This window comes from Biformimicrobium ophioploci (assembly GCF_030270605.1).
Taxonomy (GTDB): Bacteria; Pseudomonadota; Gammaproteobacteria; order Pseudomonadales; family Cellvibrionaceae; genus Biformimicrobium; species Biformimicrobium ophioploci.
This window is the reverse complement of sequence record NZ_BSYJ01000004.1, coordinates 403,700-492,575: the sequence shown is the minus strand read 5'-3', so window position 1 is coordinate 492,575 and position 88,876 is coordinate 403,700. Positions and strand designations below refer to the sequence as shown.

The 88,876-nt window shown below is 60.0% G+C and carries 68 protein-coding genes, 1 pseudogene and 1 riboswitch (1 of these 70 only partly in view); of the genes and pseudogenes, 30 read left to right on the top strand and 39 right to left on the bottom strand.

Annotated elements, in window-relative coordinates:
* The first annotated feature begins 442 nt into the window (after positions 1–442).
* The 9 genes from xseB (at position 443) to QSJ80_RS11830 (ending at position 14,087) form a co-directional block, all read left to right on the top strand.
* Positions 443–682, top strand: coding sequence for an exodeoxyribonuclease VII small subunit (gene xseB, locus QSJ80_RS11870; RefSeq protein ID WP_285764668.1), 240 nt, complete (start codon positions 443–445; stop codon positions 680–682).
* A complete protein-coding gene (gene ispA / locus QSJ80_RS11865) occupies positions 682–1,566 on the top strand; it encodes a (2E,6E)-farnesyl diphosphate synthase (RefSeq protein WP_285764677.1) in 885 nt (294 codons plus the stop codon). The genes xseB and ispA overlap by 1 nt, the downstream gene beginning before the upstream one ends.
* Before the next feature lie 96 nt (positions 1,567–1,662).
* Positions 1,663–3,579, top strand: coding sequence for a 1-deoxy-D-xylulose-5-phosphate synthase (gene dxs, locus QSJ80_RS11860; protein WP_285764667.1), 1,917 nt, complete (start codon positions 1,663–1,665; stop codon positions 3,577–3,579).
* 535 nt (positions 3,580–4,114) lie between these two features.
* The gene (locus QSJ80_RS11855; RefSeq protein WP_285764666.1) at positions 4,115–5,221 is read left to right on the top strand and encodes an ABC transporter ATP-binding protein; all 1,107 of its coding nucleotides are present in this window, start codon (positions 4,115–4,117) and stop codon (positions 5,219–5,221) included.
* Positions 5,214–7,469 carry an extracellular solute-binding protein gene (locus QSJ80_RS11850; protein ID WP_285764665.1) on the top strand — a complete coding sequence of 752 codons (2,256 nt, stop codon included), beginning with the start codon at positions 5,214–5,216 and terminating at the stop codon, positions 7,467–7,469. Before QSJ80_RS11855 ends, QSJ80_RS11850 begins: the two co-directional genes overlap by 8 nt.
* Positions 7,466–8,329, top strand: a complete 864-nt coding sequence (locus QSJ80_RS11845; RefSeq protein ID WP_285764664.1) for a sugar ABC transporter permease — start codon at positions 7,466–7,468, stop codon at positions 8,327–8,329. Before QSJ80_RS11850 ends, QSJ80_RS11845 begins: the two co-directional genes overlap by 4 nt.
* A gap of 155 nt (positions 8,330–8,484) precedes the next feature.
* Complete coding sequence (gene glk / locus QSJ80_RS11840; RefSeq protein ID WP_285764663.1) at positions 8,485–9,477, top strand: glucokinase; 993 nt, start codon at positions 8,485–8,487, stop codon at positions 9,475–9,477.
* A gap of 146 nt (positions 9,478–9,623) precedes the next feature.
* Positions 9,624–12,455, top strand: coding sequence for a TonB-dependent receptor (locus QSJ80_RS11835; protein ID WP_285764662.1), 2,832 nt, complete (start codon positions 9,624–9,626; stop codon positions 12,453–12,455).
* 144 nt (positions 12,456–12,599) lie between these two features.
* Complete coding sequence (locus QSJ80_RS11830) at positions 12,600–14,087, top strand: tryptophan halogenase family protein (protein WP_285764661.1); 1,488 nt, start codon at positions 12,600–12,602, stop codon at positions 14,085–14,087.
* An 80-nt stretch (positions 14,088–14,167) separates the two neighbouring features.
* Here the strand turns inward: QSJ80_RS11830 and QSJ80_RS11825 are convergent, their stop codons facing one another.
* The 7 genes from QSJ80_RS11825 to QSJ80_RS11795 form a co-directional block, all read right to left on the bottom strand.
* Positions 14,168–15,649 carry an MFS transporter gene (locus QSJ80_RS11825; RefSeq protein ID WP_285764660.1) on the bottom strand — a complete coding sequence of 494 codons (1,482 nt, stop codon included), beginning with the start codon at positions 15,647–15,649 and terminating at the stop codon, positions 14,168–14,170.
* 250 nt (positions 15,650–15,899) lie between these two features.
* A complete protein-coding gene (locus QSJ80_RS11820; protein WP_285764659.1) occupies positions 15,900–16,823 on the bottom strand; it encodes a histone deacetylase family protein in 924 nt (307 codons plus the stop codon).
* A 99-nt stretch (positions 16,824–16,922) separates the two neighbouring features.
* A complete protein-coding gene (locus tag QSJ80_RS11815; protein ID WP_285764658.1) occupies positions 16,923–18,779 on the bottom strand; it encodes a bifunctional acetyl-CoA hydrolase/transferase family protein/GNAT family N-acetyltransferase in 1,857 nt (618 codons plus the stop codon).
* A gap of 93 nt (positions 18,780–18,872) precedes the next feature.
* On the bottom strand, positions 18,873–19,724 hold the full coding sequence (locus tag QSJ80_RS11810) for an alpha/beta hydrolase (RefSeq protein ID WP_285764657.1): 852 nt from the start codon (positions 19,722–19,724) through the stop codon (positions 18,873–18,875).
* The gene (locus QSJ80_RS11805) at positions 19,717–21,639 is read right to left on the bottom strand and encodes an alpha-amylase family protein (protein WP_285764656.1); all 1,923 of its coding nucleotides are present in this window, start codon (positions 21,637–21,639) and stop codon (positions 19,717–19,719) included. Before QSJ80_RS11805 ends, QSJ80_RS11810 begins: the two co-directional genes overlap by 8 nt.
* Before the next feature lie 40 nt (positions 21,640–21,679).
* Positions 21,680–24,058, bottom strand: a complete 2,379-nt coding sequence (locus tag QSJ80_RS11800; protein ID WP_285764655.1) for a glycoside hydrolase family 31 protein — start codon at positions 24,056–24,058, stop codon at positions 21,680–21,682.
* Positions 24,055–25,893: a glycoside hydrolase family 13 protein gene (locus QSJ80_RS11795; protein WP_285764654.1), complete on the bottom strand. Its 1,839-nt coding sequence runs from the start codon at positions 25,891–25,893 to the stop codon at positions 24,055–24,057. The genes QSJ80_RS11800 and QSJ80_RS11795 overlap by 4 nt, the downstream gene beginning before the upstream one ends.
* A 197-nt stretch (positions 25,894–26,090) precedes the next feature.
* Between QSJ80_RS11795 and pulA the strand changes: the two genes are divergently transcribed.
* Both pulA and QSJ80_RS11785 read left to right on the top strand, forming a co-directional pair.
* Positions 26,091–29,585, top strand: coding sequence for a pullulanase-type alpha-1,6-glucosidase (gene pulA / locus QSJ80_RS11790; RefSeq protein ID WP_285764653.1), 3,495 nt, complete (start codon positions 26,091–26,093; stop codon positions 29,583–29,585).
* 14 nt (positions 29,586–29,599) lie between these two features.
* Positions 29,600–30,499: an aldo/keto reductase gene (locus QSJ80_RS11785; RefSeq protein ID WP_285764652.1), complete on the top strand. Its 900-nt coding sequence runs from the start codon at positions 29,600–29,602 to the stop codon at positions 30,497–30,499.
* A 139-nt stretch (positions 30,500–30,638) separates the two neighbouring features.
* On the opposite strand, the gene QSJ80_RS11780 is transcribed toward QSJ80_RS11785, so the two are convergent.
* From QSJ80_RS11780 to QSJ80_RS11705, 16 genes and pseudogenes are all read right to left on the bottom strand, one after another.
* On the bottom strand, positions 30,639–32,261 hold the full coding sequence (locus QSJ80_RS11780) for an alpha-amylase family glycosyl hydrolase (protein WP_285764651.1): 1,623 nt from the start codon (positions 32,259–32,261) through the stop codon (positions 30,639–30,641).
* Between the two features lie 128 nt (positions 32,262–32,389).
* On the bottom strand, positions 32,390–35,116 hold the full coding sequence (gene malT, locus QSJ80_RS11775) for an HTH-type transcriptional regulator MalT (RefSeq protein ID WP_285764650.1): 2,727 nt from the start codon (positions 35,114–35,116) through the stop codon (positions 32,390–32,392).
* Between the two features lie 148 nt (positions 35,117–35,264).
* Positions 35,265–35,870 carry a GTP cyclohydrolase II gene (gene ribA / locus QSJ80_RS11770; RefSeq protein WP_285764649.1) on the bottom strand — a complete coding sequence of 202 codons (606 nt, stop codon included), beginning with the start codon at positions 35,868–35,870 and terminating at the stop codon, positions 35,265–35,267.
* A gap of 82 nt (positions 35,871–35,952) precedes the next feature.
* Positions 35,953–36,441 carry a phosphatidylglycerophosphatase A family protein gene (locus QSJ80_RS11765; protein ID WP_285764648.1) on the bottom strand — a complete coding sequence of 163 codons (489 nt, stop codon included), beginning with the start codon at positions 36,439–36,441 and terminating at the stop codon, positions 35,953–35,955.
* 59 nt (positions 36,442–36,500) lie between these two features.
* Entirely contained in the window at positions 36,501–37,469 is a 969-nt protein-coding gene (gene thiL, locus QSJ80_RS11760; RefSeq protein ID WP_285764647.1) for a thiamine-phosphate kinase, read from the bottom strand.
* Positions 37,470–37,475: 6 nt separating this feature from the next.
* On the bottom strand, positions 37,476–37,916 hold the full coding sequence (gene nusB / locus QSJ80_RS11755) for a transcription antitermination factor NusB (protein ID WP_285764646.1): 441 nt from the start codon (positions 37,914–37,916) through the stop codon (positions 37,476–37,478).
* Positions 37,917–37,926: 10 nt separating this feature from the next.
* Positions 37,927–38,394, bottom strand: coding sequence for a 6,7-dimethyl-8-ribityllumazine synthase (gene ribH / locus QSJ80_RS11750; RefSeq protein ID WP_285764645.1), 468 nt, complete (start codon positions 38,392–38,394; stop codon positions 37,927–37,929).
* 50 nt (positions 38,395–38,444) lie between these two features.
* A complete protein-coding gene (ribBA, locus tag QSJ80_RS11745; protein WP_285764644.1) occupies positions 38,445–39,560 on the bottom strand; it encodes a bifunctional 3,4-dihydroxy-2-butanone-4-phosphate synthase/GTP cyclohydrolase II in 1,116 nt (371 codons plus the stop codon).
* A 101-nt stretch (positions 39,561–39,661) separates the two neighbouring features.
* Entirely contained in the window at positions 39,662–40,327 is a 666-nt protein-coding gene (locus tag QSJ80_RS11740) for a riboflavin synthase (RefSeq protein ID WP_285764643.1), read from the bottom strand.
* A gap of 7 nt (positions 40,328–40,334) precedes the next feature.
* Positions 40,335–41,441 (bottom strand): bifunctional diaminohydroxyphosphoribosylaminopyrimidine deaminase/5-amino-6-(5-phosphoribosylamino)uracil reductase RibD, encoded by a 1,107-nt coding sequence (gene ribD, locus QSJ80_RS11735; RefSeq protein ID WP_285764676.1) that lies wholly within the window; start codon positions 41,439–41,441, stop codon positions 40,335–40,337.
* A 14-nt stretch (positions 41,442–41,455) separates the two neighbouring features.
* Positions 41,456–41,932 carry a transcriptional regulator NrdR gene (gene nrdR, locus QSJ80_RS11730; protein WP_285764642.1) on the bottom strand — a complete coding sequence of 159 codons (477 nt, stop codon included), beginning with the start codon at positions 41,930–41,932 and terminating at the stop codon, positions 41,456–41,458.
* A 78-nt stretch (positions 41,933–42,010) separates the two neighbouring features.
* Positions 42,011–43,135, bottom strand: coding sequence for an extracellular solute-binding protein (locus tag QSJ80_RS11725; protein WP_285764641.1), 1,125 nt, complete (start codon positions 43,133–43,135; stop codon positions 42,011–42,013).
* A 288-nt stretch (positions 43,136–43,423) separates the two neighbouring features.
* Complete coding sequence (gene glyA / locus QSJ80_RS11720; RefSeq protein ID WP_285764640.1) at positions 43,424–44,686, bottom strand: serine hydroxymethyltransferase; 1,263 nt, start codon at positions 44,684–44,686, stop codon at positions 43,424–43,426.
* A gap of 207 nt (positions 44,687–44,893) precedes the next feature.
* Positions 44,894–45,823, bottom strand: a pseudogene (mmsB, locus tag QSJ80_RS11715) (3-hydroxyisobutyrate dehydrogenase); the annotation flags it as partial.
* Between the two features lie 54 nt (positions 45,824–45,877).
* Positions 45,878–46,975 (bottom strand): enoyl-CoA hydratase/isomerase family protein, encoded by a 1,098-nt coding sequence (locus QSJ80_RS11710; RefSeq protein ID WP_285764639.1) that lies wholly within the window; start codon positions 46,973–46,975, stop codon positions 45,878–45,880.
* A gap of 4 nt (positions 46,976–46,979) precedes the next feature.
* Complete coding sequence (locus QSJ80_RS11705) at positions 46,980–47,753, bottom strand: enoyl-CoA hydratase (RefSeq protein ID WP_285764638.1); 774 nt, start codon at positions 47,751–47,753, stop codon at positions 46,980–46,982.
* Between the two features lie 113 nt (positions 47,754–47,866).
* On the opposite strand from QSJ80_RS11705, the gene ettA reads away from it, so the two are divergent.
* The 3 genes from ettA to QSJ80_RS11690 all read left to right on the top strand — a co-directional run bounded on the left by ettA (position 47,867) and on the right by QSJ80_RS11690 (position 51,539).
* On the top strand, positions 47,867–49,531 hold the full coding sequence (gene ettA, locus QSJ80_RS11700; protein WP_285764637.1) for an energy-dependent translational throttle protein EttA: 1,665 nt from the start codon (positions 47,867–47,869) through the stop codon (positions 49,529–49,531).
* 212 nt (positions 49,532–49,743) lie between these two features.
* On the top strand, positions 49,744–50,538 hold the full coding sequence (locus tag QSJ80_RS11695) for an MOSC domain-containing protein (RefSeq protein ID WP_285764636.1): 795 nt from the start codon (positions 49,744–49,746) through the stop codon (positions 50,536–50,538).
* Positions 50,539–50,564: 26 nt separating this feature from the next.
* A complete protein-coding gene (locus QSJ80_RS11690) occupies positions 50,565–51,539 on the top strand; it encodes a questin oxidase family protein (protein WP_285764635.1) in 975 nt (324 codons plus the stop codon).
* A gap of 4 nt (positions 51,540–51,543) precedes the next feature.
* Here QSJ80_RS11690 and QSJ80_RS11685 read toward each other — a convergent pair whose 3' ends face one another.
* The 3 genes from QSJ80_RS11685 to rrtA form a co-directional block, all read right to left on the bottom strand.
* A complete protein-coding gene (locus tag QSJ80_RS11685) occupies positions 51,544–53,721 on the bottom strand; it encodes an autotransporter domain-containing protein (protein ID WP_285764634.1) in 2,178 nt (725 codons plus the stop codon).
* 92 nt (positions 53,722–53,813) lie between these two features.
* Positions 53,814–54,527, bottom strand: a complete 714-nt coding sequence (locus QSJ80_RS11680; RefSeq protein ID WP_285764633.1) for a glutamine amidotransferase-related protein — start codon at positions 54,525–54,527, stop codon at positions 53,814–53,816.
* A 36-nt stretch (positions 54,528–54,563) separates the two neighbouring features.
* Positions 54,564–55,160, bottom strand: a complete 597-nt coding sequence (gene rrtA, locus QSJ80_RS11675; RefSeq protein WP_285764632.1) for a rhombosortase — start codon at positions 55,158–55,160, stop codon at positions 54,564–54,566.
* 244 nt (positions 55,161–55,404) lie between these two features.
* On the opposite strand from rrtA, the gene QSJ80_RS11670 reads away from it, so the two are divergent.
* Entirely contained in the window at positions 55,405–58,257 is a 2,853-nt protein-coding gene (locus QSJ80_RS11670) for a M16 family metallopeptidase (RefSeq protein ID WP_285764631.1), read from the top strand.
* A 41-nt stretch (positions 58,258–58,298) separates the two neighbouring features.
* Here the strand turns inward: QSJ80_RS11670 and cobO are convergent, their stop codons facing one another.
* Entirely contained in the window at positions 58,299–58,901 is a 603-nt protein-coding gene (gene cobO, locus QSJ80_RS11665; protein WP_285764630.1) for a cob(I)yrinic acid a,c-diamide adenosyltransferase, read from the bottom strand.
* A 139-nt stretch (positions 58,902–59,040) separates the two neighbouring features.
* Positions 59,041–60,888, bottom strand: a complete 1,848-nt coding sequence (locus QSJ80_RS11660; RefSeq protein WP_285764629.1) for a TonB-dependent receptor domain-containing protein — start codon at positions 60,886–60,888, stop codon at positions 59,041–59,043.
* Positions 60,889–61,018: 130 nt separating this feature from the next.
* Positions 61,019–61,152, bottom strand: a riboswitch (cobalamin riboswitch).
* A 55-nt stretch (positions 61,153–61,207) separates the two neighbouring features.
* Here QSJ80_RS11660 and QSJ80_RS11655 point away from each other — a divergent pair.
* From QSJ80_RS11655 to msrQ, 4 genes are all read left to right on the top strand, one after another.
* Entirely contained in the window at positions 61,208–62,644 is a 1,437-nt protein-coding gene (locus tag QSJ80_RS11655; protein ID WP_285764628.1) for a helicase HerA-like domain-containing protein, read from the top strand.
* Between the two features lie 87 nt (positions 62,645–62,731).
* Entirely contained in the window at positions 62,732–64,687 is a 1,956-nt protein-coding gene (locus QSJ80_RS11650) for an amidohydrolase (protein ID WP_285764627.1), read from the top strand.
* A 60-nt stretch (positions 64,688–64,747) separates the two neighbouring features.
* Positions 64,748–65,698 carry a protein-methionine-sulfoxide reductase catalytic subunit MsrP gene (gene msrP, locus QSJ80_RS11645; RefSeq protein WP_285764626.1) on the top strand — a complete coding sequence of 317 codons (951 nt, stop codon included), beginning with the start codon at positions 64,748–64,750 and terminating at the stop codon, positions 65,696–65,698.
* Positions 65,699–65,710: 12 nt separating this feature from the next.
* Positions 65,711–66,304 carry a protein-methionine-sulfoxide reductase heme-binding subunit MsrQ gene (gene msrQ / locus QSJ80_RS11640; protein WP_285764625.1) on the top strand — a complete coding sequence of 198 codons (594 nt, stop codon included), beginning with the start codon at positions 65,711–65,713 and terminating at the stop codon, positions 66,302–66,304.
* Positions 66,305–66,347: 43 nt separating this feature from the next.
* Here msrQ and QSJ80_RS11635 read toward each other — a convergent pair whose 3' ends face one another.
* Together QSJ80_RS11635 and QSJ80_RS11630 are read right to left on the bottom strand one after the other, a co-directional pair.
* A complete protein-coding gene (locus tag QSJ80_RS11635; protein ID WP_285764624.1) occupies positions 66,348–67,124 on the bottom strand; it encodes an ABC transporter ATP-binding protein in 777 nt (258 codons plus the stop codon).
* Complete coding sequence (locus tag QSJ80_RS11630) at positions 67,124–68,125, bottom strand: FecCD family ABC transporter permease (protein ID WP_285764623.1); 1,002 nt, start codon at positions 68,123–68,125, stop codon at positions 67,124–67,126. The genes QSJ80_RS11635 and QSJ80_RS11630 overlap by 1 nt, the downstream gene beginning before the upstream one ends.
* Before the next feature lie 173 nt (positions 68,126–68,298).
* Here QSJ80_RS11630 and QSJ80_RS11625 point away from each other — a divergent pair, with 173 nt between their 5' ends.
* Positions 68,299–68,691, top strand: a complete 393-nt coding sequence (locus tag QSJ80_RS11625) for a DUF4019 domain-containing protein (RefSeq protein WP_285764622.1) — start codon at positions 68,299–68,301, stop codon at positions 68,689–68,691.
* On the opposite strand, the gene QSJ80_RS11620 is transcribed toward QSJ80_RS11625, so the two are convergent.
* The gene (locus QSJ80_RS11620) at positions 68,676–69,485 is read right to left on the bottom strand and encodes an ABC transporter substrate-binding protein (protein ID WP_285764621.1); all 810 of its coding nucleotides are present in this window, start codon (positions 69,483–69,485) and stop codon (positions 68,676–68,678) included. The two genes, QSJ80_RS11625 and QSJ80_RS11620, sit on opposite strands and share 16 nt — an antisense overlap.
* Before the next feature lie 40 nt (positions 69,486–69,525).
* Positions 69,526–70,929: a DNA repair protein RadA gene (gene radA / locus QSJ80_RS11615; protein ID WP_285764620.1), complete on the bottom strand. Its 1,404-nt coding sequence runs from the start codon at positions 70,927–70,929 to the stop codon at positions 69,526–69,528.
* A 243-nt stretch (positions 70,930–71,172) separates the two neighbouring features.
* On the opposite strand from radA, the gene QSJ80_RS11610 reads away from it, so the two are divergent.
* The 3 genes from QSJ80_RS11610 to QSJ80_RS11600 all read left to right on the top strand — a co-directional run bounded on the left by QSJ80_RS11610 (position 71,173) and on the right by QSJ80_RS11600 (position 73,804).
* Positions 71,173–72,483, top strand: a complete 1,311-nt coding sequence (locus tag QSJ80_RS11610) for a DnaT-like ssDNA-binding domain-containing protein (protein WP_285764619.1) — start codon at positions 71,173–71,175, stop codon at positions 72,481–72,483.
* Positions 72,422–73,045 carry a replication protein P gene (locus QSJ80_RS11605; RefSeq protein WP_285764618.1) on the top strand — a complete coding sequence of 208 codons (624 nt, stop codon included), beginning with the start codon at positions 72,422–72,424 and terminating at the stop codon, positions 73,043–73,045. The genes QSJ80_RS11610 and QSJ80_RS11605 overlap by 62 nt, the downstream gene beginning before the upstream one ends.
* Before the next feature lie 69 nt (positions 73,046–73,114).
* The gene (locus tag QSJ80_RS11600; RefSeq protein ID WP_285764617.1) at positions 73,115–73,804 is read left to right on the top strand and encodes an outer membrane beta-barrel protein; all 690 of its coding nucleotides are present in this window, start codon (positions 73,115–73,117) and stop codon (positions 73,802–73,804) included.
* Positions 73,805–73,844: 40 nt separating this feature from the next.
* On the opposite strand, the gene QSJ80_RS11595 is transcribed toward QSJ80_RS11600, so the two are convergent.
* Positions 73,845–75,332, bottom strand: coding sequence for a tetratricopeptide repeat protein (locus QSJ80_RS11595; RefSeq protein WP_285764616.1), 1,488 nt, complete (start codon positions 75,330–75,332; stop codon positions 73,845–73,847).
* Positions 75,333–75,537: 205 nt separating this feature from the next.
* On the opposite strand from QSJ80_RS11595, the gene QSJ80_RS11590 reads away from it, so the two are divergent.
* Positions 75,538–77,382, top strand: coding sequence for a cation:proton antiporter (locus tag QSJ80_RS11590; RefSeq protein WP_285764615.1), 1,845 nt, complete (start codon positions 75,538–75,540; stop codon positions 77,380–77,382).
* On the opposite strand, the gene QSJ80_RS11585 is transcribed toward QSJ80_RS11590, so the two are convergent.
* Both QSJ80_RS11585 and QSJ80_RS11580 read right to left on the bottom strand, forming a co-directional pair.
* On the bottom strand, positions 77,379–78,119 hold the full coding sequence (locus QSJ80_RS11585; RefSeq protein ID WP_285764614.1) for a slipin family protein: 741 nt from the start codon (positions 78,117–78,119) through the stop codon (positions 77,379–77,381). The two genes, QSJ80_RS11590 and QSJ80_RS11585, sit on opposite strands and share 4 nt — an antisense overlap.
* 46 nt (positions 78,120–78,165) lie before the next feature.
* Positions 78,166–79,614: an NfeD family protein gene (locus tag QSJ80_RS11580; RefSeq protein WP_285764613.1), complete on the bottom strand. Its 1,449-nt coding sequence runs from the start codon at positions 79,612–79,614 to the stop codon at positions 78,166–78,168.
* Positions 79,615–79,781: 167 nt separating this feature from the next.
* On the opposite strand from QSJ80_RS11580, the gene aceK reads away from it, so the two are divergent.
* The 5 genes from aceK to QSJ80_RS11555 all read left to right on the top strand — a co-directional run bounded on the left by aceK (position 79,782) and on the right by QSJ80_RS11555 (position 84,939).
* Complete coding sequence (aceK, locus tag QSJ80_RS11575; RefSeq protein ID WP_285764612.1) at positions 79,782–81,530, top strand: bifunctional isocitrate dehydrogenase kinase/phosphatase; 1,749 nt, start codon at positions 79,782–79,784, stop codon at positions 81,528–81,530.
* A gap of 54 nt (positions 81,531–81,584) precedes the next feature.
* A complete protein-coding gene (locus QSJ80_RS11570) occupies positions 81,585–82,067 on the top strand; it encodes a hypothetical protein (RefSeq protein WP_285764611.1) in 483 nt (160 codons plus the stop codon).
* 27 nt (positions 82,068–82,094) lie between these two features.
* Positions 82,095–83,564: a protein adenylyltransferase SelO gene (locus tag QSJ80_RS11565; RefSeq protein ID WP_285764610.1), complete on the top strand. Its 1,470-nt coding sequence runs from the start codon at positions 82,095–82,097 to the stop codon at positions 83,562–83,564.
* Between the two features lie 216 nt (positions 83,565–83,780).
* A complete protein-coding gene (locus QSJ80_RS11560; protein ID WP_285764609.1) occupies positions 83,781–84,383 on the top strand; it encodes a hemerythrin domain-containing protein in 603 nt (200 codons plus the stop codon).
* 115 nt (positions 84,384–84,498) lie between these two features.
* On the top strand, positions 84,499–84,939 hold the full coding sequence (locus QSJ80_RS11555) for a DUF2147 domain-containing protein (protein WP_285764608.1): 441 nt from the start codon (positions 84,499–84,501) through the stop codon (positions 84,937–84,939).
* A gap of 27 nt (positions 84,940–84,966) precedes the next feature.
* Here QSJ80_RS11555 and QSJ80_RS11550 read toward each other — a convergent pair whose 3' ends face one another.
* Both QSJ80_RS11550 and QSJ80_RS11545 read right to left on the bottom strand, forming a co-directional pair.
* Positions 84,967–85,614, bottom strand: coding sequence for a 3'-5' exonuclease (locus QSJ80_RS11550; protein ID WP_285764607.1), 648 nt, complete (start codon positions 85,612–85,614; stop codon positions 84,967–84,969).
* Entirely contained in the window at positions 85,614–87,467 is a 1,854-nt protein-coding gene (locus tag QSJ80_RS11545; RefSeq protein ID WP_285764606.1) for a putative nucleotidyltransferase substrate binding domain-containing protein, read from the bottom strand. The genes QSJ80_RS11550 and QSJ80_RS11545 overlap by 1 nt, the downstream gene beginning before the upstream one ends.
* Before the next feature lie 150 nt (positions 87,468–87,617).
* Here QSJ80_RS11545 and QSJ80_RS11540 point away from each other — a divergent pair, with 150 nt between their 5' ends.
* Positions 87,618–88,064 (top strand): DUF6746 family protein, encoded by a 447-nt coding sequence (locus tag QSJ80_RS11540; RefSeq protein WP_285764605.1) that lies wholly within the window; start codon positions 87,618–87,620, stop codon positions 88,062–88,064.
* 47 nt (positions 88,065–88,111) lie between these two features.
* Here QSJ80_RS11540 and QSJ80_RS11535 read toward each other — a convergent pair whose 3' ends face one another.
* Both QSJ80_RS11535 and QSJ80_RS11530 read right to left on the bottom strand, forming a co-directional pair.
* Positions 88,112–88,399 carry an encapsulin-associated ferritin-like protein gene (locus QSJ80_RS11535; protein WP_285764604.1) on the bottom strand — a complete coding sequence of 96 codons (288 nt, stop codon included), beginning with the start codon at positions 88,397–88,399 and terminating at the stop codon, positions 88,112–88,114.
* A 168-nt stretch (positions 88,400–88,567) separates the two neighbouring features.
* Positions 88,568–88,876, bottom strand: the 3' portion of a protein-coding gene (locus QSJ80_RS11530; RefSeq protein WP_285764603.1) for a rhodanese-like domain-containing protein. Its footprint extends 84 nt past the window's final position; the window shows 309 of its 393 coding nt (coding positions 85–393); the start codon falls outside the window, past its right edge; its stop codon occupies positions 88,568–88,570.

Here is an 88,876-nt window from a genome sequence, read left to right as displayed (position 1 = left end):
GGCGTGTCTCACAGGATGTTACCCATGTCCTTAGGGTAGTCGGCGCAATCCATTTATCCTTCGCCGGCGGCACAATCCCTTTATCCCTTGCCAGTAGGTATTCCCTATTGCGTCCTTGCAATTTCAATTATGGACATCGGGCACGGAAAGGGTAGTGGGAAAGTTCGCTTTTTAGCGCGAGATTTCTCTTACGTTTGTAGGAAATGTCGCACAAATGAACAACAGGTCTGTTCAGGAGGAAGGAGGCGCCGGATCCGAATTCTTATTCGACATAATCCATGGGCTCGGTCGGGAATTTAAGACCTTCCGGTTCACCGGTCAACCCCTACAGCAGAATTCCGACCTTAGTCGGAAATTTTACGCGCCAAATATCCACCCCTACCCCGCTTGTCGCCTTCTTTATTAGTCGCTATGGTGGCGCCTGATCTATGACGGAGGCCGTATGGCAGGCAAGAAAGCGCTGAGTTTCGAGGATTCCCTCGCCCAGCTCGAACAACTGGTAGAACGACTGGAATCCGGTGAACTCCCCCTGGAAGAAGCCCTCGTGGACTTCGAAAAAGGCGTCAAACTAACGCGGGAGTGTCAGCAGAAGCTGCAGGCCGCGGAACAGAAGGTCAAGATCCTGCTTGAACGCAACGGCGAAATCAGCGAGCAGCCGTTCGAGGATCCTGACAGCGAATGATGCCCCTGTCCCTCAAGCAGTTCCTGCAGGAGTGCAGCGCCAGGGTAGAGGCAACGCTGTCCGGCGCGCTGTCACAGTATCCGGCAGAGGCGCAGACCCTGCTGGAAGCCATGCGCTACTCCACGCTCAACGGTGGCAAACGCGTGCGACCGATGCTCGTCTACGCCACCGCCGGTGCCCTCGGCACGCCTGCCTCACGCTGTGACGGCGCGGCGGCGGCGGTCGAAGCGATCCATGCCTACTCCCTGATCCACGATGACCTGCCGTCGATGGACGACGACGATCTGCGCCGCGGCCAACCCACCTGTCACATCCGTTTTGGTGAGGCCAACGCAATCCTGGCCGGTGACGCACTGCAGACACTGGCCTTCGAACTCATAGTAAACGGCGATCTTGCCGCCGAGACACGCGTGGCGATGCTTTCTGAGCTGGCCCGGGCCGGCGGTGCCGCGGGCATGGTGGCCGGCCAGGCCATCGACCTGGCATCGGTGGACCGGCAGTTGGACCTGCCGAGCCTCGAGCGCATGCACCGCCTCAAAACCGGCGCCCTGATCCGCGCCAGCGTCCGCATTGGCGCACTGGCTGCCGGTGCCAGCGACGCCCAGCTCGAAGACCTGAGCCGCTACGCCGACGCCATCGGCCTCGCCTTCCAGGTACAGGACGATATCCTAGACGTAGTGGCAGACACCGAGACCCTGGGCAAGGCGCAGGGCGCCGATATCGCCCTGAACAAGCCGACCTACGTCAGCCTGCTGGGCCTTGAAGGCGCACGCCGGAAGGCAACAGAGCTGCACAGTGCCGCACACGCTGCCCTTGCGCATCTGGACGAACGGGCTGCGCCGCTGCGTGACCTGGCAGACTACATTGTCCACCGCGACCATTAAGGGGCCGGCCCCGCTTTGAATGCGGGGCCAAGGCGCATACAATCGTCTTCTTGGCTTGGCCGCAGGGCCGACAGGACAAAAACTTAATAGATTCAGATGTTCCAGGAAATCCCACGCACCCGCCCGAATACCCCGCTGCTCGATTCGATTGACGAGCCAGCCCAGCTGCGCGCGCTAGAAGAGCGTCAGCTGGAGCAGGTGGCACTCGAGCTGCGTGAGTACCTTCTGTATTGCGTGGGCCAGACCGGCGGTCACTTTGGTGCCGGCCTCGGCGTGGTCGAACTGACCATTGCCCTGCACTACATCTACAACACCCCGGAAGACCGGCTGGTGTGGGATGTCGGCCACCAGACCTACCCGCACAAGATCCTGACCGGGCGCCGCGAGCAGATGCTCAGCATGCGCCAGAAAGGCGGCCTGTCCGGCTTCCCGAAGCGCAGCGAGAGTGACTTCGACACCTTCGGTGTGGGCCACTCCAGCACTTCCATCAGCGCCGCGCTGGGTATGGCACTCGGCGCCCATGCCGGTGGCGAGGAGCGCAAGGCCGTGGCCGTGATCGGCGATGGCGCCATGACTGCCGGTATGGCATTCGAGGCGCTCAATCACGCCGCCCATTCCGGCCGCGACATGCTGGTAGTGCTCAATGACAACAATATGTCGATCTCCCGCAACGTCGGTGGCCTGGCCACCTACTTCGCCAAGATCATTGCCAGCAAGCCCTACCTGAGCGCGCGCGAGGGCAGCCGCAAGCTGCTGTCGAATATCCCCAAGATGTGGCAGCTGGCGCGCCGCACCGAGGAGCATGTGAAGGGCATGATCATGCCCGGCACCCTGTTCGAGGAACTCGGCTTCAACTACGTTGGCCCGATCGACGGCCACAACCTGCACGACCTGGTCCACACCCTGCGCAACCTGCACAGCCAGCCCGGCCCGCAGCTGCTGCACGTGGTGACCAAGAAGGGCAAGGGCTTTGCCCCGGCAGAGGCCGACCCGGTGGGCTACCACGCCCTGAACAAGCTCGAACCCGAGCCACGGGTGCAGGTTGCCGTGCCTGCCAAGCCCAAATCACCAAAATACCAGGACGTGTTTGGCCGGTGGCTGTGCGACATGGCGGAACAGGACGAGCGCCTGATTGCCATCACCCCTGCCATGTGTGAAGGCTCCGGCATGGTCGAGTTCTCCGAACGCTTCCCGGAGCGCTTCCACGATGTCGCCATTGCCGAACAGCACGCAGTGACGGTTGCCGCCGGCATGGCCTGCGAGGGCCAGAAGCCCGTGGTGGCCATCTACTCCACTTTCCTGCAGCGCGGCTACGACCAGCTGGTACACGATGTGGCCATCCAGGACCTGGATGTACTGTTTGCCATCGACCGCGCCGGCCTTGTGGGCGAGGATGGCCAGACCCACGCCGGCAGCTTCGACCTGACATTTATGCGCTGTATACCGAACATGGTGATCGCAGCGCCGAGCGACGAAAACCAGTGCCGCCAGATGCTTTACACCACCTACCGGCACCAGGGGCCGGCCGCTGTACGCTATCCCCGCGGGACCGGCACCGGTGCGCAGATCGAGCAGGCCATGACAGAGCTGCCCATCGGCAAGGGTGAAATCCGCAAACGCGGCAAGGGCGTGGCGATCCTGAGCTTCGGCACCCTGCTCGCGCCGGCCATGGAAGTAGCGGAAAGACTCGGCGCGACCGTATGCGATATGCGCTGGGTCAAGCCACTGGATACCGCCCTCGTTGACGAAATGGCGGCGAGCCACCAGCTGCTGGTAACCCTGGAAGAAAATACCGTTGCCGGCGGCGCCGGCAGCGCAGTCAATGAATACCTGGTCAATCGCGGCACCGTCATGCCGCTGCTGAACCTCGGCCTGCCCGACCAGACCATCGAACACGGCAAGCACGAGGAATTACTGGCCGCCATAGGCCTGGACGCCGCCGGTATCGAGCGCCGCATTCTGGAGCGCCTCGCCCTGATGGCAGCCAACGATTCCCGCAGCGCGGCCTCCTGAGCCCCAAGCCTTAGACTATTCAGTCAATTCTGCCGGGCGGCACCTTGCTGCCCTGGCGGGCAAATCAGCCGAAAAACCGCCGGACATAAAAAAGCGAAGCCGTGTGTGCACATCACCTTTCCCGGCACACACCACTCCGCCCATCAAGTCTGGCACTTGCGCGACAAAACTGCCGGCAAATACACCCAAAAGACCCTTTTTTCCTCTTTTATTCAAGAAAAAGCGCATTGTGACCTCAGAACCATCCCTGTTCTTGCAATCGCGCTCCCTCGATGCACAAGTTAACCGCCGCATGTGACAGAAAAATGAATGACAGATGACGCTTTTTTGAACAGGCAAAAATATGGATAATTGCGCGCCCGGCTATTTTTTGGCCAGGGCATGCCTGTCCGGGCGGCGCACCTGAGCAGATTGTGACGCCTACGCCCACCGGCGGGATGATGAGAGCGACGGCGGCCTCGCGGACAATCAGCGTGGACAAGAATCCGTCAGCGGCTACAGCCGCGAAGCAAGACCAGGACAACCGAGCGCAACTATGGCCTCTATCTCACTGAAAAAGATCGTCAAGCAGTACGGACAGCAAGCCGCGACCATCCCGGGCCTGGACCTGGAGATACGCGACGGCGAGTTCATGGTGCTGGTTGGCCCTTCCGGCTGCGGCAAGTCCACCACCCTGCGCATGATTGCCGGGCTGGAGTCCGTCAGCGACGGTGAACTGCGTATCGGCGAGCGGCTGGTCAATGATGTGGCTGCGGGCGAGCGCAACATCGCCATGGTGTTCCAGAGCTACGCGCTCTACCCACACATGACCGTGTTCGAGAACATGGCATTCGGCCTGCGGGTGCGCAAAACCCCCGATGCCAAAGTCCGCGAGCAGGTAGAGGCGACCGCGCGCGCACTCGGCCTCGAGCCCCTGCTGCAGCGCAAACCCGGTGAACTGTCCGGCGGCCAGCGCCAGCGGGTGGCCCTGGGGCGTGCGCTGGTGCGCAATCCCGATGTGTTCCTGTTCGATGAACCCCTGTCCAACCTGGACGCGGAACTGCGCACCCAGATGCGCGCCGAAATCGCGCGCCTGCACCGCACCCAGGGCACCACTTCGGTATACGTGACCCACGACCAGGTAGAGGCGATGACCCTTGGCGATCGCATCGCCATCATGAACGGCGGTCGCCTGATGCAGGTGGGTACCCCGGCGGAGCTCTACTCAGCGCCGGACAACACCTTCGTGGCCCAGTTTATGGGTTCACCACCAATGAACATTTTCAGCGGCCAGCGCGACGGCACCCGCCTGCGCACCGCTTTCTTCGAAATTGAACTGCCGACGGCGACCGCCGCGGCACTGCCCACAGAACTGCAGGTGGGCCTGAGGCCAGAGTGCCTGTCCACAACAGGCACGGCCGCGACACTGAACGGCCGCGTGGAGATGATCGAGTGCCTCGGCCATGAGGGCCTTGCCTACCTGGCCGCAGGCGATACACAGCTGCGCGCCAAGCTGGCAATGGAGCAGCTGCCGCAGACCGGTACCGACGCCGTCCTCCGCTTCAACCCGGCGGACCTGTATTTCTTTGACACCAATGGCGAGCGCATTGCTGCGACCTCTGTAGAGCCCGCGGGCACAGCACTGGAGACTGCTGGTGCCTGATCTTCGCAAGTATTTGCAGATAGCCGCGCTCTGGCTGCTGGGCGCCAGTGCATTGCTGGCGGGACCGGCCAGCGCCGAGGAAATCCGCCTGTGGCACGCCTACCGCGGCGAGGAAAAGGCCGCGCTGGAAAACCTGCTGGAGCGCTTCAATGCGACTGTAGGCCACAATTCCGGCCACACGGTTATCCCGCTGGCGATCCCGTTCGACAGCTATGCCGACAAACTGAGCGCTGCCCTGCCGCGGGGACGTGGCCCCGACCTGTTTATCTTTGCTCACGACCGCATCGGCGGCTGGGCGCTGTCCGGCAATACCATCGCCGCCGTGGACGATTTTGCCAGCGCTGCCATTCTGGAGCGCTTCCCGCAGCCGCTGCGTGACGCCATGAGTTTCGAGGGCAAGCTTTACGGCCTGCCGTTCAACTTCAAGAGTGTGGCGCTGATCTACAACCGCGACCTGGTGCCAGAGCCCCCGGCAACCGCCGCCGATATGCTGGCACTGGCCAAAAGACACACCGACCAGGCCCGCGGCCACTTTGGTCTCGCCTTTGAGTACACCGAACCCTTTTACCACGGCGCCCTGCTGAATGCCGGCGGCGGCGCCTTTAGTGCCGACGGTGAACTGCAGGTGGATTCCAGCGGTGCCGTTGGTGCACTGCACACCCTGCGCGAGTGGCTCGCCACCGGTGCACTGCCGAGCGAGCCTACGTCAGCGCTGGTCAGTGGCTTGTTTAACCAGGGCCGCGCGGCCATGGTGATCAATGGTCCGTGGATGCTGAGCGAGATCGACCCGACCATCGACTACGGCGTGGCACCGCTGCCGCTGCTCGACAACGGCGAGCCCCTGAGCCCCTGGGCGGCTGTGGAAGGCCTGTTCCTGTCCCCGGCGAGCAAGCACCCGCAGGCTGCCTGGGCGCTGGTGGAGTTCCTGACCTCGGACGAAGCCGCACTGGAAATGGCCACCACCGGCAAGCAGCTGCCGGCAAACAGCGCCGCGTTCAGCTTCCCCGAGGTACAGCAGAACCCGGTCGCCATGGCCTTCCGCAAGCAGCTGGATACCGCGCAGCCGATCCCGAACCTAGCCGAGATGACCCTGTTGTGGACGCCGCTGCGCACCGCGTTGCAGCGCACGGTCAAGGGCACCGCCACCCCCGAAGAGGCCGCCCGTGAGCTGCAGGCGGGCGTACAGCAAGACATCGATACCCTGCGCGCACAGCAGCAGGCACTCACCAACCAGCAAAACACCCAGGCGGCGCCGCTGTGGCCGTGGCTGCTGATCCCGGCCGGACTGATTGCGTTTCTGCTGACCGGCACCCGCCGTCGCCGCATTGCCGCAGGCCTGCAGGAGCACCGTACCGCCGCCAGCTTTGTCGGCCCGGCGGCCATCGGCATGCTGGTGCTGGTCTTTTTCCCGCTCGCTTACGGCCTGCTGCTGTCGTTTACCGACACCACCATGTTCAATGAGCACACGCCGCTGTCATCGCGCTGGGCTGGCCTCGATAACTACGTGGCCATCCTCTCGGACTGGCGCATCTGGAACGAATCCGGGGTGCGCTTCGACAATTTCTACTGGACCCTCGGCATCACCATTGCCTGGACCCTGGTGAACCTGGCGCTGACCGTGCTGCTGGGCCTCGGCCTGGCGCTGGCCCTGAACAAGCCGTTCCGCGGCCGCAACCTGGTGCGCGTACTGCTGATCCTGCCGTGGGCCATCCCCAACTACATTACCGCACTGATCTGGAAAGGCCTGTTCCATCCGCAGTTTGGTGCCATCAACCAGTTCGTGGTGCTGCTCGGCGGCGACCCGGTGGCCTGGTTCGATACTGTCACCGCCAGCTTCTTCACCGGCGTCATCACCAATGTGTGGCTGGGCTTCCCGTTCATGATGCTGGTGATCCTTGGCGGCCTGCAGACCATTCCGTCCGATCTGTATGAGGCGGCACGTATGGAAGGCGCCTCACGCTGGCAGCAATTCCGCAGGATCACCCTGCCGATGCTGCGCCCGACCCTGTTGCCGGCGGTGGTGATGTCCGTGATCTGGACATTCAACATGTTCAACGTGATCTACCTGGTAAGCGACGGGGCACCGGCCGGGGCCAACGATATCCTGATCACCAAGGCGTTCCGCATCGGCTTTGAGAAATACCAGTACGCCTATGCGTCTGCCTACTCCACCATCGTACTGCTGCTCCTGCTGGCGTACGCGATTTGGCAGACCCGGGTGACCCGCATGACGGAGGCCGCAAAATGACAATCCTGAACTGGCTGCGTGGCCTGTTTATCCTCGTGATGGTGGCCATCGTCCTGTACCCGGTACTGTGGGTCGTGAGCCTCGCATTTTCCGGCGGTCAGTCGCTGGCGCTGGTCAGCGTGCCGGAGGGGGCCTCCTTCTTCGAGGCGCTGCGCGCGCTCCTGCCACTGCCGCAGCAGTGGTCACTCGCTAACTTTGAAGGGCTGCTGACAGAGCAACCGTTTGGCCGCTGGCTGCTCAACTCGCTAATAATTGCCGCCGCGACCACCATCGTGGGTGTGCTGCTCGCCTGCAGCGCCGCTTATGCGCTGTCGCGCTTCCGTTTTCCGGGGCGCGAGCGCGGCCTGATGCTGCTGCTCGTTTCACAGATGTTCCCGGCCACGTTGATGCTGATCCCGCTGTACGTGATCATCGTCGAGTGGCTACAGCTGGGTAACACCTGGCTCGGCCTGATCGCGGTCTACTCCATTACCGCACTGCCTTTCTGCGTGTGGATGCTCAAGGGCTATTTCGACAGCCTGCCGGTGGATATCGAGGAGGCCGCGCTGATGGAAGGCGCCTCTCCTGTTGCGATCTTCTGGCGCATCGCCCTGCCACTGGCCAAGCCGGCAATTGCGGTGACCGCCCTGTTTTCGTTTTTGACCGCGTGGAACGAGTTTATCCTCGCCTCCATCTTTATGGATGAGGAAGCGCTTTACACCGTTCCGGTGGGCCTGCGCTTCTTCGTCAGCGATTTTTCCGCCCAGTGGGGCTATTTTGCCGCCGGATCGGTCTTGGTATCCCTGCCGGTCGTGATACTGTTCCTCGGGCTGCAAAGATTCCTCGTCTCCGGCCTGTCGGCCGGGGCGGTCAAGGGCTGACAATACTGTTGCGGCCACGGTCCGTACGCTTTTTCGGAAACGCATAAATACATCCCTGTAGCTCCGGCGCGCACCTCCCTGTGCGCGACGGTTCCGAAAAAGCTTTACCGCCCGCGGCTTGGCAAGCATCTGCTTATCAATAACAAGGATCGACAATGACTGTCATCGTCGCAGACATCGGCGGCACCAATGCGCGCTTCGCCCTCGCCACCCAGAAAACCCACGGTTTTGAACTCTCCCACCTGAGCGTCAAGCCCACCGCGGACTTTGACTCCTTCGGCGCGGCCCTGGACAACTGGCTGCAGGAAATCGACCGCGTACCCAACCAGGCCTGCTTCGCTGGCGCCGGCCCGGTAATGCTCGATGGCGAAGGCGAGAACCAGGGCCGCTCCATCACCATGACCAACCTCGGCTGGTGCATCGACAACCGTGCCCTGCAGAAGCAATTCGGGTTTGAGCGGGTGGAGATCCTCAACGATTTTGAGGCACTGGCCCTGTCTTTGCCGCACCTGGACAAGGCAGACACCAGCCAGATCAAGCCAGGCAAGGCCCTGCCGCACGGCAATATGGCCGTAGTGGGGCCGGGCACCGGCCTCGGCGTTGCCGGCCTGGTACCGAACGCCAGCGGCCACATTGCCGTCACCGGTGAAGGCGGCCACCGCTCTCTGGCGCCGGCAAGCCTGCGCGAGCTGGAACTCCTCAAAATCCTGATGGCCAACCTGCCGGGAGGCAGACAAGGCGAGCGCGGCATCGATGCCGAACACCTGCTGTGCGGCAGCGGCCTGGTAAATCTTTACCGCGCGGTGGCAGAACTGGAAGGTGTGCAGCCGGAAAACCTGTCTCCGGCAGTTATTACAGAACGCGCGCTGGATAACAGCGACCCGATCTGCCGGGCAACCGTGATCGACTTCCTGAACCTGCTCGGCGGCCTCGCCGGCGACCTCGCACTGACCCTGCTCGCAACGGGTGGTGTCTTTATTGGCGGTGGCATAGTCCCGCGTATTCGCCAACTGCTTCCCGAAAGTAATTTTGTTTCGCGCTTCGAACACAAGGGCAAAATGCGCGAGCTGCTTGCCGATGTGCCGGTGCAGCTGCTCGAAGCCGGGCAGCAGGCACTGGTCGGCGCGGCCGCAAAACTTTCGGAATGATTTTTGTACATTTTGCTTAACGTTTAATCCCCTTCTGGTACAATCGCGCCACTTTTTCGTACCTCCCCCCCAGCGGGGGGGGATGCTCTGGACTGGTGGGCTGCCTAGGATGCAGGCTCTCACCAAAACTATAAGAGAAGGGGATCATGATGAGATCAGCCAACATCGGGCAGAAAGCGGGTATGCCGCTGTTCAAGCCTACGCTTTTGTCCGTTGCCGTTGCTGCAACACTGTCTGCCTCCACCGGTCTGGTAGCTCAGGAAGCGGAACCGGAAGCAGCGTCCACTATTGAAGAAGTTGAAGTAACCGGTTTCCGTAAGAGTGTGATGGATTCCATCGGCACCAAGCGTGACGCCAAGGCTGTTGTTGAAGCCATTTCCGCAGAAGATATCGGCAAGCTGCCGGATTCCTCTATCGCTGAAGCCATCTCCCGCCTGCCGGGCCTCGCCTCCCAGCGCCTGGACGGCCGCGCAAGCCGCGTCTCCATCCGTGGTTTTGGCGAGAACGAGTCTGCTACCACCTTTAACGGTCGCGAGCAGGTCTCCATCGGCGACAACCGCGGTGTAGAGTTTGACCTCTACCCGTCTGAAATCATGAGCGGCGTAACTGTTTACAAGACCCCGCAGGCCAGCATCGACGCAGAAGGCATTGCCGGCGTGATCGACATGCAGACCGTCAAGCCGCTGGATCGCAACGGCCGCGTACTGCAGTTCAACGGTCAGGTTGAACAGACCAGCTTCGACAAGCTGAACCCGGACGGCGAAGACCAGGGCCACCGCGCTACCTTCTCCTACATCGATCAGTTCGCTGACGGCAAGCTGGGCCTCGCCCTCGCCGTGAACTCCATGAGCTCCCCGAATCAGGAAGAGCGCTGGAACTCCTGGGGCTACCCGGGCTTCACCGTTGATGGCCAGGATTACTCCATCCTCGGCGGCGCCAAGCCGTTTGTACGCTCCTCCGTACTGGACCGCGACAGCACCATGCTGGTGATCGACGCCCAGCCGACCGAGAGCCTGCGCACTACTTTTGACGCCCTGTACGTAGACTTCGCAGACGAGAAGATCCTGCGCGGTATTGAAATTCCGTTTGCCTGGGGCCAGGGCAGCATCGACGGCAGCACTGCCGTTGTTGACCCGAACACCGGCTTTGTTACCAGCGCCGTAACCCAGGGTCAGCGCGTTGTTGTACGTAACGACCTGGAAAGCCGCGAAGCCAAGCTGAAGTCCTTCGGCTTCAACGCCGAGTGGGATGTCAGCGACTCCCTGATCGTCGAGTTCGACGCTAGCCACTCCGGCGTAAAGCGTGACATCTGGAGCTTCGAGAGCTACGCAGGTACTGGCCGTGGTAACGACAATGGCGTTGCTGATGATATCGGCTACACCTTTGACGGCGGCAACACCGGCGCAACCTTTACCCACGGCCTAGACTACAGCGACTTCGGCCTGATTCAGCTGGGCGGCCCGCTGACCTGGGGCTGGAGCCAGGCGCTGAATGACAAGTTCGGCATCTCCGGCACCGAGTGGGAAAACTCCGCACAGGACGGCTTTATCAATGCGCCGGAAATCGACGACGAGCTGACTTCCCTGAAGCTGGCTGCAACCCAGATGGTTGAAGCGGGCATCGTCAACGAAGTGACCTACGGTGTTTCCTACCGCGATCGCCAGAAGACCAAAGAGTCCAACGGCTACTTCATGACCCTGAGCAACTTCCCGGGCATGCTGGAAGTGCCGGAGCAGTACCGCCTGGGTTCCGCGTCCCTGGACTTTATCGGCATGGGCGACATGATTGCCTATGACGCCGCGGCACTGCTGGCCGACGGTTACTACGAGCTGACCAGTGAAGCACTGACCAAGATCGACCACCTGACCAAGTCCTACGACGTCAGCGAAGAAGTTACCGCACTGTTCGCCCAGGCAGACTTCGAGACCGAAGTCGCTGGTATGCCCCTGACCGGTAACGCCGGCCTGCGCTACGTACGCACCGACATGACCTCCAACGGTTTCGCGGGCCAGAACGTAGGCGGACTGATCGTCGCTCAGCCGATCAAGGAAACTGACAGCTACAATCACCTGCTGCCGAGCCTGAACATGGCGCTGGCGATCGACGACCAGCAGACTGTTCGTTTCGGTGCAGCCAAGACCATCTCCCGTGCACGCATGGACCAGATGAACGCTTCTGTTTCCGTTAACTACTTCGGTTGCCCGGAAGATCCGGACAGCTGTCGTCCGGACGACAACGGCAACTTCTGGAGCATCAGCGGCGGTAACACCCAGCTGAAGCCGAAAGAAGCGGTTGGCGTTGACCTGAGCTACGAGAACTACTTCAGCGAAGAGGGTTACTTCTCCGTAGCCTACTTCTGGAAGGACCTGAGCGAGTGGCACTTCAACAACTCTTTCGCTGTTGACCTTGGTGGCATTGCCGATCCGGAAACCGGTATTGTTCCGGTAGAGCAGACTGCTACCCAGAGCGGCATGCAAAATGGCGGCGGCGGTACCCTGCACGGTTACGAGCTGTCTGTTGCCCTGCCGTTCAACCTGTTCAGCGAGCAGCTGGATGGTTTCGGCCTGCTGGCGAGCCACACTGGCGTAAGTCAGGACATTGAAGATATCAATGGCAATGACTACGAGCTGGAAGGCCTGTCTGACAAGATCCAGACCATGACCCTGTACTACGAGAACCACGGTCTGCAGCTGCGTACCAGCCTGCGCAAGCGCTCCGACTTCAAGGGCGACGTATACGGCATCGGCTTCGACACCCAGCAGGTTGATATCCTGGGCGAAACCATCGTAGACGCGCAGATCGGTTACGACTTCGGCGAGTCTGGCATCAGCAGCCTGGAAGGCCTGAGCGTCTTCCTGCAGGGCCAGAACCTCACCGACGAGCCGTTCACCTCCCTGAGTGGTGACAACGCTCTGCAGGTTCGTGACTACCAGAGCTACGGCAAGACCTACCTGCTGGGCTTCAGCTACAAGCTGTAATCCAGGCAGTGAGATCCTGAGCCGACCTTTCGGTTGGCTCTAGCTGGAAAGCCCCTGCAATCCATGGTTGCAGGGGCTTTTTTCTTTCTGCACGCTTTAACTTTCGTCACTCTATAATTTGCTGCCAGTAACCGGGTAACCAAAGTGAACAACAACACCATTAAAAACGTGATTATCCTCGGCGGCGGCACTGCCGGCTGGATGACTGCCTCCCTGATGATCAAGGTGCTGGGCAAGAACATCGGTATCACGCTGGTGGAGTCCGACAAAATCGGCACCGTCGGCGTGGGTGAAGCTACCATTCCACCGATCATCAACTTCAACCAGGCGCTCGGCCTGGATGAAAAGGAATTTCTCAGGGAAACCAAAGGCACGATCAAGCTCGGCATCCAGTTTGAAAACTGGTTCAGGCAGGGCCAGAGCTACATGCACGCGTTTGGCACCATCGGCAAGAATTTTCCGTTCTGCGACTTCCACCACTTCTGGGTGCGTGATCGCCTCAAAGGCGGCGATACCGATTACTGGGATTTCTCCCTGAACTACCAGGCGGCAATCAACAACAAGTTCGCCCCGCTGCCCCAGATCAAGGGCACCAACCTGCAGGGCCTCTCCTACGCCTACCATTTCGATGCCGGCCTGTACGCGCAGTACCTGCGCAAGTACAGCGAGAGCAAGGGTGTGAAGCGTGTCGAAGGCACCGTAAAGGAAGTAAAGCTCTGCCCGGATAGCGGCGAAGTACAGGAACTGCTGCTGGAGAGTGGCAAGGTCATCAATGGCGACCTGTTTGTGGACTGCACCGGCCTAGCGGCCTTGCTGATCGAGAAGGCACTTGGCACTGGCTTCGAAGACTGGTCCCACTGGCTGCCCTGCGACCGTGCCATCGCTGTGCCAAGTACCGGCAGCAAGCCTATCGTGCCCTACACCCGCTCCATCGCCCACGAGTGCGGCTGGCAGTGGCGCATCCCGCTGCAGCACCGCACCGGCAACGGCATCGTCTATTCAAGCCGTCACTGGACCGATGAGCAGGCTCAGGGCGTGTTGATGAACAACCTCGATGGTGAAGCACTGGCAGAGCCGCGTGTTATCCGCTTCCGCACCGGGCGCCGGCGCAAGCAGTGGCACAAGAACGTGGTCAGCATCGGCCTGTCCAGCGGCTTCCTGGAACCACTGGAATCCACCAGTATCCACCTGATCCAGTCTGCGGCCACGCGCCTGATCAAATCCTTCCCCCACCAGGGCATCAAGCCCGAGGAAGTGGCCGAGTTCAACCGCCAGTCACAGGTGGAATTCGAGCGCATCCGCGACTTCATCATCCTGCACTACAAGGCCAACCAGCGCCGCGACAGCGACTTCTGGCGCGAGTGTGAAAACCGCGATGTGCCGGAAACCCTGCAGCGCAAGATGGAACTGTTCCGCCGCACGGGCAAGGTATTCCGCGATTACGACGACCTGTTTACCGAGGTCGCCTGGCAGCAGGTGTTGATCGGCCAGGGCGTAGTACCCGAGGACTACCACACCATTGCCGACGGCCTGTCCGATGCTCAGCTGGCAGACCTGTTCAAGAGCCTGAAGACGCTGATCGACGGCACGGTGAAGGGACTGCCTGAGCATGAGCAGTTTTTGAAGATGTAAAAAAAGCCCCTCACCGAGGGGCTTTCTTTTGGGCGTTTCCTTTATTCAGCGGCCATTCAAGCCGCCGAATCGGTAACAACTTAAGCGGCGATCGGCGCGCCGTTACCGTTACCCTGCTCCGCGCTCTCCTTCACGAACAGCACAGAGATCGCACCCAGCACCATGCAGGCACCCGCCAGCGCGATGATGTAGATGGCTTCGTTGTCGAACACCTCTTTCAGGATCAGGCCCGCCAGCAGTGCGGAAACGATCTGCGGTGCGGCGATGGTGAAATTGAAAATACCCATATAGACACCGGTCTTGCTCGCCGGCAGTGAGTCAGAAAGGATCGCGTACGGCATGGCCAGGATTGCCGCCCAGGCGATGCCCACACCGATCATCGGGATCAACAGGCCCAGCGCGCCCGCCGGGACCGTGACTTCGGTAACCAGCAGGTTGACCTGGGTCGGCTCGCCACCCTGGAACAGGATAAAGCTCAGGTAGCCCAGGCCGCCCAACAGCAGGGACAGCGCATAGGTCGGCTTGCGTCCGAAGGTATTGGCAATTTTGGTCAGGGCGATGGAGAACAGCGCGGCAAACAGGGAGTAGGCCGCAAACAGGATGCCCACCCAGTCACCGGCAGCGCCCTTGGCCGCAGCAATATGTGCCGGCACTTCACCGACAGATTCCAGGTGATGCGGGTCGAACCACTCAGCGCCCACGCCCCAGACGTGCTGGGTAATCGCCGGGGTGGTGTAGACCCACATGATAAACAGCGCAAACCAGGAGAAAAACTGCACCACCGCCAGCTGACGCATGGTACGCGGCATGGTCACCAGCAACTTGCCGAAGCCCTGCAGGCGCTGCCACAGGGACTTCTGCTCGGCCTGCTCTCGGGCCAGCTCGGCTGCGTCGATATTCTTGTACGCGTTGTATTCTTTGGGCGCGTATTCTTTGGTGCGAATCACCGTCCACAGCACCGAGCCAAGCAGTACGGTACCGCCGATATAGAACGCCCAGATCACGGAAGGCGCCACTTCGCCAGCCTTGGCGGTGTTTTCCAGGCCAATCACATTGGTCAGGATAAACGGCAGCATGGAGCCCATCACCGCGCCGATATTGATCAGCAGCGACTGGATCGAGTAACCGAGGGTACGTTGCTCGGACGGCACCATATCCGAAACCAGCGCCCGGAACGGCTGCATGGTGACATTGAATGCGGCATCCATCAGCGCCAGCATGATGCCGCCGAAGATCATCGGCGCGAGAAAGGCGACCGCAATGCTGGCATTGGGCATAAACGCCATACCAATGGCGGCGGCAATGGCACCGAACAGGATATAGGGGTTACGGCGACCGAAACGATTCCAGGTCCGGTCCGAGGCGGAGCCCACGATCGGCTGCACAATCAGGCCCATCAGCGGCGCCACGATCCAGAACAGGGACAGGGAATGCAGGTCTGCACCCAGGTCCGACAGGATGCGACTGGCATTGGCGTTCTGCAGGGCAAAGCCGAACTGCACGCCCAGAAAGCCGAGGCTGAGGTTCCATACCTGCCAGAATGGGAGTTTTGGTTGTTTCATCGTTTCGCTGCTCGTTCTCGGTGGCCTGAATGGGGTCAGAGCGGGATTTATGGGGTCAGAGCTTTTGCTCTGACCCCATCCAGGCCTTATTATTTTGAGCATGCATGATGCCAGCGGATGCGGGAAGGCCCATCCTCCCCCTGCAGGGGGGATGGACTTATGGGGTCAGAGCATTGGCTCTGACCCCATTAATTCGGACCCAAGGGGTCAGAGCGTAAGCTCTGACCCGAATCATCTGGCTCTGACCCCTTCATTTACCAATCAAGCCATTCAGATGCGCCACCACACTCCGCCCCAGCGCATCCAGCGAATAACCGCCCTCCAGCACTGAAACGATACGCCCTTCCGCATACTGGTCCGCAATCGCCCTGATCTGCTGCGTGACCCACAGGTAATCACTTTCATACAGACGGACCTGGGACATATCGTCCTCGGCATGGGCATCGAATCCTGCGGAGATAAAGACCATCTGCGGCTGGAACCGGTGCAGTGCCGGCAGCCAGTCCCGCTCAACCGCTTCGCGGAACTCGGTACTGCTTGCGGTCGCTTCCAGAGGCGTGTTGATGATGTGGTCGGGATGCGGCTCGGTGCCGCTGAACGGGAACAGCGGGTGCTGAAAGGTGGAACAAAACAGATAGCCGTCCTTGTCCGAAACAAAGTCCTGGGTACCGTTGCCGTGGTGCACATCGAAATCCAGGATCGCGATCCGCTCGATCCCATACTGCTGGCGGGCGTAAGCCGCCCCCACCGCGACATTATTGAAAAGGCAGAACCCCATGGCCTTGTCGCGCTCGGCGTGGTGGCCCGGCGGGCGCACCTCGCAGAATGCCGCCGAGACTTCTTTCGCAACCACCTTGTCCACAGCCAGCACCGCGCTGCCAGCGGCCAGCAGTGCGGCGTTCAGCGTCTTCGGGCACATTGAGGTATCGCCATCGAGCACCACCGTGCCCTCCTGCGGCGCCTGCGCGAAAATGGATTCGATATAGTCCTTGTTATGTACCAGTTCCAGCAGTGCCGGATCCACCGGCTCCGGCTCGAAGTGACGCAGGACAAAATCGAGTCCCGTGCTGATCAGGCGATCCTCGATGGCGCCGAGGCGCGCTGGCGATTCCGGGTGGTAATCACCCATTTCATGGCCGGCGCAGGCGGGGTGGCTGACTATTCCGATTGTCATATCTATTCCTTGGGGTCAGAGCTTTGGCTCTGACCCCATTTATCGTTGTTGGACTTTAGGGGTCAGAGCTTTGGCTCTGACTCCAGCCGATTTAAGGGGTCAGAGCTCACGCTCTGACCCCTTGCTTTTCAAATCCAGCTCCAGGTAAACCTCACCCATATCATCACCGGGCTTACTCACAAAACCCCGGTTCTCGAACACCGCCAGCATCGGCTTGTTGTCGCGACGCACCGCGGCGATCATCTTGTCAATGCCGCGCATGCGCGCCACCTGCTCCATCTCCTTGAGCAGTGTTGAGGCGATACCCTTGCCGCGCCGGCTTTCCTTGATCACAAACGCCACCTCACAACTGTTGTTGGCCTCGATATAGTAGTAGCGGCCAACCCCCTGGATCACTTCACCTTCCTCCTGGTCGGTAAAGCAAAGAGCCAGGTCCTTTTCCTGGTCGACACTCACCAGACTACAGGATTTTTCCCGGGACATATGCGTTACGTGGTGATTGTAACGCATCATCAGGGTCTCCTTGTTGTGGGTATAAAAGAACTCCTGCAGCTTGCGCTCATCCGCCGGGTGCAGCGGCCGCAACGTATACTCAATGCCATCGAACGTGTACTTTTTCATTTCCACCGGCCCCAGCTCCGGCACAGGCGTTGGCATCTGCTCCTGGTATTCCGGTACCCAGTAATACTTGCGCACTTCATTCAGCAATTCACGACGGAACCTGGGGTGCGCAATCCGGATCAGCTCCAGCGCACGCTCGCGAATACTCTTGCCACGCAGGGAAGCAATGCCGTATTCGGTCACGACATAGTGCACATGCCCGCGCGAGGTCACCACCCCGCCGCCTTCGGTAACCTGGGCGACGATCTTGGAAATTTTACCGTCCTTTGTGGTCGAGGGCAGTGCGATGATCGGCTTACCGCCCTTACTCAGCGCTGCACCGCGGATAAAGTCCACCTGGCCGCCAATACCGCTGTAAAACTTGTAGCCGATGGAGTCGGCCACAACCTGGCCAGTAAGATCCACTTCAATCGCACTGTTAATCGACACCATATTGTCATTGCGCGCGATCTTGACCGGCGAATTGACATGCTCTGCAGGATAGAACTCCACATGGGGGTTGCCGTCCACAAAATCGTACAGGTCGCGGGTACCCATGCAGAAAGTGGCAATGGTCTTGCCCTTGTGGAATGTCTTGCGCCGATTGTTGATCACACCCTTGCGGATCAGGTCGATCACTCCGTCGGAGATCATCTCGCTGTGCAGGCCGAGGTCCTTGTGGTTGCCAAGGTAGCGCAACACGGCATCCGGTATTTTGCCGATCCCCAGCTGCAGGGTGGCGCCATCCTCAATCAACAGAGAGACATACTGGCCGATCTGCTCTGTCACCTGGTCGAGCTGCGGCGGCGCCAGTTCCGGAATCGGCTTGTCCGAATCCATCCAGGCCGATATCTGGTCGATATGGATAAAGCTGTGACCATTGGTGCGCGGCATATTGGGGTTGACCAGCGCTACCACATGACGCGCATTCTTCACCGCTGCCGATACCACATCGACACTGACACCCAGCGAGCAGTAGCCGAACTCGTCCGGCGGCGTGACCATCACCAGCGCGGCGTCCAGCGGCAGGATCCGGTCACTGAACAGGCGCGGCACTTCGGACAGGAAACTCGGGGTGTAATCTGCACGCCCTTCCGCGATGGCCTGGCGCACGTTGTCGCCGCCAATAAACAGCGAATTGACCTTGAACAGGTCGTCGTATTCACGCCTGGCCCAGTGATCTTCCAGCGTGAGGATGTGGGTCGCTTCTATATCCCGCAGTTCGCCGCGATGCGTGATCAGGTCATCGACCAGGGCAGAGGGGACAGCGGCATTGGAGCCGATAAAGATGCGATCGCCGGATTTGAGGAGATCTTTCCACTGGAAGGTGGCCCCGGATCTGGGGTGAGTCAACATAACGCTTACCTGCTTCTTTTAGCGTTGCAGATAATAATAGCGTTTGGCTGCAATTACTGGGGTCAGAGCGATAGCTCTGACCCCATAAGTTCATCAGTCCTGAAAGAGCCACTGCACCGCAGCGGGAAACTCGGCCCGCCAGAAACCTTCGTTATGGCCCGCACCGGCCACAACACGCGAAACCAGGACGTCATCCGCGTGCCCATTACTGCGCAGCTGTGCCGTCATACGCTGCATATTCTCCACCATCTCCTCGCCTTCCTCACTGCCCATCAGCAGGTACAGGCGGGCATCTTCCGGTACCTGGGCTGTACGGGAATGCTCGAAGATCTGCGGGCCGGTCCAGTAAGCCGGAGAAAAAATACCGGCCTTGCTGAACACCTGCGGATAGCGGTGAATCGCATAGTGGGAAATATGCCCGCCCATGGAACTGCCCATGATGGCGGTATGTTCCCGGTCGCCCAGGGTGCGGTAGTTGCGGTCGATATACGGCTTCAGGGTCCCGACCAGAAAAGCCAGGTAGTCTTCCCCCTCACCGGCACCGAAGCGCTCATTGGCAAAGGGGTTCAACTCATTGATGCGTTTGTCATTGCCGTGATCGATGCCGACCACGATCAGCTCCAGTGCGTTTTCACTGGCAAGTTGATCCAGCGCCTCATCCACGCCCCACTCACCGGCATAGGCGGTCGTATCGTCGAACAGGTTCTGCCCATCGTGCATATACAGCACCGGATAGCGCTTGCCCGAGGTTGCATAGCCCGGCGGCAGGTAAAGACGCACGGTACGCTGACGCTCCAACGCGGGAATGGTAAACGCCTCATCCAGTACCGTGACATTGTTGCTGGCCGTAGAGGTGGAGGCGGAGGTGGAAGTGGACGGAGACGTATTGCCTGCAGCACCGCAGGCAACCACCATCCCGAGCAGCAACAGCGCGAGTTTATTCACCGGCAGCTTCCAGTTTCAGCACCACGGACTCCAGCGGCTGCAGCTTGATTGCCACGGTGGCCTTGCCGGCTTCCACCTGCAAAGTGCTGTTGAGTTCGCCGTAGAGCTGCTCTGCCATCGGGTAACTACCGTCTGCCAGCTCCCATGCACCCTGCACCTGCGCAGGCAACTGCAGCTCAAACGCCGCGCCCTGTTCGCTATCGAAGTTTGCAACGATCACCAGCTTTTCATCCTTGCCATTGCCGCCAGCGGCACGGGCAAAGGCGAACACCTTCTCGCTATAACCTTCGGTGTTCTCGCGATTGTACTGGTGCAGGTCGATATACTCGCCACGCAGTGCCACGCTGTCCTTGGACAGGTTCAGCACGCGCTTGTAGAAGTCGCGCAGCGCTTTCTCCTGTTCACTCAGCTGGCCGCCATCGAAGGCGCCACCGTTCATCCAGCGCTGGTGCGCGGGCACGCCCCAGTAATCGAAGATGGTGGTGCGGGTCGGGTCACCAAAACCGGCGTCGCCCTCGCCTTTCTCGCCAACATCCTGGCCGAAGTAGAGCATGGTCGCAGAGGTACCGATGGTTGCTGAAACCACCATGGCCGGGCGGGCCTTCTCCGCATCGCCGGCGAAGTCCGGGCTCGCGATACGCTGCTCGTCATGGTTTTCCAGGAAGCGCAGCATATAGCGATCGATGTCCGCCACTTCGCGCTGGCGCTCGACAATGGCATCGGTGCTCTCACGGCCCTGCATGATCGGCTTCAGCGTGTCGTACAGGCCGACCTTGTCGTACAGGTAATCCATCTTGCCCTGGTAAAGGTAATCGCGGTACAGATCCGGGTTATAAACCTCTGCCAGCAGGAAGGCGTCCGGATTGGTCGCCTTGATCGCCGAGTTCAGGTAGCTCCAGAACTCCACCGGTACCATCTCGGCCATGTCATAGCGGAAACCATCCACACCCTTCTCCAGCCAGTACTGGGTGATATCGCGGAATTTTTTCCAGCTCGGCGGTACGTCCTTGCCCTGCCAGAAAGCAAAGTGCTCGGCCAGGTCTTTCTGCGCATATTCCGCCGGCAGCTTCGGGAAGTCGAAGCTACCGTCCGGGCGCACACCGTAGTTGATCTTTACGGTTTCATACCAGTCGTGGAAACCCGGCTGTGCCGCGCGGGCACCGTTGCCGGTCCACTTGGCCGGGCTCTCATCAAACACGCCGTCCGCCAGCGGGTGCGCTTCGCCACCAATAGGCTGGTAACCACCCTCGGGCTCCGGCACGCGGAAATCCTGGCCCACCACGTAATAGAAATCATTGTTGGGCGCATACTCGACGGACGTATCGTCATTCGCACCGAAATCTTCCACGCCTTCCGGCTTGGCCAGCGAACGATAGTTCCGTGCAACATGGTTCGGCACGATATCGATCACCACCTTGAGGCCGTGCTTGTGGCTGCGCTCGATCAGTGCTTCAAACTCTTCGAGACGCCGGGCCGGATCCTGGGCCAGGTCCGGGTTCACACTGTAGTAATCACGTACGGCATAAGGAGAACCAGCGCGGCCCTTGACCACATCCGGATCATCCTGGTCGATACCAAACTCGGTATAGTCCCCCACCAACGCATGGTGCGGCACGCCGGTGTACCAGATATGGGTCACACCCATCGCCCGGATTTCCTGCAGCGCCTTGTCGGTAAAGTCGGCAAACTTGCCAACACCGTTTTCTTCCCTGGTACCCCACTGCTTGTTGGTGGTATTGGTATTGCCGAACAGGCGGGTAAACACCTGGTAAACCACCGGCTTTTGCACGACGGCAGCCTGAGACGCCTCTGTTTCTGCCGGCTGTACCTGAACGCTTTTCTGCGCGCGTTCATCGCCGGAGCAGGACGCCAGCACCAGCGCGCCCAGTAAAAGGGAAAGTTTTTTCTTGATCATATTGTTCTACTGTCTATCAGCCTGAATCTTTTATTCGCTGTTATTCTGCCGGCGAAATTTTTATGTCCTGTGCCCCACCCTGCCACTGCACGGTAAAGGTCAGGGTGCGTAGCTTGCGATCGTATTCGAACTCGACCGGCTCGCCCTCCAACTGGACAGCACCCGGAACCTGCGGCCAGTTATGCACCGTCACAGAGATTTCGCGCTGCTGCGGTGCGCCCGAGAAACCCTTGCCGCTTTTCTTCATGGACAGGGTCAACGCGGCACCTTTGCGATCCGCCCCAAACGTGAGCAGTTCAAATTCGCCCTTGTCGATGCTCTTGTGCGTGCGACCGTCGTCATCGAACAGCTCAGCGCTGGACTCGGTCATGGACTCATCCGCCCAGTAGTGCAGCTGCAGTTTTTCCGTGGAGTAGTCACGGGTCGTGCGGACCGCATCCACCATCGGCACCAGCGAGCCTGCACGAACCAGCACCGGAATGGTATCGAGTTTCACGCGAACGCTGATTTCACGGTCGCCTTCGTAACGCTCACCACTCCAGAAATCAAACCAGGCACCCGCAGGCAGTCTGACCGGTACACGGCGCAGCCCGCTCTCCTTCACCGGCGCCACCAGGAAGGCATCTCCCCACAGGTAGGCATCGGTGTAGTCGAACAGGGATTCATCCTCGAAAAACAGCGGTCGCATCAGCGGCATGCCGCTGACAGCATTCTGATAAGCGAGGGTGTAGTTGTAGGGCAACAAACGGTAACGCAGCTTGACGTACTCACGCAGGATATTGCGAGTCTTGCGGTCATGCAGCACCGGCTCAGGGGCAATATGCTCCTGCGCATGCGGGCGGTAAACCGGCTGGAACACACCGTACTGCAGCCAGCGAATATAGAGTTCGCGATCGAACTTCTCACCACCGGCAAAGCCGCCCAGATCAGAGTGGATGTAACCGAAGCCCATCAGGCCCATCTGCAGCGCGAGCTCCACCTGCGGCTTGAGGCCACCCCAGGTGCGGTTTACGTCACCGGTCCAGGGAATCATGCCGAAGCGCTGGCTGCCGGGAAAGCCGGCCCGCATCATGATAAACGGACGCTGTTCCGCGAACTCGCGCTCGTGGTTTTCGTACAGCAGCTGCGCCCACTTGTGCCCGTAGGCATTGTGAACGGCATCGGCAGGCCCGACCGCATGGATGGTATCCGACGGGTGTACTTCCGGCTCGCCCAGGTCGCCCCAGATACCGGCCACACCCTGCTCAAGCAGGCCCTTGTTGATATTCCAGAACCAGTCCGCCGCCTTTTCGTCGAACACATCCACCAGACCGGTATTGCCGAAGTAGAAGTCGAACGTCTTCGGCCTGCCGGCCAGGTCCTTCGCCAGTACATCCGCCGCAACGGCATCATCCCAGCGCTTTGAACTGGTCAGGATGAACGGCTCGGTAACCAGGATGGTATTGATACCGTCGGCCTGGAAGTCCGCGATCATCTGCTCCGCATTCGGGAAGGCGTTGCGATCCCAGTCCAGGGTACCCATATGGCCCTTGATGTCGGGACCGAACCAGAAAATATCCAGCACCACGGCGTCGAGCGGGAAGTCCTCCTCGCGGAACTTCGCCACCACTTCGCGCACTTCCTTCTCGGAGCGATAACCGAAGCGCGAGGCAAAATTGCCGAGCGCCCAGCGCGGCGGCAGCGGCTGGGCGCCGGTCACTGCCGTGTAATTGCCAATCAGGTCCGGATAATTTTCCCCGGCAACCACCACATAACCGGTACGGCCGGCGACGGCCTCAAACTGCAGCACGTCGGCTTCGGTCTTGCCGATATCGAGGTGACCCGAGGCGCTATTATCAAACAGCAGCAGGTATTTGCGATCCGACATCACCGCCGGCAGGCTGAAATACATCTGCTCGGATTCGGTCTCGTAGCCGTAGTGGGCGCGATTGTAGAGCGGCATGCGCTGGCCGCGCCGATCCATACCCATGACACGCTCGCCGCCGCCAAGAAGCTTTTCCCCAGGTGAGAGTGCAAAGCGGAAACCGCGCATGGTGTCGTGGGCGAAGAACCCGGCTTCCTCGCGCAACAACAGTTCATCACCGCGGTAGAAAGCGATCTGCAGGGGCGCCTTGCGGATTTCCGCACGGATAGCGCCCGCATCCACGATCAGCCTGTCATCGCGCTCCTGCAGTTCCACAGCGCTGGCTTGCAGGCCTTCCTTGAGCGCATAGGAGGGCAGCTGGCGTACGCCTTCCGCACTGTAATGCACCTCAAACGCATGCGCATTCAACGCGCGGATACGCACGCTGGTGTTATCCGGTGCATCCGTGCGAATCTGCAGCACATTGCTGTCCAGCTGGTGGCCGGCATAATCCTGAGCCACCAGCGGCAGGCTGGTGGCCAAAGCCAGCATCACGAAAAAGCTTTTCAGTCTCACGGCGCCAGCTCCAGGATCAGCGCGCTCCTGGCCGGTACGCTGAATCTTTTCAGGCTGTGAATCTTGCCGGACAGGGCATCGGTGCCGCGGCTGAAGCCTTTCAGCATTTCCGGATAATCCTTGCCGTTGACCTCGGTGGTCTCGTCGTTCTTATTGAGCACGACCATGACCTTTTCCTTGCCGTGGAAACGGAAGTACACGTACAGGCCATCGGCCGGTGCGTAGTGCGCAAGCTTGCCTTTATGAATCGGCGCGGATGTCTTGCGCCAGTTCAGCAGTTCACGCAGGTATTCCTGCGCTTCGCGCACGTCCTGTGGCAAATTTTTACCACTGAAGGCGTCCACCGTGTCGCCGTCCCAGCCACCGGGGAAATCCGCGCGGATCACGCCATGATCGTTGCTGTCCGGGTTTGCCTGCAGGATTTCAGTACCGGAATAGATCTGCGGGATACCGCGCGTGGTCGCAAAGAAAGCCATGGCCATGCGCCACAGTGCCTTGTCCTCGCCCAGCTGGGTATAGATGCGGCTCTTGTCGTGGTTGTCCGGGAAAATCACCAGATTGTAGGCGTCGCCGTAGAGGAAATCGTTGACCAGCGAGCGGTAGATGTACACCAGACCGTTCCACTGGTCTTCCTCTGCGGTCAGTCCTTTCACCACGGCTTCCTGCAGCGGGAAATCGAACACGCTCGGCAGCTCGGAAACATAGCCATCGTGCGTATGGCTGCCCTTTTGCCAGTAGGCCAGCAGCGCCGGGTTGGTGGTCCACTCTTCACCGACAATGTTCAGGCGCGGGTATTCGGCCATGACACGACGGCTCCACTCGGCCAGGAAACGCTTGTCCGAGTAGGGGTAGGTGTCCACACGAATGCCACTCAGGCCTGCGCTTTCCACCCACCAGATACTGTTCTGGATCAGGTAGTTGGCAAAGTACGGGTTGCGCTGGTTCAGGTCCGGCATGGTGTTAACGAACCAGCCATCGGTGAAGCCCCTGCGATCGGCATTCACGCCGTAGGGGTCGTGCAGGGTCTCGCGGCGATGCGTGGTCGGTACAAAGCGGTTGCCGTTATTGATCCAATCCTTGAACGGAGGCTGCCTGGCCCACCAGTGCTCGGAACCGGAGTGGTTCAGCACCACATCCATGATCAGGCCGATACCGCGCTTGCGCGCTTCGCGCGACAGGGTGAAATACAGCTCGTTGCTACCGTAGCGTGGATCGATGCGGTAGAAATCCGTCATCGCATAGCCGTGGTAGGAGTACGCCGGCATGTTGTTTTCACGCACCGGGTTCAGCCACAGCTGGGTGAAACCCATGTCCTCGATATAGCCGAGGCGGTCGATAATGCCCTGCAGGTCGCCGCCGTGACGGCCGCCGATATTATCGCGGTCCGGACCTTCCAGCATGCCATCGACCTTGTCGTTCTGCGGGTCACCATTGGCAAAGCGGTCCGGCATAACCAGGTAAATCACATCTGCCGGGCTGAAGCCCTTGCGCTGTGCGGAACCGGCAGCGCGTTTCTGCAGCGGGTAGTCGTAGCTGGCCACCTCTTTATTGCCCTGCATAAAGCGCAGCGGTAGGGTCCCGGCCTGTGCGGAAGCGGAAATTTTCAGGTCGATAAACAGGTAATCGCGGTCATCGCCTGCGCGGCTGGCGCTGATGGTCACGCCGGGATAATCCAGCTGCGGTGCCAGGGATCCGATCTGGTCACCCTTGACCAGCAACTGCAGTTTCGAAGACTGCATCCCCACCCACCAGCTTGGTGGCTCAACCCGGTCGATGGTAGCGGCAGTGGCGGAGCTAATCGCCAGGGTCCACAGCAACAACAGGCGTTTCAACATGTGATGTCCTTGATTTTGTTATAGAGGTACGGCCATTCTCGCCGCCAAGACTACCCCCTCTGAAACTAAATGCCTCCCCCCCGCCAGGGTGGGATGCCCCTCTGGTGCACCCGAGATTTTAATCAAACACAGGGAAAAGCGTTCATTTCCTAAAAAACCCAATAAAAACAGAACGATATCAGCCTTGGGGGCCAACCGTGGAAAACCTTCCATCTCGCGCGCGACCGCAATCCGCGCTCTCAATCCTTACACTCACCCTCGTTTGCGGCGGCGCAATCACCGCAAACGCGTCAGACACACCCGCACCCGCCAGCGTAAACATACCGGGCACAATCCAGAGCCAGCTCGGCTGCAGCGGCGACTGGCAGCCCGATTGTGCGGAGTCGATGCTTACCCACGATGCCGACAGCGACAAGTGGATCAGGGCATTCAGCCTGGTTGCGGGAGATTATGAATACAAGGCCGCCCTCAATGGCGACTGGGGCGAGAACTACGGCCTTAATGCCGTACGCGACGGCAACAATATCCCGTTGCAGCTGGGTGCCGATGCGGAAGTGGTCTTCATCTACGACCACGAGACGCACTGGATCACAGACAGCCGCAACAGCACCATCGCCACCGTTGCCGGCAACTTCCAGGCGTTTCTGGGCTGCCCCGGTGACTGGCAGCCGCAGTGCCTGCGCAGCTGGATGCAGGACCCGGACGGCGATGGCATCTATACCTTCACTACGTCCGCGTTGCCAGCCGGCAATTACGAATTCAAGGTCGCCCTGAATCGCGGCTGGGACGAAAGCTACGGCGACAATGGCAATAACATTACCTTTTCGATCCTGAGCGACAATGACGAGGTCTACTTTTCCTTCGACCCCGCCAGCAAGGCGATCGAAGTCAGCGGTGATGGCGTGCCCAAGGGCGACCTGAGCAAGGACCGCGCCCACTGGGTTGACGCTCACACCCTGCTCTGGGATATCGATACCAGTGCCGGCGACCAGATCCACCTGCATTACAGTGCAGACGCCAGCCTCGCTCTTGGCGTCGGAGGCCTCAGCAGCGATGGCAGCATCGCGCTCACCCCGACCGATATTCCGCAAGCGGTTGCCGACAAGTTCCCGCACCTGGCTGGCTACTCGGCCTTTGCCCTGCCCGCGGACTTTGACGCGAACAGCGTCGCCAGCCATCAGCTGGCGCTCAGTCACGCAGACGGCAGCGGCAAGCAGCTGGACGCTACCGGATTACAGCTAGCCGGCATGCTGGACAGCCGCTTCTATGACGACGGCCCACTGGGCGCACTGGTCAGCGACAGCAATGTCGAATTCCGCCTGTGGGCACCCACCGCGCGTCGCGTGCAGGTGCGCCTGTTCACCGACCCGCAACAGGAAATACCAGACGCAGTACTCGAAGCCACACGTGACGGCGCCACCGGTACCTGGTCGGCAGTGACCGACAGTAGCTGGGACCGCGCTTACTACGAATATGAAGTAGAGGTGTATTCCTACTTCAGCCGCCAGGTGGAAACCAACCGCGTCACCGACCCCTACTCCCTCAGCCTGTCGGAGAACAGCCGCCTGAGCCAGGTGATCAACCTGAACGATGCTGACCTCAAACCAGAGGGCTGGGACGCGGTAGAGAAGCCCGCACTGGGACAGGCCGAAGATATCTCCGTCTACGAACTGCACGTACGCGATTTCAGCGTTGCCGACAATGCCGTGCCAGAAGTGGAGAGGGGCACCTTCGCAGCCTTTGCGAACCCGGAAAGTACCGGGCGACAGCACCTGCGCCAGCTCGCCGGCGCCGGCCTCACCCATATCCACCTGCTGCCGGCATTTGACTTCGCCACGGTGAATGAAAACCGCAGCGCCCAACTCCAGACCGAGGATCTCTCTGTGTATGCGCCGGACAGCGAAATACAGCAGGAGAAGGTCAACGCGATCCGCGACGCCGATGGCTTCAACTGGGGCTATGACCCGCTGCACTTCACCGTGCCGGAGGGCAGCTACTCTACCCAGCCGAACGGGCCAACGCGTATTCGCGAGTTCCGCGGCATGGTGCAGGCACTGGCAGAGGACAACCTGCGCGTGGTCATGGATGTGGTGTACAACCACACCAGTTCCTTCGGGCAGTGGAACAACTCCATCCTCGATAAAATCGTCCCCGGCTACTACCACCGCCGTAATGCAGACGGCGGCGTCGAGATGAGCAGCTGCTGTGCGAACACCGCCAGCGAACACGCCATGATGGAAAAGCTGATGCTGGACAGCCTGCATACCTGGGCTACCGCCTACCGTGTGGATGGCTTCCGCTTCGACCTGATGGGCCACCACACCAAGGCCAACATCCTGAACGCACAGACCATGCTGCAGTCCCTGACGGCTGCCACAGACGGTATCGACGGCAGCAGCATCTACCTGTATGGCGAGGGCTGGAACTTCGGCGAAGTGGTCGATGACGCGCGCTTTGTACAGGCGCGGCAGTCCAATATGGCTGGTACCGGCGTAGGTACCTTCAACGACCGCATCCGCGACTCGGTGCGTGGCGGTAACCCGTTTGGCGGCTACCTGGAACAGGGTTTCGGGAACGGCCTGTTTACGGACTCGAACGGCAAGTTCAACGGTGACGAAAAAGCCACCCTGCTGACACTGGCAGACAAGGTGCGTATTTCCCTCGCCGGCAACCTGAAGGACTTTGAACTCGAGGACGCGAGCGGCAATCTGGTGCTCGGCAAGGATTTCATCTACAACGGCCAGCCCACCGGCTATGTCGATGACCCGCAGGAGTCCATCAACTACATCGCCGCGCACGACAACGAGACACTGTTCGATGGTATCCAGATAAAAGCCGCCGCTGAAACCTCGATGGAGGAACGCGTGCGCATGCAGGCGTTCAGCAATTCGCTGGTACTGTTCGCACAGGGTGTGCCGTTTATCCATGCAGGACAGGAGTTCCTGCGCTCCAAATCCATGGACCGCGACAGCTACAACTCCGGCGACTGGTTCAATATTCTCGACTTCAGCTTTGAGCAAACAGGCTGGGGCCGCGGACTGCCCATCGCTGACAAGAACCGTGACAACTGGACAATGATGCAGCCGCTGCTAGCAGATCCCGACCTGGTACCCGGCAAGGAGGCCATGCAGCTTACGTCTGACATGTTCCGCGAACACCTGGCAATCCGCAGCAGCTCTGCACTTTTCCGCCTGCCTACCGGCACAGCGATCAAGGACGCGGTATCATTCCTCAATACCGGACCGGACCAGGTTCCCGGTGTGATTGTGATGCAGATCGATGATGCTGACGGCACCTACGACGCCGAACGACAGCGAATGGTCGTCATATTCAATGGCGACACGCAGGATCACAGCATCGCAATCAGTGACTACGCTAATGGCGACTATGCGTTGCATCCGCTGCAGCAGGACTCTGTTGACGCCCGCCTCGTAAATGCAGCCTACGCCGTGGATACGGGGACCTTCACCGTACCGGCCCGCACCACGGCGATATTTGAAGTCGTTCGGGGTGGCAGCAACGGTGGCAGTAATAGCGGCGGCAGCAATTCAGGTGGCGACAACTCCGGCAACGAAACGGAAGAGCCCCCGCGGGAATCCTCCGGCGGCGGTGCACTGTATCACCTGCTGCTGTTGCTGGCGGGGCTTGGCGGCATTCGCCGCCTGAGCGCCGGTCGCCGTGGAAACACTTGAATCAGGAAGTATCAATGGAAAAAATTAGCCTGCCTGGCAGCCATACGGACCTCAGCCGCTTGGTCATGGGGTTGTGGCGCCTGACAGACTGGAACATGGAGCCGCACGCGCGGCTCCGTTTCACAGAAGAAGTACTGGAGCTGGGCATCACCAGCTTCGATCTCGCCGACATCTACGGCGACTATCAATGCGAGGCCACTTTCGGCCATGTCCTGAAGCAGGCACCGGCACTCAGGGAAAAGATCCAGCTGGTGAGTAAATGCGATATCAAGCTGGTCGGTAGCGGCCGCCCGCACAGACTCAACCACTATGACACCAGTGCCGCGCACATCGAGTACAGCGTTGAGAACAGCCTGCGCGCACTCAATACTGACTACCTCGACCTGCTTCTGTTGCACCGCCCCGACCCGCTGATGAACGCGGATGAAACGGCAGAGATCCTCGACCGACTCGTGGCAAGCGGCAAGGTGCGCGCCATCGGAGTGTCCAATTTCCTGCCGCACCAGGCCGACCTGCTTGCCTCGCGACTGGAAAGTCCGCTGGCGGCCAACCAGATTGAAGCCTCCGTGCTGCACACGCAGCCACTGTTCGACGGCCAGCTGGACCACTGCCAGCAGCACCAGATTGTGCCCATGGGCTGGTCACCATTCGGTGGTGGGCGACTATTCACCGGCGTGGGGGAGCAGGAGCAACGCGTGCGCGACTGCCTCGATAGTATTGCGCGGGAGTACGACGCGTCCCCGTCCCAGATTGCGCTGGCATGGCTCTTGCGCCACCCGGCGAAAATTCTGCCAATCGTCGGCAGCGGCCAGATCAGTCGGGTGCGGGAAGCGGTGGGCGCGCTCAACTTTGAACTCGAGCGCGAGCACTGGTTCGAGATCCTCAAAGCCAGCCGCGGCCGCGATGTGGATTAGTACTTCTTTTCCCTACTGACCTTGCGATCTTTAGTTACAAGTCATGCAGGCATAAAAAAGCCGGCCCAGTGGGCCGGCAAAGAAATCGCCAGGGAGAGATCGCGAGGCGACCTATTCCAAACGAGAACGAAAGGAACTGTTACGCGAGCTTCAGCACGCGTGCACCCGCAGGCGGCAGCTGTACATTGCTACCGTCTACGACACCGGCAAAGCCGGCCGGGGTAATATCTTCTGCCACAACCTGCCCTTCCGGCAGGGTCCAGCTGCAGTTGTCCGCGCCAAGGTTCAGTACCACGAGCACATTCTCGCGGTAGAACACCAGCAGGTCGCCGGTCTCTTCAACCACTTCCATTTCAGCGGCGTCCAGCTGGGGGTATTGCTTGTACCACGTGAGCAACGCGCGGAACTGGTTGAGCATGGAACTGGCGTCATCCTGCTGCAGGCTCGCCGCTTTCTCGGCGTGTTCCTGCGGCACCGGCAGCCACGGCTTGACCGGGGAAAAGCCGGCGTTGGCTGCACCGCCATTGCTCCACGGCATGGGTGTGCGGCAACCGTCGCGGCCCTTGAATTCCGGCCACAGGTTGATGCCGTACGGGTCCTGCAGGTCTTCAAAGGCAATTTCTGCTTCGGTCAGGCCCAGCTCATCGCCCTGGTACAGGCACACGCTGCCGCGCAGGGCCAGCTGCATCAGCAGGAACAGGCGCGCGCGCTGCTCCGCCATTTCACCTTCGAAGCCCTTGTTCCAGCGCGACATCACGCGCGGCACATCGTGGTTGCCCACGGACCAACAGGGCCAGCCCTTGTTGATCACGTCTGCGTTCTTGGCCAGCGTCTCACGCAGGAACTCCGCGCTGCATTCCTCGGACAACAGGTCGAAGGAGTAAGCCATGTGCAGGCGGTTATCCGTGGTGTACTCGGCCATGATCTTGTGGGTGTTATCGTCACCCACCTCACCCACGGTCACGGTATCCGGGTACTGGTCCATCAGCTCGCGCACGCGCTGCAGGAATACCAGGTTTTCCGGCTGTGACTTATCGTGAATGTGCCACTGGTACTGGTAGGTATTCACCGGTACCTGGCCATTTTTGTCCAGCTCCAGGGGGCGTGCCGGATTGTCCTGCAGCGACTCGTTGTGGAACGCGTGGTTGATCGCATCCAGGCGGAAACCGTCGACACCGCGATCCAGCCAGAATTTCATGTCTGCCAGCAGCTGCTCCTGGACTTCCGGGTTGTGCAGGTTCAGGTCCGGCTGCTCTTTCAGGAAGTTGGTCAGGTAGTACTGGCGACGACGGGTGCACCAGCGCCAGGCGCTGCCGCCAAAGTTGGACATCCAATTGTTCGGTACACTGCCGTCCGGCTTGGGATCGGCCCACACGTACCAGTCGGCCTTGGCATTGTCGCGGCTGGAGCGGCTCTCTTCGAACCATGGATGCTGGTCAGAGGAATGACTCAGGATCTGGTCGATGATGATCTTGATACCGCGCTCGTGGGCGGCCTCGATCAGGCGATCGAAGTCCTCGAGCTTGCCGAACAGCGGGTCAACATCGCGGTAATCGGATACGTCGTAGCCAAAATCGGCCATCGGCGACTTGAAAAACGGCGAAATCCACACCGCATCCACGCCCAGGGAACGGATATAGTCCAGTTTGCTGGTGATGCCCGGCAGGTCACCGACGCCGTCACCGTTCGCATCACAAAAACTGCGTGGATAGACTTGATAGATAACGCTGGCGCGCCACCATTCTGGATTGATTCCGCTCATGTTCGACTCTGAATTCGGGTCTTGCCGATCTTGTACAAATGTAGTTGTACACATTATGGGCACCACTGGCGGGTCGTGCCTCCCCCACCCGGGGGGAGGAGCATTGGGGGAAGAGCAAGGTAGCTTCTCTAGCGGTCCTGCACGGAACGCAGCATGCGCTCTGCCAGCGCAATCGCCTCCTGCCGGTCACGCACGTCCAGCTTCTGGTAGAGGCTGCGGATATGGGTCTTGATGGTGCTGGGCGCGACCTTGAAATGCCGTGCGATGCGCTCGTTCGACAGGCCGGAGTGGATGGCATTGAGAACCTGCCATTCACGTGGAGTCAGCGGCGAGTGGCGCAACACATCGGGGACTGCGTCGCTGGACAGGATCTCCTCGATAATCGCCGCGTCCAGCTCAATACTGATCCCACCATCCAGCTCGGGAATCTGCTGGGCAACCTTCACCAGCTGCTCGGCGCGGGCGCGCAGCGCCTCGTCCAGCGGTACGTCGCCACCTTCCGCCTGCAACAGGGCCTTCAGCATGACGATCAACAGCTTGCCAAGCTGCAGGAAACTGGCCACGTAATTGCTTTCCAGCGATACCTGTAGCGCTCCGCGCAGGGTTTGCAACGCCTCGTCACGCTGCTCCTGCAGCCACTGGAGCTGCGCCCTAAGGATGCTGTTGCGCAGGCTGTCTGTCACCAGCCCACACTGGGTGCCGGCGCGCTCCAGCCTGGTCAGCACGCGGCCGGCATCGGACCAGCGCCCCAGCTCCACCAGCGCACGTACATGGTTGCGGCCGTGGCACTGCTCAAAGTGGTTATTGGGACTGTCGGCAACCGGTTCAGCACTTTCCAGCCAGGCGGCGATGGGCTCATTGTCGCGCAGGGCACGCCATACCAGCATACGGGTGGAGTCGGCGTTCGCGACCCAGTCGCGGTGGTAACGTTCACTGCTGAGCAGCTGGTCTATGCGCGCCAGCCACTCCTCGCATTCTTCTTTCTCCCCGCGCGCCCAGGCGATCTTCAGCAACAGCGTGTATTCCGGCAACAGCCAGCGCTCGCCCACCTTACGATTGATCTGCATGCCGCGACGCGCAGAGTTGCCGGCTGCCTCCAGGTCAAAACTTTCCCACTGCAATTGTGCGGCCAGACGGGAAATAAACTCGGCAATCGGCAGGCCGCCCAGATGGTGTTCTTCCACCAGCTTGTGGGCTTTTTTCTGCAGCAGCGTGGCTTTTTTCAGCTTGCCGCTCGCGATGGCGATTTCGGTCTGCTGGCACAGCGCCCAGGCCTCGCTGGGATAATCCGCCTCGGAATGGGCGAGGCCTTCTACCTCTTCCATGTGCGCCTGTGCCTGGGCCAGTTCACCGAGGCAGAAACTCGCCTCGCCTGTGACCAGCAGTGCACTGATACGCTCACCCGTCTGTTCTGGCTGCAACTGCTCCAGCGCCGCGCTGGCATATTCCACCGCCGCCAGGGTGTTGCCCCTGGCCACGGCGGCCTGGGCCCGCACCGTGGCGAACGCGCCATCGTGCCGGGCCCACTGTTCCCGGTCGTGCCGGGTCAGCCAGCTCTCGGCGCTGGCCAGCAGTTTTTCGGCCTTGTCATACTCGTACTGGTCGCGCGCCAGCTTGGCCGCCAGCAGGGTGAAATGGGCACTGCGCTTGAGCGCATCCTCCCCCAGCCACTCGAAACACTCACCCAGCATCCGGTGCTGGCCTTCACGTAACAACAATTCACCGCTGGCCTGAAGCAACTCCTGCACGCGCTCGGGGTCACCGGCCCGCAGCGCATGACGCAGGGCTTCCATGTGCTGCCCGGCCGCCTGCCAGCTGTCACTGGCCTTCAGGTGCAGCGCACGGGATTTATCCTGGTCCAGCAACTGGCGCTGCAGGAAGCGTGCAAAAACCGGGTGGTATCGAAACCACTCGCGACTGGAATCCAGCGCCTGCAGGAACAGGCCGCGGCTGGCTACCTGCTCCAGCAATTGCTGGCCATTGGGCAGGCCGCTCAGGGATTCGGCAAGGTCGGCATTGATTCGGGAAAGGATGCAGGTACTGGCGAGAAAATTGCGCAGGTCTTCGGGCAGGCGCTCGAGCACCTCTTCCGCCAGGTAGTCGAGGATATGACTGTGACCGCGCTCGAGGTCCTTGACGGTCTTGTCCAGCTCCTGCTCATCGCGCACGGTGAGACCCAGCAACTGTACCGCCGGCGGCCAGCCCTCGGTAATCTGCAACACCTGTTCGACCCGGTCGCTGCGGAGGCTGAACGGCAGGCGCTGCGACAGCATCTCCCCGATTTCCGCTGCGGTCAATGCCAGCTCGCGATTGTCGAGCTCCGCCAGTCGCCCCTGCAGCCGCAGCGATGCGAGCCCGAGCGGCGGCTGGCTGCGGCTGGTGATGACGATGCCAATGCCCGCCGGCGCATGGCGCAGCAGGAAGCGGGTGATTTCATGGACATCGGGGTTATCGATCTGGTGGTAGTCGTCCAGCACGATACGCAACTCGCTACTCAGGTAGCGCAGCTCCGCGAACAACTGGCTCATCAGCAGGGTCGGGTCTTCCTTGGGGTTCGCCGCCACCATCTTGCGGCACTCAGGCACGCCGTTGCCGGTGGCCAGGTGAATACTTTCAATCAGGTAACGGCAAAACTGGCTCGGCTCGTTGTCCGCCTTGTCCAGTGACAGCCAGGCCACCGGGTGCTCGAGCGTGGCAACCCAGTCTGCCACAAGGCTGGTCTTGCCATACCCTGCTGGCGCCGTGATAAGCACCAGCTGGTCGCAACTGCAACTGGATAACTGCTCACGCAGGCGTTGCCTCTCCAGGAAGGTTTCCGGGATGTCGGGCAGGCTGAGTTTGGAAGTGAGCAGCATTGCGATCCTGTATCAATCTGGGGCCGGCAATGCGCCCCCCTGAATTGTGCAGCCGCACAACACAAGACTGCAAAGTTGCTCAATTTTGCCACGGATCACTGCGGCTGACGAGGCATCCCCTGCCAGCTCTGGACTGGACTGGACCGGGTCAGTCTTCGCCGCCGTCGTCCTGAAGCAGGTGACCCAGCTTGCCTTTCTTGGTTTCCAGGTACTTGACGTTGTGGGGGTTGCGCCCGGTCTGGTGAGCGAGGCGCTCGGTAACAGAGATGCCCATGGCTTCCAGGGCTTTTACCTTGCGCGGGTTGTTGGTCATCAACTTGAGGGACTGGATGCCGAGATGCTCCAGCATCGGCTTGAGAATGGTGTAATCGCGCATGTCGGCCCCGAAACCGAGGGCCTCATTGGCCTCGACAGTATCGGCACCGCAATCCTGCAGGTGGTAGGCCTTGATCTTGTTCAGCAGGCCTATACCACGGCCTTCCTGACGCAGGTAGAACACTGCACCGCGACCCTCCAGGGCAATACGGTGCAGCGCGTGTTGCAGCTGTGCACCGCAGTCACAGCGCAGCGAGAACAGCGCATCGCCGGTCAGGCATTCAGAGTGAATGCGCGCCAGGACCGGTTCGTCGGTGCCCACATCACCCATGGTCAGTACAACATGCTCCTTGCCAGATTCGGTATCCTCGAATCCGTGCATCTCGAACATGCCCCAGGGGGTGGGCAACTTGGAAGACTCTACGTAACGAACGGTCAAAATAAAACCTCAGTCAAATCCGGCGGCGCGTATTCTAAGGCCAGACCCGGAAGTTTTCACCCGCACCTGAGCGCGGGCCAGCTTAAAGCATAAATGCAGCGGTCAGCTGCAGTATGCCAGCGGCAAACAACGCCGCCACAATATCGTCCAGCATGATACCAGCACCGCCATGTACCCGGCGATCGAGCCAGCCGATTGGCCAGGGCTTGGCGATATCGAATATCCGGAACAGCACAAAACCGTACAGCGCCCAGCCCCAGCCGGCAGGCGCCATAAACATGGTGATCCAGTAGCCCACCATCTCGTCCCAGACGATGCCGCCGTGGTCGTGCACACCGAGCTTGCGCGAAGCGGCGCCACACAGATAGATGCCCAGCAGCGCAGTCGCCACCAGCACCAGCAGGTACCAGGCGGGATTCAGCCCGGCAATCAGCAGCCACAGCGGGATGGCCGCCAGGGTACCGGCAGTGCCGGGCCCCTTGGGCACCAGCCCCGAGCCAAACCCGAACGCCAGTAGCATGACGGGGTCCCGAAGTAACTGGCCGAACGTAGGGGTATTCTGCTTGGTCATTGTTGTTGTTTTGTCATTGTTGTTACGTCCTGTATCGGGCTCTTTATAGGCAAGCTGTCTCAGAAATGCGTGTAGCCGGTCGCCGGTGGCTGCCACTCGGCACCGCTTTTCAGCATGCGCACTGCATTACCTTCAATCACCCGGCCAATTTCCGTTGCCTCGAGCACACCCGCGCTTACCAGTCGCTCCAGCTCAGAGCGGGATTGAGCCGGCACTGTAAAACATAACTGATAATCGTCTCCGCCGGACACTGCCATTGCCAGTGCCGCATCGTGATCCAGGGTCTGCGCGGCCAGCTCTGCTACCGGGACTTTTTCCGCATGCACCTCGGCGCCGACGCCGCTCTGCTCACAGATATGGCCCAGATCCGCCAGCAGGCCATCGGAAACATCCAGAGCCGCGCTGGCAAACGGGGCGATCAAAGCCGCCGCTTCGAGTTGCGGCTGCGGGTAATAAAAGGCGTTGCGCGCTTGCACCCAGTGCGATGCACCCGCATCCCCGGACAACACCAGTGGAAGAGCCGCGGCACCCGCACCCAGTTCTCCCGTCACGTAAACCAGGTCGCCCGGCTGGGCACCTGCTCGGGTCAGGGGACGCTCCGCAGCACCGGTGACCTGGATGGTGATGCACAGGGGGCCGCGCGTGGTGTCTCCACCGACCAGGGCAATACCGAATTTCTGCGCGGCTTCCCGCAGGCCCCTGGAGAAACCTTCCAGCCACACGGTATCAGGCTCCGGCAGTGTCAACGCCAGGGTGAACCAGAGCGGCTGTGCCGCACAGGCCGCAAGGTCGCTCAGGTTCACGCGCAGGGCGCGGTTTGCCAGGTCCGCCGGGTCCGCATTTGCCGGGAAATGCACCTCACTCACCAGGGTATCCACCGAGGTTGCCAGCAACTGTCCCGGTGGCGGCAACAGGATGGCGCAGTCATCGCCGATGCCCTGCACCACACCGTCTGCATCTGTTTCGGAGGCAAAAAAACGGCGAATCAGGTCAAATTCGCCGAGGGTATGTTCTTTGCTGGCAGGCACGATGCGTTATTTGCGGTCAGCCGCAACTTCAATCGCGCGCAGGTCTGCCGCAGTCTTGTCGAGGATACCGTTTACAAACTTGTGCGCGTCAGCCGGACCAAATTTTTTGGCCAGCGCAACCGCCTCATTGATCACGACCTTGTACGGCACATCCATGCGGCTCTTGAGCTCGTAGGTCGCCATGCGTAAAAGTGCACGCGATACCGGGTCCAGATCGTCCACAGGGCGGTCCAGGTGCGGCTCGAACGCCGACTCGACCTCGCCAAGGTTACGCGCAACACCGTAAAAGAGATCGCGGAAGTATTCGATATCCGCCTTGCCCATGTCGTTGTCGGCATGGAACTCGGCCTCGATGGCATTGAGGTTCGCGCCCGCCATGTGCCACTGGTACAGGGCCTGCATGGCGTAGTGACGCGCCTTACGGCGCGCAGATGCTGTGACTGTCATAAATCGCTCGTCAAATATTGGAAATCAGGGAAACCATTTCCAGTGCGGTTTCCGCCGCTTCACAACCCTTGTTACCCGCCTTGGTTCCGGAGCGCTCGATGGCCTGCTCAATGGAGTCCACGGTCAGCACACCGAAGGTAACCGGGATACCCGCATCGAGGGACACCTGGGCCAGGCCCTTGGTGCACTCGCCCGCAACGTATTCGAAGTGCGGAGTACCGCCGCGGATCACTGCACCGAGTGCGATGATTGCATCGAACTTGCCGGTAGCGGCCAGCTTCTGGGCCGCCAGCGGGAACTCGAAAGCGCCCGGTGCGTAGTAGATGGTAATGTCATCTTCCTTGATACCGTGGCGACGCAGGGTATCGAGGGCGCCGTCTTTCAGGCTCTCTACCACAAAGCTGTTCCAACGGCTCACCAGCAGTGCGTACTTGCCCTTGCAGCTGCTGAAATCCCCTTCAATGGTCTTGATGCTCATAGTCAGTCCGTTTCGTTTTTTCTCGGCATCGATGGCCGCGTAGTAAAAAATCAGTCTTCCGGGTTCAGGTACTCTTCCACTTCCAGGTCGAAGCCGGAAATGGCGCTGAACTTGAACGGCGCGCTCATCAGGCGCATCTTGCGCACATTCAGATCCTTGAGGATCTGTGAGCCGGTGCCCACCTGCTTGTAAACGAGGTCCTGGCTCGGACGCGCCTGCTTGCCGGCGATCATCCAGTCGATGCTTTCCTCGATTTCCTCTGTCGTCTCGTTATGACAGATCAGGATCACCGCACCCTTGCCTTCCTTCTCAACGCGCTGCATTGCGCGGCGGAAAGTCCACGGGGTGTACTGTCGATCTTCGGCGCGCTGGATGGTCAGCACATCACGCGCAGTGTTGCCAACATGTACACGAATCAGCGTGGGGTCTTCCGGGTTCAGGTCGCCCTTGTAAAACGCGAAGTGACGCTCCTGACGCGCCTTGTCCAGGTAGGTACGCAGGGTGAACTCACCATACTCTGTGCGTACCATGCGCTCGTTCACGCATTCAACAGTCTTCTCGTTAAGCGCGCGGTAGTTGATCAGGTCCGCAATGGTGCCGATCTTCAGGTTATGCTCGCGCGCAAACTCTTCCAGGTCCGGGCGACGCGCCATGGTGCCGTCCTGGTTCATGATTTCAACGATCACCGCGGCCGGCTCAAAGCCCGCCAGGCGTGCCAGATCACAACCCGCTTCCGTGTGGCCAGCGCGGCTCATCACGCCACCAGGCTGCGCCATGATCGGGAAGATATGCCCCGGCTGCACGATATCCTTCGGCTTGGCATTGCGGGCCACGGCAGCACGCACGGTGCGCGCGCGGTCGGCAGCGGAGATACCGGTGGTAACGCCTTCGGCAGCCTCGATGGAAACAGTAAAGTTGGTGCTGAACTGGGCACCGTTATCGCGCGACATCAGCGGCAGGTCCAGCTGTTCGCAACGCTCGCGCGTCATCGGCAGGCAGATGAGACCACGCGCATGGGTCGCCATAAAGTTGATGTCCTCGGCGCGCACCTGCTCGGCTGCCATCACCAGGTCGCCCTCGTTCTCGCGATCCTCGTCATCCATCAGGATGACCATCTTGCCGTGGCGAATATCGTCGATCAGTTCTTCAATGCTGTTAAGTTGCATGTTGTCTCATTTGTTTGCGCTTGTACCGGGATAAATGGGGTCAGGGACAGACGGGGTCAGAGTTGGCTTCACTCTGACCCCATTTACCTGACCCCACATATTCAAGCCTTGTTAAAACCGTGCTGCGCCAGGAATTCCATGGTCAGCCCGCTTTCCCCTTCCGGCTTGGCGGCGGCATCCCCTAATAATAGCCGCTCGAGGTAGCGCGCTATCACGTCCACCTCAAGGTTCATTTTTGTGCCGGCACGGTAACCATCGATCACGGTTTCCTGCAGCGTGTGCGGCACAATCGTCAGTTCAAATTCGGCTCCATCCACGGCGTTTACCGTGAGGCTGGTGCCATCTACGGTGATGGAACCCTTATGGGCGATATACTTGGCCAACTCCGCCGGCGCACGTACACGGAACCGCTCTGCCCTTGCCTCCTGGCGGCGCCAGACAATCTCGCCAACACCATCCACATGGCCACTGACAATATGGCCGCCAAAGCGGGTCTCCGGCTTCATCGCCTTTTCCAGGTTGACCCTGGTGCCCACACTCCAGTCACCGACAGTTGTCGCACTGAGTGTTTCCGAGGACACATCGGCCCAGTAACCATCGCCCGGCAACTCCACCACTGTCAGACATACGCCATTGGTAGCAATACTGTCGCCCAGCGCAACATCTCCAAGATCCAGCTTGCCGCTGCGGATGCGCAGGCGCAGGTCGCCGCTCTGCGGTTTGATTTCCGCGATCTCGCCGATGGCTTCAATAATCCCGGTAAACATAATTCGGTTACCTTTCTATATCCGTGCTGGCGGTAATCCGCCAGTCATGCCCGACCGCACGAACGTCAGTGATGGTGATCGGCAACACCGAACCCATCTTCGCAATCGGCAGCTCGAACATCGGCCGGCCGCTGCTGCCCAGCAGCTTCGGCGCGATGTACGAGATAATTTCATCTACGTGGGCGCCATACATAAAGGCGCCCGCCAGAGTTGCGCCACTCTCCACCAGTACTTCGTTGCACTGGCGACGCGCCAGCTCCTGCAACAGCGCCCCGAGGTCAACCCGGCCCTCACGCTCCGGCAGCACGATGACTTCTGCACCAGCCGCTGCCAGTGCCGCCCGTTTTTCTTCTGGCGCAGACGCCAGCGTACAGATCAGAACACCACCCGGTTCCTGCAGGATAAAAGACCTGGTACGGGTGCGGAGTTTGCTGTCAACGATTACCCGCAACGGCTGCACTTCGGCAACGTTTTCTGCCTGCTCTGCTGGCAGCGGCATTTCGTCGGCACGCACATTCATGCACGGGTTGTCGTGCAATACCGTCTCGACGCCGGTCACCACAGCGCAGGAACGCGCACGCAACAATTGCACATCCGCACGCGCGGCCGGGCCGGTGATCCACTTGGATTCGCCACTGGCCATACCGGTGCGGCCATCCAGGCTGACGGCGGTCTTGCAGCGCACCAACGGCAGCCCCAGGGTCATGCGCTTGATAAAGCCGGGATTCAGTGCACGACACTCTTCTTCCAGTACCGGGCCTTCCACCTCGATACCGGCACCTTTCAGCATTTGCAGGCCGCGCCCGGCCACTTCCGGGTTCGGGTCTTCCATGCCGAAGATCACCCGCGATACGCCCGCTTCAATCAGCGCCTGGGCACAGGGGCCGGTCTTGCCGGTATGGCTACAGGGCTCCAGCGTCACCACTACAGTGGCGCCCCGGGCCTTGTCCCCCGCTGCGCGCAGGGCATTGATTTCCGCATGGGGTTCACCGGCCCGCTCGTGCCAGCCTTCGCCCAGCACATTGCCGTCTGCATCGGTGATCACGCAGCCCACGCGCGGGTTCGGCATGGTCGTGTAAAGGCCGCGCCCTGCAAGCTGCACGGCGCGTGATATCAATTCAACAGGATTCACTGGGATTCGGTCTTGTCCGTAGATTCGGTCTGGAGGCGATCAATCTCTTCGCGGAACTCGCTGATATCCGCAAAACGGCGATACACGGAAGCAAAGCGCACATAGGCAACCTCGTCCAGTGCGCGCAGTTGCTGCATCACCTGCTCGCCAATAATCCGCGATGGCAGCTCCCGCTCGCCTGTCGCCTGCAGGAAGTGCTTGATCTGGGCAACGGCCATTTCCACCTTTTCCATACTGACCGGGCGTTTCTCGACAGCACGCAGAATGCCAGCGCGGAGCTTCTCCTCGTCAAAAGGCTCGCGGCGGCCGTTCTCCTTGACCACCCGCGGCAGCACCAGTTCCGCCACCTCGTAAGTGGTAAACCGGTCACGGCATTGCTGGCACTCACGACGGCGCCGCACCTGGTCGCCATTGGCCACCAGGCGGGAATCGATCACTTTGGTATCGGCTGCGCTGCAGAATGGACAGTGCATGGTGCGACTCGCTGCAAAATTGCGCGAATATTACCACATTTGGAGTCAAGTGCGCCCCGAAACGGGGCGCACAACCAATCAGAAGATTTTCTCGCGCTCGATCAGGCGCAGCCACAGGCGCTGGCGCAAGTCATTGATGGGCCGCGGGGTCGCCAGCGGGATCCAGGTATTGGCCAGTGTCGCCTCATCCGGGTACACAATCGGGTTGCGCAACAGCTCCGGCGCCACGAAGGGCTCCGCTTCCAGGTTGGCATTGGCGTAGTGCATCTCGTTGGAGATTTCGGCAATGACCTCGGGCTCCATCAGGTAGCTCATGAACTCGTAGGCTTCGTCCACATTGCGCGCATTGGTGGGCATGGAAACCACATCCACCCACAACGGGAAGCCCTCCTCGGGCATGATGTAGCGAATATTGTGGGACTTGCCGGCCTCTTTGGCGCGCTCCTGCGCTTCGAGGATATCGCCGCTCCAGCCGTGTGCGATACAGCGCTTGCCGCTGATCAACTCCTCGACATATTCACCGGAATCGAAGTCCGTGATGTGCAGACGCACCTTTGCCAGCAGGCTACCCACCTGGCGCTGGGCGCCGCGGCCAAAATCATTGGGATCCTTGCCGATATACTTGAGCCCTACATCGAAGATCTCCTCCGGCGAGCGCATCAGAGTGGCACCACAGGAGGCCAGCTTGCCCAGGTTTTCCGGGTCAAACAGCAGGTCCCAGCTGTCCGGTGGCAGGGTGCCGCCGAAGGCCTCGCGCACCTTCTCCACGTTGTAGCCGATACCCACAGTGCCCCAGAGGAACGGGAAGGCGTACTCGTTGGCCGGATCGAAGTTGCGCAGGCGCTCCATAAAGGCCGGGTCATTGCGCTTCCAGCCGCGGATGCGCTCCGGGTCCAGCTTACTGATGGCGCCGCGCTGGATATAGTAGGGAATGTTATCGGAGCCCGGCACGATCACATCAAAGGAGCGCCCCTCCTTCAGCCACATTTCCTCCAGCTCCTCGATATCGTCAAACTCCACATAGTTGACCTTGATACCGGTACGCTGCTCGAAATTGGTGAGGGTGTCCTCGGCGATGTATTCGGACCAGTTGGCAAAATTCAGCTCGCGCTGCTGGGCCTGGGCCTTCGCGGCGGCCGCGACAGCCAGCCCCACGATCAGGGCTCCGACAAACTGGTACAGGTGAACCATTTTAACCTGCATATTTCCCCCTAATAACCGGCCAGACACCATTTATTACTGGCACAAATGTACAAACTTATTGGTATAAACAACGCAAATTAAACCAAAGTTTGGAACTTTAGTCCTTTCCATTTATGACTGATAGGCCACATTTTGGCGCAAACGTGCCACGAAATACGGGTTAACGATGCTGTAGGAGAGTGGTTAGGAAGTGGTTAGCAACACTCGCAGGACAAGAGAGACTGAGAGTTAGGCGGGATCAGGAGGCGGGATCAGGACGCCGCATTGCACGGCGCCCTGGCAATCAGATCAGGCGTAAACCGGATAGCGGCCGCAGATCTCGAGGACCTTGGCTTTCACCTCTCCGATGACCTGCTCGGAAGTGCCGTTTTCCAGGCTTTCCAGCACATCGCAGATCCAGTGGGTGAGCTGCTTGGTCTCTTCGACACCGAAACCTCGGGTGGTGATTGCCGGCGTACCGACACGCAGGCCACTGGTGATAAACGGTGAGCGCGGGTCGTTCGGGACCGCGTTCTTGTTCACGGTGATGTTGGCATTGCCTAGCGCCTCGTCAGCATCCTTACCGGTGTAGGGCTTGCCAATCAGGTCCACCAGCATCAGGTGATCATCGGTACCACCGGACACAATGTTGATACCGCGATCCAGGAAGGTCTCCGCCATGGCGCGCGCGTTGTCCAGCACCTGCTGCTGGTATGCGCGGTAGTCATCGCCCATGGCTTCCTTGAACGCAACAGCCTTGGCCGCGATCACGTGCATCAGCGGGCCACCCTGGCCGCCCGGGAATACCGCAGAATTCAGCTTCTTCTCGATTTCCTCGTTGGCCTTGGCAATGATGATACCGCCGCGTGGACCGCGCAGGGTCTTGTGGGTAGTGGAAGTCACCACGTCAGCGTGCGGCACCGGGTTCGGGTACAGGCCAGCGGCGATCAGGCCGGCAACGTGGGCCATATCCACAAACAGGTAAGCGCCAACCTTGTCGGCGATCTCGCGGAACTTGCCCCAGTCCATCACGCGGCTGTATGCGGAAAAGCCTGCGACGATCATCTTCGGCTTGTGCTCCAGCGCCAGGCGCTCGACCTCATCGTAATCCACCTCGCCGGTTTCGGCGTTGAGGCCGTACTGCACCGCATTGTAGATCTTGCCGGAGAAATTCACCTTGGAGCCGTGAGTCAGGTGACCACCGTGGGCCAGGCTCATGCCCAGTACGGTATCGCCCGGCGCACACAGCGCCTGGTATACCGCAGCGTTGGCCTGGGAGCCTGAGTGCGGCTGCACATTGGCGTAGTCCGCACCGAACAGTTTCTTGACGCGCTCGATGGCCAGGTCTTCCACCACATCGACGTGCTCGCAGCCACCGTAGTAACGCTTGCCAGGGTAACCCTCGGCGTATTTGTTGGTCATACTGCTGCCCTGCGCCGCCATCACCAGCGGGCTGGTGTAGTTCTCAGAAGCAATCAGCTCGATGTGTTCTTCCTGACGACGATCTTCCTTCTGGATGGCATCCCAGACGTCCGGATCAAACGAGGCGATAGTGGCGGATTTATCAAACATGGCAGCCCTCGGCATTTGTACGAAATTTCACCGGCCGAGGCCGTCAGCCCCGGTAAATACCAGTGAGAAGTGTAGAAAGGCGCGCATTGTACACCAAGTGACTGATGCGGTCGCATGTGAAATCGCCGCCGGACGGGGCTTTGCGCGGATCGGGCCACGCCCCGCTGGCCGTTGGATATCCCGGGCTGGCTAACTGAATCTGGCGCGCTATTCCTTGCCGACCGGGCGACTGAACATTTTCTGTATCGAGGAGAAGTCCAGCCGTTTTGCGGCCTCCGTACCGCCATGCAGCTGGTACAGGTTCCTGGCCAACGCGCCCAGGGGGGTAGAGGATGCGCTGCCGGCGGCGGTATCCATGGCGAGGCCCAGGTCCTTGAGCATCAGTGCCACCGCGAAACCGCCGAGGTAACCGTTGCTGGCAGGCACGCCTTCCATCACCCCGGGGTAAGGATTGTATTTTTCCAGGGTCCAGTTGCCGCCGGAACTGGACCGCATGATTTCCGATAGCACCGCCGGGTCCAGGCCATTGTCCACCCCCAGCTGCAGTGCCTCGGCGGTACCGATCATCTGGATGGCGAGCAGCATATTGTTGCAGGTCTTGGCCACCTGGCCGGCACCGGCAGGGCCCGCGTGAAAGATATTGGCCCCCATCGCTTCCAGTACCGGGCGAGCGCGCGCAATCGCTTCAGCATCTCCGCCGCACATAAATGAGAGCGTACCGGCTGCTGCCGCAGCCGTACCGCCGGAAACGGGCGCATCAATCGCGGCAATACCCTTCTGTCCGGCTGCGGCAATTACCTGGCGCGCATCGTTCGCGGCGATGGTGGAGCAATCGATCAGCAGTACTTCCGGCGGCAGCTGTTCCAGCAGGCCGTGCACCCCCAGGAACAGGCTTTTGACCGCATCGCCGTTGGGTAGCATGGTGACGACCACATCCGCCCCCTGCACTGCTTCCCGTGCACTCGCGGCAATAGCGCAACCGTTCTTGCGGGCCTGCTCCAGCGCCACTTCGACCGGATCAAAGGCCTGCACGTTAAAGCCTGCCCTGACCAGGTTCGCCGCCATGGGGCCACCCATATTGCCGAGGCCGAGAAACGCGATGGAGTTAGAAGATTTCATTGCTGTACCTTTGTTCTTATTGTCTGAATCGCTTCTGTTGCGTTGCCGCGCGGCCCGCCCTGTATGGGAAAGTCACAGGTCCTGCAGCGGGTTCTGCGGCCACGGCAGCACGAAGTGCTCTTCCACCATGTCTGCAGTCACCGCGTCAAACTCTGCGGGTCGCCAACCGGGGTTGCGGTCCTTGTCAATCAACAGCGCCCGCACACCTTCCTTGAAGTGCCCAAGCCGCAGGCAGTTGACCGCCATCACCAGCTCCAGCTGGAACACCTCTTTAAGCGACAGGTGGCGGGAACGTTGCAACTGCGCCCAGATCACCGCGGGTGTAACCGGGCAGCCCGACGCCAACCCGGCAGCCGCTTTTTGCAGCCAGCGATCCTCACCACTGTACCCGGTGATGGACTGTACGATCGCCGCCAGCGAGGGGAAATCGGTCATCGCCTGAATCTGCGCGAAATGCGCCTGCAGGTTCGCCGACGGCTGGGCTTCGGCATCCAGCTCTTCCGCCTTCAGCAATTCATGCACGGCCGCGTGATCGGTTGCTGTGTCACCACTGAATTCGTGGCTGCCCAGCACGGCGAGGATCGCCTCCCTGCTGTCGCTGCCGACAATGCGGTCGGCGAGGCCGGCGAAGATGGCGTCAACCCCGTTGAAAGAGGCTCCGGTCAGACCGAGAAACAGGCCGGTGCGCCCGGGCATCCGGTTCAGGAACCAGCTGCCGCCCACATCCGGGAACAGGCCGATGGTAATCTCCGGCATCGCCATGCGCGTGGTCTCTGTCACCAGACGGTGGCTCGCGCCCGCCATGATGCCGAGCCCGCCACCCATCACGATGCCGCTCCCCCAGACCACAATCGGCTTGGAATAGGTATGAATGGCGTAATCCAGGTGATATTCGCGCGCAAAGAACTCGGTACCGTAAGCCGGGTCGAACTCCTCGCCGTAGGCTGCTGCACTTTTATGCAGGGCGACTACATCGCCGCCGGCACACAGTGCGCGGTCACCGGCGCCCTCGATCCACACGGCACCGACGGTGTCATCCCTGGCCCAGTGCTCCAGCTGCGGCTTCAGCAACTCAATCATATCCAGCGACAGCGCGTTCAGGCTCTTTGGTGCGTTCAGTGTGGCGATGGCCAGTCCGCCGCGGCGGGAAAAAATAACAGACTCCTGCATCCCGCTATCGCCCCTTCCATTCCGGTTTGCGCTTCTCCAGGAAGGCGCTCACGCCCTCATCGCGATCCTGCGTATCCCACAACTTGGTAAACAACTCGCGCTCCCAGCTGGCGGCACTGGCCATGGAGCGGTGTCGGGCCGCCTGGATCAGCTGCTTGCAGGCACGTATCGATGAGGGTGACTGTTTTGCTGCCCGAGCAACCATTTCCAGTGCTTTTTCCAGCGCCTTGCCGGTGTCCACCACTTCCTGCACCAGGCCGATCTCCAGCGCCTGCTCCGCACTCAGGCGCTCACCCAGCAGGATCATGCGCTTGGCCCAGCTCTCCCCCACCAGCCAGGGCAACAGCTGGGTGCCGAGGCCACCGGGCAGCAATCCGACGGAGGCTTCCGGCAGCGCAAGTTGCGCCTGCTTTTCGGCCACCCGGAAATCGCACGCCAGCGTGCCCTCCAGGCCGCCGCCCATGGCATAGCCGGTGATCGCTGCCACCGACACGCCGGGGTAGTCCGCCAGGGCCTCGAAGGCGGCACCGAAGGCATTGATAAACGTGAAGCCGTCACCCTTGCTGCAGGCAAACTTTTTCAGGTCTGCGCCGGCGCTGAAGAACTTCTCATTGTCGCTCGCCAGGACCAGCGCGCGGTTGTCCGGGTCTGACCCCAGCTCCAGCACCAGCTCGCGGAAGGCATTAAGGCTATCCGGGGTCCAGGTATTGGCTGGCGGGTTATTCATGGTAACCACGGTGGTGTGGCCCTGCTTGTCGATCTTGAGCAAATCTGTCACGGATGGCTCCCTGTATGACTAACCGGACTAGGATACAGCAATCGGCATTGAAACCGAGCGTCGCTTTCGGTACCTTGCGCCCAAATTTTCGACACAAGAATTCAGGACTCCAAATGGCACAATATGTGTATACGATGAATCGCGTCGGCAAGGTCGTACCGCCGAAGCGCGAGATCCTCAAGGATATCTCCCTGTCCTTCTTCCCGGGCGCCAAGATCGGCGTGCTGGGCCTCAACGGCGCCGGTAAATCCACCCTGCTGCGCATCATGGCCGGCGTGGACCAGGACTATAACGGTGAGGCGCGTGCACTGCCGGGTATCAAGGTCGGCTACCTGCCGCAGGAGCCGAAGCTCAACCCGGAAAAAGACGTGCGCGGCAATGTCGAGGAAGGCATGCAGGAAGCCATCGACGCACTCAAGGGCCTGGAAGCCGTTTATGCCGCCTACGCAGAGCCGGATGCCGACTTTGACGAGCTGGCCAAGAAGCAGCAGCGTTTCGAGGACGTGATCCAGGCCTGGGACGCCCACAACCTGGAGCACAAGCTGGAAGTGGCTGCCGACGCACTGCGCCTGCCGCCGTGGGATGCTGACGTGACCAAGCTCTCCGGTGGTGAGAAGCGCCGTGTGGCCCTGTGCCGCCTGCTGCTGTCGCGCCCGGACATGCTGCTGCTGGACGAACCGACCAACCACCTGGATGCGGAAAGCGTGTTCTGGCTGGAGCGCTTCCTGCACGACTTCACCGGCACCGTGGTCGCCATCACCCACGACCGTTACTTCCTCGACAATGTTGCCGGCTGGATCCTGGAACTGGACCGCGGCCACGGCATTCCGTGGGAAGGCAACTACACCACCTGGCTGGAGCAGAAAGAGCAGCGTCTGGAGCAGGAATCCCGCGGCGAGCAGGCTCGCCAGAAGGCCATGAAGCAGGAACTGGAGTGGGCCCAGCAGAACCCGAAAGGCCGCCGTTCCAAGAACAAGGCGCGTCTGGCACGACTGGAAGAAATGCAGTCCGAAGAATTCCAGCAGCGCAACGAGACCAACGAAATCTACATTCCGCCGGGTGAGCGCCTGGGCGACAACGTCATCGAATTCTGCAATGTGAGCAAGAGCTTTGGCGATCGCGTGCTGATCGAAGACCTGTCGTTCCGCGTGCCCAAGGGTGCAATCGTGGGCATCGTCGGCGGCAACGGCGCGGGTAAGTCCACACTGTTCCGCATGATCACCGGCAGCGAGCAGCCTGACTCCGGCGAAATCAAGATCGGTGAAACCGTCAAGATTGCCTTCGTCGACCAGAGCCGCGACGCCCTGCCGGACGACAAGACCGTGTGGGAAGCGATCTCCGACGGCCAGGACATCCTCCGTATCAACAACTACGAAGTGGGTTCACGCAACTACGTTGGCCGCTTCAACTTCAAGGGCACTGACCAGCAGAAACGCGTGGGCGAGCTGTCCGGTGGTGAGCGCGGTCGCCTGCATCTGGCCCATACCCTCAAGCAGGGCGCCAACGTGCTGCTGCTGGACGAACCGTCCAACGACCTCGACATCGAGACCCTGCGCGCACTGGAAGAAGCCATGCTGACCTTCCCGGGTTGTGCGATGGTGATCTCCCACGATCGCTGGTTCCTGGACCGGGTGGCAACCCACATCCTGGCGTACGAAGGCGACAGCGAAGTGGTGTTCTTCGAGGGCAACTACTCCGAGTACCACGATGATTTTGTAGCGCGCAAGGGCGAGGAAGCCGCGCCGCATCGGATGCACTACAAGAAGCTGAAGACCTGATGGACACATGGGGTCAGAGCCAAAGATCTATGGGGTCAGAGCATTCGCTCTGACCCCAACCATTGACCTAAGGGGACAGAGCTTTGGCTCTGACCCCGACCATTGGAGCCAGACCCCTGGGGTCAGAGCTTTTGCTCTGACCCCAACCATTGACCTAAGGGGGCAGAGCATTCGCTCTGACCCCAGAAATCTCAACAACAAGGAAGTTGAGCATGCAGGTATCCGCCCTCTACCAGTTCCCGGTGAAATCCCTGCGCGGCCACGCGCCGGTGAAACTGGAGCTGGACGCCTACGGCGCGGTCGGCGACCGCCGCTGGATGCTGGTGGATCACAGCGGCAAGTTTGTGACCCAGCGCCGCTTGCGCCGGATGGCGCTACTGCAGGCCAGCAATACCCCGCTCGGCCTCGCCCTCGCCGATCCCGACGGCAACGAAATTTCCGTTCCCTACCCCGATGACAAAGCAGCACTTATCCAGATCGAAATCTGGGGCGATCACTGCACTGCCCGCGATGCAGGCGATTCAGCCGCCCACTGGCTAGAGCAACGCCTGCAACAGCAGGTACGACTGGTATGGATGGGCCCCGAGCACCATCGCCCTGTCGCGCCTGACTACAACCCGGACAACGCCGAGGTGAGTTTCGCCGACGGCATGCCACTGCTACTGATCGGGCAGGCATCGCTGGACGATCTCAACAGCCGGCTGCAAACGCCGGTCAACATGCTGCGCTTCCGCCCGAACATCGTGGTTCAGGGGGCGGAACCCTTTGCCGAGGACGACTGGAAGAAAATCCGAATCGGCAAACTCGAAATGCATGTGGTGAAACCCTGCGCCCGCTGCGCCATTCCCGGCATAGATCCCCTGACAGCAGAAGCCTCTTCGGAACCGCTGAAAACACTGGCGGATTTCCGGCGCTGGGACGACGGACAGATCTATTTTGGCCAGAACCTTGTACACCGCGCGACCGGCTGCATATCCTTGGGGGACAAAATCGAAATTCTCAAATGACCCGCGCAAGGTTACGGAGCGTTTAAATGGGCATTACCCGGCATTGCGCCGAACTGCTCGAAGCCGGCCAGAAATTCCACTACCTGTATGGCAACCGGCTTGCCAACCATCTTCCCATGGCGTTGATCGCCCTCGATCGCCTCGGTGCCACCCAGGCACAGCTGCAGGGTTACTTCGATAAAGCCAGCACACGCCTGCAGCCGATAGAGGCCAGCGCTGGCGCGTCCGACCTGCACTTTCCTGCCCTGCGTGGCCGGGGCGAGCATTACTTTTTGCCCGCCAAGCAGTTCTTCCAGGAACAGATTGCAGCGCACGGACGTGAAAAAACCATCCGCGAGTTTTTGCCGCGCCTGCTGCCCAGCATTGCCACATCGGCGTTCCACGCGATGATCCGCCTCGCCTATGCGGTGGACGCGCGCCATGCGGAGGAAACTGCCGCAGCGCTGGCTTACTGGACCGTGGATTACCAGGAATTTCCCTCAAATGCGGAGACCAAACCGCATAACTGCGCACGTATCATTGCCGATGTCACCGAGCGCTACCCGAAAATCGAGTTCAGCAAGGGTATCATCGTCGACCATATGCTGGATGTGGTACGGCAGCCAGACTGGATGCAGACCAAAGTCCAACCCGAAAACATAAACCTGGAAGATATCGCCCGCGTTGCCCTGGATGCCTACCTGGGCACCGGTGATTTTACCCTCCTGCACGGGGTCACCAGTTGCCATGCCATGCGCCTGTTATTGCCCTTTTGCGACAACCCCCGCTTCGCGCTGCGCTGCTACTGGGAAGGCCTGGTTGTGGCTTACCTGAGTACCGGGCCGAAACCCGTAGTTTCTCCGGAACTCAACCGGGAAGAACTACCAGGCTGGAATACGCTCATCCAGGGCGCCTGCGCCAGCAGCAACGATCACCGGATCAAGCTCACCTATAGTTGCCACGAGGAATCCGCACACTACGGCTGGCCCGAATATCAGGCTGCCGCGGCAATGCAGGCGTAAATAATCAGAAAGAGTGGGAAAACAGCAGGCGTGCTTCCCAGATATCCAGCCCGCTCTGCCCCAGGCTCTGGTAGGCCACTTCGGCATCCAGCATGGTGGCGCTGTTCGGCAACCAGCGCCCGCCGAACCGGATCAGGCCACTGCTGGGCGAGGTCGAACGGGTACTGAGGTCGCCGGCGAGGATACGGCCTTCGCCCGGGCGCTCAAATTCATAGCGCGCGCCCACTTCGGCAAAAGGCATCAGGTAACCGCAGTAACGCAGCTTGTAGGTGCGATTCGCCTCGAAGGTCGCTTCAACAATCCCCTGCTCAAAAGATTCGCCCGGGAAGCGGATAGTTACCGGCTGGTCCTGCACACGGCCACGCAGACTCATCGAGTTGTTCGTGGTATCGCGCCAGTAAACGGTAAATCCCGGGCGCAAATTGAAATCATCGAAGCGATACTGCCCGTGTGCGCTGACGGTGGTGGCCCACTCGCGCCCGTCGAGATAACCACTCAGGGACAACAACTGGTTGGCGACATCGATTTCCGTGTAGCGCAGCGCGGCATCCAGTACCCAGTTTTCCGCCACCTGCCAGGCCAGGTAAGGGCCGAACGTATAGCGGTCGATCTCCTGCTCCCAGGTCCCGGAAAAACGATCCAGCTCTGACTGGTAAAGTGAGAAGCGCATCCCCAGGACGACACCCTCATCGATGCGTCGGTCCAGACCTACTGTGTAGCGCATGGCATGGCCATCATTGTCGAGACCATGGCGGTCTTCGGAGATATCCAGGTAACTCACATCGACCCAGCTGTTCCACTCAAGCTGCGCCGCACTGGCCACCGGGATGTATTCCATCTCACGTCCTGGCGTGATTGGCACCCGTCCGTCCGGGCTCGCGTCCTCCTGATACTGGGCGAGATAAAAGCCTTCAGGGCAGCGGATCTCGCCACCCTCGTAATTCGGGAAGACGGCCCTGTTTTCCTGCGGCTGGAAGCAGACCAGGTTTGGGTAGACGGTATAATCACCCTGCTGCTCGAACCGCCGCGGGCGCAGAGGCAATTCCGGCTGCACCGGCCTTTCCGGGGTAATGCCTTCAGGCGGCAGGGTACCAATCGGAACTTCCGGCTTCACCGGCCTCTCCGGCGTGATGCCCTCCGGAGGTAATGTGCCGATGGGTACTTCCGGCTTGACCGGTCTCACCGGGGTAATGCCTTCCGGAGGTAAAGTGCCGATGGGCACCTCTGGCTGCACCGGCACCTCGGGCGTAATACCCTCCGGTGGCAATGTACCAATCGGCACTTCCGGTTTTACCGGTTTTTCCGGAGTGATGCCCTCCGGTGGCAGGGTCCCAATGGGCACCTCCGGTTTCACCGGTTTGTCCGGGGTAATGCCCTCCGGTGGCAGTGTGCCGATCGGCACTTCCGGTTTTACCGGTTTGTCCGGGGTAATGCCCTCCGGTGGCAGTGTGCCGATCGGCACTTCCGGTTTTACCGGTTTGTCCGGCGTAATACCCTCCGGCGGCAGTGTGCCGATCGGCACTTCCGGTTTTACCGGTTTTTCCGGCGTAATGCCCTCCGGTGGCAAGGTACCAATCGGCACCTCCGGTTTCACCGGTCTCTCCGGCGTAATCCCTTCAGGTGGCAGGATCGCGATTGGCGGCCGTGCCTCGACCGGGACCTCGGGCGTGATCCCCGTAGGCGGGATGGTGCCAATAGGCGGCAAAACCGCCACAGGTACCTCAGGCATAATACCCACCGGAGGAAGCACGCCAATAGGGGGAACCGGAGGCAAAATGCCTATCGGGGGCAGGACTTCCGGCGGATCGATTGGCGGAAAGATGATTTCTGGCGGCAGGATAATCCCGCCCTGCTGGTTCTGGGTATCGAGCAGACAGTCCCTGTCGCCGGATATATCGAACAGCCGGTGGGTACCACCGCCCCCCTGGGACACCACAGGGGAAAGAGAGAGGTGCAGCCCGGGTGAACCTCGGCTCCACTCATCGACACGCAGGTTCTGCTGCGCCGCTTCCAGCGCAAAACTGCCGGCCGTCGTAGCCGACAGCCAGACGGTCTGCTGCAGGTCATTGGTCTTGCCGATAAACCGCAAGGTGCCGTCGGAATTACAGTTGGCCGCAAGCGCCGGCGCAACATGCATCGCAATCGCGCAGGCGAGCAGGAATCGCCGTCCCTGGATTGGCATGATCTTCGATATCCCTCTGAAGATTGCCCCCGTTAACCGGGCTGAAAGCCTCCTTGCAAATTTAGCTTATTGGGACGGGCATACGATTAATCTCACGCCCGAGTGGCGCTGTGCAGGAATTCCACCATCCAGCGCGCCACCACCTGCTCGTGAATATCGTTCTTGAGCGATGCAACGCCCTTCTCCACTACCTCGTCGCCAAACGCCTCACGACGCAGCTCCATCAGGCTCTTGGAATAGGGCTTGGTGAACTCCGGGTGCGCCTGCATGGTTAGCATGTGCTCACCAACCTGCAATAGCGCATAGGGGCAGAAGTCACTGGAGGCCAGCACACGGGTGTTCTGTGGTATCTCTTCCACCTGGTCCTGGTGGCTTACCAGCAGGGAGAAGCCCTCCGGTTTGTGCCCCATCCAGTCCGGCGTTTCCTGCATTTCGTAGCTGTGCACCCCAACGCCCCAGCCTTTCGCGGACTTGCGCGTCTTGCCACCCAGCGCGTGGGCAATAATCTGGTGGCCAAAACAGATTCCCAACGTAGGCTTCTGGCGCTGGTTGAGCTTCTGCACGAATTCCATCAGCGGCGGAATCCAGGGCTTGTCATCGTAGACGCCGGTCTTGCTACCGGTAATCAGGTAGGCATCCACTTCGTCGATATCCGCCGGATATTGGCCATGCTGCACTTCGTAGGTCACGAACTCCAGCGCCTCGTCCTGTTCCCTGAGCAGGCGCTCAAACATCGCCGGGTATTCCCCGAACTCACCTACCAGCTGCTCGCGCACATCATCCGTTTTCAGTACACCAATTTTCATTGCCTAATCCCAACCTCAAAAAACCGAAGCATCATTCTAATATTGCCGGACGCTCCTGCGCCAGCCCCCGCCAAAAACCAGCCACAGGCCGGGCACCAGAGCGCCCGCAACGGCACCCCACAGGTGCGCGTCGATCGCCACCGGCGCGCCAATCAACGCGGCAGCGGCGCTGGTATCGCCGCCGAACTGCTCCCAGGCCACTTTGCCAGCGGTACCCAGCACGATCAGGTAGCCCGTCATCCAGCCGCGCTGGATATCGTGAATCCCTCCCCAGACGATCAGTCCGTGCAGCAGGCCGGACAGGCCCACATACCAGCTGACCGACGGGGAAAAGAACAGCAGTCCGGCCCCGGTGAGCAGCGCCAGCAGCACCACCAGTAAAAGATACCCCAGCGCCCGGTAGTAATCGCTGTGCAGCACCCACAACACCGCCACCGCCGCACAGTTCAGCAGCAGGTGATTGAGATTGGTGTGCAGGAAATGCCCCGTCAACAGGCGCCAGAACTCTCCCGACAGGATCCTGCCGCGATCATAGATCAGCAGCTCGCGGATATTGTCCGGGCTGAAAAACGCCAGTACCGCCAGGCCAATCAGGATCAGCGGCCCCAGCGCGGAGGAGACTTTTTCAAACATGAGGGAATATGACATAGCCGCATTATTGGAGGCCCGCTACGGCAACGCAAGGTATAAACCCGACTGCCAGAGGCGCGACAGGACCCGCACACAAGGCAATGATACAGGCGCCAAACCCTGGCCTTTTGAGACAAACCGATACATTTCAGGCCGATCTGACCCCATACCCCGTTGCCATATCCGATAGAATGACAAGCAGCCAATACCCCATTCAAGGCTTATAAAAGTATAAAGGAGCAGGACCTTGAACCGCTTATCCATACTGTTTGCCGCACTGCTGCTGGCCGGCTGTGCACCCGAAGAATCCAGTACCCCGTCCACTAAGACGGCCCTCCCGGAAGGCGTGGAATTTGTGGAGCAGGTTGCCTCGCAAGCCGGCAAAACCGTCATTCCCTACCACAAGTACACCCTTTCCAACGGCCTGACCCTGATTCTGCACGAGGATCACTCGGATCCACTGGTACACGTGGATGTGACCTATCACGTTGGCTCTGCCCGTGAAGAGGTAGGCAAGTCCGGTTTCGCCCACTTCTTCGAGCACATGATGTTCCAGGGCTCTGAAAATGTGGCGGACGAGCAGCATTTCAAGCTGATCACGGAAGCCGGTGGTACCATGAATGGCACCACAAACTCCGACCGCACCAATTATTACCAGACGGTACCGGCAAACCAGCTGGAAAAAGTCCTGTGGCTGGAATCGGATCGCATGGGCTACCTGCTGGATGCGGTCACCCAGGAAAAGTTCGAGGTACAGCGGGAAACGGTGAAAAATGAGCGCGGACAGCGCATTGACAACCGCCCTTACGGACGACTTTATGAACGCGTTGCCGCCGCGCTTTATCCGGATGGGCACCCCTACTCCTGGCCAGTAATTGGCTACATGGAAGATCTCAACAGGGTGGATGTGAATGACCTCAAGGCATTCTTCCTGCGCTGGTATGGTCCCAATAACGCCACACTCACTATCGGTGGCGATATTGATATCGAGGAAGCCCTGGTACTGGTAGAGCGTTATTTTGGCGCGATTCCTCGCGGGCCGGAGGTGGCAAAGCCGAAAAAGGCACCAGCCAGCCTGGAGGAAGACCGCTACATCTCCATGGAGGACAATGTCCACCTGCCGCTGATCCATATATCGTTCCCTACGGTACGCATTCGCCACGAGGACGAAGCCCCGCTGGATGTACTTTCTTTCATCCTGGGTAGCGGCAAAACGTCATTACTATACAAAAACCTGGTGAAGAGCCAGATGGCGGTACAGGCCCAGGCCAGCCACCCCTGCCAGGAACTGGCATGCACCTTCAACCTGCTCGCACTGCCACACCCGGCATCCGGCAAGTCACTGGCGGATATGGAAACCGTCATCCGCGCCACGCTGGATGAATTTGAAAAACGCGGCGTTCAGGATGACGACCTGACCAAGGCCAAGGCGCAAATGGAAGCCGGTTTTGTATTCGGCCTGCAAAGCGTCTCCGGCAAGGTCAGCCAGCTGGCTTCCAACGAGACATTCACCGGCAACCCGAATTACATCGAGGAGGATATTGCCCGTTACAACAATGTCACCAAGGCAGATGTCATGCGTGTTTACCGCCAGTACATCAAGGGTAATCACGCAGTAATCATGAGCGTGGTCCCCAATGGCCAGGCGGATATGGTGGCCAAAAAAGACACCTATACCCAGGGCAAGCGCAAGGGCATTGACTCCGTCAAACTGGTCAAGGAAGAAGACCTCAAGCTTCGTAGGGCAGAGGCGGATTTCGACCGCAGCGTGATTCCCACCGCCGGCGCCAACCGCCCCGTTGATGTCCCAGAAATGTGGCGCAACGAAATGGCCAACGGCATCAAGGTTCTGGGTACCCAAAGTACAGAAACGCCCACGACTTCGCTTTTACTGAAGATTCCGGCCGGACACTATTACACATCACCGCAGAAAGCCGGCATGGCCTCGCTGCTGGCGCAAATGCTATCCGAGTCGACCAGCAAGCGCAGCGCGGAAGAAATGACCAAGGCACTTGAAATGCTGGGCAGCCGGGTGTCTGTTTACGCTGACAATCACTATATCAACGTCAGCATCAACACCCTGAGCAAGCATCTCGATGCCACTATGGACCTGGTTGCGGAAAAACTGTTCGAACCGGCACTCCTGCCTGATGAGTTCGAAAGGCGCCGCAGCAATGCCATCCAGTCCATCAAAAACAACAAGAAGAACGCTTCCTACCTGGCCTCTACTGCCTATCGCCAATTGTTGCACGACGATAATATCGCGGCACTGCCAGGCGGTGGCACGGAGCAGACACTGGCAGAAATGTCCGTGGACGACGTAAAGGCTTTTTATGAGCAGCACTTCCTGCCAGCGAAAGCACAGCTCATTGTGGTTTCCGAACTGGACCAGAAGGCGCTGGAGCCGCACCTGACCAGTCTTGCCAAGTGGGAGGGCAAGGGACCGGAGCTCGCTATCGAACTGCCAGTTCCGGCAGTAGAGGCTGGCACCATCTATCTGGTCAACAAGGAAGATGCCGCCCAGTCAGCCATCCGCATCGGCAAACGCAGCCTGACCTACGATGTCACTGGCGAGTTTTACAAAGCCTACCTGATGAATTTCCCTCTGGGCGGCGCCTTCAATAGCCGCATCAACCTGAACCTGCGGGAAGACAAGGGCTATACCTACGGCGCCCGCTCATTCTTCGATGGCGACCTGCTGTCCGGCAACTACACCGCCAGCGCAGAAGTACGCGCGGATGTGACGGACAAATCCATCGTGGAATTCATGGAGGAAATCAGGAACTACGCCGACAACGGCATCACTGCCGAAGAGCTGGCGTTTATGCGCAATGCCATCAATCAGAAAGATGCGCTGCGTTACGAAACACCGCGCGCAAAACTCGGCTTTCTGGCAAAGATTCTCGAGTATGACCTGGACCCGAACTTCGTAGAGAAAAGGACAGAGATCGTCAAAAGCATCAGCGCAGACGAAATCAACTCTCTGGCGAAGAAGCACCTCAACCCGGATGACATGATCATGGTAGTTGTGGGTGATGCCGAAACGCTCAAGCCGCAACTCGAGGCGCTGGGCTATAAGGTAGTGAACTACGACGTGTAAGAAAGTACGGGCCCCGGCAAGACCGGGGCCCGCTCAATACATTACCACTCGATACCCTTGCGCGCAGCCACACCCGCATGGAACGCGTGCTTCTGCAGGGTCATTTCACTGACGGTATCGGCCGCATCCAGCAGGTACTGCTTGGCACCGCGGCCGGTGATCACCACACTCTGCTCCGCCGGCCGGTTCTGGATCGCCTCCAGCACCTCCTGCTTGTCGAGCCACTTGTAGTTCAGCGCATAGGTCAGCTCATCCAGCACTACCAGATAGATTTCCGGATCAGCCAGCCAGCGCTTGCAGTGTGCCCACAGTTTTTCCGCGGCCGCCCTGTCTGCGGCATCGTCCTGGGTTTCCCAGGTGAAGTCTGTACCCATCTGCTGCCATTCGAGCAACGGCGAGGACTCGAGATAATTTTTTTCACCGCACTCCCAGGTGCCCTTGATGAACTGCGCCACCGCCGCGCGATAACCGTATCCAAGTGCACGGGCCACGGTGCCGATGGCGGCAGTGGTCTTACCCTTGCCGTCACCGGTGTGGATAATCACCACGCCGCGCTCCTGCTGCGCCTTGGCCACGCCGGCATCGACAATTTCCTTGCGCGCCTGCATACGGGCCTTGTGCTTTTCGTTTTTCGAATCAGTCATGCTTCTCGCCTAGCTCGTGCAAGTGCTTTCCCGCTTGCTGTTCTCGACACGCTACGAGCCCATCCCTGGGCGCTCGAATGCGCACGTCCATGTGCGCATACGGTCTCGAAAAGCAAGCGAGAAACCACCCAATCCAGTTTTACAATTTCCAGCTCACACCCAGCTGCCAGTTGCGGCTATCCGCATGGTAACCGGCCTGGCTCTGGTAATTATTGTCCAGCGCATTGCGCAGCTTCGCGCTCAGCGTAACATCCTCACGCAAAGCGTAACTCGCACGCAGATCCATGGTCGCAACACCCGGCAGGGTTACGCGCTGGAACGGATCGCTGACGCGTTCGCTGCGCGCTTTAAGCAGCACACCAAAGTTTACCCCCGCGAGCAACCGCTCAATATCCAGGGTGGCGTTGTGACGCGAACGCTCCAGCAGATCGTCACCGGTCGTACCATCCTCCGCATCAAGGTAGGTGTAATTGGCATCCCATCGCAGGCCTGCCAGCTCGCCCTGCGCTTCCAGCTCCAGGCCGCGCACGCTTGCCGAAGCCACGTTAGCACGGGTCGTGACAAAGTCTGCAGTGTAGGCATCCACAATCAGGTTGTCGTAGTCTGCGTTGAACAGGCTCGCGCGCCAGCCCAGTTCACCGGCCTGGCCGCGCAGCGACAGCTCGATATTTTCTGATTCCTCCGGCTTCAGGTCCGGGTTGCCCTGATACCACGGGCTCGCCGGGTAGTAGAGATCATTGAATGTTGGCGCCTTGAAACCGGTACCGGCAGATGCGATCAGTTCCAGTGCATCGGAGAAAGCATAACCGTAGGCGATGTTGCCAGTGGTGTGCTGGCCATAACCACTGTGATCGTCACTGCGCAGGCCCCATTGCACCGAATGGGTACCGCTCTGCCACTGCTGCTGTGCAAACACACCGAGATTGCGCACGGTATCTTCGTCGTAGCCGGTGGCCGGGTTGCTGCTGACCTGGTCGCGGTAGTAATCGACCCCGGCAACCACGGTGCCCAGCTCCCCTGCCGCAATCCGGTTCTGCCAGCTGGCGCTGTCGCGTTCGGTGACCAGGTTGAACGGCCAGCTGAATGTATCGTCGTCGTAGGTGGAGTCGTCTTCACTATAAGCAAGCTGCAGTTGCGTCAGCCAGGTTTCGGAGATGTCGCCAGAGAGATCCAGGTTGGCCTTGGTGATTTCGAAGACGCTGAACGGCTGGCCGCCCCAGGCGGAATCATATTCCGCGCTGCCACGGTTCTGCTGCGCCTGCAGGCCCAACTGCCATCCGTCCGTCAACGCCTTACGGTAGCCAAGCTGCAGTGTGCTATTGCGGTAGGCGTCGTCATCCGCATTGCCAGCATTGTCATCCAGCAGGTGATCGATGCCATCGGTGGTCTGGTGACGCGCGGCGGCATAAAAATCACCGAGGGCCCCAGAAGTGGAAACCTGCGCCGCACTGACCTGCTCGCCGTGGCTGCCCACACGGTACTGCACGCCGCCGCCGCTGCGGCGGGTAATGATGTTCACCACGCCACCCATGGCGTCGGCGCCGTACTGGGCAGAGCGCGGCCCGCGCACGATTTCAATACGCTCGATCTGGCCCGGGTCCAGGTATTCCAATACTGTCAGGCCGGTGGTGGCGCTGTTGATGCGCACCCCGTCAACCAGAATCAGCGCGTGGTCGGTTTCGGAACCGCGAATAGACAGCGTTGTGGTGCCACCCAGGCCACCGCTCTGGTTAACCTGCAGGCCCGGCACGCGCTGCAGCAGCTCACCCATTTCAGTAATCTGCCAGCGTTCGATCTCGGCCCGGCTAATGACACTGAGTGGCGCGAGTACTTCCGATACCTGCTGTTCGAAACGGCCGGCGGTAACCACCAGCTGCTCAATGGGCTGGCCGCTTGCGGCCTGTTCATTATTGTCAGAATTTGCAGAGCCAAGCGATGGCACGGCAAGGGCCAGGGCCAGCAGGCGCCTGTTAAACTGGAAAGACATGGTTATTCCCCAATCTGGTTGTTATGTGCGATTGAGGGAGGACAAGAGAGGATGGCGGGGAGAATACATACGGGTCCGACGCGCAACCAATGACAAAGCCCTCCGCTTTATCTGCTCGCCACTACTGTGGCGGCCTGGTCGCTATCGGGCCGGTATCGGGCTTAACGCTTGCGCGTCTCACCGTTGCGGGGGCAGCGCCGGATTGAACACCGGACTTCCCGTTTAACTCCATCTTGCAGGAGCACCAGACAGCGGCGCAACGATAGGCGGATTTTTCCCCGCCGTCAACGACTGCCCCGCAAATGACCAAGGAGTATTTATGACCCCCATTGCGCTGGGTATCCCCAGTCGCGGTAGCGATTCCGGGCAGGCCGCTGAACCTGCCAGCCCCGCGGCGCAGCTGCTGCCGGACATGATCAGCCGGCACGGCCTGGTGTGCGGCGCCACGGGTACCGGCAAGACCGTGACCCTGCGTGTGCTGGTTGAGCAGATGTCGGCCCGGGACATCCCGGTATTTGTCACCGATGTGAAGGGTGACCTGAGCGGGCTCGCCGCGGCCGGCGGGGATAGCAAGAAGGTCGCCGAGCGCCTGCCCCTGTTCGGGCTTGGCGCGGACCATTACCGCGCCCTGTCGCTGCACCTGTGGGGCCGGGACGGTATTCCGCTGCGCACCACCCCCACTGAAATGGGACCCGAGCTGCTGGCGCAAACCCTGGGCCTGAACGACAACCAGACCGGGCTGCTGCACCTGATGTTCAAGATCGCGGACGAGCTGGGCCTACTCCTGCTGGACTGGAAAGACCTCGAAGCACTGATCAACTTTGCCGATACTGCGCGCAGGCAACTGGCCGATGACTACGGCAGCATCTCCAGCGCGAGCCTCGGTGCCATCAAGCGCAAGTTTCTCGCCCTGGAGCGCGCCGGTGTGGACACGCTGTTCGGCGAGCCGGCGCTCGACCTGAACGACCTCCTGAAAGGCGATGCCGTGCACCTGCTCGATGCCAGTGCAATGGACCACAGGGCCTACGCCACCCTGGCCCTGTGGCTACTGGCAGAACTCTACGAGCAGCTCCCGGAAGCTGGCGGCGAGCTGAAGCTGGCCGTATTTTTCGATGAGGCACACCTGCTGTTTGACGACATGCCCGCCGCGCTACTGGACGAAGTGGAACAGGTGGTGCGCCTGATCCGCTCCCGCGGCGTCGGGATTTTCTTTGTCACCCAGAACCCGCTGGATATCCCAGAGCCCATTCTGGCCCAGCTCGGCAATCGCGTGCAGCATGCCCTGCGCGCCTATACCCCGAAGGAGCAGCGTACGGTCGGCGCCGTGGCAAAAAGCTTTCGCGAGAACCCGGAGCTGGATACCGCTGCCACCATTGGCAAGCTGGGTGTCGGCGAAGCGCTGGTGTCCTGCCTGGACGAAAACGCAGTGCCACAACCGGTACAGCGGGTTTTGATCCCGCCACCGGCAAGCCGCCTGTCGCCGCTGTCGGAAGCGGAGAAGCGCACACTGAAGAAGGGTCCCCTCGCCGACAAATATTGCACTGAACTGGATCGCGAGTCGGCCTATGAATACCTCAGGGCCCGGCGCGAGAAGCTGCTTGATGAAACTTCCCCCGGCCGTTCTGGTCAAAAAGCCCGGAAGAGCGATAGCAACCTGGTCCAGAGCCTGAACAAAGCAGCGATCAGCTTTGGAAAGCAGTTCGGGCGCGAACTTGCACGGGGCATTCTGGGCGCCCTGGGCCTCAGGCGCCGTTAGACAACGTTCCCTTTTGCGGCAGCATCACGCATTATCGACAAGCACCAGCGTACACCTCTCAAAGAACAATTAAAGCCGGGGATTCCCTTGAAACGGTTACTATCACTCGCCGCCCTTGTGGGCGCTCTTTCAGGCTGCAGCGATACCCAGCCTTCCTCTACCCAGATCTTCTATGGCGGCACCATCTATACCGCAAACGCCCAACAGGAAATGGTTGAGGCGATGGCGATCGCCGGGGATTCGATTGTTTTTGCCGGCACTGTGGACCAGGCGAAGAAACGGTACCCTGACAATGCGGAATGGATTGACCTGGAGGGTAAATTCCTGATGCCGGGCATTCACGATGCCCACATTCACCCATCGCTCGCGCTTGAAGGAGAGACCTGCCAGCTGCCGCAGCAAAACAGCCTGGATCTGGCGAACATTGTTCGTGAAGTCCAGCAGTGCCTGTCTGAACTCGGTTCCGACTCGCCTGCCCGCGGTGAGTGGATCACGGTGTCCCAGTTCAACGGATACGGTGCGGACAGCCCCCAGTTCCTCGGTGATTACCCTGATATCGCGACTGGTCTTGATGAGATTTCCACAAGGCACAAGATTATCCTCATAGGAATCGATGGCCATGCCCATGCCGTCAATCACTATGCACTTGAGCATGGCGCCACCCTCCGCGGTGAATCCGTAACGCTAACAAGCGAATTACTTGCCGGGGAACTCAGCGCGTACCAGGCGCTGGTCCCATTGAACGCACAAGGGTTGCCCACGGGCCAGCTGAAAAGCCAGGCGGCCTGGGATCTTTTCAAATATGAGTCGCGCTCGGTGGATGGATTCCTGGCTATTCATGAGTCGTTCAATAATTACTTTCTGTCCAACGGCATTACCGCCTTTACAGAAGCCTGGACTCGTGAGCGAGACCTGGAGATTTACGAGGGGCTAATCCGCAATGGTCATCTCGCTCCGCGCGTTACGATGGCCTACGCCCTTGCCAAGGATAAGCATCTGGACAGTGCTGGCATGGTTAACCTGGAGAAATTCTTCCAGGATCTCAATGCGGCGCGCAAGCGCTTCGAGAACTACCCCAGAGCCAATATCAGCGCCGTAAAGGTCTTCGTTGACGGGGTAATGGAGTACCCGACCCAGACCGCCGCCCTCACAAAACCTTACCTGGAAGCAGAAATCAGTGACTCCGGTAACGTCCACTATCCCAACGATACCAGCCACAACCGCGGCAAACTCGAGCTTACCCCGTCGGAGCTCAATCGACTGGTAACGGCTGTAGATGCGGCAGGGCTCGCGATGTATTTCCACGCGATAGGTGATCAGGCGGTATCTGTCGCACTGGATGCTGTCGAGCAGGCCAGAAGCGCATCAGGCTCCGACATCCCACACAACATTTCTCATCTACAGCTTGTTGGCGAGGAGGACGTCGAGCGATTTGGCGAGCTCGGTGTGTTCGCAACGCCTTCACCTGCATGGTTCACGCCCTGGTACGATTACGACCTGTCGGTAATCCCCTATATCGACAATGTCGACAATATCAAGAATCTTGACGAGCTCTACCGCCCCGAAAGCCGCTACATGCAGGCGGTTTATCCGGTCGAATCCATCCGCAAGCATGGTGCCACCATCTCTTTCGGCAGCGATGCCCCCGTCGACTTCAACGGGCCGCGCCCGTTTACCAACATCATGTCTGCACTCTTGCGTGCCGACTGGGTAGAACCCGACTCCACACCACCTCGCTGGACCGTGCTGAATGCCGAAGAACGCATGACCATCTATGACATTCTGGATGCGTACACGATAAATTCAGCGGCTGCGATGCGCCACGACCATTTGACCGGCTCCCTTGAAGCGGGCAAGCGCGCCGATTTCATCATCCTGAACAACGACCTGGTCGCGCTGGCAGCGGGTGTGGGCAAAACTGTCAATGCCGATGGAGAGCAAGTCGCCTACTCCATGTGCGACAAAAACTATGACGCCTCTTATTGCACCACCGAAGTGTTGCAAACATATATTGACGGAGAGCTGGTTTACTCCGCCGAATAAACCCGGCTCTGCCGGCTTCCAGGCGCTTACCAACCCGGAGTAATAGCGAGGACAAGGACAATGCTGATCAAGACAAAAGCCGACCTGACCGAAGCGGATGTCACCCCGGAACATATCTATCGCGATAGACGCCGCTTTATGCAGCAGGGCGCGATCCTCGGCGCATCCACTATGGCGGCCCTAACAGCACCGCTGGCACTGCCCCGGCGTGCGCATGCACAGTCGCCTGATCTGGTGCAGAGCCCGTTCAGTACCGACGAGGACAAGACTTCCTATGAGGACATCACCACTTACAACAATTTTTATGAATTCGGTACCGGCAAGGACGATCCGGCACGACATGCGCACCGGCTGAAAACCAGCCCGTGGACGCTGTCGGTATCCGGCGAATGCGACAAGCCGGGTACGCTGGATATCGAGGACGCGGTCAAGCCGCACACGCTGGAAGAAAGGATTTACCGGCTACGCTGCGTCGAGGGCTGGTCCATGGTGATTCCCTGGGTGGGCTTTCCCCTCGGCGATTTCCTCAAGCGTTTCGAACCACGCTCCAGCGCCAAATATGTCGAGTTCGAAACCCTGCACGATCCCAAACAGATGCCCGGCCAACGCCGCCCGATCCTGGAATGGCCCTATGTGGAGGGGCTGCGCATGGACGAGGCGATGCACCCGCTCACCATTCTCGCGGTCGGCCTTTACGGCAAGAAAATGCCCAACCAGAATGGCGCACCCATACGCTTGGTCGTACCGTGGAAATACGGATTCAAGAGCATCAAGTCCATCGTCAACATCCGCTTCGTGGAAAAGCAGCCCACCAGCTCCTGGATGAAAGCGATTCCGGACGAATATGGTTTTTACTCCAATGTGAACCCGGATGTTGCCCACCCGCGCTGGAGCCAGGCGCGGGAACGGCGCATCGGCGAGTTCCGCAAGCGCAAAACCCTGATGTTCAACGGCTATGCGGACCAGGTGGCTTCCCTTTATGCCGGCATGGACCTGAAAAAGAACTTCTGACAAGCAGCGCCCATGAACAGCCGCAACTTCAATACATCCATCAAACCCATCGTATTCCTGCTGTGCCTGCTGCCGGCACTGGTACTGGCGATACGCCTGTGGCTGGACAAGCTCGGTGCAAATCCCATCGATGCCATCGCAGACAGCACCGGCGAGTGGACCCTGCGCTTCCTGCTAATCGCATTGCTGATGACGCCACTACAGAAGTTTTTGAAATGGCGCTGGCCCACGCACATTCGCCGCATGCTGGGTCTGTTTGCATTTTTTTATGCAACCCTGCACCTCATTACCTACCTGTGGCTGGACCAGTTTTTTGAGTGGGGAGAAATCTGGCGGGATATTGTCGAGCGGCCATTTATCGCGGCTGGCGTGGCAGCCTACCTGTTACTGGTACCACTGGCGCTGACTTCCAATAAACCGGCCATGCGCATGCTGGGCAAGCGCTGGAAGCCGCTGCACAGGCTGGCCTATATCGCCACCTTGCTGGGTGTACTGCATTATTGGTGGATGGCGAGTGGCAAGTCGGATGTCAGTGAGCCGATGGTCTATGCGCTGCTGCTGGGACTGTTGCTACTGGTCCGCGTGCGTCTGCCCACCAGAACCTGAGAAATTATCTGCGGGGACTTGCGCGGCGACGGTCAGTTACCAGTCAAACACTGCGGAGGCCGCGATGCATCAATACCGGCACCCCGTCGATATTGCGCAGTGCTGCATCCACTCCGAACACATTGGCCAGGTTCTCCTCATTGAGGATCTGCTGCGGCGTGCCAAAGCCGTGCAGCCTGCCCCTGTCCAGCAACAGCAAGCGGTCACAGAAGCGTGCCGCCAGCGCCAGGTCGTGAATCGCCACCAGCAGGGTACGCCCCGCGCGGGCCTCGCGCCGTAACAATTCCATGACCTGCCACTGGTGCGCCAGGTCCAGCGCCGCGATGGGTTCGTCGGCAACCAACAAAGGTGCACTGCTCGCCAGCAGGCGTGCCACCTGCACGCGCTTCAGTTCACCACCGGACAGCGTATCTACCGTGCGCTCTGCAAGGGCAGCCGAATCGGTCTTGTCCATTGCCGCAGCGACTCTTGCCACGGATTTGTCCTCGGCCTCGCCGCGCCAGGGCAGGCGGCCGATACTGACCAGGTCCCGCACCGACAGCTGCCACGCCGGCACTTCCGCCTGGGGCAGATAGGCCAGTTGCCTCGCCCTCGCAGCAACTGGCAGCTTGGCCAGGTCCTTGTCAAAGAACCGCACGCTACCCGTAAACGCCTGTATGCCGGCGACGCTTTTCAGCAGTGTCGATTTGCCGGCACCGTTCGGGCCGATCACGCCCACCAGCTGCCGCTGCGCAATCTCGCAGGAAATATCCTCGAGCAGCTTCGCCTTACGCTGCAAGAGTCCGCCAAGCTGGACGGAAAGATTCTGCATTTTCAGCATCAGAAACGCCCCCGTCCGGACAGGATTAACCAGAGGAAGAACGGACCACCCACCAGCGCGGTCACCGCGCCAATGCGCAACTCCTGCTGGCCACCGAGCGCCTGCACCGCCATATCCGCGAGCAACAGCAACAGCGCGCCGCCAATACCGCTCCACAATACCAGTGGCGCCGGCTGCGAATTCACCAGCGGTCGCACCAGGTGCGGCACCACCAGCCCGACAAAGCCGATGGTGCCCGCCACTGCCACCGCGGCCCCCACAGAAAGTGCGAGACCCAGCAGGATCGCTGCCAGAACCGGGGTACGGTACACGCCCAGTGTGGTGGCCGAATCCTCACCCAGGCTCAGCCCCGTCAGGAGATGACGCCCGCTCCAGATCAGCGCCCAACCCAACAGGATCGCCGGCACCGCAAATGCGAGCTGGTCCCAACCGCGGTTGGACAATGAACCGAGCAACCAGAAAATGATTTCCTGCATGGCGAAGGGGCTCGGCGCGTAGTTGAGCGCCAGCGCCATGGCAGCAGACAGCAATGCATTGATCGCCACCCCGGAGAGAATCAGACTCTGGCCTGTAGCTTTGCGCCCGGCCAGGCCCCACACCAGCAGCACCGCCAATAAAGCACCGAGCATGGCGCTGGCGGGTAACCAGAACCCGGCCTGCCAGGCGAGGCCGTGGTACAGCATCAGGATCGCACCGAGCGCTGCGCCGCTGCTCACCCCCAACAGTGCGGGCTCCGCCAGCGGGTTGCGCAACAGGCCCTGCATTGCTGCGCCACCAGCACCGAGGGCCGCGCCAACGAACAGCGCCAGCAGCACCCGTGGCAGGCGCACCTCCCCAACAATCATCGCCTGCGCGGACGTATCCCCGCTGACAAAGCCGAGCAGCCCTTCCCACACAGAAATATCTGCATCGCCCAGCTGCATGGCTACCAGCATCACGATAGGTATCGCAGCAAGCATCAGGCATCGGGCAAGAAAATTGGCGGCGGGCACTTGGGGCACTGACGGGGTCCGTTATTGAGTATCGCGACAATTTAACATGGCTCGGGGCTCGCGCGTTATCAAATCCCGAACATGTAGAACTGGGTCTCTACGGTGCAGTAATATGCCCCGCCACCACTGTGTTATGGTTGGTTTTCCGGCTACCGGCTTCTTGGCGAAAGGAAACAAGACCGATGAAAAAATGGATTTTTGCGGTGATGATGATGCTCGGCCTGCAGCAGGCCATCGCGCAGGACTACACCGAAGCGGCCAGGGCGTGGCTGGCACTCGTGGATTCCGGTAACTACGGGGGCAGCTGGCAGGCAGCCGCGCCCATGTTCAAGCAAGCGGTCACCGAAGATAAATGGGAGGCCGCTGTCACCGCGGCGCGCAAACCACTGGGCGCACTCAAGAGCCGCAACTTCTCCGGTGCCAAGGCGGCCTCGGAATTGCCGGGAGCGCCGGACGGCTCCTATCAGGTATTGACCTTCAACGCGTCGTTCGAGAACAAGAAGAATGCCGTGGAAACCATCACCCTGATGGATGTGGAGGGCAACTGGCTGGTGGTGGGTTACTTTATCCGCTGACGGAATTCGCGCAGCTTTTCCACCACACCCCCCGCAATCGCCGCCGGACACTGTCCCAGTTCCGGCGGCATATAAAACCGCTTTTCTTCCGGATAGGCCCGCAACAAAGCGCGATGGCGCAGCGGCACATTAGCGAGGGAAAACTGCGGATAGACACCGGCAATAATCAGCGCGTCCGGTTGCCAGTCGAGCACCGACTCCAGGCTGACCGGCTTGACGTACTCCACGCCTGCACGCGCCGCAAGATTGTCGAATCCCGCCAGCTCCAGCAGCTGGTTCTCCAGCATACCCTTGCCCATCACGATGCCGTTGGGGGAATAGACCACGACCTTCGGCCGCGGCCCGGCTACTTTTAGCGGCCCCAGTGTTTTCTGCAGCGCCCGCGTATAGGCCTGCGCGGCCGCGGCGCGACCGGTCAATTCACCGAGCGCGTTAACTTGCCGGTAGATGCCGTCTATGTCTGCGGGATCTGCGATAGCCTCCACCCTTACCCCGAGGCCTTTCAGAAACTGCGCCGCGCGGCCCGCGCCGTACTGGCCCACCAGTACCAGGTCCGGCTGCAGTGGCAAAAGCTCCTCGGCGCGGCCGTGGTTCAGGCGGATGTGATCCGGGATATCGCGATTGCCGTAGCGCGGATCGGCTGCCAGCCAGGTCAGGGAGACGATGTGTTCGTGGGGCACCAGTTCCAGCAGCAGTTGGTCCAAACACAGGTTCAGGGAAGCGATCCGTTCCGGGCGCGCTTCGCCCGAGAGCGAGAACGACAGCGCAAACAGAAACAGCAGCAGGCTTTGCATTGCCCTGACCAACGGCCTCGCCCCAATCAACTGCATCGCCCTAGTCAATCGCAGCCAGTGCTTCGGCCAGCGTTTTCACCCCGATGACTTCCATACCTTCCACCTGCCCCTGGCTCGTGTTGGCAATCGGCACAATGGCCTTCTTAAATCCGTGCTTGGCGGCCTCGCGCAGGCGCTCCTGCCCGGACGGCACCGGACGGATCTCACCGGACAGGCCTACCTCGCCAAACACCATCAGGTCCTGCGGTAGCGGCCGGTTGCGGAAGCTCGACACAATAGAAAGCAGTATGGGCAGGTCTGCGCTGGTCTCCATCACCTTGACGCCACCCACCACATTTACGAACACGTCCTGGTCGCCCACCAGTACACCACCGTGACGGTGTAGCACCGCCAGCAACATGTTCAGGCGGTTCTGGTCCAGGCCCACCGCAACGCGGCGCGGGTTCCCCAGGTGACTGTCATCCACCAGCGCCTGCAGTTCCACCAGTAGCGGGCGGGTGCCTTCCCACACCACCATCACCACCGAACCGGAAGAGATTTCATCGGTGCGCTGCAGGAAGATCGCCGACGGGTTGGAGACCTCGCGCAGGCCCTGCTCGGTCATGGCGAACACACCGAGCTCATTGACCGCACCAAAGCGGTTCTTGCTGGCACGCAGGGTGCGGAAACGGGAATCGTGGGAGCCCTCCAGCAGGATGGAGCAATCGATGATGTGCTCCAGCACCTTGGGGCCGGCGAGGCTGCCATCCTTGGTGACATGGCCCACCATAATAACCGCCGTGCCGGTCTGCTTGGCATAGCGGGTCAGGTAGGCGGCGCTCTCGCGCACCTGCGACACCGAGCCCGGCGCCGAGGACACGTCCGCCAGGTGCATGACCTGGATGGAGTCGATCACCATTACCTTGGGCTGTACTTCCTTGGCTGCGTGGCAGATCTGCTCCACATTGGTCTCGCTCAGCATCTGCAGCTGGTCTGCCGGCAGGCCCAGGCGCCTGGCCCGCATCGCCACCTGCTGCAACGACTCCTCACCAGTGATATACAGCGCCGGCATGGCCTGGGACAGGCGACACAGGGTCTGCAACAGGATGGTGGACTTGCCGGCACCGGGGTGGCCGCCGATCAGCACCACCGAGCCGGGCACCATGCCACCGCCCAGCACGCGATCGAACTCGCCGGTGCCGGTGGCGAGACGCGGCAGTTCGCTCAGGTCGATCTCGGACAGTTTCTGTACACGTCCGGCGCCCGCCGCACCGGCATAGCCCTTGCCGGCGGACAGCCTGTCATCGGTGAAGTTGGCGGCGCGACTGTCGGTATGGGCCGGACCCAGGCGCACCTCACTGAGGCTGTTCCAGGCCCCGCAGGCGCTGCACTGCCCCATCCATTTGGTGTAATCCGCCCCGCACTCATTACATACAAAGGCCGTTTTTGTCTTTTTCGCCGCCACAATTTCCCCTGTTCTTCACAACCACCGGACGTTTTCAGGTGCCGATGTTAAGCCGGTGAACTGACGGCGTCATTGCGAAACCGTCTGCGCCATGGACGGCGCAGCGGAGCTACATGGATGTATTTATGCGCTTTCGCAATGACCCGCCGGTTCGACGGCGCCCCGGACCCAAGTCCGGGGCATAAAATGAGCGGTCTATGATAACGCTTCTCACGACATTGGCGGCAATGGTAAAGTCCCCGCATGACGCAAACCCTGTTCCCTGACCGTACTGTCACAGTACCCGTCAACCTCGCCGCGACCCTCGGACTCGAGGAAGCGACCCTGTTGACGCTGCTGCGCGACGCCATGCCGTTCCTGCAGATGGAACAGCATGCGAGCCAGCAGTGGTACCGGATCGACAGCCATCTGCTGGAACAGCTGGCGCCGTTCTGGAACGAGCAGGATATCCAGCGCCTGGCCACCAGCCTGCGCAATACCGGTATCCTGCTGCTGGGCAGCGCGCCCTATAGCCAGAGCCGCGAACTGCAGTTTGCGGTCAATGAGCGCTCGCAAACCCGCTCGGCCGCGCAGCCCGTGGCCCCCAAGCCACAGCAGAACCGCTTCGCCAACACCATCCCCAGTAACTGGCAGCCGAGCCAGGACAACCTGCGCCAGCTGGCACAGCTGAACATTCCCGAGCACTTCGCACGGGAGATGCTGCCGGAGTTCGTGGCCTACTGGCAGGAAACCGGCCAGGCGCACCACGCCTGGGGCGCCAAGTTTATCAGTCACGTCCGGCGTCGCTGGCCGGAGCACCAGCAACGCCTGGCCCGCGAAGCCCAGCGCAAGGCCCCCGAGACCCTGGCGGAAGACTGGCAGCCATCGGCCGAGATACTGCAGCAGATCGGTGAGGAAGGCATCGCCTCCACCTTTGTGAGCAAGTGCCTGCCGCCGTTCAAGCGCCACTTCCTCGCCAGCGGCCAGACCGCCAGCTCCTGGGATACGCGCTTCTTCAAGTGGGTGCTGGAAGACTGGGAGCGGCTGGATGCGCCGTTCAAGAACCGGCGCAAGACGCCGATGCAGAAGGGCTGGCAGCCGCAGGAGCACGACTGGGAGCTGGTGCGCCGCTGCGCCATCGACCTGGACTTTGCCCGCGAGGTGCTGCCGGAGTTCGTGCACCACTGGCTGAGCCGCGAAGGCTACTCCGACGCCTGGGGTGACCAGTTCGTACAGTATGTCCGCAACGAGTGGGCGTTTTACTGTGCCGGCATCGACAAGAACCCGGTGCCCAAGCCCATCAGCCAGAGCTGGCGCCCTACCCCGGAGACCATGGAACACATCACCGGCCAGTGCGACATCCCGAGGGACTTTGCATTGAAACTGCTACCGGAATTCATCCTCTACTGGCGCACCGCGCGCGAGCCCAAACGCAACTGGGATGCAGTGTTCCTTCGCAATGTGCGCTGGCACTGGGCAAAACACAACGAGATCCAACCGGAATTTGACCAACATGGCAAAAGCACTAGATCCAGTAGCCTCTACCAGGACCTCACAGACACAAGCTGGGCCTGATGCGGAGCGCGGCGCACTGATCGAGGCCATCAACGAGGCCTTTGCCGTCTTTCGCGTCAACTACCACAACCAGTATTACAAGGCCTACCCGGACAAGCAGGCGCTGGTGACAGCCAAGAAACTGTGGCTGTCCAACCTGCAGATGTTTTCTGCGCAGGTCATCCAGCAGGCGGCACAGCGCGCCATCCGCGAATGCGAGTTCCTGCCCACCATCCACAAGATGCTGGAACTGTGCGCCGGCGCCTCCAACCTGCCGGATGCGCGCGCGGCCTATATGGAAGCCTGCAACGCGCCAAGCCCGAAAAGTGCGTTCGACTGGAGCCACGCTGCGGTCTACCACGCCGGCAAAGCCAGCAACTGGTTCTTCCTCGCCGGCAACCCGGAAAAGGTTGCCTTCCCGGTTTTTGCAGCGCACTATGAAAAGCTCTGCCAGCGGGTCCTCAATGGCGAGGAACTGCCGGTACCGGAGCTGCCCAAGCTGGAAGAGAAAACCGGCGAGGCCCTGACCAGGGAAGAAAACGCCAAGCGCCTCGCCGCCCTGCGTGCCGACCTGGAGATCTAGGCGCGCCCCAGGGACGGTTAACTTCCCAGCCAACAGCACTATTTCAATACGACCAGAACAGGTGGACCTATGGAAGGGCGCAACTTGTTGTACGTGGTATTTTTCTCAGGCTTTGCTGCCGCGCCCGGCATCGCGCAGGCCGACTTCTATTCCCACAACTACTTTGGCGCCAGCTTTGGTGACGCCACCCAGGACGAGTTCTGCGGCCGCGTCGAGCAGAATGTCGCTGAGATAGATGCAACAACCGCCAGCGCGTCGCTCAGGTCCTGTGAGGACGGCGGCAACCTTTGGAAAGTTTTTGTCGGCCGACACTGGCACCCCAATCTCGCGGTTGAGGCAAGCTACACCCGCCTTGCGGATGCCACCCACATCACCGATATCAACGAACCCGCGTTCGTACCGCCGGACTTCACCCGCGACAGCGAAGTAGAGACCCACATGGTTGGTGCCTACCTGGTGGGACACCTGCCGCTGCACGAGAGCTTCAGTCTGTACGCCCGCGCCGGTGCGTCACTGTGGCAGCAGACCCGTGAAATCAACTTCGTTTTCATAGACCCGCTTTTTGGCGCCATTCGCTATCGCAGCAATGAGGCCAGCGACGGCGTTTCCGCCGCGTATGCCGCGGGCATGCAGTACACCTGGCAACGCAGCATTACCGTGCGCGCGGACCTTGAAAAGATCGATGGAATTGGTTCGGACGAAAGCGGCGGAGAAACATCTCTTGAAACCGTCACGCTTGGATTGAGCATGCGCTTCTGAGGAAACAGGGCCACGAACGTGGCCCTTTATTATTCAGCCTTTAGAGTTCCTGCGCTGCAACGGCCATCAGCTCACGATTGTGTACAAAGGCCTGGTCCAGATTGTTGATCCCTTGCTTCATACGGGAACGGGCAAAATACTCCCCTGCCGCTTTTTCATTACCGACCCCGCGCTGTGCAACCGCTGTCCAGTAGAGCACATACGCATTATCCTTGTCAGCCTTGGAAAGGGCGGCCAGCGCGGACTTATAATCACCGTCCTTGATCGCGATCACGCCATCCATCTCGCGGGCGCCCATTTCCATATATTTATTACCGGGAAATCCGGACGCCGCATCACGATAGTCCGCAACCATTTTTCTGGCCACGGCAAGATCATTGCCCTGATCGATTGCCACCCAGGCGTTCATGAATTTTGCACGCAGGTGAATCAATGCGGATTGCTGTTCCGGGACCTGCGCTGAATCAACGAGTTTTACTGCCTTCGCCGACCACGCCTTTGCCTTCGCATACTGCTTATTTTCCAGATGCAGCCTGCCGATCAGGAAGTGCGCATCAGCCACCTCCAGAGTCTGCCTGGACTTCTCTGCATCCGCCAAGATGGATTCGGCAATACCAAGAGCCCCCTTGTAGTCCCCTTCGTTTACCAAGCTTACAACCTTCGCCTCTTTCAATACTTTTTGATCCACATAACCCGAAGTTCTGGCAATGGCCTGATCCAGGTACTCCTGAGCCTCCTTATGCTCACCAAGATAATCATGCGCACTGGCGATACCGCGTGCAGAAATGATAAAACCGGGGTCCTTCTCGAGTGCCTTTTTGAAAAGTTCTATGGCTGCACGATAGTCGCCTTGAGACAGCTTAAATTCCGCATAAGAGTCATAAGGGTTCGGGTTTTCCGGTATAAGCTGCGTGTACTTCTTGAAAGCTTCCTCGGCTAGCTCAGGCAGTTTCAAATCAACATAAAGGTATCCGATCGAATTATAAACAGGCGCATATTCAGGGTGTTGCGCAATCACTTTCTTGTAAACGGCTAGCGCTTCTTCCTTATCTGCACCACCCCACTGCATTGCATTGCCAAGCGCAAAGGTAACCCGCTTGTCTTGCGGATACATTTTAGCCAGCTCATTCAGGGATTTGATGCTGCCGCCAGGGCTCCCGTTAAAACGCTGGGAAATAGCCTGTATCCAAAGCTGCTCTCCCTTCGAAACCTTCCCTGCCAGGGCCTTCGCCTTGGCAATATGACCCAGGGCCTCGTTCGCGCCAGTAATTCTGGAAGCCAGTGCGGCGTGCGCCAATGCAAAGTTTTTGTCCTTGGCAATAGCCTGCTGGAACTTCTCCGCAGCCTTTTCCTCATTGAGGTTTTCCTGCAGCTGCCTTCCCTCCAGATACAGGGCCCGGGCTTCTTTCGATGCGGTCGTGATCGGCATTTTCGCAGAAGGGCTGGATTCCCCGGCGGATATATTTGACGCCAGAAAAACCTGCGCCAGTAACAGCCACAGGATCAATCCGTATTTTTTGATAAACATCACTTACACTCCTCTTTTGGATGGGCTTTATAAGAGCGAAATGATTACCGTAACCGCGACAACCAAAACTGGTCTTCAAGTTCGCCGGACTGGCCAAGCTAGCAAAAAACCGGTTACCCGACCAATACGGAGCATTACGGTGTCACACTACCAACTGGCACCCTGATACCCATCGCGCATAACCCGGAGCACTATGGAATCTATCATGTCCGACCCGATGGCCCTGCTGGTACTGGTGGGGCTTGTTTCCATTGCCTGCCAATACCTGGCCTACAGCATCAACCTGCCGGCGATCCTGCCGCTGCTGATCAGCGGTATTTTGCTCGGGCCAACGTTCGGTATCCTCGACCCCGATGCGCTGTTTGGCGATCTGCTGTTTCCACTGGTGTCGCTGTCGGTCGCGATCATCCTTTTTGAAGGCGCACTGACACTCAAGTTCTCCGATATCGCCGGCCACGGTTCCATGGTGCGCAACCTGTGCACCCTTGGTGCGCTGGTGACCTGGCTGATCGCCGCACCGGCGGCACATTACGCGCTCGGCATGCCCTGGCAGATTGCGCTGCTGTTCGGCGCGATCGTCACTGTTACGGGGCCAACCGTAATCGTACCGATGCTGCGCTCGGTGCGCCCCAACGCCAAAATCTCCAATATCCTGCGCTGGGAAGGCATCGTCATCGACCCTATTGGTGCGCTGCTGGCGGTACTGGTCTACGAATATATCGTCGCCACCGGTGGCGCCTGGAGCCACACGCTGATGACGTTTGGCAAGGTACTCGCCATCGGCTTCGGGCTCGGCTCCCTGTTCGGTTATGCGGTCGGCACTATCCTGCGCAACAACTGGCTGCCGCACTACCTGCGTAACACCGCGGTACTCACCCTGATGCTGGGCGCCTATGCCTTCTCCGACCTACTCACGCATGAATCCGGCCTGCTCACGGTGACCGTCATGGGCATGTGGATCGCGAATATGAAAAACGTCGAGGCCGACGACATCCTCGAATTCAAGGAGACCCTCAGTGTCCTGCTGATTTCAGCGCTGTTCATCATCCTCGCCGCGCGGGTCCAGTTCAATGCCATGCTGGCAGTAGGCTGGGGCGCACTGGTCGTGCTGGTAGCGATTATTTTCGTGGCGCGACCACTGTCCGTGCTGCTGTCTTCGCCTGGCTCCGGCCTCAACCGGCGCGAACTGGCCATGCTCAGCTGGATCGCGCCGCGCGGTATTGTGGCTGCGGCCGTGTCGGCGCTGTTCGCACTCAAGCTGGAGGACCTGGGCCTGGCCAAGTCCGAGATGCTGGTGCCTATGGTCTTCCTGGTAATCATCACCACAGTGGTTCTGCAGAGCCTGACCTCAAAGCGCCTGGCCAAACTGCTCGGGGTGCAGCGGCCTGCGGCCACCGGTGTGTTGATATTCGGCGGCGGCAGGTTTGCGCGCATGCTGGCCACCGACCTGATCGACAAGGGCGTATCCGTACTGCTGGCAGATACCAACTGGGACGCCATGCGCGAGGCCCGCATGGCCAATATCCCAACCTACTACGGCAACCCTATTTCTGAACACGCAACCATCACCATGGACCTGTCCGGCATCGGGGCGGTGCTGGTTATATCTCCCTACAAGCAACTGAACCCGCTGGTGGCACACCACTTCGAGCATGTACTGGGCAAGGGTTCGGTATTCGGCCTGCGCCATGCCAGCAAGGATGATTCCGCGAGTCGCAGGACTTCGACGGAATACGCAAAAAAACTGACGCTGTTTTCAGAGGGCGCGACCTATGGCCGCCTGGCCAGCATGGTCGCCAAGGGGGCCACCATCAAGACCACCGGCCTGACGGAATCCTTTACGCTGGAAAATTATGAAGAGACCTATGGCAATCGCGCGATCCCCCTCTACGCGATTGATCCCGGTGGCAAATTCTACGTGCACACGGTGGAACATGAATTTGCCATCAAACCCGGCTGGCAGATCATCAGTCTGATAGCACCGGAAGAAGCACCCGATGCGCCTGTGGATAACCCCTCACAGGCGCCCGGTGCGCTGCCAGCCGGCTAAGACTGCAGCTTTTTCAGCACATCCATCGGCAGTGGGAACACGATGGTGTTACTGCGATCGCTGGCGATTTCCGTCAGGGTCTGAAGGTAACGCAGTTGCATCGACTCCGATTGCTGCGTCAGCGTCTGCGCGGCTGTCAGCAGCTTTTCAGACGCCTCCAGCTCACCGGTGGCGTGAATCACTTTCGCACGCCGGGTCCGTTCTGCTTCGGCCTGCTTGGCAATCGCCCGGATCATGCTTTCATCCAGGTCGACGTGCTTGATTTCCACATTGGTGACCTTGATCCCCCAGGCCGCACTCTGCTCATCAAGAATCGTCTGAATGCCGTCGTTCAGGCGCTTGCGCTCTGCGAGCATTTCGTCCAGCTCGTGCTGGCCGAGAATGGCACGCAAAGTGGTCTGTGACAGCTGGCTGGTGGCTTCAAAGAAATCCTCCACGTTGATAATCGCCTTCTGCGCGTCGACCACACGGAAATAGATAACCGCAGAAACCTTGACGGAAACGTTATCGCGCGAGATGACATCCTGCGTCGGTACGTCAAGCACCCTGGTACGCAGGTCCACCTTGACCATCTGTTGCAGAAAGGGAATCACGATGATCAGGCCTGGCCCTTTCACCTTGTAGAAGCGACCCAGCATAAAAATTACACCGCGCTCATATTCACGCAGTATCCGAAACATATAAAAGAGTAGCGCCAGTACGACGACGATCAGGGGCATCCAGTTAAAAATTTCCACGTCCTGTTCTCCAGTTCTTATTCAAATCCATTGTATGGATAGCGAGCTAGCGATGCCGTACCTGCAACCATAACTCTTCTACCGCGATCACCTCGAGCCGGTCTCCCTTCTTCACGGGGCTGGCACAGCGCGCGCGCCAAATCTCCCCCTCCAGCATCACATGGCCGGTATGCTCAAAACTCTCCTCGGCAATCGCCTCCAGTCCGATCATGGCCTCCGCACCAGTTACCACCTTGCGCTGCCGCGATCGGGTCAGTGCGTGCATGATCATCAGCAGGCCTGCGCCACCGAGCGCGGCAATGGTGCCGATCAGGGGGCGCGCCACCTTGAAGGCCTCGACCTCGCTGTCGATCAGGAAGATCGATCCCATCACGAACGCCACAATGCCGCCGAGCCCCACCACCCCGAAACTGGGCGAGAACATCTCGATCACCATCAGGCCAATGCCCAGCGCGATAAACGCGAGCCCCGCCACATTCACCGGCAACATCTGCAGCGCGTAGGCAGCCGTCAGTAAAGCGAGCGCACCGATGGTACCGGCCACTCCCACCCCCGGGCTGTAAAACTCCAGGATGATGCCGTAGAAGCCGATCAACAACAGCAGGTAGGCAATGTTCGGGTTAGTAATGGTCTGCAGGAAACGGTTGCGCCAGTCCGGCTCCACCGTAACCACCTCCGAGGCGGCCGTATCCATGACCTTGTCCACCCCATGCACGGTCACAGTACGGCCGTTGATTTTCTGCAGCAGATCGGAAACATCGTTGGCCATCAGGTCGATGACGCTTTCGTTCAGGGCCGCCTGCGCTGACAGGCTGACACCCCCGCGTACGGCCTTCTCTGCCCATTCCGCATTGCGCCCGCGCAGTTCAGCCAGGCTGCGGATATAAGCCACGGCATCATTCACCTGCTTGCGCTCTATGGCGGTATCCGGCTCATACTTCTTGTCGTCACCGGCATCCTTGTCCTGATCCTGTTGCGCCCGCTCATTTTCTCCGGAGGTATTGGTGTCGCCGCTTTCACTCTGCTGCGGACGATCCTGGTCCTTGCGCGGCTGCCTGGGCGCATCCTGCCCGGGCTGTCCACCCGGCATTGGCGGGCCGCCGATCTGCACCGGCGTGGCGGCGCCGAGGTTGGTGGCCGGTGACATGGCCGCGATATGGCTCGCGTACAGGATATAGGTGCCGGCGCTGGCGGCGCGCGCACCGCGGGGATAAACAAAGGTGGCGACCGGCACCGGGCTCGCCAGGATAGCCTTGATGATATCCCGCATCGATTTATCGAGGCCGCCGGGGGTGTCCATCTGCAGAATGACGAGATCCGCGCCACTGCGCGGCGCACCCTCGATACCGCGCACCAGGTAATCGGCAATGGCCGGGCCAATTGCGTCGTCGACCTTCAGCAGTACCACACTACCGTCGGCCCATGCGCGCGGCATGGCAGCCAGAACAAACAGAAAAATCAGGGAGAGAAAGGGGCGCAACACTCGAATCGCCATTTGGCCAGTCCTAGGTCGTATATGGGCGCACTCCACTATGTAATATAAAAACCACAGCGAGGTCAAAACGATTCCGCCATTTAATTCGGGCGGAAGTGCCAGTTATGGAGCAGCCCTAACTGTTACTATCAAAAGTATTCCTTCACGGAAACAGCAGTATAAGACGCATGACAAATCACTCACCGACGGCCCGGCGCATTGCAAAGACCATTCTCAATGGTTTCGACGCCTATTTTGCTGACTTCCAGAACATCACCCTGGGGGCCAAGGCGCGTTTTGAAACCGCAGCCTGGCAGGCCGTTCGCCAGGCCAACAAGGAGCGGCTGGAACACTACAAGCTGAAAGTCGGACAGGTAGTGAAACTGGTGCAGTCGGTTACCACCAAGGACACTTCGCAGCTGGAACTGTGGAGAGAATCCCGCGCCACCTATGCGCAGCTGATTGCGGACCATCGCAACTATGAAATTGCAGAGACCTTCTTCAATTCCATTTTCTGTAAATGCTTTGATCATGCGCATATCCATGATAGCAATATCTTCGTAAAGCCTTCGCGCGCACCGGACGACAAGCCGCTGCGCGATTACAGTATTTACATCAGCTACAGCGACCGCAAGGGCCTGGAAAGCATGCTGCTGGAGATCATGGAGGATTACGCGTTTTCCACCCATTGGGAGGACGCCGCACGGGATGTGGAGCTGATCGCAGATACCCTCATGCGCGGGCCACTGGCGAACGTGGAGACCGGCGTCGGTGACCTGCGTATCGATATGCTGGAATCGGTGTTCTATCGCAACAAGGGCGCCTACCTGGTGGGGCGTATGATCACCGGCGATGGCGTACTGCCGTTTATCCTGCCATGCCTCAACGATGGCAATGGCATCTATGTGGACACGGTCATCTATGACCGCGACTGCACCAGTATCATTTTCAGTTTCACCCGCTCGCACTTTATGGTGGATGCGCCGATCCCGTCGCGATTTGTGCGCTTCCTCTCCACCATCATGCCGCAGAAAGACATTTCCGAGCTGTACAACTCGATCGGCTTCCACAAGCACAGCAAGACCGAGTTCTACCGGCACATGATCGCGCACATGAAAACCAGCCACGACAAATTCGTGGTGGCACCGGGCATTCGCGGCATGGTGATGGCGGTGTTTACGCTGCCGTCCTATTCGGTGGTGTTCAAGGTGATCAAGGACAAGTTCGACGAGCCCAAGACCGTCACCGAGGAAATCGTACGCGATCGCTACAAATTGGTATCGCGCTCGGACCGGGTCGGGCGCATGGCAGATACGCAGGAATACAGCCATTTCATTTTCTATCGCAACCGCTTCAGTGAAGAACTGCTGGAAGAACTCAAGCGCGACATCCCCTCCAAGCTGGTGATCACCGACAAGTGGATCATCATCAAGCACCTGTATGTCGAACGGCGCATGGAACCGCTCAACCTGTACCTGCAGCACGCTGATGAAAAGCAGACCTATGAGGCCATGGAAGAATACGGCAACGCCATCAAGCAACTGGCCGCAGCCGATATTTTTCCCGGCGATATGCTGCTCAAGAACTTTGGCGTCACGCGCCACAAGCGCGTGGTGTTCTACGACTACGACGAAATCTGCCACCTCACCGAGTGCAATTTCCGCAAGATCCCGGAGGCGCGGGATGATGCGCAGGAACTGGCAGACCGGCCCTGGTACACGGTGGCGGAAGAGGATGTATTCCCGGAAGAGTTCCGCCTGTTCTTTTCCGGTAACCCCACTGCGCGCAAGGCGTTCGAATCGCAGCACAGCGACCTGTACGATTACCGCTTCTGGCAGGGCCTGCAGGAGAGAATTCGCGCCGGGCACATCGAGGACACTTTCCCCTACCGGCGCAAATGGCGTTTCAAGCGCCGCCCGGCCGAAACAGGCGTTTAGTCTGCGCGGTCGGGTCTATATTTTTTGAAGTGTTCCTATTTGCCGGAAAAAAACATGTCGCTCGACCCTCTCCGCGCGCCGAGACTTACCCTTCTGTTACTGGCGCTGGCAGGCCTTACCAGCTGCGGGCTCACCCAGGGCCCACCCGGCACCCTCACCTTGCGTGTGCAGGAAGACCCGGCGGCCTGCGGCCTTGGCGCAGCCAACAGCAAGCTGCTGAAATTTGACGACCTGTTCGAGTACACCGACGACCCGCAGCAACCCTTCGACGAGAAGCGCTCGCTGCCAGACAAATACGATGTGATCGCCTATGTCTGGGGCAAGGAGCCCTGCACCAGCGAGGTCCCCTGCGACAAGGGCCATTACTTCTGGCTGATCGAGCGCGGTCCCGAGCCCGGTGAGGAGAGCATCTGGGCTGTCACCCCACAGTACCCGCGCATCACGGTACAGAGCAGCTGCACCTCGCAGCTCAAGTCCGGCAAGCGCTTCCGCTTCTCCTTTGAGGGCGATAAACTTATCGGCTTCAGTCCCCATTAAGCCGATAACGGGTACCCGCCGGATACCATGCGCCTCTCCGAGCTAGAGCTCAGTAACCAGTACGCCAGCCTGGGCGAACCGTTCGGACAGTTCATTCAGCCAAAACCCTTCGAGCACCCGCACCTGGTCCATATCAACCCGGCGGGAGCCGCGCTGCTCGGTCTCAATCCCGGCCGCGACAGCGCCCAGACCTGGGCGGAGTACGGCTGCGGCGCGCGCCTGTTCCGCGGCAGCCGACCGTTCGCCATGAAATATGCCGGGCACCAGTTTGGTGTCTATAACCCTGAACTCGGCGATGGCCGCGGCCTGCTGCTGGGCGAAGCCCGCGGGATTCACGGCGAGCGCTGGGACCTGCACCTGAAGGGCGCCGGCAAGACCCCTTACTCGCGCTTTGGCGATGGTCGCGCCGTATTGCGCTCCACCATCCGCGAATACCTGTGCAGCGAGGCGATGCACGCACTGGGCATTGCCAGCACCCGGGCACTGTGCATCATCGGCAGTGATGAACCGGTGGTACGGGAAAAGATTGAAAGCGGCGCCATGTTGATTCGGCTGGCCCGTACCCATATCCGTTTCGGCCACTTCGAACATTTTTTCTATACCGGCCAGCATGAGGCGCTGGAGCAGCTGGTGCATTTCACCTGTGCGGAACAGCTGCCGCAAACCGCAGACCTGTCCGTGGCGGAAAAAGCCGCGGCCATCCTGGAAATGGCCATGAAGCGCAGCGCGCGGCTGGTGGCGCAGTGGCAGGCGGCGGGCTTCGCCCACGGGGTACTCAACACCGATAACATGTCGATTATCGGTGACACCTTCGATTACGGCCCTTACGGTTTCCTCGACGACTACGAGCCGGGCTTTATCTGCAATCATTCCGATCACACCGGCCGCTATGCCTTTGAGCGCCAGCCGGGCGTGGTACTCTGGAACCTGAACGCACTCGGGCATGCGCTTTCGGGCCTCTTGACGCGCGAAGCCATCGTCGAGACGTTGCAGCGCTTCGAGCCGCTGCTGGTACAGCACTACTCCGGCCTGATGCGGGCAAGGCTCGGGTTTGAGCAACCCGGCGCCGACGACGACCGGCTGTGCGCACAGCTGCTGAAGCTGCTGGAAGACGCCAGCGCAGATTACCCGGCGTTCTTCCGTCGCCTGAGCCGCTACAGCCCGGGTGAGGGTGCACCGGCATTTTCCGACCTGTTCGGTGCAGAGCAGCAGGCGCCGCTGGCAGACTGGCTACAGCGCTACGATACACGCCTCAAGGCCGAGCCCCGCCCCGATGCCGAGCGGCAGCAGGCCATGTTGCGCACCAATCCAAAATTCATCCTGCGCAACTTCCTCGCCCAGCGGGTGATTGATGCGGCTGAAGGCGGGGATTTTGCCCCGCTGGACCGCTTTATGAGCCTGCTGCAGGCGCCTTTTGACGAGCACTCCGGCAATGACGAATGGGCCGCGCTGCCCGGGACTGCACAGAAACACCTGCCTATCAGCTGCTCCAGCTGAAGCGGACTGCGCTGTTGCTGGCGCTGCATCCCCCGCTGGTACGCCGGGAAAATACGGGACTAAATGCGCGACAAATTGCGTGACTTATTGCGGCCACCTGGCACTCGTTTCAGCAACACGAAGAAGTCCACGCCATCCTCGCAACCGACATTAGCCAATGGTCTAAGCTTTGTGGCCAACAACAATAATCGGCCAACTTATATCGGGATGCGGGAAATGGACGAGATCACTTCAAACCGGGCCGGAATCCCAGCCCTGCTTGCACAGCTCTACAGCGACCACACCCAATTACTGGAACTACTGACCGCACTGGATCACTACCTCGACCGATTCCAGGATTGCCAGTCTGGCGCAGAAAACCTCGAACTGTTACTTGCGGGCCTGGATTACATCAATACCTACCCGGAGAAGTGGCACCACCCGTCAGAATCACTGCTGCTGGAAAAGCTGCGCGAGCGCACTACCGAGAAAGACATCGTGGACGAGAGCCTGCTCGCCCACAATGCACTGGTGGACCAGGGCAAGATGTGCTGGCAACTGTTCAACTCAGTGGCCAATGGCTGCATTGTCGGCCGCGACCAGCTGGTGGGCTGCACCCGCACCTTTATCAGCGAGTACCGCAGCCATATCAATCAGGAGACCGCCGAGCTGTTCCCGCACCTGTTAATGGTGTTCGGCCCTGACGACTGGCAGGAAGTGGAACGTATCACTCCCGAGATCAGTTCTGCGCTGAACAAGCTGATGAAGCAGGATTACGAGCAGACACGCGAGTATGTGGTCTCCGGCATGAAACGTGAGGCTGCCGCAGAGAACCCCTGAAGCGTCCATCTGCGCTTCCCGTATGCCCAACTAATTGAGAGCGGTCGCAAAGCTTTGCGACCGGTACGTCCGCACGCTAACCTACCCCTATCTCTGAACCTCGGGAGGCCTGTCAATGCGCCTACATATTCCTGTTCATTTCCCCCTGCTCGCCGCACTTGTCCTGCTTGCACTGGTGACGGCACCCGCCATTGCCAGCACTGATGTGGTCGGCCAGTGGCGCACCATCGACGATGAAACCGGCCAGCCGAAATCCATCGTCGAGATTTATGAGAAAAACGGCCTGGTGTACGGCAAGGTCGTGCGCCTGCTGCAGAAGCCACAGGACACCGTTTGTGAAAAATGTCCCGGCGACCTGAAAGGCAAGAAGCTTGTGGGTATGGATGTAGTCACGCGCATGCGCAAAGTGGACGGGCGCTATGAGGAAGGTCAGATCATGGATCCGATCTCAGGCAAGGTCTACGGCTGCAAGATGTGGCGCGAGGGCAATATGCTCAAGGTACGCGGCTATATCGGCCCCTTCTACCGCACCCAGGTCTGGCAGAAGGTGCAATAACAGGCTTAGGAGCCTTTTCCCGCATAGCTATTCCGCGTTGATCGCCAGCCACAGCTCCGCGGTGGCTATGGCGTCCCCGAGCGCATCGTGTGCCGGTGCGTCCGGGAGCCCGTAACGGGCGCGACACTGAAACAGCCGCAGCGCGCCATCCGGTATCACCTCCATCTGCCGTGACAGCCTCTGTAGCTGCCACTGCATGGTGTCCTCAACCGGCACCAGTAGCGGCGCCCCCCATAGCGCCTGCACGGCATCATTCAGGAACGCCATATCGAGTTGCGCGTTGTGGAAGACCAGCGTGCTACCCCGGATTGCCCCAAGAAAGTGCCCCAGCGCGACCTGCAGCTCCACCCCCTGTTTGAGGTCAGTATCCGTCAGCTGGTGAAAGACCGCACTCTGCCCGACCTCGTCGCGCACCGCGATATGGAAGTGGCGCGCACTTTCCAGCAGCACCCTGCCCTGTTCCACCGCGACCCAGCCGATACTGGCAATCTCACCTTCCGCCGCAGACAGGGATGTGGTTTCCAGATCAGCCACCACATAACGCCTTTCATTGAAATGTCCGTCGGGCAGTGGATCGACCAACAGGCGTTGCAGCAGCGGATGCGTGGCCCTGGCACGCCACTTGCGCCGCTGCCATTGCAGCCACAACTCCCTGAGCATTGCGTTCTGCAGCATTACAGGCCCTGCCGGTACCGGTGGCGCAAAGCCTCTTGCGCATCATTAACCACGGTGAAGGCATCCTTCAGGTGCTTCCTTTCAAGTTCCGGCAGGTCCCGTGGATTGAGGTAATTACTCGCCCGCGCGCCGTCGGTCACCTGGCGGCACTGGTTCTCGATGCGCAGTTGCTGGATGGTATCAAATGCGTCCTGCATATTGCGTCCATCACCGATGGTAAGCGCCTTGCAATCGATCAGCGCACGCAGGCGCTCGCGGGTATTGACCGCTTCCACACCATTCGCCAGTGCGTGTATGCGCACCAGGTCCACAATCGGCATGACCCCGCGCTTCTTGATGTCGAACTCGTCGCGATGCTCGCCGTTACGCTCCAGCAGGAAGCGCCGGAATATCCCCAGTGGCGGCGTATGCTCGAGCACGTTGGCCGCCAGCGCGGCCTGGAAAATGGAGTCTTCCCGGGTACGCGCCAGCATGTGTTTCTGCAGGCGCTGGCACAAACCCTTGTCGCCATGGACCGCGCGCAGGTCGAAGAAAATCGAAACCCGCATCACCGCATCCGGGCTGGGTGCGCGGGTCCAGCTGTCCACTGTGCGTTGCCAGCCCGCAAGGCGCTGGCGCCACTTGTCCGTCGTGGCCATAACCTTGCCGGGACAGTACACGTAACCACATTCATTCAGCCCGTCGCAGACCATCTGCGCCAGTCGCCGGAACCAGTCCATATCCTGCTCGGTGGCGCTGTCATCGATCAGCAGGCCATTGTCCTGGTCGGCACCGATCAACTGCTCGCCGCGCGCCTGGGACCCGAATGCCAGCCAGCAGAACGGCACCGGCGCAGGTCCCAGTTCATTGATGGCAAGCTCGATCAGGCGCCGCGTCACTGCATCACTGATCGCCGTAAGCACACGGCTCAGCTGGTGCGCGCGCATGCCGCCACCGATCGCGTCCACCATCAGGCTTGGCAGGGCCGCAGCGATTGCGCGCATGCTGGCGGTATCCTGCTGGCGACCGATGTGTTGCACCAGATAGACCGGGTCATTACGGCGCGCCAGCATCAGGTCTGAAGAGGTAATGATGCCGGCGACACTACTGGAGTCCATCACCGGCAGGTGGTGGATGCCCTCCTGGGTCATCTGCAGGGTGGCATCGAAAATACTCGCACCCAGTTCAATACTGGAACAGGGCCGGGTCATGATTTCGCCGATGGGCATATCCAGCGGCAGGCCCCTGGCCAGGGCACGGCTGCGCAGGTCACGGTCAGTGAGGATGCCAAGAAGCTGCCCCGAGTCCATCACCAGTACCGAGGATACCCGTCGCTCAGACATGGCCCCGGCGGCTTCCTGTATGGGCGTTGTAGGCGGCAGCGTCAGCGGCTCGCGGCTGACGTGCGCATCGATCGGCTGCATCATCAGGTTGGCGTTTGGCTGGTAACGGGCCGCCCGGCGCAAGCGGCGACTGCGCTGGCTGTGGAAGTGACGATCGAAATCACGGAAGCGGGTGCGCAATGACTCGTAACGGTTGCGCGGCAACTGGTAGATCAGGCTGTCCTCAATCGCAACGGCGGATACACCCTCATCCCCCGTGTCCAGCCCGTGGATATTGAAGCTTTCGCCCTCACCCAGGCGGTCGAGCAGACGGTTGTTGCTGGCGCGAATCTCAACTGCACCACTGCGCACCAGGCGCAATGCATAGACATCGCTGGCGGCGCTGAAGCGGTGCCCGGCGCGGTGATAGGAAATCTCGATCTGCCGTGCGGTATCCTGCAGGGCTTGCTCTGGCAACGCATCAAACGGCAGGCATTCGCGCAGGAAATCCGCTACGGCCTGTATCTCGGGGTGCTTGGGGTCCAGTGCCATGGCACTCAGTCTCTTCAGGGTTTACCCCCATCCTACCCCCTCGGGCGCGGGGCAGCGATTAGACTTTCGTGAAAGGCCTGTCAGCGCACATTGCCGCCACATAGACCAATGATTATCATTCTCAGATCGAGTCCCCAAGAGATACCCGATGTGAAAAAGATCCTTTCCATCGCAACAGCCGCGATTAAGACTTGTTCGATGGCGACCGCGGCCCTGTTACTGATTGTCACCACCGTTGCGGGCAGCACGCCTGCGCTGGCTGAGGAAAAGCCCATCCAGCACCTGAAGGTGGCGGACATCACCACCTACGAGGAAGCCAAACGCGTTTTCCTGGCGACAACCGCGCAGTTACAGACCAAGACCAAACTGGATGCAGCGGAATTGCAGGCCATCCATATGATTACCTATTCGCTGGAAAAGAGCCTGGCGTATTTCGTGGAGCATTCGGAGGGGGCACAGCAAGCGTCGGCGAAAAGCCTCGCGGAGATTGTTGAGTCCGTCCACATCAATTCGGAGAACAACCGTAAAGAGGAAACCCAGACCCACCTGAGCACCTACCTGCAGCAGGCGCAGGCCTTCGCGGCCGGGCTGCCCTGAGTGGCCCCACTAAGGGGCCGCCGTGACCGCCCGTATATTATCCGCGCTCAATCATGCGCGATGGGCTTGTGGGTGAAGAGGTAGTCCTTCAGCTCATGATCAAACGTCGGGTCCGTGCGCCTGATCCATTCCAGCACCATGGCAGCGTGCTCTTTCTCTTCGTCGCGGTTGTGGGCGAGTATGGCCTTTAGCTCAGCATCCTTACACGCATCCACGCGCTGGTTGTACCAGTCGACAGCCTCCAGCTCTTCCATTAGCGAGGTTATCGCGCGGTGCATGTCACGCGTTTCATCCGAGAGTTCATTAATCGGCTCGTGGTAGCCCTCATTCGCCATAGACCCTGTACCCCTTCTTCCAAGTGACAAGTGCAAATACATAATTCCCTGCCAGCTGCGTGTCACCAGATGTCAGGGATTGCCGCAAATACGGACAACGATTCAATATTAGCTGCTCGTCAGTCTGTTCAGGTGCCGGCGCACGTCCTTACGGATAGAAGAAGCGAATCAGCAGCCGCAGACCACTTCCTTTCCTGAAGTGGCCTTGAGGCCCTCGGTCGCGTAACCATCTCTCTGCCACCAATCCAGGCCACCGAGCAGCTCCCTGACCCTGAATCCAAGGCGGGCCATATTGAGCGCCGCCTTGGTAGAGGCATTGCATCCGATGCCGTCGCAGTAAGTCACGTAATCCAGGGATTTATCGAGGTGCGCCATCGTGTCAGCATTCATCGTACGGTGGGGGATATTGAGTGCGCCAGGTATGTGCTGCTGCTGAAACGCCTCTGGTGACCGCGCATCGATCACGATTATATTTAC

Coding starts and splice junctions, on each gene's coding strand:
- ettA (WP_285764637.1), top strand. CDS start 47,867: ATGGCACAATATGTGTATACGATGAATCGCGTCGGCAAGGTCGTACCG.
- QSJ80_RS11600 (WP_285764617.1), top strand. CDS start 73,115: ATGGAAGGGCGCAACTTGTTGTACGTGGTATTTTTCTCAGGCTTTGCT.
- cobO (WP_285764630.1), bottom strand. CDS start 58,901: ATGACTGATTCGAAAAACGAAAAGCACAAGGCCCGTATGCAGGCGCGC.
- QSJ80_RS11785 (WP_285764652.1), top strand. CDS start 29,600: ATGGAAAAAATTAGCCTGCCTGGCAGCCATACGGACCTCAGCCGCTTG.
- QSJ80_RS11695 (WP_285764636.1), top strand. CDS start 49,744: ATGCAGGTATCCGCCCTCTACCAGTTCCCGGTGAAATCCCTGCGCGGC.
- QSJ80_RS11605 (WP_285764618.1), top strand. CDS start 72,422: ATGGCAAAAGCACTAGATCCAGTAGCCTCTACCAGGACCTCACAGACA.
- QSJ80_RS11710 (WP_285764639.1), bottom strand. CDS start 46,975: ATGCAGGAGTCTGTTATTTTTTCCCGCCGCGGCGGACTGGCCATCGCC.
- ribH (WP_285764645.1), bottom strand. CDS start 38,394: ATGAGCATCAAGACCATTGAAGGGGATTTCAGCAGCTGCAAGGGCAAG.
- msrP (WP_285764626.1), top strand. CDS start 64,748: ATGCTGATCAAGACAAAAGCCGACCTGACCGAAGCGGATGTCACCCCG.
- xseB (WP_285764668.1), top strand. CDS start 443: ATGGCAGGCAAGAAAGCGCTGAGTTTCGAGGATTCCCTCGCCCAGCTC.
- QSJ80_RS11535 (WP_285764604.1), bottom strand. CDS start 88,399: ATGGCGAATGAGGGCTACCACGAGCCGATTAATGAACTCTCGGATGAA.
- glyA (WP_285764640.1), bottom strand. CDS start 44,686: ATGTTTGATAAATCCGCCACTATCGCCTCGTTTGATCCGGACGTCTGG.
- nusB (WP_285764646.1), bottom strand. CDS start 37,916: ATGACAGTCACAGCATCTGCGCGCCGTAAGGCGCGTCACTACGCCATG.
- QSJ80_RS11680 (WP_285764633.1), bottom strand. CDS start 54,527: ATGAAAATTGGTGTACTGAAAACGGATGATGTGCGCGAGCAGCTGGTA.
- QSJ80_RS11655 (WP_285764628.1), top strand. CDS start 61,208: ATGACCCCCATTGCGCTGGGTATCCCCAGTCGCGGTAGCGATTCCGGG.
- QSJ80_RS11550 (WP_285764607.1), bottom strand. CDS start 85,614: ATGCTGCAGAACGCAATGCTCAGGGAGTTGTGGCTGCAATGGCAGCGG.
- QSJ80_RS11690 (WP_285764635.1), top strand. CDS start 50,565: ATGGGCATTACCCGGCATTGCGCCGAACTGCTCGAAGCCGGCCAGAAA.
- QSJ80_RS11590 (WP_285764615.1), top strand. CDS start 75,538: ATGTCCGACCCGATGGCCCTGCTGGTACTGGTGGGGCTTGTTTCCATT.
- QSJ80_RS11855 (WP_285764666.1), top strand. CDS start 4,115: ATGGCCTCTATCTCACTGAAAAAGATCGTCAAGCAGTACGGACAGCAA.
- glk (WP_285764663.1), top strand. CDS start 8,485: ATGACTGTCATCGTCGCAGACATCGGCGGCACCAATGCGCGCTTCGCC.
- ribBA (WP_285764644.1), bottom strand. CDS start 39,560: ATGCAACTTAACAGCATTGAAGAACTGATCGACGATATTCGCCACGGC.
- QSJ80_RS11660 (WP_285764629.1), bottom strand. CDS start 60,888: ATGTCTTTCCAGTTTAACAGGCGCCTGCTGGCCCTGGCCCTTGCCGTG.
- QSJ80_RS11685 (WP_285764634.1), bottom strand. CDS start 53,721: ATGCCAATCCAGGGACGGCGATTCCTGCTCGCCTGCGCGATTGCGATG.
- QSJ80_RS11570 (WP_285764611.1), top strand. CDS start 81,585: ATGTCGCTCGACCCTCTCCGCGCGCCGAGACTTACCCTTCTGTTACTG.
- QSJ80_RS11780 (WP_285764651.1), bottom strand. CDS start 32,261: ATGAGCGGAATCAATCCAGAATGGTGGCGCGCCAGCGTTATCTATCAA.
- QSJ80_RS11825 (WP_285764660.1), bottom strand. CDS start 15,649: ATGAAACAACCAAAACTCCCATTCTGGCAGGTATGGAACCTCAGCCTC.
- nrdR (WP_285764642.1), bottom strand. CDS start 41,932: ATGCACTGTCCATTCTGCAGCGCAGCCGATACCAAAGTGATCGATTCC.
- QSJ80_RS11815 (WP_285764658.1), bottom strand. CDS start 18,779: ATGTTGACTCACCCCAGATCCGGGGCCACCTTCCAGTGGAAAGATCTC.
- QSJ80_RS11765 (WP_285764648.1), bottom strand. CDS start 36,441: ATGACCAAGCAGAATACCCCTACGTTCGGCCAGTTACTTCGGGACCCC.
- QSJ80_RS11740 (WP_285764643.1), bottom strand. CDS start 40,327: ATGTTTACCGGGATTATTGAAGCCATCGGCGAGATCGCGGAAATCAAA.
- QSJ80_RS11635 (WP_285764624.1), bottom strand. CDS start 67,124: ATGCTGAAAATGCAGAATCTTTCCGTCCAGCTTGGCGGACTCTTGCAG.
- QSJ80_RS11610 (WP_285764619.1), top strand. CDS start 71,173: ATGACGCAAACCCTGTTCCCTGACCGTACTGTCACAGTACCCGTCAAC.
- malT (WP_285764650.1), bottom strand. CDS start 35,116: ATGCTGCTCACTTCCAAACTCAGCCTGCCCGACATCCCGGAAACCTTC.
- QSJ80_RS11545 (WP_285764606.1), bottom strand. CDS start 87,467: ATGGCACTGGACCCCAAGCACCCCGAGATACAGGCCGTAGCGGATTTC.
- rrtA (WP_285764632.1), bottom strand. CDS start 55,160: ATGTTTGAAAAAGTCTCCTCCGCGCTGGGGCCGCTGATCCTGATTGGC.
- QSJ80_RS11565 (WP_285764610.1), top strand. CDS start 82,095: ATGCGCCTCTCCGAGCTAGAGCTCAGTAACCAGTACGCCAGCCTGGGC.
- dxs (WP_285764667.1), top strand. CDS start 1,663: ATGTTCCAGGAAATCCCACGCACCCGCCCGAATACCCCGCTGCTCGAT.
- QSJ80_RS11555 (WP_285764608.1), top strand. CDS start 84,499: ATGCGCCTACATATTCCTGTTCATTTCCCCCTGCTCGCCGCACTTGTC.
- QSJ80_RS11805 (WP_285764656.1), bottom strand. CDS start 21,639: ATGATCAAGAAAAAACTTTCCCTTTTACTGGGCGCGCTGGTGCTGGCG.
- QSJ80_RS11725 (WP_285764641.1), bottom strand. CDS start 43,135: ATGCAGGTTAAAATGGTTCACCTGTACCAGTTTGTCGGAGCCCTGATC.
- ispA (WP_285764677.1), top strand. CDS start 682: ATGCCCCTGTCCCTCAAGCAGTTCCTGCAGGAGTGCAGCGCCAGGGTA.
- QSJ80_RS11595 (WP_285764616.1), bottom strand. CDS start 75,332: ATGTTTATCAAAAAATACGGATTGATCCTGTGGCTGTTACTGGCGCAG.
- QSJ80_RS11795 (WP_285764654.1), bottom strand. CDS start 25,893: ATGTTGAAACGCCTGTTGTTGCTGTGGACCCTGGCGATTAGCTCCGCC.
- aceK (WP_285764612.1), top strand. CDS start 79,782: ATGACAAATCACTCACCGACGGCCCGGCGCATTGCAAAGACCATTCTC.
- QSJ80_RS11845 (WP_285764664.1), top strand. CDS start 7,466: ATGACAATCCTGAACTGGCTGCGTGGCCTGTTTATCCTCGTGATGGTG.
- QSJ80_RS11820 (WP_285764659.1), bottom strand. CDS start 16,823: ATGACAATCGGAATAGTCAGCCACCCCGCCTGCGCCGGCCATGAAATG.
- QSJ80_RS11620 (WP_285764621.1), bottom strand. CDS start 69,485: ATGCAAAGCCTGCTGCTGTTTCTGTTTGCGCTGTCGTTCTCGCTCTCG.
- QSJ80_RS11835 (WP_285764662.1), top strand. CDS start 9,624: ATGATGAGATCAGCCAACATCGGGCAGAAAGCGGGTATGCCGCTGTTC.
- msrQ (WP_285764625.1), top strand. CDS start 65,711: ATGAACAGCCGCAACTTCAATACATCCATCAAACCCATCGTATTCCTG.
- QSJ80_RS11580 (WP_285764613.1), bottom strand. CDS start 79,614: ATGGCGATTCGAGTGTTGCGCCCCTTTCTCTCCCTGATTTTTCTGTTT.
- QSJ80_RS11625 (WP_285764622.1), top strand. CDS start 68,299: ATGAAAAAATGGATTTTTGCGGTGATGATGATGCTCGGCCTGCAGCAG.
- QSJ80_RS11560 (WP_285764609.1), top strand. CDS start 83,781: ATGGACGAGATCACTTCAAACCGGGCCGGAATCCCAGCCCTGCTTGCA.